This window comes from Pseudomonas sp. BN515 (genome assembly GCF_029873155.1).
In the GTDB taxonomy this organism is placed as follows: domain Bacteria; phylum Pseudomonadota; class Gammaproteobacteria; order Pseudomonadales; family Pseudomonadaceae; genus Metapseudomonas.
In genome coordinates this window covers 57,672-170,824 of sequence record NZ_SSOH01000071.1, presented here as the reverse complement: position 1 = coordinate 170,824, position 113,153 = coordinate 57,672, and the positions used below count along the sequence as shown (strand labels likewise).

107 protein-coding genes (2 of these 107 cut by a window edge) are annotated in these 113,153 nt (G+C 63.8%); 26 read left to right on the top strand and 81 right to left on the bottom strand.

Translation table 11 applies throughout. The features are described 5' to 3' along the window. The 3 genes in view from kdpB to kdpF are tightly spaced (at most 12 nt apart) and all read right to left on the bottom strand, a layout consistent with a single transcriptional unit that may run on beyond the window. A protein-coding gene (gene kdpB, locus E8E91_RS17870) for a potassium-transporting ATPase subunit KdpB (protein ID WP_280377429.1) crosses the window boundary here: on the bottom strand, positions 1-1,217 show its 5' portion. The gene continues 838 nt to the left of window position 1, outside the view; the window shows 1,217 of its 2,055 coding nt (coding positions 1-1,217); its start codon is at positions 1,215-1,217; its stop codon lies off the left edge, out of view. Positions 1,218-1,229: 12 nt separating this feature from the next. Continuing rightward, complete coding sequence (gene kdpA, locus E8E91_RS17865) at positions 1,230-2,930, bottom strand: potassium-transporting ATPase subunit KdpA (RefSeq protein ID WP_280377426.1); 1,701 nt, start codon at positions 2,928-2,930, stop codon at positions 1,230-1,232. An 8-nt stretch (positions 2,931-2,938) separates the two neighbouring features. Further along, positions 2,939-3,028 carry a K(+)-transporting ATPase subunit F gene (gene kdpF / locus E8E91_RS17860; RefSeq protein WP_036996920.1) on the bottom strand — a complete coding sequence of 30 codons (90 nt, stop codon included), beginning with the start codon at positions 3,026-3,028 and terminating at the stop codon, positions 2,939-2,941. Positions 3,029-3,727: 699 nt separating this feature from the next. On the opposite strand from kdpF, the gene E8E91_RS17855 reads away from it, so the two are divergent. Both E8E91_RS17855 and phaC read left to right on the top strand, forming a co-directional pair. Beyond that, complete coding sequence (locus tag E8E91_RS17855; RefSeq protein ID WP_280377423.1) at positions 3,728-4,651, top strand: alpha/beta hydrolase; 924 nt, start codon at positions 3,728-3,730, stop codon at positions 4,649-4,651. A gap of 124 nt (positions 4,652-4,775) precedes the next feature. Next, the gene (phaC, locus tag E8E91_RS17850; RefSeq protein ID WP_280377421.1) at positions 4,776-6,461 is read left to right on the top strand and encodes a class II poly(R)-hydroxyalkanoic acid synthase; all 1,686 of its coding nucleotides are present in this window, start codon (positions 4,776-4,778) and stop codon (positions 6,459-6,461) included. A 272-nt stretch (positions 6,462-6,733) separates the two neighbouring features. Here the strand turns inward: phaC and E8E91_RS17845 are convergent, their stop codons facing one another. The 11 genes from E8E91_RS17845 to E8E91_RS17795 form a co-directional block, all read right to left on the bottom strand. Next, complete coding sequence (locus E8E91_RS17845; RefSeq protein WP_280377419.1) at positions 6,734-7,819, bottom strand: AI-2E family transporter; 1,086 nt, start codon at positions 7,817-7,819, stop codon at positions 6,734-6,736. A 99-nt stretch (positions 7,820-7,918) separates the two neighbouring features. Beyond that, positions 7,919-8,722 carry a DUF4892 domain-containing protein gene (locus E8E91_RS17840; protein ID WP_280366026.1) on the bottom strand — a complete coding sequence of 268 codons (804 nt, stop codon included), beginning with the start codon at positions 8,720-8,722 and terminating at the stop codon, positions 7,919-7,921. A gap of 167 nt (positions 8,723-8,889) precedes the next feature. Next, a complete protein-coding gene (locus E8E91_RS17835) occupies positions 8,890-9,753 on the bottom strand; it encodes an alpha/beta fold hydrolase (RefSeq protein ID WP_280377417.1) in 864 nt (287 codons plus the stop codon). After that, entirely contained in the window at positions 9,750-10,556 is an 807-nt protein-coding gene (locus E8E91_RS17830; RefSeq protein WP_280377415.1) for an alpha/beta hydrolase, read from the bottom strand. Before E8E91_RS17830 ends, E8E91_RS17835 begins: the two co-directional genes overlap by 4 nt. A gap of 85 nt (positions 10,557-10,641) precedes the next feature. Continuing rightward, the gene (locus tag E8E91_RS17825) at positions 10,642-11,292 is read right to left on the bottom strand and encodes a LysE family translocator (protein WP_280377412.1); all 651 of its coding nucleotides are present in this window, start codon (positions 11,290-11,292) and stop codon (positions 10,642-10,644) included. A 43-nt stretch (positions 11,293-11,335) separates the two neighbouring features. Further along, positions 11,336-12,139, bottom strand: a complete 804-nt coding sequence (locus E8E91_RS17820) for an AraC family transcriptional regulator (RefSeq protein WP_280377410.1) — start codon at positions 12,137-12,139, stop codon at positions 11,336-11,338. A gap of 134 nt (positions 12,140-12,273) precedes the next feature. Beyond that, positions 12,274-12,717, bottom strand: coding sequence for a hotdog fold thioesterase (locus E8E91_RS17815; RefSeq protein ID WP_280377407.1), 444 nt, complete (start codon positions 12,715-12,717; stop codon positions 12,274-12,276). 50 nt (positions 12,718-12,767) lie between these two features. After that, on the bottom strand, positions 12,768-14,435 hold the full coding sequence (locus tag E8E91_RS17810) for an AMP-binding protein (protein WP_280377405.1): 1,668 nt from the start codon (positions 14,433-14,435) through the stop codon (positions 12,768-12,770). 104 nt (positions 14,436-14,539) lie between these two features. Then, entirely contained in the window at positions 14,540-15,004 is a 465-nt protein-coding gene (sixA, locus tag E8E91_RS17805; RefSeq protein ID WP_280377403.1) for a phosphohistidine phosphatase SixA, read from the bottom strand. Further along, a complete protein-coding gene (locus E8E91_RS17800; RefSeq protein WP_280377401.1) occupies positions 15,001-15,348 on the bottom strand; it encodes a DUF4389 domain-containing protein in 348 nt (115 codons plus the stop codon). The genes sixA and E8E91_RS17800 overlap by 4 nt, the downstream gene beginning before the upstream one ends. A 28-nt stretch (positions 15,349-15,376) precedes the next feature. Next, positions 15,377-16,399 carry an NAD(P)H-dependent glycerol-3-phosphate dehydrogenase gene (locus tag E8E91_RS17795; protein ID WP_280377398.1) on the bottom strand — a complete coding sequence of 341 codons (1,023 nt, stop codon included), beginning with the start codon at positions 16,397-16,399 and terminating at the stop codon, positions 15,377-15,379. Between the two features lie 322 nt (positions 16,400-16,721). Between E8E91_RS17795 and E8E91_RS17790 the strand changes: the two genes are divergently transcribed. The 4 genes from E8E91_RS17790 to E8E91_RS17775 all read left to right on the top strand — a co-directional run bounded on the left by E8E91_RS17790 (position 16,722) and on the right by E8E91_RS17775 (position 22,450). Beyond that, positions 16,722-18,629: an ATP-binding protein gene (locus tag E8E91_RS17790; protein WP_280377396.1), complete on the top strand. Its 1,908-nt coding sequence runs from the start codon at positions 16,722-16,724 to the stop codon at positions 18,627-18,629. A 261-nt stretch (positions 18,630-18,890) separates the two neighbouring features. Continuing rightward, positions 18,891-19,406, top strand: coding sequence for a 3-hydroxyacyl-[acyl-carrier-protein] dehydratase FabA (gene fabA / locus E8E91_RS17785; protein ID WP_044875231.1), 516 nt, complete (start codon positions 18,891-18,893; stop codon positions 19,404-19,406). An 11-nt stretch (positions 19,407-19,417) separates the two neighbouring features. After that, positions 19,418-20,635, top strand: a complete 1,218-nt coding sequence (gene fabB / locus E8E91_RS17780) for a beta-ketoacyl-ACP synthase I (protein ID WP_280377394.1) — start codon at positions 19,418-19,420, stop codon at positions 20,633-20,635. Between the two features lie 189 nt (positions 20,636-20,824). Continuing rightward, complete coding sequence (locus E8E91_RS17775) at positions 20,825-22,450, top strand: methyl-accepting chemotaxis protein (RefSeq protein WP_280377392.1); 1,626 nt, start codon at positions 20,825-20,827, stop codon at positions 22,448-22,450. Positions 22,451-22,523: 73 nt separating this feature from the next. On the opposite strand, the gene mddA is transcribed toward E8E91_RS17775, so the two are convergent. From mddA to E8E91_RS17750, 5 genes are all read right to left on the bottom strand, one after another. Continuing rightward, positions 22,524-23,297, bottom strand: a complete 774-nt coding sequence (mddA, locus tag E8E91_RS17770; RefSeq protein WP_280377388.1) for a methanethiol S-methyltransferase — start codon at positions 23,295-23,297, stop codon at positions 22,524-22,526. Positions 23,298-23,396: 99 nt separating this feature from the next. Beyond that, complete coding sequence (locus E8E91_RS17765; RefSeq protein ID WP_280377386.1) at positions 23,397-26,219, bottom strand: PAS domain S-box protein; 2,823 nt, start codon at positions 26,217-26,219, stop codon at positions 23,397-23,399. A 227-nt stretch (positions 26,220-26,446) separates the two neighbouring features. Beyond that, the gene (locus tag E8E91_RS17760; protein ID WP_280366057.1) at positions 26,447-27,166 is read right to left on the bottom strand and encodes a response regulator; all 720 of its coding nucleotides are present in this window, start codon (positions 27,164-27,166) and stop codon (positions 26,447-26,449) included. Positions 27,167-27,231: 65 nt separating this feature from the next. Beyond that, positions 27,232-27,696 (bottom strand): DUF3859 domain-containing protein, encoded by a 465-nt coding sequence (locus tag E8E91_RS17755; RefSeq protein WP_271470449.1) that lies wholly within the window; start codon positions 27,694-27,696, stop codon positions 27,232-27,234. 63 nt (positions 27,697-27,759) lie between these two features. Then, positions 27,760-28,782, bottom strand: coding sequence for an amidohydrolase family protein (locus E8E91_RS17750; RefSeq protein WP_280377384.1), 1,023 nt, complete (start codon positions 28,780-28,782; stop codon positions 27,760-27,762). A gap of 138 nt (positions 28,783-28,920) precedes the next feature. Here E8E91_RS17750 and E8E91_RS17745 point away from each other — a divergent pair, with 138 nt between their 5' ends. Continuing rightward, the gene (locus E8E91_RS17745; protein ID WP_280366064.1) at positions 28,921-29,340 is read left to right on the top strand and encodes an OsmC family protein; all 420 of its coding nucleotides are present in this window, start codon (positions 28,921-28,923) and stop codon (positions 29,338-29,340) included. 20 nt (positions 29,341-29,360) lie between these two features. Next, on the top strand, positions 29,361-30,221 hold the full coding sequence (locus tag E8E91_RS17740) for a pirin family protein (protein WP_280377382.1): 861 nt from the start codon (positions 29,361-29,363) through the stop codon (positions 30,219-30,221). Between the two features lie 267 nt (positions 30,222-30,488). On the opposite strand, the gene E8E91_RS17735 is transcribed toward E8E91_RS17740, so the two are convergent. From E8E91_RS17735 to E8E91_RS17710, 6 genes are all read right to left on the bottom strand, one after another. After that, on the bottom strand, positions 30,489-31,214 hold the full coding sequence (locus E8E91_RS17735; protein ID WP_280377379.1) for a dienelactone hydrolase family protein: 726 nt from the start codon (positions 31,212-31,214) through the stop codon (positions 30,489-30,491). Between the two features lie 3 nt (positions 31,215-31,217). Continuing rightward, positions 31,218-32,006, bottom strand: coding sequence for a dienelactone hydrolase family protein (locus tag E8E91_RS17730; RefSeq protein WP_280377375.1), 789 nt, complete (start codon positions 32,004-32,006; stop codon positions 31,218-31,220). Between the two features lie 158 nt (positions 32,007-32,164). Then, positions 32,165-34,063, bottom strand: a complete 1,899-nt coding sequence (htpG, locus tag E8E91_RS17725) for a molecular chaperone HtpG (RefSeq protein WP_280377372.1) — start codon at positions 34,061-34,063, stop codon at positions 32,165-32,167. Positions 34,064-34,205: 142 nt separating this feature from the next. After that, a complete protein-coding gene (locus tag E8E91_RS17720; protein ID WP_280377370.1) occupies positions 34,206-35,453 on the bottom strand; it encodes an MFS transporter in 1,248 nt (415 codons plus the stop codon). Positions 35,454-35,493: 40 nt separating this feature from the next. Next, positions 35,494-35,937, bottom strand: coding sequence for a PaaI family thioesterase (locus E8E91_RS17715; protein WP_280366077.1), 444 nt, complete (start codon positions 35,935-35,937; stop codon positions 35,494-35,496). Next, positions 35,934-36,389: a PaaI family thioesterase gene (locus tag E8E91_RS17710; RefSeq protein ID WP_280377367.1), complete on the bottom strand. Its 456-nt coding sequence runs from the start codon at positions 36,387-36,389 to the stop codon at positions 35,934-35,936. The genes E8E91_RS17715 and E8E91_RS17710 overlap by 4 nt, the downstream gene beginning before the upstream one ends. Positions 36,390-36,557: 168 nt before the next feature. Between E8E91_RS17710 and E8E91_RS17705 the strand changes: the two genes are divergently transcribed. Beyond that, positions 36,558-36,779 carry a hypothetical protein gene (locus tag E8E91_RS17705; RefSeq protein ID WP_280377365.1) on the top strand — a complete coding sequence of 74 codons (222 nt, stop codon included), beginning with the start codon at positions 36,558-36,560 and terminating at the stop codon, positions 36,777-36,779. Between the two features lie 60 nt (positions 36,780-36,839). Here the strand turns inward: E8E91_RS17705 and E8E91_RS17700 are convergent, their stop codons facing one another. The 12 genes from E8E91_RS17700 to sdhC form a co-directional block, all read right to left on the bottom strand. After that, complete coding sequence (locus E8E91_RS17700; protein WP_280377362.1) at positions 36,840-37,229, bottom strand: MAPEG family protein; 390 nt, start codon at positions 37,227-37,229, stop codon at positions 36,840-36,842. Further along, complete coding sequence (locus E8E91_RS17695) at positions 37,226-37,960, bottom strand: DUF599 domain-containing protein (protein WP_280377360.1); 735 nt, start codon at positions 37,958-37,960, stop codon at positions 37,226-37,228. The genes E8E91_RS17700 and E8E91_RS17695 overlap by 4 nt, the downstream gene beginning before the upstream one ends. Positions 37,961-38,085: 125 nt before the next feature. Continuing rightward, positions 38,086-39,399, bottom strand: a complete 1,314-nt coding sequence (gene brnQ, locus E8E91_RS17690) for a branched-chain amino acid transport system II carrier protein (RefSeq protein WP_280377357.1) — start codon at positions 39,397-39,399, stop codon at positions 38,086-38,088. A gap of 311 nt (positions 39,400-39,710) precedes the next feature. Continuing rightward, positions 39,711-40,598 carry a succinate--CoA ligase subunit alpha gene (gene sucD / locus E8E91_RS17685; RefSeq protein WP_077525307.1) on the bottom strand — a complete coding sequence of 296 codons (888 nt, stop codon included), beginning with the start codon at positions 40,596-40,598 and terminating at the stop codon, positions 39,711-39,713. Then, entirely contained in the window at positions 40,598-41,764 is a 1,167-nt protein-coding gene (gene sucC, locus E8E91_RS17680; RefSeq protein WP_190828372.1) for an ADP-forming succinate--CoA ligase subunit beta, read from the bottom strand. The genes sucD and sucC overlap by 1 nt, the downstream gene beginning before the upstream one ends. A 157-nt stretch (positions 41,765-41,921) precedes the next feature. Further along, entirely contained in the window at positions 41,922-43,358 is a 1,437-nt protein-coding gene (gene lpdA / locus E8E91_RS17675) for a dihydrolipoyl dehydrogenase (RefSeq protein ID WP_280377354.1), read from the bottom strand. Positions 43,359-43,427: 69 nt separating this feature from the next. Continuing rightward, the gene (gene odhB, locus E8E91_RS17670) at positions 43,428-44,651 is read right to left on the bottom strand and encodes a 2-oxoglutarate dehydrogenase complex dihydrolipoyllysine-residue succinyltransferase (protein ID WP_280366094.1); all 1,224 of its coding nucleotides are present in this window, start codon (positions 44,649-44,651) and stop codon (positions 43,428-43,430) included. A gap of 44 nt (positions 44,652-44,695) precedes the next feature. Next, positions 44,696-47,527 (bottom strand): 2-oxoglutarate dehydrogenase E1 component, encoded by a 2,832-nt coding sequence (locus E8E91_RS17665; protein WP_280377352.1) that lies wholly within the window; start codon positions 47,525-47,527, stop codon positions 44,696-44,698. Positions 47,528-47,772: 245 nt separating this feature from the next. Then, positions 47,773-48,489, bottom strand: coding sequence for a succinate dehydrogenase iron-sulfur subunit (locus E8E91_RS17660; protein ID WP_280377348.1), 717 nt, complete (start codon positions 48,487-48,489; stop codon positions 47,773-47,775). Positions 48,490-48,500: 11 nt separating this feature from the next. Then, positions 48,501-50,273, bottom strand: a complete 1,773-nt coding sequence (gene sdhA / locus E8E91_RS17655) for a succinate dehydrogenase flavoprotein subunit (RefSeq protein WP_280377345.1) — start codon at positions 50,271-50,273, stop codon at positions 48,501-48,503. Positions 50,274-50,276: 3 nt separating this feature from the next. Continuing rightward, positions 50,277-50,645 carry a succinate dehydrogenase, hydrophobic membrane anchor protein gene (gene sdhD / locus E8E91_RS17650; protein ID WP_280366103.1) on the bottom strand — a complete coding sequence of 123 codons (369 nt, stop codon included), beginning with the start codon at positions 50,643-50,645 and terminating at the stop codon, positions 50,277-50,279. Continuing rightward, positions 50,639-51,013, bottom strand: coding sequence for a succinate dehydrogenase, cytochrome b556 subunit (sdhC, locus tag E8E91_RS17645; protein ID WP_280377342.1), 375 nt, complete (start codon positions 51,011-51,013; stop codon positions 50,639-50,641). Before sdhC ends, sdhD begins: the two co-directional genes overlap by 7 nt. Positions 51,014-51,375: 362 nt before the next feature. Between sdhC and gltA the strand changes: the two genes are divergently transcribed. Then, positions 51,376-52,662: a citrate synthase gene (gene gltA / locus E8E91_RS17640; protein ID WP_151133052.1), complete on the top strand. Its 1,287-nt coding sequence runs from the start codon at positions 51,376-51,378 to the stop codon at positions 52,660-52,662. Between the two features lie 65 nt (positions 52,663-52,727). On the opposite strand, the gene E8E91_RS17635 is transcribed toward gltA, so the two are convergent. From E8E91_RS17635 to E8E91_RS17625, 3 genes are read right to left on the bottom strand one after another with little or no spacing between them, the layout of a single operon-like run. After that, entirely contained in the window at positions 52,728-53,330 is a 603-nt protein-coding gene (locus tag E8E91_RS17635) for an START domain-containing protein (protein ID WP_280377339.1), read from the bottom strand. A gap of 46 nt (positions 53,331-53,376) precedes the next feature. Beyond that, complete coding sequence (locus E8E91_RS17630; protein ID WP_280377336.1) at positions 53,377-53,634, bottom strand: YkgJ family cysteine cluster protein; 258 nt, start codon at positions 53,632-53,634, stop codon at positions 53,377-53,379. 45 nt (positions 53,635-53,679) lie between these two features. Then, a complete protein-coding gene (locus E8E91_RS17625; RefSeq protein ID WP_280377333.1) occupies positions 53,680-54,537 on the bottom strand; it encodes a hypothetical protein in 858 nt (285 codons plus the stop codon). Positions 54,538-54,609: 72 nt separating this feature from the next. Here E8E91_RS17625 and E8E91_RS17620 point away from each other — a divergent pair, with 72 nt between their 5' ends. Beyond that, positions 54,610-54,951 (top strand): DMT family protein, encoded by a 342-nt coding sequence (locus E8E91_RS17620; protein ID WP_190828389.1) that lies wholly within the window; start codon positions 54,610-54,612, stop codon positions 54,949-54,951. Between the two features lie 125 nt (positions 54,952-55,076). Here E8E91_RS17620 and E8E91_RS17615 read toward each other — a convergent pair whose 3' ends face one another. Continuing rightward, complete coding sequence (locus E8E91_RS17615; RefSeq protein ID WP_280377329.1) at positions 55,077-55,949, bottom strand: NAD(P)-dependent oxidoreductase; 873 nt, start codon at positions 55,947-55,949, stop codon at positions 55,077-55,079. Between the two features lie 116 nt (positions 55,950-56,065). Here E8E91_RS17615 and E8E91_RS17610 point away from each other — a divergent pair, with 116 nt between their 5' ends. Together E8E91_RS17610 and E8E91_RS17605 are read left to right on the top strand one after the other, a co-directional pair. After that, positions 56,066-56,608, top strand: coding sequence for an exonuclease domain-containing protein (locus E8E91_RS17610; protein ID WP_280377326.1), 543 nt, complete (start codon positions 56,066-56,068; stop codon positions 56,606-56,608). A gap of 77 nt (positions 56,609-56,685) precedes the next feature. Beyond that, positions 56,686-56,967 carry a pyrimidine/purine nucleoside phosphorylase gene (locus E8E91_RS17605; protein ID WP_044875096.1) on the top strand — a complete coding sequence of 94 codons (282 nt, stop codon included), beginning with the start codon at positions 56,686-56,688 and terminating at the stop codon, positions 56,965-56,967. Positions 56,968-57,083: 116 nt separating this feature from the next. Here E8E91_RS17605 and murB read toward each other — a convergent pair whose 3' ends face one another. The 8 genes from murB to E8E91_RS17565 form a co-directional block, all read right to left on the bottom strand. Beyond that, positions 57,084-58,103 (bottom strand): UDP-N-acetylmuramate dehydrogenase, encoded by a 1,020-nt coding sequence (gene murB / locus E8E91_RS17600; protein ID WP_280377324.1) that lies wholly within the window; start codon positions 58,101-58,103, stop codon positions 57,084-57,086. After that, a complete protein-coding gene (locus E8E91_RS17595; RefSeq protein WP_280377323.1) occupies positions 58,100-58,564 on the bottom strand; it encodes a low molecular weight protein-tyrosine-phosphatase in 465 nt (154 codons plus the stop codon). The genes murB and E8E91_RS17595 overlap by 4 nt, the downstream gene beginning before the upstream one ends. Continuing rightward, on the bottom strand, positions 58,564-59,328 hold the full coding sequence (gene kdsB / locus E8E91_RS17590) for a 3-deoxy-manno-octulosonate cytidylyltransferase (RefSeq protein WP_280377321.1): 765 nt from the start codon (positions 59,326-59,328) through the stop codon (positions 58,564-58,566). Before kdsB ends, E8E91_RS17595 begins: the two co-directional genes overlap by 1 nt. After that, positions 59,325-59,510, bottom strand: a complete 186-nt coding sequence (locus E8E91_RS17585; protein WP_077525327.1) for a Trm112 family protein — start codon at positions 59,508-59,510, stop codon at positions 59,325-59,327. Before E8E91_RS17585 ends, kdsB begins: the two co-directional genes overlap by 4 nt. Before the next feature lie 39 nt (positions 59,511-59,549). Continuing rightward, the gene (gene lpxK, locus E8E91_RS17580; RefSeq protein ID WP_280377320.1) at positions 59,550-60,554 is read right to left on the bottom strand and encodes a tetraacyldisaccharide 4'-kinase; all 1,005 of its coding nucleotides are present in this window, start codon (positions 60,552-60,554) and stop codon (positions 59,550-59,552) included. Next, a complete protein-coding gene (locus E8E91_RS17575) occupies positions 60,554-61,000 on the bottom strand; it encodes a biopolymer transporter ExbD (protein WP_280377318.1) in 447 nt (148 codons plus the stop codon). The genes lpxK and E8E91_RS17575 overlap by 1 nt, the downstream gene beginning before the upstream one ends. Further along, positions 60,997-61,632 (bottom strand): MotA/TolQ/ExbB proton channel family protein, encoded by a 636-nt coding sequence (locus E8E91_RS17570; RefSeq protein WP_280377316.1) that lies wholly within the window; start codon positions 61,630-61,632, stop codon positions 60,997-60,999. Before E8E91_RS17570 ends, E8E91_RS17575 begins: the two co-directional genes overlap by 4 nt. Positions 61,633-61,704: 72 nt before the next feature. Next, positions 61,705-63,930: a DNA internalization-related competence protein ComEC/Rec2 gene (locus tag E8E91_RS17565; RefSeq protein ID WP_280377314.1), complete on the bottom strand. Its 2,226-nt coding sequence runs from the start codon at positions 63,928-63,930 to the stop codon at positions 61,705-61,707. A 173-nt stretch (positions 63,931-64,103) separates the two neighbouring features. Here E8E91_RS17565 and E8E91_RS17560 point away from each other — a divergent pair, with 173 nt between their 5' ends. Further along, positions 64,104-64,631, top strand: coding sequence for a DUF2062 domain-containing protein (locus tag E8E91_RS17560; RefSeq protein WP_280366132.1), 528 nt, complete (start codon positions 64,104-64,106; stop codon positions 64,629-64,631). 128 nt (positions 64,632-64,759) lie between these two features. Here the strand turns inward: E8E91_RS17560 and E8E91_RS17555 are convergent, their stop codons facing one another. Genes E8E91_RS17555 through E8E91_RS17545 form a run of 3 tightly spaced genes read right to left on the bottom strand, consistent with a single transcriptional unit; the run spans position 64,760 to position 67,932 of the window. Continuing rightward, the gene (locus E8E91_RS17555; RefSeq protein WP_280377311.1) at positions 64,760-66,004 is read right to left on the bottom strand and encodes a lipoprotein-releasing ABC transporter permease subunit; all 1,245 of its coding nucleotides are present in this window, start codon (positions 66,002-66,004) and stop codon (positions 64,760-64,762) included. Between the two features lies 1 nt (position 66,005). Next, positions 66,006-66,689: a lipoprotein-releasing ABC transporter ATP-binding protein LolD gene (gene lolD / locus E8E91_RS17550; RefSeq protein ID WP_151133036.1), complete on the bottom strand. Its 684-nt coding sequence runs from the start codon at positions 66,687-66,689 to the stop codon at positions 66,006-66,008. Further along, on the bottom strand, positions 66,682-67,932 hold the full coding sequence (locus E8E91_RS17545; RefSeq protein ID WP_280377309.1) for a lipoprotein-releasing ABC transporter permease subunit: 1,251 nt from the start codon (positions 67,930-67,932) through the stop codon (positions 66,682-66,684). The genes lolD and E8E91_RS17545 overlap by 8 nt, the downstream gene beginning before the upstream one ends. Before the next feature lie 167 nt (positions 67,933-68,099). Between E8E91_RS17545 and E8E91_RS17540 the strand changes: the two genes are divergently transcribed. Genes E8E91_RS17540 through E8E91_RS17530 form a run of 3 tightly spaced genes read left to right on the top strand, consistent with a single transcriptional unit; the run spans position 68,100 to position 69,709 of the window. Next, positions 68,100-68,684 (top strand): PilZ domain-containing protein, encoded by a 585-nt coding sequence (locus E8E91_RS17540; RefSeq protein ID WP_280377307.1) that lies wholly within the window; start codon positions 68,100-68,102, stop codon positions 68,682-68,684. Positions 68,685-68,693: 9 nt separating this feature from the next. Continuing rightward, positions 68,694-68,984, top strand: a complete 291-nt coding sequence (locus E8E91_RS17535) for a phosphodiesterase (protein ID WP_280377304.1) — start codon at positions 68,694-68,696, stop codon at positions 68,982-68,984. Positions 68,985-68,986: 2 nt separating this feature from the next. Next, positions 68,987-69,709: a glycerophosphodiester phosphodiesterase gene (locus tag E8E91_RS17530; RefSeq protein WP_151133032.1), complete on the top strand. Its 723-nt coding sequence runs from the start codon at positions 68,987-68,989 to the stop codon at positions 69,707-69,709. A gap of 346 nt (positions 69,710-70,055) precedes the next feature. Here the strand turns inward: E8E91_RS17530 and sthA are convergent, their stop codons facing one another. The 11 genes from sthA to E8E91_RS17475 form a co-directional block, all read right to left on the bottom strand. Next, positions 70,056-71,450 carry a Si-specific NAD(P)(+) transhydrogenase gene (gene sthA / locus E8E91_RS17525; RefSeq protein ID WP_280366146.1) on the bottom strand — a complete coding sequence of 465 codons (1,395 nt, stop codon included), beginning with the start codon at positions 71,448-71,450 and terminating at the stop codon, positions 70,056-70,058. 150 nt (positions 71,451-71,600) lie between these two features. Then, positions 71,601-71,828 (bottom strand): (Na+)-NQR maturation NqrM, encoded by a 228-nt coding sequence (gene nqrM / locus E8E91_RS17520; RefSeq protein WP_280366148.1) that lies wholly within the window; start codon positions 71,826-71,828, stop codon positions 71,601-71,603. Between the two features lie 2 nt (positions 71,829-71,830). Further along, entirely contained in the window at positions 71,831-72,838 is a 1,008-nt protein-coding gene (locus tag E8E91_RS17515) for an FAD:protein FMN transferase (protein ID WP_280377302.1), read from the bottom strand. Then, on the bottom strand, positions 72,831-74,057 hold the full coding sequence (gene nqrF / locus E8E91_RS17510; protein WP_280377300.1) for an NADH:ubiquinone reductase (Na(+)-transporting) subunit F: 1,227 nt from the start codon (positions 74,055-74,057) through the stop codon (positions 72,831-72,833). Before nqrF ends, E8E91_RS17515 begins: the two co-directional genes overlap by 8 nt. 9 nt (positions 74,058-74,066) lie before the next feature. Next, entirely contained in the window at positions 74,067-74,675 is a 609-nt protein-coding gene (nqrE, locus tag E8E91_RS17505) for an NADH:ubiquinone reductase (Na(+)-transporting) subunit E (RefSeq protein WP_151133027.1), read from the bottom strand. Then, positions 74,675-75,349, bottom strand: coding sequence for an NADH:ubiquinone reductase (Na(+)-transporting) subunit D (locus E8E91_RS17500; RefSeq protein WP_280377296.1), 675 nt, complete (start codon positions 75,347-75,349; stop codon positions 74,675-74,677). Before E8E91_RS17500 ends, nqrE begins: the two co-directional genes overlap by 1 nt. Further along, on the bottom strand, positions 75,346-76,134 hold the full coding sequence (locus E8E91_RS17495; RefSeq protein ID WP_280377294.1) for a Na(+)-translocating NADH-quinone reductase subunit C: 789 nt from the start codon (positions 76,132-76,134) through the stop codon (positions 75,346-75,348). The genes E8E91_RS17500 and E8E91_RS17495 overlap by 4 nt, the downstream gene beginning before the upstream one ends. Next, positions 76,127-77,338 carry an NADH:ubiquinone reductase (Na(+)-transporting) subunit B gene (locus tag E8E91_RS17490; RefSeq protein WP_280377291.1) on the bottom strand — a complete coding sequence of 404 codons (1,212 nt, stop codon included), beginning with the start codon at positions 77,336-77,338 and terminating at the stop codon, positions 76,127-76,129. The genes E8E91_RS17495 and E8E91_RS17490 overlap by 8 nt, the downstream gene beginning before the upstream one ends. Before the next feature lies 1 nt (position 77,339). Next, positions 77,340-78,677, bottom strand: coding sequence for a Na(+)-translocating NADH-quinone reductase subunit A (locus tag E8E91_RS17485; RefSeq protein WP_280377289.1), 1,338 nt, complete (start codon positions 78,675-78,677; stop codon positions 77,340-77,342). A 275-nt stretch (positions 78,678-78,952) separates the two neighbouring features. Further along, on the bottom strand, positions 78,953-80,350 hold the full coding sequence (locus tag E8E91_RS17480) for an amino acid permease (RefSeq protein WP_190828432.1): 1,398 nt from the start codon (positions 80,348-80,350) through the stop codon (positions 78,953-78,955). Between the two features lie 93 nt (positions 80,351-80,443). Then, complete coding sequence (locus tag E8E91_RS17475) at positions 80,444-81,910, bottom strand: glyceraldehyde-3-phosphate dehydrogenase (RefSeq protein ID WP_280366263.1); 1,467 nt, start codon at positions 81,908-81,910, stop codon at positions 80,444-80,446. 136 nt (positions 81,911-82,046) lie between these two features. On the opposite strand from E8E91_RS17475, the gene mfd reads away from it, so the two are divergent. From mfd to E8E91_RS17460, 3 genes are read left to right on the top strand one after another with little or no spacing between them, the layout of a single operon-like run. Further along, the gene (gene mfd, locus E8E91_RS17470; protein WP_280377286.1) at positions 82,047-85,487 is read left to right on the top strand and encodes a transcription-repair coupling factor; all 3,441 of its coding nucleotides are present in this window, start codon (positions 82,047-82,049) and stop codon (positions 85,485-85,487) included. 34 nt (positions 85,488-85,521) lie between these two features. Then, positions 85,522-86,043: a CsiV family protein gene (locus E8E91_RS17465; protein WP_280377284.1), complete on the top strand. Its 522-nt coding sequence runs from the start codon at positions 85,522-85,524 to the stop codon at positions 86,041-86,043. 6 nt (positions 86,044-86,049) lie between these two features. Next, entirely contained in the window at positions 86,050-88,680 is a 2,631-nt protein-coding gene (locus E8E91_RS17460) for a DEAD/DEAH box helicase (RefSeq protein ID WP_280377281.1), read from the top strand. A 76-nt stretch (positions 88,681-88,756) separates the two neighbouring features. On the opposite strand, the gene E8E91_RS17455 is transcribed toward E8E91_RS17460, so the two are convergent. From E8E91_RS17455 to E8E91_RS17440, 4 genes are read right to left on the bottom strand one after another with little or no spacing between them, the layout of a single operon-like run. Next, entirely contained in the window at positions 88,757-89,494 is a 738-nt protein-coding gene (locus tag E8E91_RS17455) for an S-methyl-5'-thioinosine phosphorylase (RefSeq protein WP_280366167.1), read from the bottom strand. 9 nt (positions 89,495-89,503) lie between these two features. After that, entirely contained in the window at positions 89,504-90,502 is a 999-nt protein-coding gene (nagZ, locus tag E8E91_RS17450; protein WP_280377278.1) for a beta-N-acetylhexosaminidase, read from the bottom strand. Between the two features lie 9 nt (positions 90,503-90,511). Continuing rightward, positions 90,512-91,036 (bottom strand): L,D-transpeptidase, encoded by a 525-nt coding sequence (locus tag E8E91_RS17445; RefSeq protein ID WP_280377276.1) that lies wholly within the window; start codon positions 91,034-91,036, stop codon positions 90,512-90,514. 44 nt (positions 91,037-91,080) lie between these two features. Next, on the bottom strand, positions 91,081-91,788 hold the full coding sequence (locus E8E91_RS17440) for a TetR/AcrR family transcriptional regulator (protein WP_280377274.1): 708 nt from the start codon (positions 91,786-91,788) through the stop codon (positions 91,081-91,083). Between the two features lie 222 nt (positions 91,789-92,010). On the opposite strand from E8E91_RS17440, the gene lexA reads away from it, so the two are divergent. Then, positions 92,011-92,622, top strand: a complete 612-nt coding sequence (lexA, locus tag E8E91_RS17435; RefSeq protein WP_280366174.1) for a transcriptional repressor LexA — start codon at positions 92,011-92,013, stop codon at positions 92,620-92,622. 10 nt (positions 92,623-92,632) lie between these two features. After that, entirely contained in the window at positions 92,633-93,106 is a 474-nt protein-coding gene (gene sulA, locus E8E91_RS17430) for an SOS-induced cell division inhibitor SulA (protein ID WP_280377271.1), read from the top strand. 80 nt (positions 93,107-93,186) lie between these two features. Here sulA and E8E91_RS17425 read toward each other — a convergent pair whose 3' ends face one another. From E8E91_RS17425 to fadB, 6 genes are all read right to left on the bottom strand, one after another. Next, complete coding sequence (locus tag E8E91_RS17425; RefSeq protein ID WP_151133013.1) at positions 93,187-93,420, bottom strand: hypothetical protein; 234 nt, start codon at positions 93,418-93,420, stop codon at positions 93,187-93,189. A gap of 70 nt (positions 93,421-93,490) precedes the next feature. Continuing rightward, a complete protein-coding gene (locus E8E91_RS17420; protein ID WP_280377268.1) occupies positions 93,491-94,009 on the bottom strand; it encodes a DUF6586 family protein in 519 nt (172 codons plus the stop codon). A 66-nt stretch (positions 94,010-94,075) separates the two neighbouring features. Continuing rightward, entirely contained in the window at positions 94,076-96,682 is a 2,607-nt protein-coding gene (gene topA / locus E8E91_RS17415) for a type I DNA topoisomerase (RefSeq protein ID WP_280377265.1), read from the bottom strand. Positions 96,683-96,798: 116 nt separating this feature from the next. Further along, complete coding sequence (locus tag E8E91_RS17410) at positions 96,799-97,035, bottom strand: DUF1653 domain-containing protein (RefSeq protein WP_280366181.1); 237 nt, start codon at positions 97,033-97,035, stop codon at positions 96,799-96,801. A gap of 173 nt (positions 97,036-97,208) precedes the next feature. Next, on the bottom strand, positions 97,209-98,384 hold the full coding sequence (fadA, locus tag E8E91_RS17405) for an acetyl-CoA C-acyltransferase FadA (protein WP_280377263.1): 1,176 nt from the start codon (positions 98,382-98,384) through the stop codon (positions 97,209-97,211). A gap of 19 nt (positions 98,385-98,403) precedes the next feature. Beyond that, on the bottom strand, positions 98,404-100,551 hold the full coding sequence (gene fadB / locus E8E91_RS17400) for a fatty acid oxidation complex subunit alpha FadB (RefSeq protein ID WP_280366185.1): 2,148 nt from the start codon (positions 100,549-100,551) through the stop codon (positions 98,404-98,406). A 474-nt stretch (positions 100,552-101,025) separates the two neighbouring features. Between fadB and E8E91_RS17395 the strand changes: the two genes are divergently transcribed. Then, positions 101,026-101,832, top strand: a complete 807-nt coding sequence (locus tag E8E91_RS17395; protein ID WP_280366186.1) for a hypothetical protein — start codon at positions 101,026-101,028, stop codon at positions 101,830-101,832. A 44-nt stretch (positions 101,833-101,876) separates the two neighbouring features. Here the strand turns inward: E8E91_RS17395 and E8E91_RS17390 are convergent, their stop codons facing one another. After that, the gene (locus tag E8E91_RS17390; RefSeq protein WP_280377261.1) at positions 101,877-102,311 is read right to left on the bottom strand and encodes a hypothetical protein; all 435 of its coding nucleotides are present in this window, start codon (positions 102,309-102,311) and stop codon (positions 101,877-101,879) included. Between the two features lie 87 nt (positions 102,312-102,398). On the opposite strand from E8E91_RS17390, the gene E8E91_RS17385 reads away from it, so the two are divergent. Then, positions 102,399-102,839 (top strand): universal stress protein, encoded by a 441-nt coding sequence (locus tag E8E91_RS17385; RefSeq protein WP_190828459.1) that lies wholly within the window; start codon positions 102,399-102,401, stop codon positions 102,837-102,839. A gap of 27 nt (positions 102,840-102,866) precedes the next feature. Here the strand turns inward: E8E91_RS17385 and E8E91_RS17380 are convergent, their stop codons facing one another. Both E8E91_RS17380 and E8E91_RS17375 read right to left on the bottom strand, forming a co-directional pair. Continuing rightward, positions 102,867-103,553: a hypothetical protein gene (locus E8E91_RS17380; RefSeq protein ID WP_190828460.1), complete on the bottom strand. Its 687-nt coding sequence runs from the start codon at positions 103,551-103,553 to the stop codon at positions 102,867-102,869. Between the two features lie 20 nt (positions 103,554-103,573). Beyond that, positions 103,574-105,475, bottom strand: coding sequence for an ATP-binding cassette domain-containing protein (locus tag E8E91_RS17375; RefSeq protein ID WP_280377257.1), 1,902 nt, complete (start codon positions 105,473-105,475; stop codon positions 103,574-103,576). Positions 105,476-105,660: 185 nt separating this feature from the next. Here E8E91_RS17375 and E8E91_RS17370 point away from each other — a divergent pair, with 185 nt between their 5' ends. Then, positions 105,661-107,595 (top strand): transglycosylase SLT domain-containing protein, encoded by a 1,935-nt coding sequence (locus E8E91_RS17370; protein WP_280366195.1) that lies wholly within the window; start codon positions 105,661-105,663, stop codon positions 107,593-107,595. Between the two features lie 101 nt (positions 107,596-107,696). Here the strand turns inward: E8E91_RS17370 and E8E91_RS17365 are convergent, their stop codons facing one another. From E8E91_RS17365 to yegS, 3 genes are all read right to left on the bottom strand, one after another. Then, a complete protein-coding gene (locus tag E8E91_RS17365; protein ID WP_280377254.1) occupies positions 107,697-108,500 on the bottom strand; it encodes an MOSC domain-containing protein in 804 nt (267 codons plus the stop codon). A 68-nt stretch (positions 108,501-108,568) separates the two neighbouring features. Continuing rightward, positions 108,569-109,495 (bottom strand): chemotaxis protein CheV, encoded by a 927-nt coding sequence (locus E8E91_RS17360; RefSeq protein WP_271470479.1) that lies wholly within the window; start codon positions 109,493-109,495, stop codon positions 108,569-108,571. A 132-nt stretch (positions 109,496-109,627) separates the two neighbouring features. Beyond that, positions 109,628-110,527, bottom strand: coding sequence for a lipid kinase YegS (gene yegS / locus E8E91_RS17355; protein WP_280377251.1), 900 nt, complete (start codon positions 110,525-110,527; stop codon positions 109,628-109,630). Positions 110,528-110,733: 206 nt separating this feature from the next. Between yegS and E8E91_RS17350 the strand changes: the two genes are divergently transcribed. Continuing rightward, complete coding sequence (locus tag E8E91_RS17350; protein WP_280377248.1) at positions 110,734-111,432, top strand: pirin family protein; 699 nt, start codon at positions 110,734-110,736, stop codon at positions 111,430-111,432. A gap of 106 nt (positions 111,433-111,538) precedes the next feature. On the opposite strand, the gene E8E91_RS17345 is transcribed toward E8E91_RS17350, so the two are convergent. Next, positions 111,539-113,098 (bottom strand): FGGY-family carbohydrate kinase, encoded by a 1,560-nt coding sequence (locus E8E91_RS17345; RefSeq protein ID WP_280377246.1) that lies wholly within the window; start codon positions 113,096-113,098, stop codon positions 111,539-111,541. Between the two features lie 18 nt (positions 113,099-113,116). Next, positions 113,117-113,153 carry the final stretch of a glycerol-3-phosphate dehydrogenase/oxidase gene (locus tag E8E91_RS17340; protein WP_280377243.1) on the bottom strand. 1,538 nt of this gene lie beyond the right edge of the window, so the window shows 37 of its 1,575 coding nt (coding positions 1,539-1,575); its start codon lies off the right edge, out of view; its stop codon occupies positions 113,117-113,119.

Sequence of the window (113,153 nt, the reverse complement as noted above, 5' to 3'; positions counted from 1 at the left end):
CAGTCGAGCACCGCATCCACCGCGCCCTTGCGGTAGCTACGGCCGGCCCAGTCGGCGCCGGAGAGACGGGTTTCGGCGGTGAAAGGAATCGCAGTGATCTCGTCGCGGGCCGGCTCCTGCATGGAATGCAGGGCGCGCAGGTATTCGACGATGGACTTGCCTTCCGGCGTTTCATCGGCCAGGGAGGCCAGCAGCGCGGCGTCGGAGAGCTCCTTGCCGGCTACGCCGGGGGCCTTGATCATCGCGCTGCAGCGGCGGTTGCCGAAGGTGATGGTGCCGGTCTTGTCCAGCAGCAGCACATGGACATCGCCTGCGGCTTCCACCGCGCGGCCCGACTTGGCGATCACGTTCAGGCGCACCAGGCGGTCCATGCCGGCAATGCCGATGGCCGACAGCAGGCCGCCGATGGTGGTGGGGATCAGGGTCACCAGCAGCGCCACCAGGTACACCAGGGGCAGGTCGCCACCGGCGAAACGGGCGAAGGGCTGCAGGGTGGCCACCACCAGCAGGAAGATCAGGGTCAGGCCGATCAGCAGGATGTCCAGCGCCACTTCGTTGGGGGTCTTCTGGCGCTTGGCGCCTTCCACCAGGGCGATCATCCGGTCCAGGGTGGATTCGCCCGGATTGGCGGTGATCTTCACTAGCAGCCAGTCGGAGACGATGCGGGTGTTGCCGGTGACGGCGGAACGGTCGCCGCCGGACTCGCGGATCACCGGCGCCGATTCACCCGTAATGGCCGCTTCGTTGACGGCGGCGATCCCCTCGATCACCTCGCCATCGCCAGGGATCAGCTCCCCGGCCTCGACCCGCACCACGTCACCGCGACGCAGGTTCGCGGCGAGCACGGTCTCGAACTGGCCATTGCTCTTGCGACGGCGGGCGGTCAGGCCCTGGCTACCGGCGCGCAGGCTATCGGCACGGGCCTTGCCACGGCCTTCGGCCAGGGCTTCGGCGAAGTTGGCGAAGAGCACGGTGAACCACAGCCAGAGGGCGATCTGCACGGCCAGGCCAGTGCTCACCGCCGGGTTGGGGATGAAGCAGAGGACGGTGGTCAGTACGGCGGTCAGCTCGACCACCAGTATCACCGGTGAGCGCACCAGTTGGCGCGGATCGAGTTTGACGAAGGCCTGGCGCAGCGCCGGCTTCCACAGCGCGGCGAAGGAGGTCTTGGGTTGCTGCTTGGCGCTGCTTTTGAGCGCCTGCATGGGGGCATTCATCATCAATCTCCCTTAAAGGCCCTGAATCAACGCGATATGTTCAGCAATCGGCCCGAGGGCCAGCGCCGGAAGGAAGGTCAGCCCGCCCACCAGCAAGATGGTCAGGGTCAGCAGGGTGACGAACAGCGGACCGTGGGTGGGGAAGCTGTTGGCGCCGACGGGTGCGCGCTTCTTCATCGCCAGGCTGCCGGCGATGGCCAGTACCGGGAGGATGTAGCCGAAGCGGCCAAGGATCATTGCCAGGCCGATCAGCACGTTGTGGAACGGGGTGTTGGCGCCGAAACCGGCAAAGGCCGAGCCGTTGTTGGCGGTGCCCGAGGTATAGGCGTAGAGGGCCTGACTGAAGCCGTGGGCACCGGGGTTGGTGATGGACGCCGCCGGGCCGTCGAGGCTGATGGCCAGGCCGCAGAACACCAGCACGCCCACCGGCATCACCAGCAGAGTGGCGACCAGCAGGCGCACTTCGCGGGCTTCCAGTTTCTTGCCGAGGTATTCGGGCGTGCGGCCGATCATCAGGCCGGCGAGGAACACCGCGATCAGCACGAACAGCAGCATGCCGTAGAGGCCGGCGCCGACACCGCCGAAGACGATTTCGCCGAGCATCATGTTGAACATCGGGACCATCCCGCCCAGCGCGCTGAAGCTGTCATGCATGGCGTTCACCGAGCCGTTGGACGCGGCCGTCGTGGTCACCGCCCAGAGCGCCGAGGCGGTGATGCCGAAGCGGCTTTCCTTGCCTTCCAGGGAGCCCGTCTGCTCGATGGGCAGCGCGGCCAGGGCCGGGTTCGGCTGGGACTCGCTGTAGAGCGTCACGCCCAGGCCGATGACGAACAGCACCAGCATGCAGGCCAGCAGCGCGCGGCTCTGACGCAGGTCCTTGACGTAGTGACCGAAGGTGAACACCAGGGCCGCCGGGATCAGGATGATGGAGGCCACTTCCAGCAGGTTGCTCCAGGCGGTGGGGTTTTCGAACGGGTGCGCGGAGTTGACGCCGAAGAAGCCACCGCCGTTGGTGCCGAGCTGCTTGATGGCGATCTGGCTGGCGGCCGGGCCGAGCGGGATGCTCTGGTCAGCGCCCTGCAAGGTCACGGCGTGGGCGTAGTCGAGGAAGGTCTGCGGAACGCCCTGCCAGACCAGGAACAGCGCCAGCACCAGGCACAGCGGAAGCAGCCCGTAGAGGGTGCCGCGCGTCAGGTCGACCCAGAAGTTGCCCAGGCGGTCGGTGCTGCGGCGGCTGATGCCACGGGCGAACACCACCAGCACGCAGAGGCCCACGGCGGCGCTGACGAAGTTCTGCACGCCAAGGCCAACCATCTGGCTGAAGTAGCTCAGCGTCGCTTCGCCGCTATAGGCCTGCCAGTTGGTATTGGTGACGAAGCTCACCGCCGTGTTGAACGCCAGGCTCCATTCCAGGCCCGGCAGCTTCTGCGGGTTCAGCGGCAGCGCACCCTGCAGCATGAGGATGGAGAACAGCAGCGCGAAGCCCGCCAGGTTGAAGGCCAGCAGGGCTGCGCAGTAGCCCTTCCAGTCCTGTTCGCGCTCGGCGTCGACGCCGGCGATGCGATAGCAAATACGCTCCACGGGCGCGAACACCGGGGTCAGGAAGGTGCGTTGTCCCTCCATCACCCGGTAATAGAAGCGCCCGAGGAAGGGGGCCGGCGCCAGCACCAGCACGAAGAAGGCCAGGATGAGACCGATGTCCTGAAGTTGCATGTGGCCTCCTAGCCGCGCTCAGCGCGCAGCAGCGCGACCAGCAGATAAATGAAAAGCCCCATGGCCAGGACCAGGGACACCCCGTCGAGAATGCTCATTGCTTGTGCTCCTAGATGCGGTCTGTGCCGCCGTGGAGCCATTGTCGGAACGGGGGGCGTAAAGGAACGAGACTCGGAGGGGCCGAGGGGCATCAAGAATGCGTAAAGTTGAGCAGCGTGCTAGGGATGGTTGCCCTCACCCCAGCCCTCTCCCGGAGGGAGAGGGGGCGGACGGTGCGAGAACTGGAGGTGTACCCAATCCTGTAGGGGCGAATTCATTCGCCAAGCAGCCTTGTAGGGTGTGCTTTAGCCCACGCGGACCTGCGATGGTGGGCTGAAGCCCACCCTACGGGATCAGCTTGCGCGCCCCTGTCAGCGGCCATCTTCGGGGTGGTCGGCACGACGGCTTGTCGCCGATCCACGACAGGTGCTCGACTGAAATAGCCACACCCTTCTCCGGGAAACGACGATGGTGACGTTTCGATCGAGCCCGCATAGTTGAACTCCCCCACAGCTTTCGTCCCTTGTGGGGCCAGAGAAAGTCGAACCGTACGTGCCGGACACACAGGCGTTTTACCGCCCCATTGCCCAGCAAAACCCCATGCCAAACGACTTTCGCGGCTCATCGAAAGTAATCAGGTCGTCACTCATTCGCTTGGCATTCCTTCGTCAGGCCGAGGCGCCCTGCTGTCTGTGGAATAGCCCTGCGAACAGCTGCTCCGACTGTCCGCTTAGCCCAATCCGTGCGAGAGAAAGACCATGAAGCCGGAAACCGCCATCGTCGACATTCAAAGGAAGTACAAGGTTTATACGGAGCGTTACTGCAATCCCGCCGCCAGGAAGACCATCATTCTGGTCAACGGCGCGTTCTCGACCACCGCATCGTTCGCCCAGACGGTGCGTTATCTGCAGCCGCAGTTCAACGTGGTGCTTTACGACCAGCCCTACTCCGGCCAGTCGAAACCGCACAACTACCCAGGTCGGCTGATCAGCGAGGAAGAGGAGGCAGACATTCTGCTGGAGCTGATCGAAAGGGTCGCCGCCGACCATGTGCTGTCCTTCTCCTGGGGTGGCGCGGCTACCCTGCTGGCGCTGGCACAACGACCGCGCAGGATCGAGAAGGCGGTGCTCGGTTCATTCGCCGCGCGGCTCAATCAGCCCATGCGCGACTACCTGGAATGCGGCCTGAGCATGCTGCAGACCTGCGACCGCATCAAGGTCGGCCGCCTGATCAACAGCACCATCGGCAAGCACCTGCCGCCCCTGTTCAAGCGCTTCAATTTCCGCCACATCAGTAGCCTGGCCGAGCACGAATACCGGCAGATGCACGCTCATTTCAATGCGGTGCTCAAGCAAGGCTCCGAGCGCTATCTCGCCTGTGCCGCCGCTATCGATATTCCGCTGCTGTTCATCAATGGCGAATGGGACGAGTACACCTCGGCGGGAGACGCCCGTTTGTTCGCCCGCCATTCCCCTCAGTGCCAGTTCCGCACCATCCGCAACACCGGGCACTTCCTCGACATGGAGCACAAGGAGGCCTTGCAAGCCACCCGGCAGGCCTTGCTCGGCTTTCTGCAGCCCGATTCCGGCTTGATCAAGCCGGCCAGTGTGCGGCCCCTGAACGGGCTATACCGCTATGCCAACAGCAACCACGTACTCACCGTGCGGCGCGCTGCCCCCTGATCCATTGGTGGAGGTTTGCCGCCAGGGCGATGGCTTCCCCGGCAGATGGATGCACCTGCGCGGCGCCTTGGTTCACCCCTTTTCTGTTCGGCTCCCCCGATGGGAGTAAGACGGAGTGTGGTCCATGCGAGATAAACCAGCGGCGGGCACCTTGCCTGAACCCGCGACAATAGTGACAACAGAAGAAAGCGCCCCCCCCGACCTGCGCGGCCGAGATGTTCTCTCCACCCTGCGTGACCTGGCGCTGCTGGGCCTCAAGCAACCGGTGCACAGTACCCGACATGCCCTGGCCCTCGGCGGCCAACTGGGTCGCGTGCTGCTTGGCGACACGCCGCACCAGCACTCTGCCCAGGATGCGCGCTTCCAGGACCCGACGTGGCGGTTCAATCCCCTCTACCGCCGTGGCTTGCAGAGCTACCTGACCTGGCAGAAGCAGCTCGACGCCTGGATCAAGGAGAGCAACCTGGAGGCCGACGACAAGGCCCGGGCCCGTTTCATCGTGACACTGCTCGGCGATGCACTGTCCCCCACCAACGGGCTGCTCAACCCACTGGCGCTCAAGGAAATGTTCAACACCGGCGGACTCAGCCTGATCCACGGTCTGCGTCACCTGACGGGTGACCTGCTGCACAACGGCGGCATGCCCAGCCAGGTCCGCAAGGCGGACTTCGAAGTGGGCCGGAACATCGCCACCACGCCCGGAGCCGTGGTATTCCGCAACGAGCTGCTGGAGTTGATCCAGTACAGGCCCATGAGCGAGAAGCAGTACCAGCAGCCGCTGTTGATCGTCCCGCCGCAGATTAACAAGTTCTACATCTTCGACCTCAGCCCGGAAAAGAGCTTCGTGCAATACGCGCTGAAGAACGGGCTGCAGGTGTTCATGGTCAGCTGGCGCAACCCGGACATACGCCATCGCGAGTGCGGTCTGTCGCACTATGTGGAGGCGGTGAAGGAAGCACTCGATGCGTGTCGCGCCATCACCGGCAGCATGGCGGTCAACCTGGCGGGAGCGTGCGCCGGCGGCCTGACCATTGCCGCCCTGCAGGGCCATCTGCAGGCCAAGCGGCAACTGCGCAAGGTAGCCAGCTCCAGCTATCTGGTGAGCCTGCTGGACAGCCGGGTGGAGAGCCCGGCAGCCCTGTTCGTCACCGAGGAGACCCTGGAAGCGGCCAAACTCCGCTCCTATCGCAATGGCGTACTGGACGGCCGCGACCTGGCCAAGGTATTCGCCTGGATGCGCGCCAACGACCTGGTCTGGACCTACTGGGTCAACAACTACCTGCTCGGCAGGCAGCCACCGGCCTTCGATATCCTCTACTGGAACAGTGACAACACCCGTTTGCCGGCAGCACTTCACGGCGACTTTCTCGACCTCTTCAAGCACAACCCGCTGATCCGCAGCGGCGGCCTGGAGATCTGCGGCACCCCGATCGACTTGCGCAAGGTCACGGTGGACAGCTTCAGCGTCGCCGGCACCAACGACCACATCACCCCCTGGGACACGGTCTACCGCTCAACCCTGCTGCTCGGTGGCAAGCGACGCTTCCTGTTGTCCAACAGCGGGCATATCCAGAGCATCCTCAACCCGCCTGGTAACCCCAAGGCCAACTACCTGGAGAACAGCAAACTGTCGTCCGACCCGCGCGCCTGGTATTTCGACGCGCAGCAGCAGATCGGAAGCTGGTGGCCGACGTGGCTGGACTGGATTCAGGCGCGCTCCGGTGAGCAACGCAAGACCTTGAAGGCCCTGGGCAATCAGGACCATCCCCCCATGGAGGCCGCGCCGGGCACCTACGTGCATTCAAGTTGAGCGGCGACGCGCTGGCAGGGATTCCTGCGCGTTTGGTCAGGGAGCCCACGGCCCACGGGACAACTACGTTGCCCTTGGCGAATGAATTCGCCCCTACAACAAAGCAATGAGTTCGGCACTAACCCTGAAGGGGCGATTTCAATCGCCAAGCGGACCGCAGGTTCGCCATTAGGTCATGAAGCGTGAGCTGTGCGCACCGATTCCGGGATCGGCTTCATCCTGCTATCCCGGAAGGGTTCCCGCACGGGTGTAGTTCCTCCCCTGCGGCAAGCTCAGGATGGTCGGTTTTCCTGGTCCTTGACCTCAGGCGGAACCACCAGCTGCGGCTGGGCATGGCCGATCCAGTCGGAGATCAGGCTGTAGGCCACCGCCAGCAGGGTCGGACCGAGGAACAGGCCCATGAAGCCGAAGGCGAGGATGCCGCCGAACACGCCCAGCAGCACCACCACCAGCGGCAGGTTGCCGCCGCGGCTGATGAGGTAGGGCTTGAGCACGTTGTCCACGCCGCTGATGACGAACATGCCCCAGATGCCGAGGAACACCGCGTAGCCGTAGTCGCCGTGCCAGGCCAGCCAGGCCGTTGCAGGCACCCAGACCAGCGGCGGCCCCATGGGGATCAGGCTGAGGGCAAAGGTGACGATGCCCAACACCAAGGCGCCGGGCACACCAGCGATCCAGAAGCCGATGAGACCGAGCAGACCTTGTGCGGCAGCGGTGCCGATCACGCCGTTGACCACCCGTTGCACGGTACCGGCCACCAGGCCCAGGTAATGCTCGGCGCGGTCGCCGATCAGGCGCTCCAGGGCCTTTTCAACGAACAGTGCCATGCGCGGACCATCGCGATAGAAAAAGAACACCAGCACCAGGCTGAGCACCAACTCGACCATCCCGCCGCCGATCTGCGCGGTACGCGCCAATACCCAATTGCCGGCCTGCCCCATATAGGGCTTGAGACTGGCGAAGAAGGCTGCGCCCTGGGCGTCGATGGAATGCCAGGCACGCACCAAGCGTTCACCCAACAGCGGTACCTGATGCAGCCACTCCGGCGGTGGCGGCAGGCCCTCCATCTGGACGTTCTTCGCCAGCTCGGTAGCGTCGCGTACATGCTCAGCCAGGTTGCCCAGCAGCCACGCCAGCGGCAACGCCACCAGCAGCATCCAGCCTGCGGTCAGCAGAGCGGCGGCAGCAGATTCGCGTCCTTTCAGCGCACTGCTGAGCAGACGCATCAGCGGCCAGCTGGCAAACGCCAGCACCGCGGCCCAGAACAGCGCCGAGACGAAGGGCGCGAGCACCCAGAGGCTGGCACCGAGCAAGGCGAGCAGGAGGATCTGCACCAGTAGTCGGTCGTTGTTGAGCATCCCAGGGTCACTCCGGCGATCAGAAAGAAAGGGCCGTACCTGCCATCACGCGATATGCGCGTGGCAGTCACAAGCATAGAGACTGCTGTCGAGGGTTTCTCAGCGCAGCAGGTTCAGGTGCAGGCCGGGCTCCCTGCCCTCGCCCAGTTCCAGTCGTGCAGCGCGCACACCCTGCCCCACCAGCGCTTCGCGCCAGGCTTCGGCACCGGCCCCGGCCAGGCTGATGCGCAGGGTGCTGTCGAGGTTCAGGCAGCGTCCCAGCAGGGTCGCCCAGGCCTCTGAAGGCTGGTCGGGCAGGCGCGCCAAGTGCAGCTCGCCGCTGCTCTTGAGTTCACGCATCAGGGTGTCGGGGGTGGGCAGCAGTTCGCCCAGGGGCGCATTGGCATCGAGCTGCTCGGCGTGCAGGTAGGCCCTGCGGTTGCCGCGGGTGATGCTGTAGAGGGCCAGGAGGCTGTCCTGGCGGGGTTCAGCCAGGCGCAGCAGGAGGTAGGCCTGCTGTTCGTCCGGGCCAAACAGCTTGGAGTTGCCGAAGACGGCATTGGCCCAGAGGTTGCTGGAGCCGCAGTCGCGCCCCTGGCACCAGTAGAGCAGCTCGGCGCCGCTTTCCAGCAGGTCCTTGCGGGCACGGTCGAAGGCTTCGTTCGAGCTGTGGTCGGTGGGCAGGCGGTAGGTCACCGAGGTCTGCCGGCCTTCGGCGTCGACCTTGCGCTCCATGCGCAGTTGGTTGCTGATGCGGCGGATGGCGCTCTGCGGGTAGACCCGTTCCTGGTCCGGGCTCTCGCGGAAATCAGTGATCTCCGCATGGGGGAAGCGCGGCAGCGCCGCCAGGTCGTGGCTGTCAGGCAGGTCGGATGCCTGGGCGGATGCTGCCAGCAGCAGGCCGGCAAGAAGGGTGAGGCGCATGCGCATCCTTAACGATATGTCCTGGAGTGAGCAGTCTGGACCAGCTTTCCGGTCTTTTCCTGCCGCTCCCTACCGAAGGCGCCCCCTGCGCAACGGCGTCGAACAGGTCGACCATCCTGCTGTTCCCTGACCAAAAGCCGCCAGCCTTCCCGGTTGGCGGGTGCAAGTCAAGGAACGGCGAAGAAGGGATTGAAACAGTCTGCTACGGCCTGGGCACCGGCCTCGTCGTCCAGGTGCAGGTGATGTTTGCCGGGCAGGCGGCGCACGTCTATCGCCAGCCCTTCCACCAGCCCGGCGAACCTGGGCTCGGTGTGCAGCAGGCCCTGCTCGGCCAAGACCAGCATGGCCGGGCACTTCACGGCCTGGGCGAAAGCCAGGGCATGGGCGCGGGTGAGGCGCAGTGGTGACGGCAGCGTCAGGCGGCTGTCAGTGCGCCAGGTGTAGCCGCCGGACACCGGCATCAGGCCACGTTCGGCGAGCAGCTCGGCGGCCTCGCGGCTGACCCCACCGGTGCCATGCATTCGCGCCTCGACGGCACGATCGATGGCCGCGTAGACCGGTTTGCGCTTGCCGGCCAGGGCGAGCTGCGCGCGCAACGCCTCGCCCAGTTTGGCCGGGGCCTGCTCGGCTTCGCCGGTGTAGGGCATCAGGCCGTCGATCAGGGCCAGACGCTCGACCCGCTCGGGCATGGCGCCGGCCAGCATCACCGAGACGATGGCGCCCATGGAGTGCCCCAGCAGGGAGAAGCGCTCCCAGCCCAGCTGTTCGGCCACCAGCAGCACATCGGCGGCGTAGTCCCACAGCAGGTAACTGGCGCCCGGCGCGCGGTGGGCGGACAACCCGTGACCGGCGAAGTCCAGGGCGACGATGCGCAGCCCCGGCAGGCGCGGCGCCAGACGGGAGAAGCTGTTGGCGTTGTCCAGCCAGCCGTGCAGGGCGATCACCGGCTGGCCGTCTTCGGGGCCGTAGAGGTGCGCGGCCAGTTCGATATGAGGCAGGTTGAGGCGGATTTCCTGGACCTGGGCAGTCATGCACTGGCCTCCTGGTGGCGGCCGTCCCAGCGGCCGAATACGGATTTGAGCAATTCGGCGGTTTCCTGCGGGCGTTCCAGAGGGAACATGTGCCCGCCCGGCAATGACAGGTACTCCCCTTGCGGCACCCGCTTCACCAGCCGCGCATGGTGCGGCAGCACCACCCTGCTGTGGCGCCCGCGCACCAGTGCCAGGGGCACCTTGAGCTGCTGCGGCTTGCCCGGAATGCGATGGGGCACGCTGCGGTAGATACTGATTTCAGTGGCAGCGTCGAACTTCAGCCGCAGGGATTCGCCCTGACGCGCCAGGCCGTGCCGGACATACGCATCCAGGCACTCGGGGTCGAAGCGGCGGAACAGGGTCTTGCCGGCAAAGTAGTCGCGGGCCTCGCTGAAATCACCGAACTCTTCGCGGCGGCCGAGGGTGCGGCCGGCGGGAGTGATGCGGTCGATGAAGCCGAAGCGCTTGGCGGCGCGGATGACGATGCGGTCGGCCAGGGTCAGCACTGGCGAGTCCAGCATCACCACGCCGCGATAGAGGTCGGGGCGACGTAGCGCGGCGTGGTAATGCAGCACGCCGCCGAGGGAGTGTCCCAGCCCCCACACCGGCTCACCGCGTTCTTGCAGGTGGTGGATGAGTTCGTCCACCAGGTTTTCCCAGTTGTCGTTCACCGGGAAGCGCGGGTCGTGGCCGTGCTGCTCCAGGTGCTCGACGCGGAAGTCCGGCGCCAGGGCGGAGAACAACTTGCCGTAGGTGGCCGAAGGGAATCCGTTGGCATGGGCGAAGAAGATGGTGTGCGACATGGCGTCCAGCTCGTCGGGGAATGCCGGAGATTCTCCGGCAGCCCCGCCAGCGCGGCAATGACTGTAACCGCCAGTGATGATGGCGCTATTGCCAAAAGCCCGGTGCCAGCAGCCGCCCCACCAGCCCCAGGGCCACCAGCAGGAACACCAGTCCGCACGCCAGGTCGATGGCCGGGGCCGCACGCAGCAGGCGCTGCTGGTTGCTGGCACGGGTGAGCGCCAGTCCCAGCAGGCTGAACCAGGCCAGGCCCATGCCGAAGAGGATCGCGGCGGCGCCGAACTTGCCGGCAGCGGACATATCCGTCGGGATCAGTCCCGTCAGCAGCGCGAGGAAGAACACCAGCGCCTTCGGGTTGAACAGGTTGGTGGCCAGGCCCCGCAGCCAGGGACCCAGGCTGGAAGATGAGAGTTCACCGCCGAGGGTTCCCCCGTCGCCCTGCCCGCGCCGGAACCAGCCGCGCACGGCCCCGACGCCGAGCCAGCCGAGGTAGCTCGCTCCCAGCAGTTGCAACAGGTCGAAGAGAATGGGCGAACGGCTGACCAGCAAGGCCACACCCGTCAGCACCAGGGTGCCGTGGATGAGGATGCCGCAGGCAAGGCCCAGGGCACTAAGCAAGCCGGCACGGCGCCCCTGGTGTACGGCGGTGCGGACCACCAGTGCCACGTCGGGGCCGGGGCTGACCAGGGCGATGGCGAACACGGCCGCCAGCGACAGCAAGACGGAAGTCTCCTGCATGGAAGTTCTCCAGGATGTAGGGGGATTCAGCGGTCTGGGCGGATCAGCGGCTGCGCAGCTTCGCCGGCGGCAGGCCGTAGGTACGGCGGAACAGCCGCGAGAAATGCGCCTGGTCGTAGAAGCCCAGGTCCAGGGCCACTTCACTCAGGTTCTCGCCGCGCAGCACCCGTGGCAGGGCACGTTCCAGGCGCAACTGGGTCAGCCACTGGTGAGGCGGCAGTCCGCACTGGCGATTGAAGCGCCGCAACGCCTGCCAGGGGCTGAGGCCGCAGAACGCCGCCAGTTCCTCCAGGGAGGGTGGCGAGTCCAGCCGCGATTCGAGCCACTCCCGCAACCGCGCCCAGGTACGCCCGTCAAAGCCTTGCTCCGGCTCCCGGACTCGCAAGGTGGAGCCCTGCCCGAGCAGGTTGGCCAGGGCCGGCCACAACAGGCTCTCCTGCTCCAGCCGCGAGCCCGCGATCAGCGCGCCGTGCAGGCCCTGCAGCTGGCTGCGCAGCCCGGCGTCGCGAAGGATGCTGGTGGTCAGGCGCGGCGCACCCTGGCGGTCGTCGCTGAGGGTGCGGCTGGCTTCGTCCAGCCAATGCGGATCAAAGGCCAGCACGCGGATCTGGTAACCCTGGCCATCGACGCCAGCGCCATCGTGGATCTGCTCCGGCGCCATCAGCAGCAGATCCCCGGTGTCTGCCTGATGGCTTTCACCCTGGTGCAGATAACGCTGCCGGCCACGCACAACCAGCCCCAGGTGGTACTCCAGGTGGAAGTGCCGGGGGAAGCTGAAGCGCTGGTGCTGCGCGTCGATCAGACGAACGCCGGGCAGGCAGCTGGGGATGTGATGAGTCTGGTCCATGGGCGCCACTTTACTCCGTGGCGCCGGGTGGTTCTTGGACAAAATTGCGGGGTTGGTTGATGGGTATCGCTTCGCTCCACCCATCCTACGGGGGTGTACGGACGACCTCCTTGTAGGGTGGTCTGAAGCCCACCCTACGCACGTGGAGGCTCGGCACCCAATGGGACGATGGCCATGGTCAGGCGGGAAATGCAGCTCGGCTTGCCGTCTTCCCCGGCCAGGCGGATGTCCCACACGTGGGTGGTGCGCCCCAGGTGCACCGGCCGGGCGACGGCAGTGACGCGGCCACTGCGCAGACCGCGCAGGTGGTTGGCGTTCACTTCCAGGCCGACGCAGTAGAAGCGGCTGGTGTCGATGCACAGGTAGCTGGCGGTAGAACCCAGGGTTTCCGCCAGCACTACCGACGCGCCGCCGTGAAGCAGGCCGTAGGGTTGGTGGGTGCGCGGGTCGACCACCATGCTGGCGGTCAGGGATTGCTCGTCGAAGGACTCGAAGCGGATGTCCAGGCCTTCGCCGATGGTGTTCTTCAGGGATTCGTTGAGTTGCGCAAGATCCGGGGTTTGATTCCACAGGCCCATGGGGTCACTCCTTGTGGGGAGCCGGGACACGAGTTCCCGGCCAGGCGGATTCATTCGTGCCAGACGACTGCTTCCTGGCGTTCGAGCCATTCGGGGAAGCGCTTGCCGTAGGCATCTTCGACGATGTTGCGCTTGATCTTCAGCGTCGGCGTGAGGAAACCGTTGTCCACGGCCCAGACGTCCTTGACCAGCACCAGCCCCTGCAGGCGCTCATGCTTGTCGAGATCGCCATTGACCTCTTCCAGCAGGCTGCGCAGGCTGATTTCCAGATCGGCGCGGGCTCCGTTCGCCGCTTCCCGGCGCCCCACCTCAGACAGCACGCAAAGCGCCATCGGCTGCGGCAGGCCGTCGCCCACCACGCACACCTGCTCGATGCGCGGATGCACGGCCAGGCGATTCTCGATGGGTGCGGGAGCCACGTACTTGCCCTTGCTGGTCTTGAAGATTTCCTTGATGCGTCCGGTCAGGCGCAGGTTGCCCTTGGCGTCCTGCTCGCCCTTGTCGCCGGTGCGCAGGTAACCGTCCACCGTGATGGTTTCGGCGGTCTTTGCCGAGTCCTTGTAGTAGCCCTGCATGGTGGCGCCACTGCGGACCAGCACTTCCCCCTCCTCGCTGATGCGGACTTCCACGCCGGGACTGTTGCGGCCGATCCAGCCGGGCATCACTTCGCCCTTGCGGCACAGATGGGAGTAGCCGCAGTTCTCGGTCATGCCGTAGACCTCCAGCACTTCCAGGCCGAGGCGCTTGTACCAGTCCAACAGTGCCCCGGGTACCGGCGCCGCGCCACACAGGGCGTTGCGCACGGCATCCAGGCCGAGGCCGGCGAGCACCTTGCGACCGACGATGCGGCCGATGATGGGCAGCCCGAGCATGCGGTCGAGCTTCTTCGCCGGCATCTTCGCGTAGACGCCCATCTGGAACTTGGTCCAGATCCGCGGCACGCCGAAGATGGCCGTCGGACGGGCACGGCGCAGGTCGTCGAGGAAGGTTTCCAGGCTTTCGGCGAAGAACACCGTCTGCCCGGCGTAGAGCGAACCCATTTCAACGAACATGCGCTCGGCCACGTGGCACAGCGGCAGGTAGGACAGCAGGCGGTCTTCCTCGCCGGTCTGGAACATGTCCATGCCGTGGGTGGCGGCGAAAGCGAAGTTGCTGAAGTTGTGCATCACGCCCTTGGGCGTGCCGGTGGTACCGGAGGTATAGATGATGGTGGCGAGTTGATCCGGGGCGCTGCGGGGGCTGTCCTGGATCGGGTTGACGGCCTGCAGGTCGGCCCAGTTGAAGTCGAACTCGCCGGCCGGATGGATCGGTAGCGCGATGGTTGGAACGCCTTCGGGCACGCCGTTCGCCATCGCCGACCAATCGTCGAGCTTGCCGATGAAGGCCAGCGCCGATTCGGAATGCGCCAGCACCTGCTGGACCGATTCGGCGGTGAGGTTGGGATACAGGGGAACGGAAACGTGGCCGGCCATCCAGATGGCGAGGTCGGCGATGATCCAATGGGCGCAGTTCTTGGAGATGATTGCGATGCGGCTGCCCTGGGGCAGGTCGCGCCCTCGCAGCCAACTGGCGGCCCGGCGGGCCTGCTCGCCTACTTCACCCCAGGTCAGCTCCTCGATCCTTCCACCGCCTAGCGGCTGGACCAGGTAGCGCTTGTTCGGGTGACGGGCTTCACGCTCAAAAAACACTTCAAGCGGCAAACGGACTGCATCAGCCACAGGGCCTCCTCCTTTGTTCTTTTTGTGGGGGACAACCAAGCACTTGCTTGGGCGACTATTCCACGCACCCGGAGGAGGCGCAAGTTAAGAAATGTTGCGATTCGTCAGTGACGGCGAACGTGATGCACGGTGCGCAGGGACATCAGCCCGGGGACCAGCAGATCGCCTTCCAGCTCGGCCAGGCTGGCCGTGCCCATGGGCACAGGTTCCTGGCGATGGCCGTGGATGAGGAAGCCCGCGAGGTCGCTGACGAAGGGGTTGTGGGTGACCAGCAAGAGGTCCTGTTCACCGCGCTCGGCGAGGAAGTCGAGGGCTTCCCGCGGGTCGCTGTCGGGGGTCAGCCAGGGGACTGTCCCAACCGCGGCGTTGAAGCCCAGGGCATCACGAACCAGTTCAGCAGTCTGCTGCGCCCGCACGTACGGGCTGGCGAGAATCGCCCCCAGCGGCCGACCGGCAAGCACGGCTGCGGTCTGCAGCACATCCTTGCGGCCGTGACGGGTCAGCTCGCGCTGCGCATCGGTAACGGCGCGGGGCTCGGCCTCACCGTGGCGCAGCAGCCAGAGCCTCATAGCTTCGGCTCTTCGTCACGCACCGGGTGGGCGGCCGGCGGCACTTCGTGTGCGGCTTCGCCCTGGGGGGCGCTGGCTTCGGGCCAATCGGCGAAGGGCCAGGGCTTCTCTTCGGTGTTGAAGGTGCCGAAGCGGCCGATCTGCGCCAGGTACTGGCTGAGACTGTCGCCGAAGGACAGCAGGCTGCTGTTGGGCGCGCCGTAGAACGCGCGGTAGCCGAGTTGCAGCAGCACCACGGCGCCGAGGACGATCTCGGCCAACTGCCAGACGATGACGAAAATGAGCATCCACAGGACGCGCAGCAGGATGTGTTCGCGCTGCAGGTCTTCGCGCTCTTCACTCATGGGGGATCTCCTTGTCCGAAAGGGTGAATCAGAAACCGGTGGTTGGAATGAAGTCTACGTCGGTCTTGGGCTCGCCGCGCATCAGCAACTCGATCACCTGGGCCAGCGTACGCCCCTCGAAAAGGATGGCATGCAGACCCGCGACCAGCGGCATGTAGACCTGCAGCTCCTCGGCACGGGTCTTGAGCACCTTGAGGGTGTTGACGCCTTCGGCCACCTCCCCCAGGCGCGCCACGGCGTCTTCCAGCGACAGACCTTCGCCCAGCGCGTAGCCCACCTGGTAGTTGCGGCTCTTGGGCGAGGAGCAGGTGACGATGAGGTCGCCCACGCCGGCCAGGCCGAGGAACGTCATGGGGTTGGCGCCGAGCTTGACCGCGAAGCGGGTCATTTCCGCCAGGGCGCGGGTGATCAGCATGCTCTTGGTGTTCTCGCCCATGTCCAGCGCGGCGGCCATGCCGGCGATGATGGCGTAGACGTTTTTCAGGGCGCCGCCCAACTCGACGCCGAAGCGGTCCTGGCTGGCGTAGACGCGGAAGGTGCGCCCGTGCAGGGCGGACTGCACGCGCTTGCAGAGTTCGGCGTCCTCACTGGCGACCACAGTGGCGGTCAGCGCGTGGTCGGCGATTTCCTTGGCCAGGTTGGGGCCGGAGATCACGCCGATGCGGGCATCCGGGGCCACTTCCTCAAGAATCTGGCTCATCAGCTTGAAGCTCTGCGCCTCGATGCCCTTGGTGGTGCTGACCAGCAGCTTGCCCGCCAGTTGCCCGGCCACCGGCTCCAGCACCTTGCGCAGTGCGCTGGACGGCAAGGCCACGAACACCAGCTCGCAGTCGGCGAGCACGCCGGACAGGTCGGTATCCGGTTCCACGCTGGGAAGGATCGTCACACCCTTGAGATAGCGCGGGTTCTCGCGCTGGGTACGGATCGCCTCGGCCTGTTCCGGGTCGCGCATCCAGTGGCGCACACGCTGGCCATTCTCGGCCAGCAGGTTGGCGATGGCGGTGCCGAAGCTGCCGCCGCCGAGCACCGCAACGGGTTGCTGTTCAGTCATAACGGGTCCATGTAGGCCATAGGAATGGCGAATCCGCGCATTATACGGAGGCGCCGCTGGCCAGCCAGCCTCTATCCGGGGCCTTTGCGCTGGAAAAGCCCCCATCCTCGGTTAAGATGCCGCAGTTTTGGGCGTCGAGAGCGCCACTTGGTTCCCAGGCAACCTCGACGCAGCAAAATTTCCCCCAGCATCGGGGCGCAACGGGACTAAAGTTCCAGCATAGAACCGCTCCACGGATGACCCCGCACCGAGGCAATAGGAAGATGTGCCCACCCGCCCCCCGACGCCCGACACCTCCCGCAGCTCAAGGAGCGGCGCACCCATGACCTTGCGGCGCCGCTGGGACATCCATACCCGCACCCAGCTCATCAGCCTCGGTCCGGCACTATTACTGACCCTGTTGCTCACCGGTTTCTTCACGTTCGCCCGTTTGCAGGACCTGCGCCAGGAGCTGAACCACACCGGCCAACTGATCGCCAGCCAACTTGCCCCGGCGGCGGAATACGGTGTGGTCACCGGCAACCTGGAAGTCCTGGAGGGCCTGCTCCAGGCCAGCCTGGGCACACCCCACGTGCGCTTCCTGGAAGTACGCGACCGCGCCGACAACATCCTCGTTTACCTGGAACAGCAGGAAAGCCTGGAAAAGAGCGGCACCCAAGTGGAGGTCTTCCACGCACCCATCATCCAGCAGCAACTCCACCTGCAGGCCCAACGCACCCACGCCAGGGTCGACGGCCGCAGCAGCGATAGCAACTACCTGGGCCGCGTCGTGGTCGGCATGTCCAACGACGCCTTCAGCAGCCGCCAGCAGGAAATCCTCCTCAAGGCCACAGTGCTGGCCCTGATTGCGCTGCTCCTCACCTTCCTCCTTGCCCGCCGCCTGGCCACCCGCCTGTCGCAGCCCATCAGCGCCATGGGCGACGCGGTCAAGGCCATCCAGGATGGCAACTACAACGCCAGCTTGCCCGTGGTAGATGACAGCGAATTGGGCGACCTCAGCCGCCACATCAACAACCTCGCCGGCGGCCTCGAACAGGCCAGCCAGGAGCAGCAGCAGGCGATGGGCCAGCTGATCAAGGCGCGCGAGGAAGCGGAAATGGCGAACCGCGCCAAATCCGACTTCCTGGCAATGATGAGCCACGAACTGCGCACCCCCATGAACGGCGTCCTGGGCATGCTGCAGCTGCTCGAAACCACCGAGATGACCGATGAACAGGCCGAGTACGCGGCACTGGCCACAGAATCCACCGAGCACCTGCTGAAGGTGATCAACGACATTCTCGATTTCTCCCGCATCGAGCGCGGCGCGCTGGAACTGGAGCGCATCCCCTTCAACCTGCTGGACCTGATCCTCGGCTCGGTACAGGTGTTCCAGCACAGCGCCCAGCAGCGCGGGCTGGCCCTGAGCCTGGACACCCAGGAAGGCCTGGAGCGGGTCGAGGTGCACGGCGACCCGACGCGCCTGCGGCAAATCCTGGTCAATCTGGTGGGTAATGCCCTGAAATTCACCGAAGAAGGCGGCATCAAGGTGGAAACCCGCTGGCAGGCGCTGGACAGCGAAGTGCTCTGGCTCACCTGCGCGGTCCATGACAGCGGCATCGGCATCCCGCCGGACCGCCTGGAACATATGTTCGACGCCTTCCAGCAGGCCGATCACTCGATTTCCCGCCGTTACGGCGGCACCGGTCTCGGGCTGCCCATCGCCCGCACCCTGGCCGAACGCATGGGCGGCACCTTGCGTGCCGAGAGCCATGAAGGCTCGGGTTCGATCTTCACCCTGGAAATTCCCCTGCCGTTCCGTCCCCAGAGCTCGGAAACGCTGGGCGACCAGGCCCATGGACATGGCGCGGGTACCGGCCAGCACGTGCTGCTGGTGGAGGACAACCCGGTGAACCAGACCGTGATCGAGGCCATGCTGCGCAGCCTCGGCTATCAGGTAAGCCTGGTGGGCGACGGCGCCCAGGCGGTGCATCAAGCCTCGCGCCATCACTATGCAGCCATCCTCATGGACTGCCGCCTGCCGGTTCTCGACGGTTACGAGGCCACGCGCCAGATTCGCCAGATGAATGGCGGCGCCACGCTGCCGATTATTGCCCTGACCGCCAATGCCCTGCAGGGCGACCGCGAGGCCTGTCTGGCCGCGGGAATGAACGATTACCTGGCCAAACCCTTCAAACGGGCTGACCTGCTGCGGGTCATGCAGCGCTGGCTGAGCAAGCCGTCGGACTGAAACGATTGGTGCCGTTTCCAGACATTCGTCGAGTGTCCGGGAATGTTAAAGTGCGAGACGCTTTGCGCGCGGGAGGTCCCCCGGCAGCCCTTCGCGACGGGCTGTGGTCACACCAGGTGAACGACTGTGCTCGGCATTCTGTGACTTTCACCGCAACGCAACAGTCTATGACTAGTCTGCCGCATGACGCCCCCCACAACGGCCACGGCAGAAGGATGAATGCAACGCCCTGTGCCAGACGGGGACCATTGAGGAGCTCGCATGACCAAACAAAACGCCTATACCCGGGAAGACCTGCTGCGCTGCAGTCGCGGCGAGCTGTTCGGCCCTGGTAATGCGCAACTGCCCGCCCCCAACATGCTGATGATCGACCGCATCGTGCATATCAGCGAAACCGGCGGGAAGTACGGCAAAGGCGAGATCGTCGCCGAGCTCGATATCAACCCTGACCTGTGGTTCTTCGCCTGCCACTTCGAAGGCGACCCGGTCATGCCCGGCTGCCTCGGCCTCGACGCCATGTGGCAGCTGGTCGGTTTCTTCCTCGGCTGGCAGGGCAACCCCGGCCGTGGCCGCGCCCTCGGCTCCGGCGAAGTCAAATTCTTCGGCCAGGTCCTGCCGTCCGCGAAAAAGATCACCTACACCATCCACATCAAGCGCACTATTAATCGTTCGCTGATCCTCGGTATCGCCGATGGCACCGTTGCCGTCGACGGCCGCGAGATCTACAGCGCCGAAGGCCTGCGCGTCGGCCTGTTCACCTCTACCGACAGTTTCTGAAGGACATCCGCATGCGTCGCGTCGTGATCACTGGCCTGGGCATCGTTTCGTGCCTGGGCAATGACAAAGCCACTGTTTCCGCCAACCTGCGCGCCGGCAAGGCCGGTATTCGCCACAACCCGTCCTATGCCGAGATGGGTCTGCGCAGCCAGGTGTCCGGCTCGGTCAACCTGAACCTGGAAGAGCTGATCGACCGCAAGCTCTTCCGCTTCATGGGTGATGCCGCTGCCTATGCCTACCTGGCCATGCAGCAGGCTATCGAAGACGCCGGCCTGAGCGCCGAGCAGATCTCCAACCCGCGCGTGGGTCTGATCGCCGGCTCCGGTGGCGCTTCCACCGTCAACCAGATGGAAGCCATCGACACCCTGCGCGAGAAGGGCGTCAAGCGCATCGGCCCATACCGCGTAACCCGCACCATGGGCAGCACCGTTTCCGCGTGCCTGGCCACCCCCTTCCAGATCAAGGGCGTGAACTTCTCCATCTCCTCGGCCTGCGCCACCAGCGCGCACTGCATCGGCCAGGCCATGGAGCAGATCCAGCTGGGCAAGCAGGACATGGTCTTCGCCGGCGGCGGTGAAGAAGAGCATTGGAGCCAGAGCTGCCTGTTCGACGCCATGGGTGCCTTGTCCACCCAGTACAACGAAACCCCTGAGCGCGCTTCCCGCGCTTACGACGCCAAGCGTGACGGCTTCGTCATCGCCGGCGGCGGTGGCATGGTGGTTGTCGAGGAGCTGGAACACGCCCTGAAGCGTGGCGCCAAGATCTACGCAGAGATCGTCGGCTACGGCGCGACTTCCGACGGCTACGACATGGTCGCCCCGAGCGGCGAAGGCGCCATCCGCTGCATGCAGCAGGCGCTGTCCACCGTCGACACCCCGATCGACTACCTGAACACCCACGGCACCTCCACCCCGGTGGGCGACGTGGCGGAAATCCGCGGCGTGCGCGCAGTGTTCGGCGACAAGGCCCCGGCCATCAGTTCCACCAAGAGCCTGTCCGGTCACTCCCTGGGCGCCGCTGGCGTACAGGAAGCCATCTACTGCCTGCTGATGATGGAAGGCAAGTTCATGGCTGGTTCGGCCAACATCGACGAGCTGGACCCGGAAGTGGCCGATCTGCCGATCCTGCGCGAGACCCGCGAGAACGTGCAGATTGACACCGTCATGTCCAACAGCTTCGGCTTCGGCGGCACCAACGCCACCCTGGTACTGCGCCGCTTCAACGGCTGATCCCAGACCCGGCGGTATCCACAACGCCCGTATCCCCCCGGATACGGGCGTTGTCGTTTATGGCGCCTCAACTAATTCCATTAGATCTGTAGGACCTTTCCGAACCGTCTGTTCCGCCATCAAGAAGCGCCGCCCTCCTCCGCTACAGGGACCAGCAACACCCTTTTCGTCCCGGATCGGAGTAGACCCATGTTCCTTCGCCAATTGCCCATCGCCTACCGTGCCGCCATCGGCTTCGCCATCATCACCCTGATGCTGGTCGGTCTCGGTGGCTTCGCCCACAACCGCATGGAGGCCATCAACGAGGCCTCCACCGAGATCAGCGAAATCTGGCTCCCCAGCGTCGAGGCCTCCGGCCAGATGGCTCTGCTCATGGCCACGTTCCGCCTCAGCGAGATGAACCACGTACTGGCTCAGGACCGCGACACCATGAATGCCCAGGAGCGACGCATGGACAAACTGCTCGGCGAGCTTGCAGCGGTGGAAAAGGCATACCAGCCATTGCTGCAGCTGCCGGAGGAGAAGCAGTTGTTCGAGGCAGTACTCAGCGCCAGCCGCGACTACATGAACAGCCACGAGGCCCTGCTGCAGCTGTCGCGCCAGAACGACACCGAGCGCGCCTACGCGCTGATTCGTGGCGAGCAGTACCAGCGCTACGAAACCCTGTCGCGCAGCCTCGCCGCATTGATCGACCTCGACCAAAGCCAGGCGCGGGAATCCAGCCGCCGCGGCGACGAAGTGGTGAGCGATGCCACCCGCTCCGTCGTGCTGGTCATGCTGCTGGCGGTCCTGGCCAGCATCGCCATCGCCTGGCTGCTGACCCAGAGCATCGTCGGCCCTATCCGCGAAGCCATGCGCACCGCAGAACGGGTGGCCGGCGGCGATCTCACCGGTGAGCTGGACAGCACCGGCCGCGACGAACCAGCCCGGCTGATGCAGGCCCTGCAGTCCATGCGACAGTCCCTGCGCGACACCATCGAACAGATCGGCCATTCCGCCACCCAGCTCGCCTCGGCAGCGGAAGAGCTCAATGCGGTGACAGAGGAAGGCAACCGTTCGCTGAGCCGCCAACACGACGAGATCGAGATGGCCGCGACAGCGGTCAACCAGATGAGCGCGGCGGTGGAAGAAGTGGCGCGCAATGCCGCCTCCACTTCCGAGGCCGCCACCACGTCGGAAGGCGTCGCGCTCAGCGGCCGCGAACAGGTGGAGGAAACCGTCCAGGCCATTCGCGGCATGGGCGAGGAAGTCACCCGTTCCACGCACATGGTGGCGGACCTCGCTGAGCAGGCCCAGGGCATTGCCACTGTGCTGGACGTAATCCGCTCCATCGCCGAGCAGACCAACCTGCTGGCCCTCAACGCTGCCATCGAGGCGGCCCGTGCAGGTGAACAGGGGCGCGGCTTCGCCGTGGTGGCCGACGAGGTCCGTGCCCTCGCCCACCGCACCCAGGAGTCGACCCGCGAGATCGAACAGATGATCGCCGCCATCCAGGCCGGCTCCGATGCAGCGGTCAGTGCGATGAACCAGAGCGATACCCATGCTCAGGATATGGTCAAGTTGGCGGAAAGCGCCGGCCAGGCCCTACAGGAAATCGCCCGACAAGCCGGCGAGATCAACGAGCGCACCCTGGTGATCGCCACCGCCGCCGAGCAGCAGGCCCAGGTGGCCCGCGAGGTAGACCGCAACCTGGTGAACATCCGCGATATCTCGGTGCAGACCTCGGCCGGCGCCAACCAGACCTCCGCCGCCACCCATGAGTTGTCGCGCCTGGCGGTAGAGCTCAACGGCATGATCGCGCGCTTCGTGGTCTGACTTCCGAGCCCCGCCCTCCATCGCCAAACATGAAAAAGGGCGCCACTAAGGCGCCCTTCTCTGTTCCCGGCGATCAGGCCGCTTCGCGGTCGCCCGCCGCCTTCTCCCGCCCACCGATACGCGGCAGCAGCATGGGCACCTGGTTGCGATAGTCCGCGTACTCCGGATGCGCCCGCAGCAGGTCGCGCTCTTCCAGCTGGATGGCCGCCAGGATGTAGATGCTGGTCAGCACGGCGAACAGCAGGTGGGTCGCACTCATGGTCGGGGTGGCCCAGAAGCACAGGAACCAGCCCAGGTAGAGCGGGTGGCGTACCAGCTTGTAGGCTCCCGGCGTCTTGAACTCCAGCTCGGTGTAGGGCTTGCCCAGCAGGTTGAGCCAGACCTGGCGCACGCCGAACAGGTCGAAGTGATTGATCAGCAGGGTGGCGTAGAACACCAGCGCCCAGCCGAATCCGAAGGTCGCGCCCATCACCAGACGACCGGAGCGGTTCTCGATGTTCCAGATTTCACCGCCGAGCGGCTGCCAATAGCTGTACAGCAGGATCAGCGCCAGGCTGGAGAACAGCACGTAGGTGCTGCGCTCGGCCGCTGGCGATACCCACTGGGTCCACCAGGCCTTGAAGGCCGGCCGGGCCATCAGGCTGTGCTGGACGGCGAAGATGGTCAGCAACAACACGTCGATTCCCAGGGCGGTCCAGAACGGCAGGCGCGGCTCGCCATCCAGGGTTCGTGGCGCGAACGGCAAGTTGGCGATGAAGCCGATGGAATAGACGAAGGTGGCGAAGAAGATCAGGTAGCTGATCAGACCATAGGAAAAGATCGAAATGCGCTTGAAGTAGGTGAACATGATGCGCTCCTGCCGGGGATTCTGGTCGGCGGGATCGCTCCGCTCCGCCTTGGACACCAGCTTCGCCCCGGCCTGTATCAGCCCGATGGCTGATAGCGCTCAGTTTGTTTCCGCTTTGTATCCGCTCCTGGGACTCTCCAGCCAAGCGTGCAACAGTTGGTGCAAGCGCTGCTGGTCCAGCGGCTTGGTCAGCAGCGCCTTGACGCCCTGTTGCTGCACTTCGCTCTCCAGCAGGGAGTCGCTGAAGCCGGTGTAGAGCACGATGGGCAGATCGGCACGGGACGCCAGCAGGCGCCGCGCCAATTGCAGGCCGGACAGGCGCGGCATGCTCTGGTCGAGGATGACGAAGTCCCAGGCGTAAGGATCGGCGCAGAGCACCTGGCTGGCCTGCTCCGCATCGCAGAAGATGCCGGGCTCCAGCCCCCAGCCCTCCAGCAGTTCCCCCATGAATTCGGCCACCGTGGCATCGTCGTCCACTACCGCAACACGGCCGCACAGGGCCGAGCGCAGGGGTGGCCGGGCGACAATCGGCGCACTGGCCTCCTCCCCCTTCGCCGCCGGGCTGTGGGCCGGCATCAGCACGCGGAAGGTGGCGCCCTGCTCCGGCGTGCTGTCCAGATGGATATGGCCGCCGTACTCATGGACGATGCCGTGCACCATGGACAGGCCCATTCCGCTGCCCTGGCCCGTGGCCTTGGTGGAGAAGAACGGCTCGAAGATCTGCACCCGCAGCGCCGGGTCGATCCCCGGACCGCTGTCGCTGACGGTCAGTGCCACGTACCGGCCCTTGATCCGCTGCTGGCAGGAGGCGCAGACGCCCTCCAGCTCCTGCTGGCCGAGGCTCACCCGCAACTGGCCGACGCTGCCCATGGCATCGCGGGCATTGATGCAGAGGTTCATCAGCACCTGCTCCAGCTGCACCGGATCGGCCAGCACCCGTGGCAGGTCGTGATCGAGTTGTACTTCCAGCTCCACCGTGGCCGGCAAGGTGGACTCCACCAGGCGAATGAAATCCCCCAGCAACAGGTCCAGCGCGACCACCTGGGGCTTGCCGCGGCTGCCCCGGCTGAAAGTGAGCATCTGCTGGATCAGGTCGCGGGCCTTTTCCGCCGAACGCTGCACCCGCGACAGGTACTTGCCCAGGCGCTCGTCGCCGCCCTGCTCCGCCAGTTCCTGGGCCATCACGGTGTAGCCCAGCATGCTGGTCAGCAGGTTGTTGAAGTCGTGGGCGATGCCCCCGGTCAGATGCCCGATCGCCTCCATGCGCTGGGCCTGGCGCAGTTGCTGCTCCAGGCGGGCGCGCTCTTCCTCGGCCTCGGTGCGCTCGGTGATATCGCGCAGGTAGCAGATGAAGCGCGGCCCCTCGTCCCCCGGTACCTGGGTCAGGGCCAGTTCGGCGGTGAATTCACGTCCGTCGGCACGCTGCGCCACTACCTCCATGCGTTTGCCGAGGAAGGCGCCGTGACCGGTCTGCAGGTAGTGCTCCAGGGCGTGCTCGTAGGCCTCGCGGAAGCGCGGCGGGATGATCAGCTTGAGCAACGAGTGCCCCAGCGCCTGTTCGCGACTGATACCGAAGCACTGCTCGGCGGCCGGGTTGAACGCCAGCACCCGCCCGGCCTCGTCCATGCTGATGAAGCAATCCAGGGCGGTATTGGTGATGGCGCGGTACTGCATCTCGCTGGCGCGCAGGGCCTGCTCGGCCTCCTTGCGCTGGGTGATCTCGCGGGTGATGCCGAGGATGCGGTCGATACCGCCGATGGCCACACGCTTGAGCAGCACCTCGTCCCAGTGCAGGCTGCCGTCACGGTTGCGCCGGTGCCATTCGAAGCGCTGCACCTGGCCGGCAGCCGCACGCGCCAGGTAGCCGGCCGCCTCCTTGCCGGTATAGGGCGCGTAGCCGGCGCTGAAGGCATCGATGTCCAGCTTGAGCATTTCCTCGTAGCTGTAACCGTAGGCACGGCAGGCCTTGGGGTTGACGTCCACCAGGGCGCCGCTCTCGATGTCATGGACGAAGATGGCATCCTCGGAGGTATCGAAGATTGCCCGGTAGCTGGCTTCCGCCTCCAACCGTTCGATTTCCGCCGCTGCCCGTACCGAGAAGATGCGCAGCACCGATTCCACCTTGTCGCGGTCCGACATCGGCCCCAGCCGGCCGGCGGCGATCAGGCCCAGCGGCCGGCCATCGCTGGCGAACAGCGGGTAGCCCGCGTAGCTGTCGACGCCAAAGGCAGCCAGCACCTCGTCCGTGGGGTAGGAACTGCGCAGGTCGCGGGGCACGAAGTGGAAGCTGCGTCCGAACACCTCGGCGCAGGGCGTGCCTTTGAGGGAGTACGTGGCGTTCTCGTGCAACGTCCCGCCGTAGTAGAGGGCCAGGGTGGTGAGGCTTTGCGGCCCTTCGTCGCTGATGCGGCTGACGAAGGCGAAATCGGCGTTCAACGAACGCACCATGTAGCGGGCGATTGCCTCGAACACCTCGTTTCCTGTGGCGGCAGACACACCCAGGGCCACGAAGCGCAGCACCTCTTCCAGGCTCTTGCGGGAACTGATGTCGGTGGAGATGCCGCAGATGGCGCTGACCCGGCCGTCGCCATCGAAGAGCGGGAACTTGTTCGACAGATAGGTGCGGATGCTGCCGCCCATGGGCACCTGCTCCTCGAACTCCAGTTCGTGACCGAGCTGGATCACCCTCAGGTCGTTGGCGCGCAGTACGTCGGCGATTTCCGGGGGAAAGAACTCGTGGTCGGTGTGCCCCAGCACCCGATCGGCGCGGACCTTGAACAAGCGCTCGAAGGCCCGGTTGACCAGCACCAGGCGGCCGTCGAGGTCCTTCACGTAGATCACCGCACTGCTGCTGTCGACGATCTGCCGCAAGCGATGCTCTTCAGCGCTGATGGCAAAGCGGCTGGTCAGGGGCTGGCTCACCGTAAGGCCCTCCGGGGTTGGCGGACTTGCCTGATTATGGAACAGCCCGGCTACGGCCGAACGGCCCGGGTTGCCATTGAAACAATTGAAACAAAGAGCTGACGTGGGGCGAATTCAGTGTTGTAACCCGTAGGAGCTGGCTTGCCAGCGAATGGCCCCTTTTTCGCTAGCAAGCCAGCTCCTACAAGGCTCCTGGATCGATGAATTCGCCCCTACAGCCTTACGCTTCAGCCCGGCACGAACATGTAGCCCACACCACGCACGGTGCGGATGATCTGCGGCTTGTCCGGGTCCTGTTCCAGCTTGCGGCGCAGGCGGGCGATACGGATGTCGATGGAACGGTCGAAGGGATTCCAGTCGCGGTGCTGGGTGAGGTTCAGCAACTGGTCGCGGGACAGCGGCCGGTTGGGGCGCTGCGCGAAGGCCTGGAGCAGGTCGAACTCCATGGCGGTCAGGGGGATTTCCTCGCCCGAGGCGTCGAACAGCTGGCGGCTTTGCAGGTCGAGACGGCACAGGCCGAGTTGCAGGCAAGGGCTGTCGTTGTCCGCGACAGGCTGGGCGGCTGGTGCCGGATTGCGGCGATAGCGCCGTAGCACGGTCTTGAGCCGAGCCAGCAACTCGCGCGGGTCGAAGGGTTTGGCCAGATAATCATCGGCCCCGACTTCCAGGCCGACGATACGGTCCAGCGGCGTGCCGGCGCCGGACACCATGATCACCGGCAGGTCGTGATGTTCGCGCAGGTAACGCGCCAGGCTCAGGCCGTCTTCGCCCGGCAGCCCCACGTCCAGCAGCACCAGGTCGGGCAGCGCCTCGGCCAGCCGCGCACGCAGCTGGCCGCTGTCGGCCACGGCCTGGACCTGGTAACCCTGGCCGCCGAGGTAATCCAGCAGCATTTCGCGGATTGCCTCGTCGTCGTCCACCACCAGGATGCTGATCTGTTCGGCCATGGGCCCGCGCCTCGCGCCTGCTTCAGACCCAGCGACTATAGCGCGCCATTACGACGCACGCGGGATCAGCGAACGGTGAAGCTCTGGCGGGCCAGCAGGCGGTCGCCCTGGAAGACCATGAATTGCCACTCGCCCGGCACCACTTCGTAGTGCTCGGTGAACTCGAAGGCCATCACGTCGGTGGGAGCGCCGGGTGCCATCTTCTGCTCCACGACGAACTTGTCGTGGCGCTTGCCGTCCGGACTGACTACGCCGGGGGTGAGGTAAAGCAGGGTCAGCGGGGTGTCCTTTTCCTGCTTGCCGACCAGGGTGTAGCGCATGCCGAACTTGGTACCCAGCTTGGCCGGGATTTCGTCGGTCGGCTGGATCGTCTGGTTGCTGCGGGTCAGCACGCGCTCGCCCGGCTGATAGTCCTGGTACTGGGATTCGAAGATGCCGTATTCCACCGGACCTTCCACGCGCACGTCAGCCAGGGCAACGCCGGAAGCCAGGCCGAGGGCCACGAGTGCTGTCATTCGAAAGGGGATCATGTCGCGCTCCTTGTTTGCGGTGGCGCGAGGTTATGACGCGGTCATGACAACCTCGTGACAGGCTCACTGCGCTGCGGCATTCCCCTGTTTTCGGGGCAGCACGGCGAGGAAATTGTCCCGCGCCACCTTGCGCGCCACTGGCTCCGGCAAGGCATCCAGGAAGGGCCGGTAGGCTGACAGGTAATCCCCCAACCCATCGAAGCGACCCACTACATCCGAGCCCAGCATGAAGCGCTCCGGATGGCGCTCCACCAGTGCCAGCCAGCGGCGATCCGGTTTGCCGTCGGCGTCCAGCAGGTAGGGTTCCAGCACACTCCAGGAGAGGTCGATGTAGAGGTTGGGGTAGTCCGCCAGCAGGCGTTCCAGGGTGGGCAGGAGGAAATCCAGCTTCGTCTGGTGGCGGTGGATTTCCATGCTGGAGCCGGCGTGGGCCCAAATGAAACGCACATGGGGATGGTTGCGCAGCGGTTCTTCCACCTCCTGCAGGAACAGCGGATTGCGTTCGCGCTTGGAGGTGATGTTGGAGTGCAGCAGCACCGGCAGGTCGTATTCGGCGGCCAGGTGATAGATGCGGCCCATGGCCTCGTTGTTGGCCCGTGGCGTGTCGCCGTCGATCAGGGCGGTGAGGTCGTCGTGGCGGGTGAAGACTTCGCCAATCCCCTGCCAGAGCCCCGGGTCCAGCTCCAGCATGCGGCGGATATGGGCATCGGAGTTCTTGTCGTTGGGGTTGAAGCCGCTGAGAAAGGGATGGAAGCGCTTGCGTTGTTCGTCCGGCAGTTGCTTGACCGCAGCGGCCACCAGCACGTCGGTGGCGCTGTACCAGTAGGCATCGGCGTCGTCGCCGGCGTAGTAGCGCGGGCGCTTGGGTTCGTCCTCGTGCCACTTCTTTGCCACCGGAATGCCGGAAATCATCACATGGTCGATGCCGCCCTTGTCCATCGCCTGCAGCAGGGACTGCATTCCGTCGCTTTCCTGGAAGAAATCCACGTAATGCAAATGGGCGTCGCTGTAGCGGTAATCGCGCGCTTCGCCGGGAATCGCCAGCACCAGCAGGAGCGCGGCGAGACTGGTCTTCAGTCGGTACAAGGCTCGTCCTCCGGGATGGGTGAATGACCTTGGACCGACATCGCGATGGCTGTGTTCAACACCACAAGCCGCTGCCCGGCCGCCAGCCTTTGCGCTAGCCTAGCGGGACTCAATCGCTCACTGGCCAGGAGGCCCTCGATGACTATCCGTCTCACCCGTGATTCCGCCACCGGCACTCGCCAGCGCATCGAACTGGACGGCAAGGCACCGCTGTTCACCGACCTGCCGACAGATCTGGGTGGTGCCGGTGCGGACCCGGAGCCCCATGACTACTTCGATGCCGCCCTGGGCAGCTGCAAGGCCCTGACCGTCACCTACTACGCGCAAAAGAACGGCATTCCGCTGACCGGCGTGGACGTCGAGGTGAACCGCGACGATAGCGAGGAACGCAAGGGACACTACCGCCTGGACGTGAAGCTGACCCTGCGCGGCCCCCTCAGCGACGAACAACGCGCCACCCTGCTGCGCATCGCCGACAAGTGCCCGGTGCACAAGCTGATGACCCAGGTGGAAGTGAGCATCGAAACGCGCCTCGCCGAAGGCAACTTCAGCCAGTGACCTGCGCAGGAAGTCCGAGCATGAACATCCTCACCATTCGCCCGCGCGCCGAAGAGGTCGCCGGGCAACCGATTCTCCGTCCGCTGCCCTCGGCCCAGTGCCGAAGTGTCGGGCCCTTCGTGTTCTTCGACCACATGCTGGAAGCGGACTACGGCCCCGGTGCGGGCATGGACGTGCGCCAGCATCCGCATATCGGCCTCTCCACCCTCACCTACCTGTTCGAGGGCGAGCTGCAGCACAAGGACAGCCTGGGTTCGGACCAACTGGTGAAGCCGGGTGACGTCAGTTGGATGACCGCCGGACGCGGCGTCGCCCATGTCGAGCGCACCCCGGCCAACCTCGTGGCCAGCGGTTCCCGTGCCCATGGCCTGCAAGTCTGGCTCGCCTTGCCGAAGGAACTGGAAGACTGCGAGCCCAGCTACAGCCATCACCCGACCGCCAGCCTGCCGACTCAGGACGCCCTCGGCGTGCGCATCCGCCTGATCGCCGGCAACGGCTTCTGCCTGGAATCCCCGGTTCCAGTGCTTTCCCCTACCCTCTACGCCGACCTGCAACTGGAAGCCGGTGCCACCCTGACCATTCCCTGCGAGCATCCGCAGCGGGCGCTCTACCTGCTGGAAGGTGAAGCACTGCTGGACGACCAGCCGCTGGAACCGCGCAGCCTGGTAGTGCTGCCGGAAGGCGTGGAGTTCGTGCTTTCTGCCTGCAGCGGCTGCCAGTTGGTGATGATCGGTGGCGCACCGCTCGACGGGCCACGGAGGATGAACTGGAACTTCGTGTCCAGCAGCCCGGAACTGATCGACCAGGCACGCAGTCGCTGGGCGGCCGGTGACTGGCCTGTGGTGCCGGGGGAAACCAGCCGGATCGAATTGCCGCGCTGATGGTGTAGGGGCGAATCCACTACCGAGCACAACGCCGACCTCTTTCGCCCGGTCTGGACCGTAGGGTGCGCTGTGCGCACCGACTTCAAGACCCGCTTCGGCACCAGGCCAAACCGCCGGTGCACACGGCGCACCCTACCCGATCGCCTTCATCCTGCTAGCCCAAGCAGTCGAATCGTCACAGGCAGAGCCGATGACTCATGACCACGTCCTCAGGACGTGGTTTCCCAAGTTCAAATGAATTCGCTCCCACAAACGGCATGAAGCTCAGGCGAACACTTCGTCCAGCAGGGTGTACATCGCCGCGAAGGCGCGTTGTGACACCTTGGCGTTGTATTGCGCCGTACCCGGATTGTTGGCCGCCGGGTCGGTAAAGGAATGCACCGCACCGCCGTAGCTCAGCAGCTGCCAATCCACGCCCGCCTCGCCCATCTCCCTGGCAAATGCCGGCAGTTGGTCTCGGGGCACCAACGGGTCCTGCGCGCCATCCAGCACCAGCACGGCTCCCTGGATATTGCGGGCGTCAGTGGGGTCCGGCGTATCCAGCGAGCCATGGAAGGACACCGCGGCTTTCAGCGGCGCTCCGGCCCGCGCCAATTCCAGCGCGCAGGTGCCACCGAAGCAGAAACCGAAAGCCGCCAGCCGGGCCGCATCCGTGGGAGCCGCTTGTTGGCCACGCAAGGCTTCCAAGGCCGCCAGCAGGCGACGTCGCAACAGCGTGCGGTCCTGTTTCAGTGGCAGCATGGCGGCACTCGCCTCCGCCGGGTTGCCTGGCCGCACCGTCGTGCCGTAAACGTCCGTCAGCAACACGCGATAACCCCGGCCGGCGACCTGCCCGGCGAGCTCCTCGGCACCACCGCTGACCCCGAACCAGTTGGGGGCCATCAGCAGACCCGGACGCGGCGCCGGGTCGGCGGCATCGAATAGCAGGCGGCCCTCGAAGGCCACGCCATCGATCGAGTAGCGGAGGGACTGGGACTGGATCTGCGTCATGGATTACCTCGTACCGGTGAAGACTTCGTCGAACAGGTCGTTCATCGCCTGGTAGGCCCGCGCTGCGACCTTGGGGTTGTACTCATTGCGCCCCGGCACGTTGGCGCCGGGCTCAGTGAAGGAGTGCACCGCGCCTCCGTAGCTGACCAACTGCCAATCGGCCTTGGCGGCGGTCATTTCGGCGGTGAAGGCGTCCACCTGAGTCTTGGGCACGGCCGGGTCATCGGCACCATGCAGCACCAGGACCGGCGCGCGGATGTTGCGGGCATCGGCCGGGTTGGGTGTGTCCAGGTTGCCATGGAAGGATACGAAGCCCTTCAACTGCGCCCCGGAGCGTGCCAGCTCCAGCACACTGCCACCGCCGAAGCAGAAACCGATGGCGCCGAGGCTGGCCAGATCCAGCGGCACCTTCGCCCCCTGGGCCTTGAGCATCTCGACCCCGGCCTGGGCGCGCTTGCGCATCAGCGGCCGGTCGCCCCGCACCGAGGTGGCGGCAGCCCTGGCTTCCTCCGGCTTGGTCGGGCGGACGCCCTTGCCGTACATGTCGGCGATGAAAATCACGTAGCGCTGGCCGGCAATGCCCTTGGCCTGATCGGCAGCGGCCGGCGTCACCCCCATCCAGTTGGGCACCATCAGCAGGCCTGGGCGCGGGGTTTTCACCGCGTCGTCATAGACCAGGGTGCCTTCGAACGGCTTGCCGTCGATTTCATAAGGCACCGTCTGGGTGACCATGGCCGCCCAGGTCGGGCCGGCGAATGCGAACAGCAGCGAGGGCAGCAGCAATCTGTTCATGGACGATCTCCTGTAGCGGAGGGATGACTGAGCTTAGACCCTCTGGCTGGGTGAACCTCCCAACCTGTTTCATGGGAGATCGCAGCCCCAACCGGCCCAGAATCCCGCACCAAAGAAAAAGGCCCGCAATCGCGGGCCGTTTTCATTGCAGCTGTCTATCAGGCAGAGAGTTCCACCAACAGCTTGTTCAGGCGGCGCACGTAGGCGGCCGGGTCCTTCAGGCTGTCGCCGGCAGCCAGGGCAGCCTGGTCGAAGAGGATGTGCGACAGCTCGCCGAAGCGGTCTTCGTCCTGCTCGCCGTCCAGTTTCTCGATCAGCGGGTGGGCCGGGTTGATCTCGAAGATCGGCTTGGATTCCGGAACCTTCTGGCCGCTGGCTTCGAGGATCTGGCGCATCTGCAGGCCCAGGTCCTGTTCACCGATGGCGAGGATCGCCGGGGAATCGGTCAGGCGATGGGAAACGCGCACTTCGCTGACCTGCTCATCCAGCACCTGCTTCAGGCGCTCGATGAGCCCTTCCTTGGCCTTGGCGACTTCTTCCTGGGCCTTCTTGTCCTCTTCCGAGTCCAGCTTGCCGAGGTCGAGGTCGCCACGGGCGACATCGACGAAGCCCTTGCCGTCGAAGTCGGACAGGTAGCTCATCAGCCACTCGTCGATGCGGTCGGTGAGCAGCAGCACTTCGATGCCCTTCTTGCGGAAGACCTCCAGGTGCGGGCTGTTCCTGACCTGCGAGTAGCTCTCGCCGGTGAGGTAGTAGATCTTGTCCTGGCCTTCCTGCATGCGGCCGATGTAGTCGGCCAGGGACACGCTCTGCTCGCCCGACTCGTCGCTGGTGGCGGCGAAGCGCAGCAGGCCGGCGATCTTCTCCTTGTTGGCGAAGTCCTCGGCCGGACCTTCCTTCAGCACCTGGCCGAAGTTCTTCCAGAAGCCCTTGTATTGCTCGGGCTCGTTCTTCGCCAGCTTCTCCAGCATGTCCAGAACGCGCTTGGTCAGCGCCGACTTCATGGACTCGATCACCGGACCGGACTGCAGGATTTCGCGGGAGACGTTCAGCGACAGGTCATTGGAGTCCACCACGCCCTTGATGAAGCGCAGGTAGAGCGGCAGGAACTGGTCAGCCTGGTCCATGATGAACACGCGCTGCACGTAGAGCTTCAGGCCGCGCGGTGCCTCACGGTGATAGAGGTCGAAGGGTGCGCGGGCCGGGACGTAGAGCAGCGAGGTGTATTCCAGCTTGCCTTCGACCTTGTTGTGGCTCCAGGACAGCGGGTTCTCGAAATCGTGGGCGACGTGCTTGTAGAACTCCTGGTACTCCTCGTCCTTCACCTCGGTGCGCGGACGGGTCCAGAGCGCACTGGCGCGGTTGACGGTTTCCCACTCCTGCTCGGCCGGCGCCTCTTCACCGTGCTGCTCCTTCGGCAGCTCGATGGGCAGGGCGATGTGGTCGGAGTACTTCTTGATGACGTTGCGCAGGCGCCAGCCGTCAGCGAACTCCGCTTCGTCGGCCTTCAGGTGCAGGACGATGCGGCTGCCGCGCTCGGCCTTGTCGATAGTAGCGACGTCGAACTCGCCCTCGCCCTTCGATGCCCAGTGCACGCCCTCGGCGGCCGGCAGACCGGCGCGGCGGGTGAAGACGTCGACCTTGTCGGCAACGATGAAGGCGGAATAGAAGCCCACGCCGAACTGGCCGATCAGGTGGGAATCCTTCTTCTGGTCGCCGGACAGGTTCTTCAGGAAGTCGGCGGTGCCGGACTTGGCGATGGTGCCCAGGTGCGCGATCACCTCGTCACGGCTCATGCCGATGCCGTTGTCTTCGATGGTGACGGTGCGGGCGTCCTTGTCGAAGCTGACCCGGATCTTGAGATCGGCGCCGCCTTCCAGCAGCTCGGGCTTGGCCAGCGCCTCGAAGCGCAGTTTGTCAGCGGCGTCGGAGGCGTTGGAAATCAGCTCGCGAAGGAAGATTTCCTTGTTGGAATACAGGGAATGGATCATCAGGTGAAGCAGTTGCTTCACCTCGGTCTGGAAGCCCAGGGTTTCTTTTTGAGTTTCCACACTCATGGTCGTCTGACTCCACGTGGATGGCTTGAGCCGCATGTGCGGCGGCGGATGTCATCCAGATGGGGCCTTCGACAAGGATTTCAAGTGCTTAGCGAAACGCGGGCGTCATCGCCATGACGGGGGGCTTCGGCCCCCATACGGCTCAGGGCTCGAGCAGCTCGACGTGGGAGACCTCGTCCAGGTCGAAGCTGAAGCTGGCGGCACCCGCTCCGCCCAGGTTGCGACGGATGAGGATGCGGCCTTCGCGGTCCAGGCCGGTGAAGCGGCCTTCGGCGGTGCTGCCACGCACCGTGTACACACGCATGCTGAGCTCCTGGTACTGGCTGGGATTGCTCAGCAGGCGCTGCAACGAGAAGCGCAGGCGACGATCCACCGGGCGGGCGGCGTCCGCTACGGATGCCGATTCCTGTGCCTCGCTGGGCGCCTGGGGTGCCGCACCGGGTTCGGCCAGGGGCGGGAAGCTGTCGCGGCGCACTCGCCAGCCCTTGGTCTCGCTCTTGGCAAGTTGAATCGGCAGGTGATGGGCCTGGCCATCGACCCGGGCCTCCACTTCAAGGTCCAGCTCGCGCGCCGGCAGGCTGACGGCCGGCAACGGCACCAGCTCGACATTGCGCGTGGCGAATCGCCGCTGCAGGTAGTCGCGTATCACGTAGGCCAGGGTGTCGCGGGAGTCGTAGGTCGGGTCCACCCGGCCGTCGCGATAGCGCAGGCGGTCGGTGAAGACCTCCAGATGCCCGGTGAGCGTGGTGGCGAACTTCGGCGGCAGTACCAGGTGGAAGTCTCCTGCCAGGCGGTTCGGCGCCACCGGCTGGAGGTCCAGGTGCAAGGTGTAGCCACGGGGAATGCGCCGCGCCTCCGGCAGCTCCTGCTCCGGCAGTAGCCAGCTGATCTCGACTTCCGGCTTCGGGCCGACGTCCTGGGGCAGGACATCCAGGCGCAGGGCGCCCTGGGGCTGGTTGCCGAGGCGGATGGTCAGCTCGCGACGGGCGTAGAAGTCCTGCCCTTCACGCAGGCTGAGGATGCCGTCCACCAGTTCGGCCTCCAGCGGTGAAAAGTGCTGGCCGTTGAGTTCGCCGTTCAGTCGGATGTCCAATTCGGACCTGGCGCGATCCTCCTCGCCCAGCCAGCGCAGGCTGAGAATCGCCTGGAGGCGCTCAGGGTCCTGGGCGGCGAGCATGGTGAGGCCCACCACCAGCGGGATGAAGCCCATGGCGCCCAGGACCACGGCCTTGCGTGCATTACGCCAGTGGTAGAGCACGTAGGCCAGGGTGACGGGCGGCAACAGGCTGCCAAAGCCCCAGAGCAGGCTGGTGCCGAAGGCCAGCATGATCAGCCAGACGAGTCCGGTGACGATCAGCAACAGGCCGCCAAGAATCAGTAACGCAACCATCGGGCTTTCCTTGTGAACGACCGGACGCGACTGGCGCGCCTCAGGGTTCGTCGACCTTGAAGTGGGCGCGCGCGGTGGCGATGGGTTCGGTCTGGGTGGTCTGCCAGGCGGTGATGGCGACGTTGGCGACGCGGCGGCCTTGTCGCCAGACCTGGCACTGGACGTAGGTGTCACGATAGTGCCCGGCGCGAAGGTAATCTATCGAGAAGTCGATGATTTTGGGCATATGTGGCGTGCCCATGAACATCAGCAGGTGGAGCATGGCCGCATGCTCCATGAAACCGGCGATCACGCCGCCATGGATGGCCGGCAGGGTCGGATTGCCGATGTTGTCCTTGCTCGCCGGCAGGCGGAACACCATGTCGTCCCCAAGGCGCAGGCATTCCATGCCAATCAGCTTGGCGTAGGGAATCAGGCACACCAGCGAGCCGTAGTCATTCTTTTCATGGGCTTCACGCACCAGGGCGTTGAGGTCGAGGCTCATACCGCACCTCCCTGCTTCAACTGGCCCGGCTTGCCCATGCGCATGAATGCGCCGACCACATGGGCGATAGGCTGGGCCGGATCGTCCTGGTAGGCATAGCCGCGGGTGAAGATGACGTTGGGCGTCACCCGGTAGCATTCAGCGAATCCGAAGACGTCCTTGTGGGGCTCGGCCGGATGCATGTAGTCGATGCGCAGGTCCAGGGTCGGGCAGATCTCGAATTCCGGCAGCACACAGACCGTGGAGATGCCGCAAGTAGTGTCCATCAGAGTGGTGATGGCGCCGCCGTGGATCACACCGGTTTCCGGATTGCCTATGATCTTTGTGCTGTAGGGCAGACGCAGGGTCAGGCCCTGGGGGGTGGCGTCGTGCACGCTGAGGCCGAGCACCTGGCAATGGCGCAGCACAGTGAGAAATCGCTGCGCCCGTTCAATAAGGGAGTTGTCCGTCATGACTGCAACCTTGGCGGAAGATGGGCAAAGAGCCGAATAATACCTTGCGGACGATAGGCCGTTGTCGACAAGCACTGAAACCAGGCTTTTTTTAAAAGACGTTGAACTTAGAATCAGTTCACAAACTCCAACTGCTATCTACGAGGAAAGCCACACATGGAGGCTCAAATGAAAAAAACCCTGTCTCTCGCCCTGCTGCTGGCCGCCAGCCTTGGTCTCGCCGCCTGCGACAAGAAGGAAGAGGCTCAGGCACCGGCTGCACCGGCTGCACCGGCGACCGAATCGCAGCCGAGCACTCCGGCTCCGGCTCCGGAAACCGCCCCGGCTCCGAGCGCACCCGCCGCGCCGGCCGCTCCGGACACCGCCCCGTCCGAGGAGCAGAGCCAGTAAGCTTCCGGCAGCAGTAACAACAAGGCCCGCACATCGCGGGCCTTGTTGTTTCCGAAGGGTTCAGAGCGCAGGACTGAGCATCAGCAGCAGGCTGCAGACCAGGCCGACGACCCAGACCAGACTGCGCATGCCGGCCTTGTCGTTCCAGTAGAGGAACAGATAGAGCACCCGCGACACGATGAAGGCGATTGCCAGCAGGTCGACGAACCAGCCCTGGCTCTGGGTGACATGGGCCACCAGCACGCCTGCCGCGAACAACGGGAAGATTTCCAGGGTGTTCTGGTGCGCCGCCACCGCTCGCGCGCCGAAGCCGGTCAGCCGTGCCTGCTGCGCACGGGGATTGCGGTTGTCGTACCCCCTGCCCTCCTCGCGCATGGCCTTGGCCACCGGCACCTTGGCCAGGTAGATGAGCAGAGCGGCAAAGAACAGGCACCAGAACGGAATACTCATTCGACTTTCTCCTTGGGCGCTTCCAGCGCCTGGGTCGGGGTGTAGACCATCACATCCAGTACATCCGAGTGGAACTCGCGGCGGTAGAGCACCAGCACGACCCCGGTGGTCACGATGACGAAGAACCAGGGGTTGATGAACCAGGCCAGCATGGCCAGGCCGAAGTAGTAGCTGCGCAGGCCGAAGTTGAACTGGTTGGCCGCCAGTGAAATCACCCTCGCGGTGCGCTCCGCGAAGTCTTTCCGCTCCTGGTCGCTGACGTGCTTCTCACCAATCATCGGCGCCGACCCCACGAGAATGGCGGCGAAGTTGTACTGGCGCATGCACCAGCTGAAGGTGAAGAAGGCGTAGACGAAGACCACCGCCAGCCCCAGCAGCTTGAGTTCGGAAATGCCGCGACTGGCGGGCTGTACGAAGGGCAGGTCCGCCAGCACCGACACCGCGCGGTCCGTCGAGCCGAGCACGGTGAGGATGCCGGCCAGGATGATCAGGGTGCTGGAAGCGAAGAAGGAGGCATTGCGCTCCAGGTTGCCGATCACGCTGGCATCGGCGATGCGGTTGTCGCGCAGCAACAGGCGGCGCATCCAGTCCTCGCGATAGAGGTGCAGGACCGAAGCCAGGCAGGCGGTATCCCTGCCCTTCCAGATGGCGTAGCGGGTGTAGCCCACCCAGCAGGTGAGGAACCAGAGGATGGCCACCAGGTGGGGCCAATTGCGCAGAATGCTGGACATGCGAATTCCTTTTAAGAACACGACCGATTATAGCGACCCATTAGCAGGCCCCTGCAGCGTCTGATGAAGGCTGATCGCAACAAAAAAGGCCGCCCGGAGGCGGCCTTCTTTGCACTTGCCAGCAATCAGGCGGCAACTTCCACCGGCTTGCCCAGCAGGCGGTCGTAGAGGCTGGCCGCGGCCAGGGTGGCCACGGACGGCAGCAGCCAGGCGAGTCCTTGTTCGGACAGCGGCAGGTGAGACAGCCACTGCGGCATCCAGCCCGCGAGTTCGGCACCCTTGAGGGCATCGATCAGGCCGAACAGCAGCGACACCAGCATCACCGGAGCCACCACGCGGCTTGGGGAGTGCCACAGACCCACGCAGAAACTCAGGGCCACCAGCACGATGCACGGCGGGTAGATGGCGGTGAGTACCGGCACCGAAACCTGGATCAGCTTGGTCAGGCCGAGGTTGGATACCACCAGGCTGAAGGCGGCAAGGATGATCACCAGGCTGCGGTAGGACAGCGGCAACAGGCGGCTGAAGTACTCGGCGCAAGCACAGGTCAGGCCAACAGCGGTCACCAGGCAGGCCAGGGAGATCAGCAGCGCGAGGAAGGTGCTGCCGAGGTTGCCGAAGGTGTGCTGCACGTATGCGTGCAGGACCGCGGCACCGTTGGTGGCGGTACCAGCGATGTCGTGGCTGTTGGCACCGAGGCGGAACAGGCTGATGTACACCAGCGCCAGGCCGACACCGGCGATCAGGCCAGCGATGATGGCGTATCGGGTGATCAGGCGCGGCGACTCGACGCCACGGGAACGGATCGCGTTCACGATGACGATGCCGAACACCAGGGCGCCCAGGGTATCCATGGTCAGGTAGCCGTTGATGAAACCCTGGGAGAACGGGGCGGCCTGGTAGGCCGGGGTGGCGTCACCGATTTCGCCCATCGGCAACATGAAGGCGGCGATGCCAAGGATGGCCAGGGCCACGATCTTCATCGGCGCCAGCACGCGGCCGACGGTATCCAGCAGACGGCCGGGATACAGGGAAACCGCCAGCACCACGATGAAGTACACGAGGCTGTAGGCGAACAGGGCCAGTGGGGTATCGCCGGTCAGCGGCGCCAGGCCCACTTCGAACGAGACAGTCGCAGTACGCGGGGTCGCGAACAGCGGGCCGACCGACAGGTAGCAGACAGAGGCCAGGAGCACGCCTGCCGTCCTGCCGATGGGGCTGCTGAGGGTGTCCATGGCGCCGCCGACCTTGGCCAGGGCGATGACGGTTACCACGGGCAGGCCGACGGCGGTGATCAGGAAGCCCAAGGCTGCCATCCAGACGTGGGGACCGGACTGCAGACCGACAATGGGCGGGAAAATGATATTGCCGGCTCCGACGAACAACGCGAACGTCATGAAGCCGAGTGCCAGGACGTCCTGGCCTTTCAAGGATTTCATTGGGGAATTACCACATCGCTGAAACAGGGTTTACCGAAGGGGTTTCCCGATTGGGTCGGGGGAAACGTCATCCATCCGTTTGGGATTGATCGCTAGTGCCCGACCTTCGCCCTTGTGGGGCATGGTGAGCGGCATGGTTGCTACCCTAGCGATTTTACCGAGGGAAGCGCCTGACGTGGATCAGGTTGTCGGAGTAGCTACCGTTTCTGTCGCTTGGCCGACAGGCGGTTGCACTTTTACGCAGAATGGTTGCACCTCGAACGACAAAGGCCACCCCGAAGGGTGGCCTTTGTTGGGGGAATCAAGTCGCCTTAGGCGTTCTTGACTTCCCAGCCGGTCAGCTCGGCCAGGGCCTTGCCGATGTCGGCCAGCGAACGCACGGTTTTCACACCAGCGTCCTGCAGGGCAGCGAACTTCTCGTCCGCGGTGCCTTTGCCACCGGAGATGATGGCGCCAGCGTGGCCCATGCGCTTGCCGGGCGGTGCAGTTACACCAGCGATGTAGGACACCACCGGCTTGGTCACGTTGGCCTTGATGAAGGCAGCAGCTTCTTCTTCAGCGGAACCGCCGATCTCGCCGATCATGACGATGGCTTCGGTCTGCGGGTCTTCCTGGAACAGCTTCAGGATGTCGATGAAGTTGGAGCCCGGGATCGGGTCACCGCCGATGCCCACGCAGGTGGACTGGCCGAAGCCGGCGTCGGTGGTCTGCTTCACGGCTTCATAGGTCAGGGTGCCGGAACGCGACACGATGCCTACTTTGCCCGGCAGGTGGATGTGACCCGGCATGATGCCGATCTTGCACTCGCCGGGAGTGATCACGCCCGGGCAGTTCGGGCCGATCAGGCGTACGCCCAGCTCGTCGCACTTGACCTTGGCTTCCAGCATGTCGATGGTCGGGATGCCTTCGGTGATGCAGACGATCAGCTTGATGCCGCCGAAGGCCGCTTCCAGGATGGAGTCCTTGCAGAACGGAGCCGGAACGTAGATCACCGAAGCTTCGGCGCCGGTGGCTTCAACGGCTTCCTTGACGGTGTTGAACACCGGCAGGCCCAGGTGGGTGGTGCCGCCCTTGCCGGGGGTCACGCCGCCAACCATCTTGGTGCCGTAGGCGATGGCTTGTTCGGAGTGGAAAGTACCCTGGCTACCGGTGAAGCCCTGGCAGATGACTTTGGTGTCTTTGTTGATCAGGACGCTCATTACTTGCCCTCCGCGGCCTTGACGACTTGCTGTGCAGCGTCGGTCAGGCTGGTCGCCGCGATGATGTTCAGACCGCTCTCGGCCAGTACCTTGGCGCCGAGGTCAGCATTGTTGCCTTCCAGACGGACGACCACGGGGATCTTCACGCCAACTTCCTTCACCGCGCCGATGATGCCTTCGGCAATCATGTCGCAACGAACGATGCCGCCGAAGATGTTCACCAGTACGGCAGCGACGTTGCTGTCGGACAGGATGATCTTGAACGCTTCGGTCACGCGCTCCTTGGTCGCACCACCGCCAACGTCGAGGAAGTTGGCCGGCTTGCCGCCGTGGAGGTTGACGATGTCCATGGTACCCATGGCCAGGCCGGCACCGTTGACCATGCAGCCAATGTTGCCTTCCAGGGCCACGTAGTTCAGTTCCCACTTCTGCGCATGGGCTTCACGAGCGTCGTCCTGGGACGGGTCGTGCATGGCGCGCAGCTTGGGCTGACGGTACATGGCGTTGCTGTCGATGTTGATCTTGGCGTCCAGGCAGTGCAGGTTGCCGTCAGCCTTGATAACCAGCGGGTTCACTTCCAGCAGAGCCAGGTCGTAGTCCTGGAACAGCTTGGCCAGGTTCACGAAGATGTGGGTGAACTGCTTGATCTGGTCACCTTCCAGGCCCAGCTGGAATGCCAGCTCGCGGCCCTGGTAGGGCTGAGCGCCGACCAGCGGGTCGATGGTGGCCTTGAGGATCTTCTCGGGAGTTTCGTGAGCAACTTTCTCGATGTCCACGCCACCTTCGGTGGAAGCCATGAACACGATGCGGCGGCTGGAACGATCTACCACGGCGCCCAGGTACAGTTCCTTGGCGATGTCGGTGCAGGATTCAACCAGGATTTTGCTGACCGGCTGACCGTTGGCGTCTGTCTGGTAGGTCACCAGGCGCTTGCCCAGCCAGTTGGCGGCGAACGCCTTGGCGTCGTCCTTGCTCTTGACCAGCTTCACGCCGCCCGCTTTACCGCGGCCGCCAGCGTGGACCTGGGCTTTAACAACCCATTCGCTGCCACCGATTTTTTCGCAGGCTTCTGCGGCTTCTTCCGGGGTGTCTACGGCAAAGCCCTTGGATACGGGCAGGCCGTATTCAGCGAACAGCTGCTTACCCTGATACTCGTGGAGATTCATGCTTGTCTACCGTCTTCGTTTAGGTATTGCGCATTCGGCGCTGCATTCGTGGTGCCGCGCCACCTGTGACTGCAGTTGAAGGCAGTCCGGCGGGCTTTCCGCGGTGAGCCCCAGAGGGCTCACAGCACGGGCAGTCCGCCGTGGTTCTTCTTTGCTCTTAGCGCTTCTTGCGGTTGGCGATGTGGATGGCGTGGCCATTCACAGCGAGGGCCGCTTCGTGCAGCGCTTCGGACAGGGTCGGGTGCGAGAAGACCATCATGCCCAGGTCTTCGGCGCTGGTGCCGAACTCCATGCCGATGGCACCTTGCTGGACCAGTTCTGCGGCGCTTGGGCCGATCACGTGGACGCCCAGTACGCGGTCGGTCTTGGCATCAGCGATGACCTTGACGAAACCGGCGGTGTCATTGGCAGCCATGGCACGGCCACTGGCGGCGAACGGGAAGGTACCGACGTTGACTTCAACGCCTTCGGCCTTCAGGGTCTGCTCGGTCTTGCCGACCCACGCGATTTCCGGGTGGGTGTAGATGACCGACGGAATCAGGTCGTAGTTCATCTGGGCTTTGTGGCCGGCGATGCGCTCGGCGACCATGATGCCCTCTTCCGAGGCCTTGTGGGCCAGCATCGCGCCACGTACCACGTCACCGATGGCGTACACGCCCGGAACGCTGGTAGCGCAATGGTCGTCGACGAAGATGAAGCCACGCTCGTCCAGGGTCACGCCGCTATCGGCAGCCAGCAGATCGGTGGTCACCGGGCGACGGCCCACGGCCACGATCAGCTTGTCGAAGGTTTCCTTCTGCTCGCCGTTGGCGTCGGTGAAGCTGACGGTTACCTGCTTCTTCTTCACTTCGGAGCCGGTCACGCGGGCGCCCAGACGAATCTTCAGGCCCTGCTTGGTCAGGACCTTCATGGCTTCCTTGGAAACCTGCTCGTCGGCGGCCGGGAGGAACTTGTCCAGGGCTTCCAGCACGGTCACTTCAGCACCCAGGCGAGCCCAGACGGAGCCCAGCTCGAGGCCGATCACGCCGGCACCGATAACGCCCAGCTTCTTCGGAACGGCCTGGAAGTCCAGGGCGCCGGTGGAGTCGACGATCACGTCCTGGTCAACCGGAGCCGGCGGGATGTCTACCGGCTTGGAGCCGGAAGCGAGGATCACGTTCACGGCTTCGACGATCTGTACCTTGCCGTCGGAACCGGTCACTTCGACCTGCTTGTTGGCCAGCAGCTTGCCGTGGCCTTCCAGCAGGGTGACGCCGTTGGCCTTGAACAGGGTGGCAACGCCGCCGGTCAGGTTCTTCACGATGGTGTTCTTGCGACCAACCATGGTGGGAACGTCGATGGAGACGCCCTTGGCTTCGATACCGTGGACTTTGAAGGCCTCGTGGGCCTCATGGTACTTGTAGGAGCTGTCCAGCAGCGCCTTCGACGGAATGCAGCCGACGTTCAGGCAGGTGCCGCCCAGAGCGGTCTTGCCTTCCTTGTCCTGGTACTTCTCGATGCAGGCGGTTTTCAGGCCGAGCTGAGCTGCCTTGATGGCGGCAACGTAGCCGCCGGGGCCCGCACCAATCACTACCACGTCGAATTTCTGGGTCATAACTCATTCCTTCTCGTATGAAACCGGACGGCCCCTGTAAGGGGGGCCGCCGTAAAGAGAGACTGCCGATCAGATGTCCAGCAGCAGACGAGCCGGGTCTTCCAGCAGGTTCTTGATGGTCACCAGGAAGCTCACAGCTTCCTTGCCATCGATCAGGCGGTGGTCGTAGGACAGAGCCAGGTACATCATCGGGCGAATAACGACCTGACCGTTGATGGCCATCGGGCGCTGGATGATGTTGTGCATGCCGAGAATGGCGGCCTGCGGCGGGTTGACGATCGGGGTCGACATCATCGAGCCGAAGGTGCCGCCGTTGGTGATGGTGAAGGTGCCACCAGTCATCTCGTCGATGGACAGTTTGCCTTCACGGGCCTTCTTGCCGAAGGTCGCAATGCCGTTCTCGACTTCAGCCAGGCTCATCAGCTCAGCGTTGCGCAGAACCGGAACCACCAGACCACGGTCGCTGGATACGGCAACGCCGATGTCCTGGTAGCCGTGGTAGACGATGTCGTTGCCGTCGATGGAAGCGTTGACAGCCGGGAAGCGCTTCAGCGCCTCGACGGAAGCCTTGACGAAGAAGGACATGAAGCCCAGGCGCACGCCGTTGTGGGTCTTCTCGAACAGGTCCTTGTACTTCGAACGCAGCGCCATGACTTCGGTCATGTCGACTTCGTTGAACGTGGTCAGCATGGCCATGGTGGACTGGGCTTCGACCAGACGCTCGGCAACCTTGGCACGCAGGCGGGTCATCGGTACGCGCTTCTCGACGCGTTCGCCAGCGGCGAAGACCGGAGCCTCGGCAGCCGGGGCAGCGGGCTTGGCGGCCGGAGCAGCCGGAGCGGATTTCTTCGCTTCGACGGCGGCAACCACGTCTTCCTTGGTCACGCGACCGCCTTTGCCAGTGCCGGCAATGCTGTTCGGGTCGATGCCGTTCTCTTCAGCCAGCTTGCGGGCAGCCGGAGAGAGGATGGCGTCATCGGCACCTGCGGCGGCCGGAGCGGCGGCCTGGGCAGGGGCGGCAGCCGGGGCAGCGGCAGCAGGAGCAGCAGCCGCGGCACCAGCGTTCAGCTTGCCGAGCAGTTCGCCGCTGAGGACGGTGTCGCCCTCGTTCTTGACGATTTCAGCCAGGACGCCGTCGGCTTCCGCCAGGACTTCCATGACCACTTTGTCAGTTTCGATGTCGACGATCAGCTCGTCGCGCTTGACCGCATCGCCCGGCTTCTTGTGCCAGGTAGCCACGGTGCCGTCGGCAACCGATTCCGGGAAAGTGGGGGCTTTGATCTCGATAGCCATTGTTCAGGGTTCCTATCTAATTCGGTTTCTTCAGCGCGAAGGCGTTAAACAGTAAAGGCATCTTGCAGCAGTTTTTCCTGCTGCTCAGCGTGCATGGAGGCGTAGCCGCAAGCCGGAGCTGCAGAACCTTCACGACCGGCGTACTCGAGGAACAGGCCCTTCTTGTGGGCTGCCGCGACACGACGCATGTGGTGCTGGCTGCAGTACCAGGCGCCCTGGTTCATCGGCTCTTCCTGGCACCAGACGATGTGCTTGAGATTCTTGTACGGAGCCAGAATCTCTGCCAGGTCGTCCTCGGGGAACGGATACAGCTGCTCGATACGCACGATGGCGATATCTTCGCGGCCTTCGGCACGGCGCTTCTCCAGCAGGTCGTAGTACACCTTGCCGCTGCACAGGATCAGGCGGTCCACTTTCTTCGGATCGATTGCGTCGATCTCGTCGATGACAGTCTGGAAGGAGCCTTCGGCCAGGTCTTCCAGGGTCGAGATGGCCAGCTTGTGACGCAGCAGGGACTTCGGAGTCAGGGCCACCAGCGGCTTGCGCAGCGGGCGGATAACCTGGCGGCGCAGCATGTGGTAGACCTGGGCCGGAGTGGTCGGCACGCAGACCTGGATGTTGTGCTCGGCGCACAGCTGCAGGTAACGCTCCAGGCGCGCGGAGGAGTGCTCCGGACCCTGGCCTTCGTAGCCGTGGGGCAGCAGCATGGTCAGGCCGCACAGACGACCCCACTTGTGCTCACCGCTGGTAATGAACTGGTCGACCACGACCTGAGCACCGTTGGCGAAGTCACCGAACTGGGCTTCCCAGATCACCAGCGCGTTCGGCGTGGTGGTGGAGTAGCCGTATTCGAACGCCAGCACTGCCTCTTCCGACAGGTAGGAGTCATACAGATCGAACTTCGGCTGGTCGGCGAACAGGTGCTGCAGCGGCAGGTAGGTGCTGGCGTCCTTCTGGCTATGCAGCGCCGCGTGGCGGTGCGAGAAGGTGCCGCGGCCCACGTCCTGGCCGGTGATACGTACCGGATGGCCTTCGAACAGCAGGGTGGCGTAGGCCATGGTCTCGGCGAAGCCCCAGTTGATCGGCATCGCACCGGCGCCCATCTTCTGGCGGTCTTCGAGGATCTTGGCGACCTGACGCTGGACCACGAAGCCTTCCGGAATTTCCAGCAGCTTGGTGGAGAGCTCCTGCAGGGTCTTCAGATCGAAGCGGGTGTCGTGACGAGCGGTCCAGGCATGGCCCAGGTAGGGGCGCCAGTCGACGAAGAGCTCCTTGTTGGGCTCCTTCACCAGGCTCTTGACCACGTGCTGGCCGTTGTCCAGGGCGGTACGGTACTCGTCCACCTTGGCCTGGATGGCGGCGACGTCGAGCACGCTGGAGGCGCTCAGGGCATCGGCGTACAGCTCACGGGTGGTGCGCTGCTTGGCGATCTGCTGGTACATCAGCGGCTGGGTGCCATTCGGCTCGTCGGCCTCGTTGTGGCCGCGACGGCGGTAGCAGACCAGGTCGATGACCACGTCACGCTTGAACTGCATGCGGTAGTCGACGGCCAGCTGGGTGACGAACAGCACGGCTTCCGGATCATCGCCGTTCACGTGCAGGATCGGCGCCTGGATCATCTTGGCGACGTCGGTGCAGTACTCGGTGGAGCGCGAGTCTTCCGGACGGCTGGTGGTGAAACCAACCTGGTTATTGATCACGATGTGGATGGTGCCGCCCGTCTTGTAGCCACGGGTCTGCGACATCTGGAAGGTTTCCATGACCACGCCCTGGCCGGCAAATGCTGCGTCACCGTGGAGGGAGATAGGCAGAACCTTGTCACCGGTCTTGTCCTGGCGACGATCCTGACGGGCACGTACGGAACCCTCGACCACCGGGGAAACGATTTCCAGGTGAGACGGGTTGAACGCCAGGGCCAGGTGAACTTCGCCGCCCGGAGTCATGACGTTGGAGGAGAAGCCCTGGTGGTACTTCACGTCACCGGAGGACAGGCCTTCGGTCTTCTTGCCTTCGAACTCGTCGAACAGGTCGCGCGGGTTCTTGCCGAAGGTGTTGACCAGGACGTTCAGACGGCCACGGTGGGCCATGCCGATGACGATTTCCTTCAGGCCGTAGGAGCCGGAGCGCTGGATGATTTCGTCCAGCAGCGGAATCAGGCTCTCGCCGCCTTCAAGGCCGAAACGCTTGGTGCCCGGGTATTTGGTGCCCAGGTACTTTTCCAGGCCCTCGGCAGCGGTCAAGCGCTCCAGCAGGTGGCTCTGGACTTCCGGCGAGAACGCCGGACGGCCGCGCACGCTTTCCAGACGCTGCTGGAACCACTTGCGCTGCTCGGAATCGACGATGTGGGTGAACTCGGCACCGATGGTGCGGCAATACGTCTCGTTGAGGGTCTGCTGAATCTCGCGCAGAGTAGCCTCTTCTTTGCCGATGTAGAGCTCACCAGTGCGGAAGGTGGTATCGAGGTCGGCGTCAGTCAGCCCGTAGTGGCGGATCGACAGGTCAGCCGGAGCCGGACGCTGCCACAGACCAAGCGGGTCGAGCTTGGAAGCCTGGTGGCCGCGCATGCGGAATGCCTGGATCAGGCGCAGGACTTCAACCTGCTTCTTCTCGTGCTCAGAACTCACTGCACCAGCGGACACCGGCTGGGCGCGGCGCTGATTCTTGGCGAGCAGGACGAAATGATCCCGGATGGTGGAGTGCGAAACGTCGGTGGCAAGATTGCCGTCGGTCGGCAGCTTCTGGAAGTAGGTGCGCCACTCTTCGGGCACAGCGTTGGGATCGTGCAGGTAGAGCTCATAGAGCTCTTCCACATATGCAGCGTTACCACCGGATAGGTGGGCACTGTTCCACATGCGCTGCATTTCGCTTTCTTGCATGCTTTGTCACCCTCGATAAGGGGACACCATCGGCATGGACACCGCTAGGGCTAAGAAGTCCTGGCACAGCGACTTCGGTAAAGCCACCAAGGATCCCGCTGATAGTCCGGGCACCAGCCCGGTTGCCCCTGCTGGTCATCTATATATTTTTCAAATAAGGAACACGGCTTTGTGAGCTGCGTTCCTGGTTTTACTGCGGTACCGACCAGGCCGGTACCGCAGGTGTTACGCGTACAGCAATCGAATCAGGTACCGCTTTGCAGCAGCATGCTACGTACGTGGCCGATCGCCTTGGTCGGGTTCAGACCCTTCGGGCAAACGTTCACGCAGTTCATGATGCCGCGGCAACGGAACACGCTGAACGGGTCGTCCAGCGCAGCCAGTCGCTCTTCGGTCTTGTTGTCACGGCTATCGGCCAGGAAGCGATAGGCCTGCAGCAGCGCAGCGGGACCGAGGAACTTGTCCGGGTTCCACCAGAAGGACGGGCAGGAAGTCGAGCAGCAAGCGCACAGGATGCACTCGTACAGACCGTCCAGCTTTTCGCGATCTTCCGGGGACTGCAGACGCTCGATGGCCGGAGCCGGAGTATCGTTCTGCAGGAAGGGTTTCACCTTCTCGTACTGCTTGTAGAAGATGCTCATATCGACGACCAGGTCACGAATGACCGGCAGGCCCGGCAGCGGACGAATCACCAGCTTGCCGCCCTTCAGGCCAGCGGCCGACAGCGGAGTGATGCACGCCAGGCCGTTCTTGCCGTTGATGTTCATGCCGTCGGAACCGCAGACGCCTTCACGGCAGGAGCGACGGTAGGAGAAACCTTCGTCCTGTTCCTTGATCAGGGCCAGTACGTCGAGGACCATCACGTCCTTGCCGTCGGTGTCGATCTGGAAGTCCTGCATGGTCGGAGCGCTGTCGCTCTCCGGGTTGTAGCGATAGACGCTGACAGTAAGAGTCTTGGACATCTCGGCCACCCTTAATAAGTACGTACTTTGGGTTCGAACGCCGGAACAGTCTTCGGCGCGAAGTTGACAGCGCGCTTGGCAACGCGCTTCTCACCCGGGAAGTACAGGGTGTGGCACAGCCAGTTCTCGTCGTCGCGGTCTTCGAAGTCTTCGCGGGCGTGAGCGCCACGGGACTCTTTACGCACTTCGGCGGCGATGGCAGTGGCTTCAGCGACTTCCAGCAGGTTCTGCAGCTCCAGCGCTTCGATACGCGCGGTGTTGAAGGCCTGGGACTTGTCGTTGATCTTGACGTTGGCGATGCGCTCACGCAGGTCAGCCAGCTGAGCAATACCCTTCTGCATGTATTCGCCGGTACGGAATACACCGAAGTAGTTCTGCATGCAGCTTTGCAGCTCGCGTTTCAGCGGGGCGACTTCTTCGCCGCTGGTGCGTTCGTTGACACCGGACAGACGCTTGAGGGACTGCTCGATGTCGGTCTCGCTGGCACCACGCGCCTCGATACCTTCCTTGAGCGCCTTCTCCAGGTGCAGGCCGGCAGCACGGCCGAATACCACCAGGTCGAGCAGCGAGTTGCCGCCCAGGCGGTTGGCGCCGTGAACCGATACGCAAGCCACTTCGCCCACAGCGAACAGGCCTTCGACGATGGTGTCGTTGCCGTTGGCGTCCTGGGTGATGGCCTGGCCATGAATGTTGGTGGCAACGCCACCCATCATGTAGTGGCAGGTCGGGATAACCGGGATCGGAGCGACGACCGGGTCGACGTGCGCGAAGGTCTTGGACAGTTCGCAGATGCCAGGCAGGCGGCTGTGCAGGACTTCCTCGCCGAGGTGGTCGAGCTTCAGCAGCACGTGGTCCTTGTTCGGGCCCACGCCGTTGCCGGCGATCACTTCCTTGACCATGGAACGGGCGACCACGTCGCGGCCGGCCAGGTCCTTGGCGTTCGGAGCGTAACGCTCCATGAAGCGCTCGCCATGCGCGTTGATCAGGTAACCACCTTCACCACGGCAGCCTTCGGTGACCAGTACACCAGCGCCGGCGATGCCGGTCGGGTGGAACTGCCACATTTCGATGTCCTGGACCGGTACGCCAGCACGCAGGGCCATGCCCACGCCGTCGCCGGTGTTGATCAGGGCGTTGGTGGTGGAGGCGTAGATACGACCAGCACCGCCGGTGGCCAGAACCACGGCCTTGGAACGGATGTAGACGGTTTCGCCGGTCTCGATGCAGATGGCGATGATGCCGACCACGGCGCCGTCCTGGTTCTTCACCAGATCAACGGCATACCACTCGTTGAGGAACGAGGTGCCGCTCTTCAGGTTGGCCTGGTACAGGGTGTGCAGCAGCGCGTGACCGGTACGGTCAGCAGCGGCGCAGGTACGGGCAGCCTGGCCACCCTTGCCGAAGTCCTTGGACTGACCGCCGAACGGACGCTGGTAGATGCGGCCCTGCTCGGTACGGGAGAACGGCAGGCCCATGTGTTCCAGCTCGAACACGGCTTCCGGACCTACGGAGCACATGTATTCGATGGCGTCCTGGTCACCGATGTAGTCGGAGCCCTTGACGGTGTCGTACATGTGCCAGCGCCAATCGTCGTTCGGGTCGGCCGAAGCGATGGCACAGGTGATGCCGCCCTGGGCGGATACGGTGTGGGAGCGGGTCGGGAAGACCTTGGTCACCACAGCGGTCTTGTGGCCACCTTGGGCCAGTTGCAGCGCAGCGCGCATGCCGGCGCCGCCGCCACCTACGATGATGGCGTCGAAGGAAAGAGTACGAATGCTAGACATGGATCACACACCCCAGAGAATCTGCACGCCCCAGACGAAGAACGCGAACATTGCCATGCCGCATACCGCCTGGAACAGGAAACGCACGACAGTCGCCGCCTTGCCCAGCGCCATGGGCGTCAGGTAGTCGGTGGAGATAGTCCACATGCCGACCCAGGCATGGACGCTCAGGGCGACCAGGGCCAGCAGGCTGAAGATGCGCATCGCGGTGTGGGAGAACAGACCGTGCCAGTCGGCAAAGGTCAGACCCGGATTGAACAGCAGGTAGCCCAGCAGGAAGAGGAAATAAGCCGCGAGAACGACCGCAGAAACGCGCTGGGCCATCCAGTCATAAAGGCCCGAACGCGAGAAGTTCGTGACGTTGGTTACCATACCCACACCCCCAGCAGCACGATCAGCACCGCAGAAATCACGATGACGATTTTCGAGCCCAGCGCACCGCCCTCGAGCGTTTCGCCGACGCCCGCATCCATTACCAGGTGGCGCACACCGGCGACCAGGTGGTAAAGCAGCGCGGACAGGAGGCCCCAAATCACCAGCTTGGCCAGCGGACTGGTCAGGCACGCTTTTACCTGCTCGAAGCCTTCCTCGGAGCTCAGCGACTTGTCGAGTGCGAACAGCAGCACGGCAATGCCGAAGAAGAGGATGACGCCGGAGATACGATGCAGGATGGACGTGTAAGCAGTGATGGGGAGTTTGATGGTCCTGAGATCTAGGTTTACAGGTCGTTGGCTATTCACGGCTTTTTTTTCACACTGAGGCCCCTAACAAACAGGGCAAGTTGTCGGGAAGTGCACTGATCAGGTACCCCTCACCAAAGGGAGTGCCGACCTCCAGAATATGGGCCCAGGGCCCCTGGCGATCGGGCGCTGAGTATAGACAGTTAGCTGACTAATGACAATGCAAACGCCTGCCCCCAAAAGCGGATTGCGCTGCCCATATAAAAGGCGTAAATAGCCCCTCTTTTTTCGCCTAAAAACCCACGCAAACCCCACTGCCACATGGGTTTCTTCAAATTGACATTCGAATTTATAGCTCTATAGTGTCCCGGGCCCTGCGTGGGGGGCTGTCTGATGATTTCAAGCATAACTAGGAGGCCGCTATGGCTGACAAAAAAGCGCAGTTGATCATCGAGGGCGCAGCCCCCGTAGAGCTGCCCGTTCTGTCCGGAACCATGGGACCCGATGTAGTCGATGTGCGGGGCCTGACCTCCACGGGCTGCTTCACCTTTGATCCTGGCTTTATGTCGACCGCCTCTTGCGAGTCGAAGATCACCTACATCGACGGCGACAAGGGCGTATTGCTGCACCGTGGCTATCCGATCGAGCAGCTGGCAGAGAAGTCCGACTACCTGGAAACCTGCTACCTGCTGTTGAACGGCGAACTACCGAACGCTGAAGAGAAGGCCAAGTTCGTTGGCACCATCAAGAACCACACCATGGTTCACGAGCAGTTGAAGAGCTTCTTCAACGGCTTCCGCCGCGACGCCCACCCAATGGCGATCATGTGCGGCGTGGTGGGTGCCCTCTCCGCCTTCTACCACGACTCCCTGGACATCAATAACCCGCAGCACCGCGAAGTATCGGCGATGCGCCTGGTCGCCAAGATGCCGACCATCGCGGCGATGGCCTACAAGTACTCCATGGGCCAGCCCATGATGTACCCGCGTAACGACCTGAATTACGCGGAAAACTTCCTGCACATGATGTTCAACACCCCGGCTGAGATCAAACCGATCAGCCCGGTGCTGGCCAAGGCCATGGACCGCATCTTCATCCTGCATGCAGACCACGAGCAGAACGCTTCTACTTCTACCGTTCGTCTGGCCGGCTCCTCCGGCGCCAATCCCTTCGCCTGTATTGCAGCCGGCATCGCGGCCCTCTGGGGCCCGGCACACGGCGGCGCCAACGAAGCGGTGCTGACCATGCTAGACGAAATCGGCGACGTATCGAACATTGAGAAGTTCGTGGCCAAGGCCAAGGACAAGAACGATCCGTTCAAGCTGATGGGCTTCGGCCACCGCGTCTACAAGAACTTCGACCCGCGCGCCAAGGTCATGAAGCAGACCTGCGACGAGGTTCTGGCCGAGCTGGGTATCAACGACCCGCAGCTCGAGCTGGCCATGAAGCTGGAAGAGATCGCGCGCAACGATCCGTACTTCAAGGAGCGCAACCTCTACCCGAACGTGGACTTCTACTCGGGCATCATCCTGAAGGCCATCGGTATTCCGACCAGCATGTTCACCGTGATCTTCGCCCTGGCACGTACCGTGGGCTGGATCTCGCACTGGAAGGAAATGCTCTCCGGTCCGTACAAGATTGGCCGTCCGCGCCAGCTGTACACCGGTTACGAGAAGCGCGATTTCGTCGCGCTGGAAGGCCGCAAGTAAGGCTTTCCACCAATGAAAAAGGCTGCCGATTGGCAGCCTTTTTTATTTCAACTTCGTCTAACCGTTCAGCGCTTTTCCGCCCGCTGGCGCATCGCTTTCAGGGTATTGAAGGGCGCATCGACCACGAAACTGTTCGCCAGCCAGGATGGCACGCTTCCGCCCGGCTCGGTGTGCACCTGATAGGTCACTTCCACCTCCCCCGTTCCTTTGGGCGCCAGCTTCCAGAAGCCTTGCACCTCGGTCACCCGCACAAAGCCATCGGCTTCCGGCAGGTATTTGGGCACACCCTCCAGAACGCGCGTCACACTGCCATCAGCCCCGATCTCGGAGGTGACGTGCAGCACCGAGTCGCGCGGAGTGACCGGCCAGGGCGTATTGAAGCGGGTATAGGTCCAGCTCTGCGCCCCTTCGCTCTTGAGCAGCTTCTGCTCCTTGCACTCGTGGATCCAGGCGCAGGAACCGGCAACGTCTTCCTGCAGGGCACGCAGTGTGGCCATGTCAGCCTTCATTGTGACGACGCCGCGATAGGCCTTGTACTTGGACCCGGGCACCTCGCTCAAGAATACCTTGATGCCGTCCTCGTCCTTGGCCAGCTTCCAGTCCTCGGCCTGCACGGCGGATGCCGCCAGCAGCCCCAGGGCACAGAGCGCCGCAACCTTGATTCTCATGATCTCTCCTTGCTCAGGCGGTACCGGCGATCTGCCGGCAGATTGATTAGGCGGCCGAAGTTGCCTGTTCCAGCCAGCCGAGCAGGCGGATGGCCTCTTCGCGGCTTTCTCCACAAACCTCGGGATCCGCATCGAAATCGCCACAGACCGTCGGTCGGCGCGGGTCGCCGAACAGCTGGCAGAGGTTCTCCGCGGACAAATGCAGGCAACGCTCACCCGCGGGCTTGCCCTCAGGCATGCCGGGCAGCGGGGAGCTGATGGATGGAGCTATGCAGCAGGCGCCACAGCCTGGGCGGCAATGCATGGCGAAGAACCTCGAACGACAGGAATGACGGCATGAAGCGCCATTTTACTTGGGCAGAGCCGGCGTTGACACGACCCCAGGCACCGAAGATTGCAGGTCACGCAGCTCTTCTAGGCTGTCGCCCTTGTAGATATATGCCTTGAGCCGTCCCTCATGCACTTCAAGTCCGACACGCTGGGGATCACGCAGATCGAACAGCTGATAGGCACTGGACTGGCTCTGAAAGGCCCGAAGGCGTGAGGTCACGAAAAAGGCCTGGGTCGCCGAGGAGCTCCAGCCCCCCTCCTCCTCCGGTCGGCTGCCAGCCGCCAGCACCGCCAGGCGCCGCCCCGACATGTCGTAGACGCCGGAAACCTCGCCAAAGCCGAAGATTCGCTCCCCTGCCTCACGACTCCAGCGCAGGTACAGTCGATTCAGCGCCGGGTCACCCAGCGCCACGACCAGAACCAGACCGCGCTCGCCATCATCCTCCAAGGTCAGCACGTAGCTGCTCAAGGCTCCATCGGCACAGCGCAGCTGCCCCTTCAGCGAGAGCTTGCTCCCCAGACGCTCGAAGGCTTCCAGGCTCTGCTCACGGCATAGCCGGTCACGAAGATCGTGCAATTCCCGCCCCGAATCGAGCAGACCAGGCACCGCCTCTCCCATACCAGCCGCCAGAAATCCACCCTCGGCAGCCCAGAGCACCTTTTCCGGCCGCCCTTGCGGATAGACGATAAGGCCCCGGCCGCTCCACGACATCCGATAGCGGCCAAAGTCGAAATCCCGCGCAACCTTGAACGCCGGCGGCACATGCAGCGTCGCGATCACGGGCTCCTTGCGCCAGGCATCGATACCGCGCAGCGCTGCGATCGCCACCCCGAGGAGCACAATTGCCACAAACCCCAATCCACGCCAGACGGCCATGGCTCACCCCTTTCCTTGAGAATCAGCACCCATTAGGCTTGCGCGCTCCTCCCAGCCTCAGAGCACCCGATCATGCCTGTATGGATGCAGACCGCCACTCTGCTTGCGCTATCCAACGTATTCATGACCTTTGCCTGGTATGGCCATCTCAAGACCCTCAACACCAAGCCCTGGGTGATCGCAGCGCTGATCAGCTGGGGAATAGCCCTGTTCGAATACATGATCATGGTGCCGGCCAACCGCATCGGCTACACCGAACTCTCGGTCGGCCAGCTGAAGATCATGCAGGAAGTGATCACCCTGGCCATCTTCGTCCCGTTCAGCGTGCTCTACATGCAGCAGCCGCTGAAGCTGGACTATCTGTGGGCGGGGCTATGCCTACTAGGCGCCGTCTACTTCATTTTCCGCAGCTAGGCGCCCTGATCGTCGACCAGGCGTTGTTGGAAATCGGATCGAAATGCTCATTGACGGTCGTCAACTCCGCTTTCTCCCCGCTTTCCGCCTAGCCTGGTCTTAGCTCAGGACGCCTGCCTCACGCGCTACGCCGGCTTTTTCAGCCGTGCGATCAGGCTGGACGTATCCCAACGCCCGCCGCCCATGGCCTGGACCTCGGCGTAGAACTGGTCCACCAGCGCGGTAACGGGCAGTTGCGCGCCGTTGCGCGCCGCTTCGTCCAGGACGATGCCAAGGTCCTTGCGCATCCAGTCCACGGCGAACCCGAAGTCGAACTTGCCATCCAGCATGGTCTGGTGGCGATGCTCCAACTGCCAGGACTGCGCCGCGCCCTTGCTGATGACCTCCATCGCGCCTTGTGGATCGAGACCTGCGCACTGGGCGAAGTGCAGTGCCTCGGCCAGCCCCTGCAGCAGTCCGCCGACGCAGATCTGGTTGACCATCTTGGTGAGCTGTCCGCTCCCGACCGGCCCCATGAGGCGAATCATCTTGGCGTAGCTGTCGATAACAGGGGCAGCGCGATCGTAGAAGGCCTTTTCGCCCCCCACCATCACCGACAGCATGCCCGCTTCGGCCCCGGCCTGGCCGCCGGAGACCGGGGCGTCGAGGAAGCCCAGTTCACGCTCGGCGGCCAGGACGGCCATTTCCCGCGCCACGTCCGCCGAAGCCGTGGTGTGGTCCACCAGGATCGAACCTGGCGCCATTCCTGCGAAGGCACCGTCCACCCCCAGCAGCACTGCTCGCAGATCGTCGTCGTTACCGACGCAGACCATCACGAATTCCGCCCCCTCCGCCGCCTCGCGCGGCGTGTCGAAGGCATCGCCTCCGAACTCGTCGCACCACAGCGCGACCCGCCCCGGCGTGCGGTTGTAGATCCTTACCGAGTGACCTTCGCAAGCCAGGTGCCCGGCCATGTTGAAGCCCATTACCCCCAGACCGATGAACGCTACTTCAGCCATTGTTGTTCTCCTTCGTCGACCTGCCGAAAAGCCTAACACGCAGTTTGCCGACCCGCGAAAGCGCCACCATACTCGCTCCGGGCAGGACTCGACCGCCCCATGCCAAGGAGAACCCCATGCCACATTGGCTGGTCATCGATCTGGAAGCCACCACCGAAGAAGGCGGTTGGCCCCTGGAAGAAATGGAAATCATCGAGATCGGCGCGACTCTCGTTCGCGCGGACGGCCATGAAGTGGACCACTTCCAACGCTTCGTGCGTCCCGCGCGCCGCCCATGCCTGACCGGCTTCTGCCGCCAGCTCACCCATATCAGCCAGTCCGACATGGACAGCGCGGCGAGCCTGCCTCAGGTATGGCAAACCTTCGAACGCTGGCTCAGCCATCACAGCCCGCGCCTGGTGGGATGGGCGAGTTGGGGCGACTACGACCGCCACCAACTGGAACAGGAGTGGCACCTGCATGGACTCGACAGCCTGCTAGCTGCCGTACCGCACCTGAATCTCAAGCAGCGCTTCGCTGAGGTGCGCCAACTCAAGCGCGCCGTGGGCCTGCACACCGCCCTGCAACTGGCTGGCCTGCACTTTCAGGGCCAACAGCACCGTGCCCTCGAAGATGCCCGCAACACCGCGCGCCTGCTGCCTCTGGTGCTCCCCGCCTGACGGTTCGAACCTAGTGACGGCATAACCCGCCTTGGGCATACTGTCGGCCCCTTTCAGACCCCATCCAGGAGCCCAGCATGTTCAAGGTCAACGAATACTTCGACGGCACCGTCAAATCCATCGCATTCGGCATGACCGAAGGCCCGGCCACCATCGGCGTGATGGCTGCTGGCGAGTACGAGTTCGGCACCAGCCAGCTGGAAGTGATGCACGTCATCGCCGGCGCCCTGACCGTGAAACTGCCGGGCAGCGACGCCTGGGAAACCTTCGCCGCCGGCAGCAAATTCACCGTTCCGGCCAACAGCAAGTTCCAACTGAAAGTGGCCCAGGACACTGCCTATCTCTGCGAATACCGCTAAGCGCACGCCTCAGGCCTGACGCGCGTCGGCGAGGTGGCTTCAAAGGCAGCCTTGCCGATTCGAGAGAAGAAAAAACCGGCCATGTGGCCGGTTTTTTCATTGGCGGGAAGTGAGCCTCAAATCAGGTTAGGCTCCATCTCCAACTCCACCCCGAACTTCGCTGCGATATCCGCCTGGATGCGGCGAGCCAGCTCATGGAGCTGGTTCCCGGTAGCCGAGCCATAGTTCACCAGCACCAATGCCTGCAGACGGTGCACGCCTGCATCGCCTTCGCGGAATCCCTTCCAGCCGGCACGCTCGATCAGCCAGCCGGCGGCCAGTTTCACCTGCCCGTCCGCCTGGGAATAGGCGACCAGATCGGAATGCTCGCCACGCAGGCGCTGGGCGAGGTCGGCATTGACCAGCGGGTTCTTGAAGAAGCTGCCGGCGTTGCCCAACTCGGCGGGGTCGGGCAGCTTTTCGCTACGAATGGCACAAATCGCGCGACTGACATCACTGGGAGTCGGCGCGTCGATACCCTCAGCCTGCAGGCGTTGGCGCACCGGGCCGTAGTCCAGATGCAGCTGCGCAGCGCGGCTCAGGTTGAAACGCACCCGCAGTATCAACCAACGACCAGCCTCGCGCTTGAACAGGCTGTCGCGGTAGGCGAACTGGCAGTCCTCAAGATCGAAATCACGCAGCTCGCCGGTTTCTCGATCCAGTGCGGTCAGCCCGGCGAACACGTCCTTCAGCTCGACGCCATAGGCCCCAATGTTCTGCATGGGGGCGGCACCCACGGTGCCGGGAATCAGACTGAGGTTCTCCAGCCCGCCCATGCCCTGTTCCAGGGTCCAGAGCACCAGCGGATGCCAGGGCTCGCCGGCCTCGGCCTCCAGAAGCACCTTCATGCCGTCGTCGGCCAGGACGCGAATACCACGGCTCGCCATGCGCAGCACTAGCGCATCCACATCGCGGGTCAGCAACAGGTTGCTGCCACCGCCGATCACCAGCAGCGGAAGACCGCGCCGGGCCGCCAAGGCGATGGCTTCACGCACCTCGGCGTCGTCATGGGCTTCGACGAACAGGCGCGCCTTCACGTCCACGCCAAAGGTGTTGTAGGGCTTGAGGGACAGGTTTTCGTGCAGGACCAGGTTCACAGGCGCCCCTTGATTTCCAGGATCAGCGCATCGCAGGCCTGCTCCACCAGGTCGAGTACCTGCTCGAAGCCTTCCTCGCCGCCGTAGTAGGGGTCCGGCACCTCATCCAGCGCCAGTTGGTAGCGGCGCAGGAACAGGTCGAGCTCGGCCGACGAACTGCCGGGACGCAGCCGGCGCAGATTGGACAGATTGCTCTCGTCCATTGCCAGGATCAGGTCGAAACGAGCGAAGTCTTCTGCAGCCACTTGCCTTGCGCGCAACTGCGAAAGGTCATAGCCGCGACGCTGTGCGGCCACGCGGGTGCGGGCGTCCGGCGCCTTGCCCACGTGCCAGTCACCGGTGCCGGCGGAGTCCACCTGCACCTGCTCGACCAATCCGGCTTCACGCAATTTGTGCCTGAGCACACCTTCAGCAGTGGGCGAACGGCAGATATTGCCGAGGCAAACGAACAGAACGCGCATCAAGCCCCCAGCAGGCGCCGGACGCGCTCGAGGTCTTCTGGAGTATCGACGCCCGTGGGCGGCGCTTCCAGGGCGTCAGCCACATGGATACGCACCCCGTGCCAGAGCGCACGCAGTTGCTCCAGGCACTCGGTGTTTTCCAACCAGCACGGTCCCCAGGTGACGAAGTCATGGAGGAAGCCCGCGCGGTAGGCGTAGATACCGATATGACGGCGATAAGGCACATCTGCCGGCAGCTGGTCACGGCTGACCGCAAAGGTATCGCGAGCCCAGGGCAGCGGTGCACGGCTGAAGGTCAGCGCCAGGCCATTGAGGTCGGCAACCACCTTCACCACGTTGGGATTGAACAGCGCCTGCACATCCTCGATTGGCTCGGCCAAGGTGGCGATGCCAGCTTCCGGGTGAGCGGCGAGGTTGGCAGCCACCTGATCGATGATGGCCGGCGGAATCAGCGGCTCGTCACCCTGCACGTTTACCACGATGGCGTCACTGGCCAGGCCAAGCTGGCTGGCCACTTCGGCCAGACGATCAGTGCCGGAATTGTGGTCCACGCGGGTCAGCAGCACCTCGGCGCCAAACGCTGCGCAGGCTTCGACGATGCGTGCATCGTCGGTAGCCACCACAACGCGCTGGGCCGCACTGCGCCGCGCCTGCTCCCACACGTGCTGGACCATCGGCTTGCCGGCGATGTCCTGCAGCGGCTTGCCAGGCAGGCGAGTCGAGGCGTAGCGGGCCGGAATGACGACGGTAAAAGCCTGGGTCATTTGTCCAGGCGCTCGTCGACATTCAAGGTACGGGCTTCACCTTCCAGCATCACCGGGATGCCATCGCGCACGGGGAAGGCCAGAGCATCGGCCTTGCAGATGAGCTCGCTCTTGTCGTCGGCCAGTTTCAGCGGGCCCTTGCACAGGGGGCAGGCGAGGATATCGAGGAGTTTCGGGTCCATGAGTGAATCCTTGAGACGGCAGCCCAAGGGCTACCTGGGTTAGAAGCGGTTAGGCAGCAGGCGGGCCAGCTGTCCGTCGAACCAGGCGACGAAGGCTGGAGACGGATCGGCATCGACCGCCAGGTACCACCAGTCGGCAGCGGCGAAAGCCCGGCACTTCACCGCATCCTTCTCGGTCATCAGCAACGGTAGCGACGGCGTGAAATCCAGGGCTTCCGGGCTATAGACCGCGTGATCGGCGAAGGGGTGCGGAATCGGGCGCCAGTTTAGCGCCTCCAGAGTCCTGAAGAAACGCTGGGGATTGCCGATGCCGGCCACCGCGTGCACGGCCTGGGCCGGCGGGAAATGCTCCAGCAACACGCGCTCGCCGCTCTTGAGGTTGACCAGCACGCTCGGCCGCAGCTTGAAGGCGAAGCCTTCGGCGGAATCGGCGTCAGCACCATTGCGCAGCACCGCGTCCACCGAAGCCAGGCGTTCCGGAGGCTCACGCAGGGGGCCGGCCGGCAGGCAGCGACGATTGCCGAGTCCGCGAGCCGCATCGATGAGCACCAGCTCCAGGTCGCGCCCCAGGCGGTAATGCTGCAGGCCGTCATCGCTGAGGATGAGGTCCAGCTCTTCCTGCTCCAACAGGGCCTTCACCGCGCGGGATCGGTCCGGATCGATCATCAGTGGAACGCCACTGCGCTGGACGATCAGCAGCGGCTCATCGCCTGCCAGTTCGGCGCCTTGCTCCGCACGCACCCGCCAGGGCAACTGCGGCGGTTTGGCGCCATAGCCACGACTGACCACGCCGACACGCAGCCCGCGCGCCCGGCAGTGTTCGATCAGCCAGAGAATCATCGGAGTCTTGCCGGTGCCGCCAACGGTGATGTTGCCGACAACGATCAGGGGGATGGGTGGGCGGTAGCTGTTGCCCTGCCCCGCGAGGAAGGTCGCGCGCTTGCGCTCGGCCACTCGGCGATAGAGCCACTCAAGCGGAGCAAGAAGACCCAGCGCCGGATGGCCCCGGTACCAGGCGTCCAGCAAACGGTCGGAGAAGGCCATCAGGGCTTCTTGGCCGGTTCGGACTCGATGGTGGTCATGCGCAGGTGGCTGAAGCCGAGTTTGCCGGCAGCGTCCATGGCGGTGATCACCGATTGGTGGGTGGTGCGGGCGTCGGCGGTGATCACCAGTGGCAGGCTGTTATCGCCTTCCGACTCGCGCCCCAGGGCCGAGATCAGCGTGGACAGGTCGCTTTTGACCAGGTTCTGGCCGTTGAGCGAGTACTGGCCATCGGCAGCGATGCTCAGCTCCAGGGTCTTCAGCTGGGTTTCTTCGGGCAGCGTGCCGCTCACCGCCTCAGGCAGCTCGATCTTCAACTGACTCGGTTTGCTGAAGGTGGTGGTCACCACGAAGAACAGCAACAGCACGAAGATCACGTCGATCAACGAAGTGAGGTTGAGGAACACCTCTTCGCGGGCGACATTGCCCGCCCTGCGGCGGAACTTCACGCTTTGGCTTCCTCTGCGAAGTCAACCTCGCGATCACCCTGGACCACTTCCACCAGTTTGATCGCTTCCTGCTCCATGGCTACAACCAGCTCGTCGACACGGCGCAGCAGGTAGCGGTGGAAGAATACCGCCGGGATGGCCACGATCAGGCCTGCCGCGGTGGTCACCAGGGCCTTGGCGATGCCGCCAGCGAGGACCGGCGCGTTGGCCATGCCGTTTTCCATGAAACCGCCGAAGATCTCGATCATCCCGAACACCGTACCCAGCAGACCGAGCAGCGGCGCCATGGCCGCGATGGTGCCGAGGGCGTTGAGGTAACGTTCCAGCTCATGGATCACGCGGCTGGCGGCTTCCTCGATGCACTCCTTCATGATCTCGCGACCATGCTTGGAGTTGGCCAGGCCCGCAGCCAGCACTTCACCCAGCGGCGAAGAGGCGCGTAGCTCCTTGAGCTTCTGGCTATTGAGCTGCTTGTCCTTGATCTGACGCCAGACCTGTCCAAGCAGGTGCGGCGGAGAAACCCGGCTGATGCGCAGGGTCCACAGGCGTTCAGCGATGATCGCGGTGGCGGCGATGGAACACAGAATGATCGGCAGCATCATCCAGCCACCGGCTTTGACCAACTCCCACACGGTAGGAAATCCCCTTCGGAAAAGTGGCGCCACTCTAGCATAGGGTCAGGCCCTCGCCGACCGCCGCCGTTCTCATTTTTCCCTCCAGAACACAGACTTTTCTCGCTCGACTTCCAGCTCGCCAAAAGCGCCAAGACGCAGCAACAGGTGGCCCTGTTCCGCCGTATCGTGGATTTCCGCCGGCAGCGCGCGAATTCGTGACACGACCAACGGATGCGGGTGGCCATAGGCATTCAGATGACCGCGGGAAACCAGCACCTTTTCCGGTTTCACGGCGCGCAGGAAAGCAGCACTGGAAGAAGTCCGGCTGCCATGGTGCCCGGCTATCAGCCAGCGCGCCGCGAGTGGCTGGCCGCTGGCGATCCAGGCCGCCTCCCCACGAACACCCAGATCGCCACTGAGCAGGATGCGCTCGCCGGCGGCTTCGACGGCCAGCACGCAAGAACTGTCATTGCTGTCGCCACCCGGCGGGGGCTGCCAGACCAGGAAATCCACGCCATCCCAGGACCATGCCGTGCCGGCCGTACAGGGCTCCGCCTCAAGACCCGACGCAAGGCGTTCGGGTTCGCCGCTGAGTGCCCGATCCACAGTCAATCCGCGCCGCACCGCCAGCGCCCCACCAGCGTGGTCGGAATCGGCATGACTGATCAGCATCAGGTCGAGCCGGGACACGCCAAGGCCGCGCAGGGTTGGCACCACCACCCGCTCGCCGATATCGAAGTCGCCACGGCGTGGACCGGCGTCATAGAGCAGCGCGTGCTCGCGAGTACGCACCAGCACCGAAAGCCCCTGCCCGACATCCAGCACACGCACCTCGGCCTGGCCGGGTTCGAGGCCCTGCTGCGGCGGGAAAAGCGCCGGCATCAGCAACGCCAGGCCGAGCGCGCGTAACGGCACGCCAGCCGGCGCTATCAGCAGCAGGACACCCAGCGCGCCCAGCAACCAGGCCCAGACCGGGAGCTGTACGGGAATCCACGCGGGCAGCTGCGTGGAGGTCCAGGCCAGCATCTGGAACAGGAGTTCCAGCGCACCTCCGGCCAGCCAGAGCAACGCTTCTCCCAGCCAGGGAACGCCCAGCGTGGCGGTTCCCAACAAGGCCAGCGGCAGCACTACCAGACTGATCCAGGGCACCGCCACCAGGTTGGCCAAGGGACCACTGAGGCTAATGGGCAACGCCAGGGCCAGCAGCATCGGCGCAAGGCCGAGGCCCATCACCCATTGGGCGCGCCACCAGGTCTTCCACCAGCGCCAGGCCCCCAACCGCCCGGCGAAAGTCAGGACCAAAATGGCCACAGCGCCGAAGGACAACCAGAAGCCGGGCTGCAGGACCACCAAGGACTCGACCACCAGCACGACGCAGAGTGCGACCAGCAATGGAGTGAGGACTCCCAGGTGGCGAAAGCGCAGACGCCAGATCAGGACCACGGCCAGCATCACACAGGCCCTTCTGACCGGGACGTCGAACCCCGCCAGGATTCCGTAACCGAGCCCACCGAGGAAGGCCATGGCGCACGCCCAGGGTAGCCAGGGCAAGCGCCTTGGCCAGAGCCCCAATCGAGCGAGAACCGCTACCAGGCCGTAGAGCACGCCGGCAAACAGAGTGATGTGCTGCCCGGAGATCACCATCAGGTGTGTGGTGCCGGTGTCCTGCAGCAGACGCCAGTCCCGATCCTGCAGGCCGGAGCCATCGCCCAGCACCAGCGCGGCGAGTCCGCCGGCCCGGTCCCATGCATCTACCTGAAGCAGACGCTGGCGCAACTGGTCGCGCCAGGCAACCGGACCGCTGGCCGGCAACAGGCGCTCACCAGTCTTTACCGAGCCGGTCGCACCGATGCGCCGCGCCAACAGCCAGGCTTCGAAGTCGAAAGTCGCCGGATTCACGACACCCCGCGGCCGCTTGAGGCGGACCGCCAGTCGCCAACGCTCTCCCGCCAGCACCTGCGGTCCGTCGTACCAGGACAGCCGCAGGCGCCTGGGCAGGTGTGCCCGTGACGCATGGATGTCTTCCAGCTCGAAACGCACCACGCCATCGGCCCTGCTTGGCAGGCCGACCACCCTCCCCTCCAGCCAGCGGACCTGACCGTCCAGCCGCAGCTCCAGTCGGTCGTCCAGCGCCCAATGGGCGCTAAGGCAGGCCCAGCCGAGCCCGAGCAGGAACAGCCCCACTCGCCAGGCCCGCGAACCGAGCAGCAGCAATCCGAGAATCAGCTGGAGATAGAGCCACCAGACAGGCGGCAGGATGGGCATCCAGCGCAATAGAAGGAGGCCGCCAGCAAAGGCGACCAGGCCCGAGACCATGGATATCCGACTCCCTTTCCTTGGGACGGGAAGCGCGGCGACGTCCTGTACCGCCCAGCGCCGGCCGATGCAACCCGCGCAAATCCCCTTACACTTGCCGACACAAACTGACCCGGCGATGTCATTTCCGGGTGTGCATAATACCCGGCGCTTTCGTCCGCCAGAGACCGCCCATGCCGCGTCGCATCTTCAAACGCTACATGCCGAATCCGGACACCATCAGGGACCACAAGTCCCTGCGTTTTCTCGGCACTCTGATCCACGATCCGAACCTCTGGCACCTCAATCGCCATTCGGTCGCCCGCGCCATGGCCATGGGCCTGTTCGCCGCGTTCGTACCGATTCCCATGCAGATGCTGCTGGCCGCCGGCCTGGCCATCATGGTGCGCGCCAACCTGCCCATCTCCGTGGGCCTTGTCTGGCTGACCAACCCCATCACCATGCCGCCGGTCTTCTACTGCACTTACAAGATGGGCGCCTGGATCATGCAGATATCTCCGCGCGCCCTCCCCGATGAACTGACCTGGGAATGGATCACCCAGGAACTTTCCACGCTCTGGCAGCCGTTTCTCCTAGGATCATTGGTCTGTGGCGTGCTGGTCGGGGCGCTCGCCTACATGCTGACGATGCTCTATTGGCGCTGGTGGGTCGGTCACAGCTGGCGCAAACGCCAGAAGGCGCGCCGGGAAGTCAGCCGCTGAACAGACTCACTGGCTGACTCGTCATTCAAACACCGGCGCGCATGGCGCACCCCACCCGTCGACTCAATCGCGCCAGAAAGAAAAACGCCGCATCAGATGCGGCGTTTTCATTTGCGCAGGGCAACCCGTTACTCGTAGCGCAGGGCTTCGGCTGGCTGGGTCTGGGCCGCGCGCCAGGCCGGGTAGATAGTGGCCAGGAAACTCAGGACCAACGCTGCCGTGCAGATCAGTACCACGTCACCCAGTTGCAGTTCGGAGGGCAGGTAGCTGACGAAGTAGACGTCGGAGCTGAAGATCTGCCTGCCGCTGGCGCGCTCAAGGGCGGCGATCCACTGGCTGACGTTGAGCGCGGTGATGATGCCCAGCACGGTACCGATCAGGGTGCCGACGAAGCCGATCACGCTGCCCTGTACCATGAACACCGCCATGATCTGCCTGGGCGTGGCCCCAAGGGTGCGGAGGATGGCAATATCTGCGCGCTTGTCGGCGACCACCATGATCAGGGTGGCAATGATGTTGAACGCCGCCACGGCCACGATCAGCAACAGAAGGAGGCCAATCATGGTCTTCTCCATCTTCATGGCGCTGAACAGGCTGCCCTGGGTATGGGTCCAGTCATCGGCGCGATAGCCCTGCCCCAGCTCGGCGACGATCTGCTTCGACACTTCAGGCGCCTGGAACAGTTCCTTCAGGGCGATGCGCACACTCTGCACCTGGCCTTCCGGCAGGCGCTGGATGACAGAGGCATCGGCGACGTTGATCAGCGCCAGGGTGCTATCCAGTTCGGCGCCGACCTTGAACACACCCACCACGTTGAAGCGCTGCATGCGCGGGGTGATGCCGCCCGGAGCGCTGCTCACCTCGGGGACGATGAGCGTCAGCTTGTCACCGACGTTGAGGCGGAAGCGGCGCGCGGTGATCTCGCCGATGACGATGCCGGACTCGCCCGGCTTCAGCGCATCCAGGTCACCCTGCACCATGTGCTTGCCGATAATGGAGACCTTGGTCTCTTCCCGGGGATCGATGCCGTTGATCTGAACCGGCTGCATCAAACCCTTGAACGAGAGCATGCCCTCCAGTTCGGCAAAGGGCACCGCCCCGACCACTTCCGGATGCTTCATCGCTGCGTCGGCCACGCGGCGCCAGTCATCCAGGGGCTGATCAGCACTCAGGGTGGCATGGGACACCATGCCGAGAATGCGCGAGCGCATTTCCTTCTGGAAGCCGTTCATCACCGAAAGCACCACGATCATGGCCAGCACGCCGAGCGCCAGGCCGATCATCGAGGTCAGCGAGATGAACGAGATGTAGTGGTTACGGCGCTTGGCGCGCGTATAGCGCGTGCCGATGAAGATCGGGAGAGGTCTGAACATCTCAGGCAGCCACCAGTCGGCCTTCTTCCAGGCGCAGCACCCGATCCATCTGGCGGGCCAGCTGCAGGTCATGGGTCACTACCAGGAAGGCTGTCTGCAGGGAACGGCTCAGCTCCTGCATCAGCTCCTGGATGCCGTGGGCGGTGTGCTGGTCAAGGTTGCCGGTGGGCTCGTCGAGCAGTACCAGCGCCGGGTTATTGACCAGCGCACGAGCGATGGCCACGCGCTGACGCTCGCCACCGGACAGTTCCGCCGGCTTGTGCGACAGGCGATGCCCAAGGCCCACGCGCTCCAGCAGCGCCGTGGCGCGCTGACGCGCTTCACCGATGGCGGTGCGGCCGATCAGCAGCGGCATGCAAACGTTCTCCAGGGCGGTGAACTCCGGCAGCAGGTGGTGGAACTGGTACACGAAGCCCAGGGCGCGATTGCGCAGCAGGCCGCGCGCGGTCTCGCTGAGGGCGGACAGCTCTTCGCCGGCCAGCCAGACGCTGCCCTTGCTCGGGGTATCCAGGCCGCCCAGCATGTTCAGCAGGGTGCTCTTGCCGGAGCCGGAGCTACCCACGATGGCCACTCGCTCGCCCGGGTTCAGCTCCAGTTCGACGCCGGCCAGCACCTCGACGGATTGCGGACCTTCCTCGTAGCTCTTGCCCAGGTTGCGGCAACTCAGGACTGCCTTGTTACTCATAGCGCAATGCCTCTGCTGGCTGGGTGCGCGCGGCACGCCAGGCGGGATAAAGGGTGGCGAGGAAGCTCAGGACCAGCGCGGCCGAGCAGACCATCACCACGTCCTCGGCCATCAGCTGGGATGGCAGGTAATCGATGAAATAAACGTCGGCGCTGAGGAATTTGTGTCCCAGCAGGCGCTCCAGCAGGGCGATGGCATCGCTCACATTGAGTGCGGCGAGAATGCCCAGCACCCCGCCGATGAGGGTACCGACGACCCCGATCACCGTGCCCTGGACCATGAAGATGCCCATGATCTGTCGAGGCGTGGCGCCCAGCGTGCGGAGAATGGCGATATCGCCGCGCTTGTCGGTGACCACCATCACCAGGGTGGAAATGATGTTGAAAGCAGCCACGGCGACGATCAGCAGCAGAAGCAGGCCGATCATGGCCTTCTCCATCTTGATCGCCTGGTAGAGGTTGCCGTGGGTACGGGTCCAGTCACGGGCGTAGAAATCCTCGCCCTTCAATTCGCCGGCGATCTGCCAGGCCACCTGGGGCGCCTGGAACAGGTCATCGAGCTTGAGGCGCAGGCCCTGCACCTGGTCCGGCTGCCAACGCTTCAGGCGGGCGACATCGGACAGGTTGGCGACGGCCAGGAAGCCGTCCAGCTCACCGGCACCGACATGGAAGATGCCGACCACGGTGAAGCGCTTCATGCGCGGGAAGACGCCGGCAGGGGTGACTGCCACTTCGGGCATCACGAAGGTGACCTTGTCGCCCATGCCCACGCCCAGTTTGGCGGCAGCACGGTCGCCGATGACGATGCCGAACTCGCCGGGTTTCAGGGCATCCAGGCTTCCCTGGCGGAAGAAGTCGCCGATGATGGAGACCTTGGACTCTTCCTGAGGGTCCACGGCATTGACCAGTACCTTCTGCACTTTGCCGTCGGCGGTCAGCAGGCCCTGGACCTGGGTGTAGGGCGCCACGGCCTTCACCTCGGAATGACGGGCGACACCTTCGGCCAGTTTGCGCCAGTCCTTGATGGGGACGGCGGATTCCACCGTGGCGTGGGGCACCATGCCCAGCACACGGGTGCGCATCTCATGGTCGAAGCCGTTCATGACCGACAGCACCAGGATCATCACCAGCACGCCGAGGGCCAGGCCGATCATGGAAGTCAGGGAAATGAAGGAGACGAAGTAGCTACGGCGCTTGGCGCGCGTGTAACGGGCGCCTATGTACAGGGACAGCGGTCTGAACATGGAAGTGGAGTTCGCTGGCGAAAGAAGGGACGTCCTTGTGGCGGGGCCTGGCGAGCAGCGTTTACACTCAAATTCTGTTCGTGATCTGTCGCGGCGCCCCGGGCGACGCAAACGGACTTGCGATAACGGAACAGCTCTTCGACCACCACTGCTGCCATGGGTTCGCCATGTCGACACGAGACGCGGATGACCGCCGCGAATACTACCGCATCGAAGATACGATCGCACTGGAATTTCACCCGCTGAAACAGGGCGAAACAGCTGATGCAAGCGGCGCCGACAGCGCTTCCCAGCTGTTCAGCCTGCTCAGCGAACTGCACCTGATGGACTTTGAATCCCAGCACTTGCTGCGGCATATCCATGAGCGCGATCGCACGTTGGCCGGCTACCTGAAGGTCATCAACAAACGCATCGACCTGCTCGGTCAGGCACTCGCCCAGAGTCTGCTGCGGGACATCGGCCCGGCGCGCCAGGTCACCCTCTCCGAGGGCGGCATCAGCTTCAGCAGTGCTCAGCCCCTGGAACCTGGCACCCACCTGGCGATCAAGATGGTACTGATGCCCCAGGCCCTCGGCATGCTGCTGCGTGCCGTGGTGGTCCATAGCCGGCCGCGCGAGGATGGCCAGTTCGAAATCGGCACCGAGTTCGAGGCGCTGACCGATGCCCAGCGCCAGCTGCTGGCACGGCACATTCTGCAGAAACAGGCCCAGCAGCGACGCCAGGCCCGTGAACGCTCCTCCCCTTCTTCCTGAGTCCCTCGCATGACGCGCCCCGGCCTGCTGCTGACCTGTCTCCTCTTCGCGCTGCCCGCTGGCGCTGAAACCATCGAAATCCCCGTCGGAGACCAGGGCGACCCGGGCCTTTCGCTGCCGGCGCGCGGTGAAAGCCAGAACGCCGTGCTGGAGCGCTTCGGCCTGCCCGACGAAGAACACCCTGCGGTCGGCAAGCCGCCCATCAGCCGCTGGGACTACCGCGAATTCTCGGTCTACTTCGAAAGCGGACGCGTCATCGACAGCGTTCGCCACCATCAACCCAGAGCACCAAGGGAATAAACGTGACCCTGATCTACGGCCATCGAGGCGCCAAGGGCGAATGCCCGGAAAACACCCTGGCCAGCTTTCGTCAATGCCTGTCACATGGCGTGAAGCGTTGCGAGCTGGACCTGCATCTGTCCCGTGACGGCGAGCTGATGGTGATCCACGACCCCAGCTTGAAGCGCACCACCGGCCGCCGCGGCAAGGTAGCGGAGCATGACTCCGAGGAACTGGTGACCTACGACGCCCGCCTGGGCGGTCCCGGTTGGCACCAGCCCTGCCCCATTCCACGCCTGGCGACCTTGTTCGAGCACTGCGACTTCGAGCACTGGCAATTGGAAGTGAAGAGCGCATCGCGGGTACGCGCCGCACGGACGGTGCTGGCGATCCAGGAACTGGCCGAGCGCCATGGCCTGATGGACAAGGTGACCGTCACCTCCAGCTCGCGGGAAGTGCTGCGCGCACTCAACCGCCTGACGCCGAAGCTGTCCCGTGGCCTGGTGGCCGAGTACGCCTGGCTCGACCCGCTCAAGGTGGCCAAGCATCACGGCTGCGACCTGCTGGCACTGAACTGGACCCTGTGCACGCCGGAACGCCTGCTGCGGGCGCAAAAGGAAGGGCTGCATGTATCGGTGTGGACGGTCAATGAACCAGCCCTGATGCGCCGCCTGGCGGACTTCGGCGTGGACAGCATCATCACCGACTTCCCCGGACTGGCCAGCACCACGGTCGGTATTCGCTGAAGTACCCGATCCATCCCGCCCCGTGGGAGATTCCATGTCAATCAGCCGTGGCTGTTGGCAACCCATCAAAGCAACGGCGAGTTCATTCGCCAATAGAACTGATCTCAAGCCAGCCTGAAACAGCCCTCACCCCAACCCTCTCCCAAAGGGAGAGGGAGCAGCCTGTGCCAATCGGACAGTTCTCTGCTTTTCCTGTGGGGGCACCAAATGAAAAAACCGGCCGCAAGGGCCGGTTTTTCATTCTGGGCGTCGCCTGATCAGAAGCTCTCCCGATTCGGCCAGCGCCAGGTGCGCGGATCGTCGAGAGGATCCTCCCCGGCCGGTTCAGGCGCCCGGCCGGTGCCGCTCAAAAAAGCCGGTTGAGGCCGTCGAACGCTGCCACCCGGTAGGCTTCCGCCATGGTCGGGTAGTTGAAAGTGGTGTTGACGAAGTACTTGATGGTATTCGCCTCACCCTTCTGGTTCATGATCGCCTGGCCGATGTGCACGATCTCCGACGCCTGGTAGCCGAAGCAGTGGACGCCGAGGATTTCCAGGGTTTCGCGATGGAACAGGATCTTCAGCATGCCCACCGGCTCGTGGGAGATCTGCGCGCGGGCCATGCCCTTGAAGAAAGCCTTGCCCACTTCATAGGGGATCTTCGCCTGGGTGAGTTCGCGCTCGTTCTTGCCGATGGAGCTGATCTCCGGAATGGTGTAAATGCCGGTCGGCACATCGTCGACGAAGCGCCAGCTGTCATTCTCGACCGCGCTCCCGGCAGCCGAACGGCCCTGGTCGGCGGCGGCGCTGGCCAGGCTCGGCCAGCCGATCACATCGCCAGCGGCGAAGATGTTGCTGACTTCGGTGCGGTAGTACTGGTCGACGTTGATCTGGCCACGGCTGTTGACCTTGATGCCGATGTTTTCCAGGCCCAGCTTGTCGGTGTTGCCGGTACGGCCGTTGCACCACAGCAGGCAGTCGGCCTTGATCTTCTTGCCGGACTTGAGGTGCAGGATCACCCCATTCTCCAGACCCTCGATGCGCTCGTACTCCTCGTTGTGGCGAATGAGCACGTTGTTGTTGCGCAGGTGATAGCTCAGGGCGTCGGAAATCTCGTCGTCGAGGAAGCTGAGCAGCTGGTCGCGGTTATCGATCAGGTCCACCAGCACGCCCAGGCCGCTGAAGATGGAGGCGTATTCGGAACCGATCACACCGGCTCCGTAGATGATGATGCGGCGCGGCGTGTGGGTCAGGCTGAGGATGGTGTCGCTGTCGTAGATACGCGGGTGATGGAAGTCGACGTCTGCCGGGCGGTAGGGACGCGAGCCAGTGGCGACGATGATCTGCTTGGCCACCAGCTTTTCCACCACGCCGCTGGTGCAGACCACTTCCACGGTCTGTTCGTCATGGAAGCTGGCGGTGCCGAAGAACACATCGACGCGGTTACGCGCGTAGAAGCCGGTACGCGAGGCCACCTGCTTGGAGATCACCCGCTCGGCGCTCTTCAGTACGTCGGGGAACGAGAACCAGCGCGGCTCGCCGATCTGGCGGAACAGCGGGTTGGTGTTGTACTGCATGATCTGCCGTACCGAGTGGCGCAGGGCCTTGGACGGGATGGTGCCGAGGTGGGTGCAGTTGCCGCCGACCAGCGGGCGGTTGTCCACCACCGCCACCTTGCGACCAGCCTTGGCGGCGTTCATTGCCGCGCCCTCACCCGCCGGGCCGGAACCCAGCACCACTACGTCGTAGTTGTAGACAGCCATGCTTACTCCTCATAACGGGCCGGGGCGCCCTCTGGCGCCCCCGGCAAGGTCCGCGGCGAACCACACCGCGGAATTCGGAACCTGTTTCGGCGATCCCGGGCGGGACCCTGAACTGGCGTGCAGCTTAGCCGAGCCGCTTGGCGCTGCACATTAGCGCTTGGTCGCGTCGTAGGCGAGCGCTGAATCCACTACATCGCCCTCGCGGCGCACTTCTTCGCATTTCTCACGATTACCACCACAGATCGAGCATTCCTTTTCGATGCCGAGGTTGGCGATACCCCCACAGGAGCCGGCGATCGGCTTGCGTCCCATGATCACGCCGATGGCCATGCCCAGCACTACCAGCAGCATGATCACGAACACCAGAACGAAGGTCATGCTCACTTCTCCTCTTGCTCGAACAGTTCGTGGAAGCGGCTGCTGCCACGACTCCTGAATCCATCACCTTCGCGCGTTACGTAGAGCGCGGCGATGCCATGGCGCTCAGCAAAAGCCGCACCTTCCTCCGGCCCCAGCACCATCAGCAGGGTAGACAGGCCGTCCGCCCGTAGCGCCGACTCGTCCACCACAGTCACCGCCGCGAGGTTATGGCTGATCGGTGCCCCGGTCTTCGGGTCCAGCGTGTGGGAATAGCGCTTGCCATCCCTTACAAAGTAGTTGCGATAGTCGCCCGAGGTGGAAACGCCAAGCCCGTCCAGCTGAATGACTTGCTGCGCCACCTGGCGATCGTCGCGCGGCGCTTCGATGGCGATGCGCCAGGGCGCGCCGTCCGGCTTGCGACCGATGGCCTTGAGTTCACCGGTGATCTCCACCAGGGCGCTGCTGACACCCAGTTCACCAAGCCTTGCCACCACGCGATCGACGGCGTAGCCGGCGGCGATGCTGTTGAAGTCCAGCTGCACCGCCGCGTCCTTGCACAGCTCGGAACCCCGAATGGTCAAGTGCTGCTGGCCGACGTCAGCCTTGGCGGCAGCAATGGCTTCGGCGCTGGGCACCTGGTCGCCCTTGGACTGCGGACCGAAGCCCCAGAGATTGAGCAGCGGTTCCACCGTCATGTCGAAGGCGCCCGCGCTGTCCTTCGACAGTTCGCCGGCGAAGGAAACCAGTTCCAGCATCGAGGCTGGCAACGCCATGCAGCTGCCCGCAGGAAGGGCGTTGAAACGCTCCACCTCGGAATCGGCACGGTAGGTGGACATCTGCTGGTCGATCTCGGCCAGGATGCCCTCTACCTCGTTGCGCGCCTGCTCCACCGAGGGACCGGACGCGCTGCGCACATACTTCACCGAGTAGCTGCTGCCCATGGTTGGGCCGCCGAACTGCTCCAGGCGGTCGCTGCAGCCGGCCAGTAGCAAGCCGGCCGAAAGCAGGAAGGCGATGCGCTTAGCCACCGAAGTCATCCAGCAGGATGTTTTCCCGCTCCACACCAAGGTCGGTAAGCATCTTGATCACCGCGGCGTTCATCATCGGCGGGCCGCACATGTAGAACTCGCAATCCTCAGGGGCCGGGTGGTCCTTGAGGTAGTTCTCGTACAGGACGTTATGGATGAAGCCCTTCAGCCCCGTCCAGTTGTCCTCCGGCTGCGGGTCGGACAGCGCCAGGTGCCACTGGAAGTTGGGGTTTTCGGCCGCCAGTTGGTCGTACTCCTCGGTATAGAAGGCTTCGCGCAGGGAGCGCGCGCCATACCAGAAGCTGATATTGCGCTTGGACCCCAGGCGCTTGAGCTGGTCGAAGATGTGCGAACGCATGGGTGCCATGCCCGCGCCACCACCAATGAAGACCATCTCAGCTTCAGTGTCCTTGGCGAAGAACTCGCCGAAGGGACCGTAAACGGTGACCTTGTCGCCCGGCTTGAGGCTGAACACCCAGGAAGACATCTGCCCCGGTGGCAGGTCATCCTTGCCGGGAGGCGGCGAGGCGATGCGGATGTTGAATTTGACGATGCCCTTCTCGTCCGGGTAGTTGGCCATGGAGTACGCGCGGATAACCGTCTCGTCGACCTTGGACACGTACTTCCACTGGTTGAACTTGTCCCAGTCGCCCCGGTACTCAGGCTGGATGTCGAAGTCCTTGTAGGCCACCTGGTGAGGCGGGCACTCCAGCTGAACGTAGCCACCGGCACGGAAATCCACGCTCTCCCCTTCCGGCAGACGCAGGGTCAGCTCCTTGATGAAGGTGGCCACGTTGGGGTTGGACTCCACCGTGCACTCCCACTTCTTCACGCCGAAGACCTCTTCCGGCACTTCGATGTGCATGTCCTGCTTCACCGGCGTCTGGCAGGACAGGCGCCAGCCTTCCTTCGCCTGGCGGCGGGTGAAGTGGGATTCCTCGGTGGGCAGCATCTCGCCACCACCGCTTTCCACCACGCATTTGCACTGGGCACAGGTACCGCCACCACCGCACGCAGAAGAGAGGAAGACGTTATGGGATGCCAGGGTTTGCAGCAGCTTGCCGCCGGCCGGCACGGTGATGGTCCGCTCGCCGTTGATCACGATGTTCACATCGCCGCTGGAAACCAGCTTGGCGCGGGCCGCCAGGATGATCACCACCAGCCCGAGGACGATGGCGGTGAACATGCCAATGGCGAGGAATATTTCGAAACTCAGCATGTCCTTTCCTTAAAGCTGCACACCGGAGAACGACATGAAGCCGAGGGACATCAGGCCGATGGTGATGAAGGTGATGCCGAGGCCCTGAAGGCCTTCGGGGACATCGCTGTACTTCAACTTTTCGCGAATGCCCGCCAGCAGCGCAATGGCCAACGCCCAGGAGAAACCGGAGCCGATGCCGTAGACCACGCTTTCGCCGAGGTTGTAATCGCGCTCCACCATGAACAGCGAGCCGGCCATGATGGCGCAGTTCACCGTGATCAGCGGCAGGAACACGCCGAGGGCGTTGTAGAGCGAGGGTACGTACTTGTCGAGCAGCATCTCGAGGATCTGCACGATGGCGGCGATCACCCCGATGTAGCTGAGCAGACCGAGGAATGACAGATCCACATCCGGCAAGCCGGCCCAGGCCAGGGCGCCGTCTTTCAGCAACAGGCTATACAGCAGGTTGTTGGCCGGCACGGTGATGGCCTGCACCACGATCACCGCGATACCCAGGCCAATGGCGGTTTCCACCTTCTTCGAGATGGCGATGAAGGTGCACATGCCGAGGAAGAAGGCCAGGGCCATGTTCTCGACGAACACGGCCTTCACGAACAGGCTGAGGTAATGCTCCATCAGTAGGCCTCCTTGTTGGATACCTGGGGCGCGATCTTGTAGGCCGGCGCCTCTTTCTGCTCGGTCTTCCAGCTCCGCAGGGCCCAGATGATCAGGCCGATGAGGAAGAAGGCCGAGGGCGGCAGCAGGAGCAGGCCGTTGGGCTGGTACCAGCCGCCATCATTGATTACCGGCAGCACCTCGTAGCCCAGCAGCTTTCCGGCGCCGAACAGCTCGCGAATGATGCCGAGGACGATCAGCATGGCGCTGTAGCCCAGGCCGTTGCCGATTCCATCGAAGAACGACAGCAGCGGCGGATTGGCCATGGCAAAGGCTTCCGCGCGGCCCATCACGATGCAGTTGGTGATGATCAGGCCGACGAACACCGAGAGCTGCTTGGAAAGACTGAAGGCATAGGCCTTGAGGACCTGGTCCACCACTATTACCAGCGATGCGATGATCACCATCTGCACGATCATGCGGATCGAGCTGGGGATCTGGCTGCGGATCATCGAGATGAACAGGTTGGAGAAGCCGGTCACCAGGGTCAGGGCGATGGACATCACCAGCGCGGTCTTCAGGTTGGAAGTGACCGCCAGGGCCGAGCAGATGCCGAGGATCTGCAGGCCGATGGGGTTGTTGTGCAGGATCGGGTCCAGCAGGACCGATCGGATAGTGGGTTGCGCCATGTTCATGCCTCCCCGTCGTTCAGTTTGGCCAGGAAGGGGCCGAAGCCGTTCTTGCCCAGCCAGAAATGCAGCAGGTTGTTGACGCCCTTGCTGGTCAGCGTCGCACCGGCAAGACCGTCGACCTGGTGACTGGCGTTTGGCGACTGCGCGTCGACGCTGCCCTTGATGATCTGGATCGCCAGTTGGCCCTGCTCATCGAACAGGCTCTTGCCATTCCACAGCGCCTTCCATTTCGGGTTGTCCACTTCGCCACCGAGCCCTGGAGTCTCGCCATGCTGGTAGAAGCCGAGGCCGACCACGGTATTGAGGTCGCCCTTGAGCGCCAGGAAGCCGTACAGGGTCGACCAGAGACCGTAGCCACGCACCGGCAGGATCAGGGTCTGCAGCTTGCCCTCCTGCTCGACCAGGTAGACGGTGCTGAAGCGCTCGCGGCGCTTGATAGAAGCGATGTCCTGCTCGGCCGGCAGCGCGTCGGAGAGCTCCGGGTCCTTGGCGGCTTTCAGCGGATCGAAGCCGGCGGCCTGGATCGCATCGGCGAAATCGCCGGTGGAGAGGTCCACCACCTTCGCACTGATGCGCTCGGCATAGAGCTTCCTCACCTCGTCAGCGGACATGCCTGGCTGACCCAGGCCGGCAATGGCGAGGATGCTGCGCTGCTTGTCCAACTCGCGGTTTTCCACCTGAATGGGCTTAAGCGCTACCGCACCGCCAGCCACGAACACGGAGCACACCAGGCAGACCACCAGGGCCACCATCAGGGTGCGGACAGTGGATTCTTTCTGGTTAGCCATTACGTGCCAGCCTCCGCTTGATATTGGCCTGGACGACGAAATGGTCGATCAGCGGCGCGCACAGGTTGGCGAAGAGGATCGCCAGCATCATGCCTTCCGGGAAGGCTGGGTTGACCACGCGGATCAACACCACCATCAGGCCGATCAGCGCGCCGAACAACCATTTGCCGGTATTGGTCATGGACGCGGACACCGGATCGGTCGCCATGAACATCATGCCGAACGCGAAGCCACCCAGGACCAGGTGCCAGTACCAGGGCATGGCGAACATCGGGTTGGTGTCCGAACCGATGGTGTTGAACAGCCAACTGGTGGCGATCATCCCCAGCATCACGCCGGCGACGATGCGCCAGGCTGCGATACGGGTGACCAGCAGCACGCCGCCGCCAATCAGGATGGCCAGCGTGCTGGTTTCGCCGATGGAGCCCTGGATGGTGCCGAGGAACGCGTCCATCCAACTGATGCCGTGGCCGACGATGTTCTCGACGCCGCCTGCAGCGCCCAGGCTCAGGGAAGTGGCGCCGGCGAAACCGTCCACCGCCGTCCACACCTCGTCCCCGGAAATCTGCGCGGGATAGGCGAAGAAGAGGAAGGCGCGACCGGCCAGCGCCGGGTTGAGGAAGTTCTTGCCGGTGCCGCCGAAGACTTCCTTGCCCAGCACCACGCCGAAGCTGATGCCCAGCGCCACCTGCCAGAGAGGGATGCTCGGCGGCAGCGTCAGGGCGAAGAGCACGGAGGTGACGAAGAAGCCTTCGTTCACTTCATGCCGGCGAATGGAGGCGAACAGCACTTCCCAGAAGCCGCCGACGATGAAGGTCACGGCGTAGATGGGCAGGAACCAGGCAGCGCCCTGGATAAAGTTGTCCCACAGGCTGTTCGGGTCGAAACCAGCCAGCGAACCGATCAGGGCGAAGCGCCAGCCCTCCTGGGCCGCCAGCAGCTCGGGGCTCTGCGCGAATACCAGGTTGGCCTGGTAGCCGACGTTCCACATGCCGAAGAACATCGCCGGGAAGGTGCAGAGCCAGACGGTGATCATCATGCGCTTGAGGTCGATGCCGTCGCGCACATGGGCCGTGGTGCGGGTCACGTTGGCGGGGCGATAGAAAAAGGTATCTACCGCCTCGTACAACGCGTACCACTTTTCATAGCGACCGCCCTGCTCGAAGTTGTGCTCGATGCGGTCGAGGAATTTTCTAAGGCCCATTTCAGCCCTCCTTCTCGATACGGCTGAGGTTGTCCCGCAGGATCGGGCCGTACTCGTACTTGCCGGCACAGACGTAACTGCACAGGGCCAGGTCTTCTTCGTCCAGCTCCAGGCAGCCGAGCTTCTGGGCCATTTCGGTATCGCCGACGATCAGGTAGCGGAGCAACTGCGTGGGCAGGATGTCCAGGGGCATCACCGACTCGTAGTTGCCAACCGGCACCATGGCGCGCGGGCTGCCGTTGGTGGTGGTGCTGAAGGCGAACTTGCGGCCGCCCAGCAATTTGGAAACGAAGATGTTCAGTACCGAGTGCTTGTTCATCCCGGCGCGCAGGTAGTGCAGCAGCTCGCGGTCATTACCTTCGCGCAGGCAGGACACCTGCAGGTGATAACGGCCGAGGTAGGCGCAAGCGCCGCGGGAGGTGCGACCGCCCAGCAGCGAGCCGGACACCACGCGGTTGGCACCGGGTTGTAGTTCGCCAGCGGTCAGCTCTTCCAGGCTGGCACCGAGGCGAGTGCGCACCAGGCGCGGCTTCTCCACCACGGGCCCCGCCAGGGACACCACGCGCTCCACCCAGAGGCGGCCAGTGGTGAACAGCTTGCCGATGGCGATCACATCCTGATAGCCGATGTGCCAGACGCTCTTGCTGGCGCTTACCGGATCGAGGAAATGAATGTGGGTGCCGGGCAGGCCTGCCGGATGCGGCCCGGCGAAGGATTCGCTGCGAACCTGGGCCAGGCCTTCGCCCGGCAACACGGTCCCTTCGGCCTTGCAGAGGAATACGCGGGCCAGGCGGGCGAGCACCTTGAGGCCATGCTCGAAGTCGGCGGAATGCTCGGCAATCACCAGGGCGGGATCGGCGGCCAGCGGGTGGGTGTCCATGGCCGTGACGAAGATGGAACTCGGTGTGGCGTCGATGGCCGGGACGCGGCTGAACGGTCGCGTGCGCAGCGCAGTCCAGAGGCCGGAGCGGATCAGGTTGTCACGCACGTGCTCGGGGACGAGCTGATCGAGCTGCCCGACGGCGTAGTGCTCGAAGAGGACTTCGTCCTCGCCGTCGAGGTCGATCACCACCGACTGCAGCACGCGCTGCTCGCCGCGATGGATGGCGCTGATCACCCCAGCCCCCGGCGCGGTGAAGAGCACTCCGGGGGTTTTCTTGTCGGAGAACAGTGGCTGGCCGAGTTTGACCCGATCCCCCACCTGGACGTCCATGGTCGGCTTCATGCCGTGATAATCGAAGCCGATGACGGCGACGCTGCGAACCGGGCGCCCTGCCTCGATTCGCTGGACCGGCTCACCTGCCACCGGCAGGTCCAGTCCTCGCTTGATTCTGATCATAGGTTTCGCCTGAAACAGAAGTGCTTCCCGGCCCAGCCCACTGGCCAAAAGACCAGCATCGCGCCAGGCAAGACCTGGCACGAATGTGCTGAATTCCGAACGATTAAGGGGCGGATTATAGAGAGCGCGCACCAGCAGCGCCAACCAAAGGCTTTCTTTTCAGGGACTTAGGAAATATCAGGCAACAAGGCGTCCGCTTCTGAACGAAGGGTCATCACCACGCCCCAATCAAAAACGGGAGCCAGAGGCTCCCGTTTACTTGTCCGCAATGGGCTTCAGTGGGCGGTCGCGCGTGCCGCGGAACGCTTGAAGTAGTAGCAGACGCCGATCAGGGCCAGCCAGAAGGGAATGGCATAGACCGACACATTGATGCCCGGAATCATCAGCATCACGCCGAGGATCAGCGCCACGAACGCCAGGCACAGGTAGTTGCCAAGCGGGTACCAGAGCGCCTTGAAGGAGGGCTCGATACCTTGGGCAACCATGCTCTTGCGGAACTTCAGGTGGGACAGACTGATCATCGCCCAGTTGATCACCAGGGCCGCTACCACCAGCGCCATCAGCAGTTCCAGGGCCTTCTGCGGTGCAAGGTAGTTCACGACCACACAGAGGAAGGTGATCAGTGCGGAGAGACCAATGGCAAGTACCGGTACGCCGCGGTCATCCACCTTCATCAGCGCCTTGGGCGCATCGCCCTGCTCGGCCAGACCGTAGAGCATGCGACTGTTGGCATAGACACCGCTGTTGTAGACCGACAGGGCTGCGGTCAATACCACGAAGTTCAGGATATGGGCTGCAGCATCGCTGCCGATCAGCGAGAAAATCTGCACGAAGGGGCTGCCGCTGTAGGGATCGCCCGCAGCGTTCAGGGTCTCCAGCAGCCTGTCCCAGGGATAGAGCATCAGCAGCACGCTGAGGGCGCCAATGTAGAAAATCAGGATGCGGTAGATGACCTGGTTGACGGCCTTGGGAATCACCTTCTTCGGCTCGCTGGCTTCAGCAGCGGTAATGCCGATCAATTCCAGGCCACCGAAGGAGAACATGATGATGGCCAACACCATCACCAGGCCTTCAAGGCCGTTGGGGAAGAAACCGCCGTGGCTCCAGAGGTTGCTCACCGCCGCCTGCTCACCGCCAGTGCCGCTGACCAGCAGGTAGATACCCAGGATGATCATGCCGATGATGGCCACCACCTTGATCAGGGCGAACCAGAATTCCGCCTCACCGAAGACCTTCACGTTGGCCAGGTTGATCAGGTTGATCAGCACGAAAAACACCGCCGCCGACACCCAGGTGGGAACCTCCGGCCACCAGAACTGGATGTACTTGCCCACGGCTGTCAGCTCGGCCATGCCCACCAGGACGTACAGCACCCAGTAGTTCCAGCCGGAGAGGAAGCCCGCATAGCCGCCCCAGTACTTGTGGGCGAAGTGGCTGAAGGAGCCGGCCACGGGTTCTTCGACGATCATCTCGCCGAGCTGACGCATGATCAGGAATGCGAAGAAGCCGGCAATGGCGTAGCCGAGAATCATCGACGGTCCCGCCGACTTGAGCACCCCGGCCGAGCCCAGGAACAGGCCGGTACCGATGGCGCCGCCCAGCGCGATTAGCTGGATGTGGCGGTTTTTCAGGCCCCTTTTGAGCGGCCCCTGGTGAAGGTGATGTCCTTCCATCTGGGTAATCCCCAAGCGATTCTTGTTATCCGATTACAGACGTAAAAATGAAAAACGGGAGCCCGAGAGCTCCCGTTTTTCACAGATCACAACTTACTGAGGGAAGGACGGCGGATTCACGCCTGCCATGTCTTCCATCACGCGCACTACCTGGCAGCTGTAACCGAACTCGTTGTCGTACCAGACGTACAGGACAACGCGGTTGTCGTTGCAGATGGTGGCTTCAGCATCGACCACACCGGCGTGGCGGGAACCGACGAAGTCGGAGGACACCACTTCCTGGGAGGAGACGTAATCGATCTGCTTGTGCAGATCCGAATGCATGGCCGCCTGGCGCAGGTATTCGTTGATCTCGTCGCGGCTGGTGGCCTTCTCCAGGTTCAGGTTCAGGATCGCCATGGAGACGTTCGGCGTCGGAACGCGGATGGCGTTGCCGGTCAGCTTGCCCTTCAGCACCGGCAGGGCCTTGGCGGCGGCGGTGGCGGCACCGGTCTCGGTGATCACCATGTTCAGCGGAGCGCTGCGGCCGCGACGGCTGCCCTTGTGGAAGTTGTCGATCAGGTTCTGGTCGTTGGTGTACGAGTGAACGGTTTCGACGTGGCCGTTGACGATGCCGAACTGATCGTTGACTGCCTTCAGCACCGGCACGATGGCGTTGGTGGTGCAGGAAGCGGCGGAGACGATCTTGTCGTCGGCAGTGATGTCGCCGTGGTTGATGCCGTGAACGATGTTCTTCAGAGCACCCTTGCCCGGAGCGGTCAGCACGACGCGGTCGATACCCGGGCACTTCAGGTGCTGGGCCAGGCCGTCGGCGTCACGCCATTTGCCGGTGTTGTCGACCAGCAGGGCGTTCTTGATGCCGTAGGCGGTGTAGTCGATCGAGGCGGGATCGTTGGAGTAGATCACCTGGATCAGGTTGCCGTTGGCGGTCAGGGTGTTGTTTTCTTCGTCGATGACGATGGTGCCGTCGAACGGACCGTGTACGGAGTCACGGCGCAGCAGGCTGGCACGCTTGACCAGGTCGTTCTCGGCGCCCTTGCGGACGACGATGGCGCGCAGGCGCAGGCCGTCGCCACCACCGGTCTTCTCGATCAGGATGCGCGCCAGCAGGCGGCCGATGCGGCCAAAGCCGTACAGGACGACGTCGGTGCCTTCGCGGGCAGCGCCGTTCTGCTTGCCAACCACGTCGGCCAGCTCGTCCTTGGTGAACTGCTCGATGCTGCGGCCATTACCTTCGGCCTTGAACTTGGCAACCATCTTGCCCAGGTCCACGGAAGCGGCGCCCAGCTTGAGCTCGCTCATGGCCTTGAGGATCGGGAAGGTTTCGTGAACCGACAGCTCGGCTTCATCCGCGAGGCGGTGACGAGCAAAGCGGTGGGCCTTGAGGATGGCGATCACGGAGCGGTTGATCAGGCCACGGCCATAGATCGAAGTCACAACATTGTTGTTGCGATACAGCTGGCCAATCATCGGAATCATGGCTTCCGCGAGGGCTTCACGATCGATCCATTCACCGAGACACTGGTCGGGCTTCTGAGTCACGGGCAGTACCTTCCACATGTAGGGGATGAAAAAAGGGGCTACATTATGACGGCGCACGCAGGCGCCGGCAATCAGCAGCGGGCCCAACACTGACATCCGCTAGTCGGGATAGTTACAATCCGCCGATCTTTTTCCGACCGGAGCCACCTTGCCCGTGTCCGTACTGCGCCTTCCGCCTCTTCCCTCCGCCGCCGGCAAGCAACATTGGGGCAATCTGCCCGGTGCCGCCCTGAGCCTGGCTATTGCCGAAGCCGCCAGCGCCGGCAAGCGGTTCACCCTGCTGCTGACCGCCGACAGTCAGACTGCCGAGCGCCTGGAGCAGGAACTGGGTTTCTTCGCCCCGGACCTGGACGTCCTGCACTTCCCCGACTGGGAAACCCTGCCCTACGACCTGTTCTCGCCGCACCAGGACATCATTTCCCAGCGCGTCGACACCCTTTACCGGCTGCCCGAGGTCAAGCGCGGCGTACTGGTGGTGCCCATCACCACCGCCCTGCACCGACTGGCGCCCACACGCTTCCTGCTGGGTTCCAGCCTGGTGCTGGACGTCGGCCAGAAGCTCGATGTGGAGCAGATGCGACTGCGCTTCGAGGCTGCCGGCTACCGTTGCGTGGACACGGTGTACGAACACGGCGAGTTCGCCGTCCGCGGCGCCCTGATCGACCTGTTCCCCATGGGCAGCGACCTGCCCTATCGCATCGACCTGTTCGATGACGAGATCGAAACCCTGCGCACCTTCGACCCGGAAACCCAGCGCTCGGTGGACAAGGTGGAGTCCATCCGCCTGCTGCCGGCCCGCGAGTTCCCGCTGGACAAGAAGGCCGTCACCGATTTCCGTGGTCGCTTCCGCGAGCGCTTCGACGTCGACTTCCGTCGCTGCCCCATTTACCAGGATCTGGCCAGCGGCATCACGCCGGCGGGTATCGAGTACTACCTGCCGCTGTTCTTCGAAGAGTCGGCGACCCTGTTCGACTACCTGCCAGCGGACACCCAGGTGTTCTCCCTGCCTGGCATCGAGCAAGCCGCCGAGCAGTTCTGGACTGACGTCCGCAGCCGCTACGAGGAACGCCGCGTCGACCCGGAACGCCCGCTGGTGCCGCCCGCCGAACTGTTCCTCCCGGTGGAAGACTGCTTCGCCCGCCTGAAAGGCTCGCCCCGCCTGGTTCTGAGCCAGGAAGACGTCGAGCCGGGCGTCGGCCGCGAACGCTTCTCCGCCCGCGCCCTGCCGGATCTTGCCATCCAGGCCAAGGCCACCGAGCCGATGGCAGCGCTGCGTCGCTTCATCGAGGAGTTTCCCGGTCGCGTGCTGTTCAGCGCCGAATCCGCCGGCCGCCGCGAAGTGCTGCTGGAAATGCTCGCCCGCCTCAAGCTGCGTCCGCAGGAGGTGGACGGTTGGCCGGACTTCGTCGCCAGCTCCGAGCGCCTGGCCATCACCATCGCGCCGCTGGATGAGGGGCTGTTGCTGGACGACCCGGGCCTGGCGCTGATCGCCGAAAGCCCGCTGTTCGGCCAACGGGTGATGCAGCGTCGCCGCCGCGAACGCCGCAGCGACGCCGGCGACAACGTGATCAAGAACCTTGCCGAGCTGCGCGAAGGCGCGCCCGTGGTGCACATCGACCACGGTGTTGGCCGCTACCTGGGCCTGATCACCCTGGAAATCGACGGCCAGGCCGCCGAATTCCTCGCCCTGCAGTACGCCGAGGAAGCCAAGCTCTACGTGCCGGTGGCCAGCCTGCACCTGATCGCCCGCTATACCGGCAGCGACGACGCCCTGGCGCCCTTGCATCGCCTGGGCTCGGAAGCCTGGCAGAAGGCCAAGCGCAAGGCCGCCGAACAGGTCCGTGACGTCGCCGCCGAACTGCTGGACATCTACGCCCGCCGCGCCGCCCGCGAAGGTTATGCCTTCAAGGATCCGAAGGCCGACTACGCCACCTTCTCCGCCGGCTTCCCCTTTGAGGAAACCCCGGACCAGCAGGCCGCCATCGAAGCCGTGCTGGCCGACATGCTCGCGCCCAAACCCATGGATCGCCTGGTGTGTGGCGACGTCGGCTTCGGCAAGACCGAAGTCGCCATGCGCGCCGCCTTCGTCGCGGTGCACAGCGGCAAGCAGGTCGCCGTACTGGTGCCCACCACCCTCCTCGCCCAGCAGCACTACAACAGCTTCCGCGATCGCTTCGCCGACTGGCCGGTAACAGTGGAAGTGATGAGCCGCTTCAAGTCGGCCAAGGAAGTGGAAGGCGCGGCGCAGCAGCTGTCCGAAGGCAAGATCGACATCATCATCGGCACCCACAAGCTGCTGCAGGATGACGTGCGCTTCAAGAACCTGGGCCTTGCCATCATCGACGAAGAACATCGCTTCGGCGTGCGCCAGAAGGAACAGCTGAAGTCCCTGCGCAGCGAGGTGGATATCCTCACCCTCACCGCCACGCCCATTCCGCGAACGCTGAACATGGCCGTGGCCGGCATGCGCGACCTGTCCATCATTGCCACGCCGCCGGCGCGCCGGCTGTCGGTACGCACCTTTGTGATGGAAAGGCAGAAAACCGCGATCAAGGAAGCGCTGCTCCGCGAGCTGCTGCGCGGTGGCCAGGTCTACTACCTGCACAACGAGGTAGCGACCATCGAGAAATGCGCCGCCGAGCTGGCCGAACTGGTGCCCGAGGCGCGCATCGCCGTCGGCCACGGCCAGATGCGCGAACGCGAACTCGAACAGGTGATGAGCGACTTCTACCACAAGCGCTTCAACGTGCTGGTGGCCTCGACCATCATCGAAACCGGCATCGACGTGCCCAGTGCCAACACCATCGTCATCGAGCGTGCCGACAAGTTCGGCCTGGCCCAGCTTCACCAGCTGCGCGGTCGCGTCGGCCGCAGCCACCACCAGGCATACGCCTACCTGCTGACGCCGCCACGCAAGCAGATGACCCCGGACGCCGAGAAGCGCCTGGAAGCCATCGCCAACGCCCAGGACCTGGGCGCCGGTTTCGTGCTGGCCACCCATGACCTGGAAATCCGTGGCGCCGGCGAACTCCTCGGCGACGGCCAGAGCGGCCAGATCCAGGCCGTCGGCTTCACCCTCTACATGGAAATGCTCGAACGCGCGGTGAAGGCCATCCGCAAGGGCGAACAGCCCAACCTGGAACAACCCCTGGGTGGCGGGCCGGAAATCAACCTGCGGGTTCCGGCGCTGATCCCCGAGGATTACCTGCCCGACGTCCACGCACGCCTGATCCTGTACAAGCGCATCGCCTCGGCTGCGGACGAAGACGGCCTGAAGGAACTGCAGGTGGAGATGATCGACCGCTTCGGCCTGCTGCCCGAACCCAGCAAGCACCTGGTGCGTCTGACACTCCTCAAGCTGCAGGCGGAGAAGCTCGGCATCAAGAAGGTCGATGCCGGCCCGCAAGGTGGCCGCATCGAGTTCGCCGCCGACACCTGCGTCGACCCGCTGGTATTGATCAAGCTGATCCAGGGCCAGCCCAAGCGCTACAAGTTCGAAGGCGCCACCCTGTTCAAGTTCCAGGTGCCCATGGAGCGCCCGGAAGAACGCTTCAACACCCTCGAAGCCCTGTTCGAACGCCTGACCCCGCAGTAGTCTGCGGAATGATTGCCCCTATAAGGAACAACCCATGCGTGCCATTCGTAACTTCGCCCTGCTGCTCGCCCTGCTGACCCCCGCAGCTTTCGCCGACGGCCTCTATTCGGTGGAAATGATCATCTTCCGCCAGTCCGGCGATCCGATTCCCGCCAGCCAGCCGGCGCCGGACGACTGGGCCGCGGGCAGCCAGTCCATCGAAGGCAACGAGCGCGGAACCGCGCTGGACGGCGAAGCGGCGAAGCTCAATCCCAACGCCGGTTACGAAGTGCTGCTGCACAAGGCCTGGTCGCAGAACCTGTCCGCCACTCCGAACATGGTCTCGGTGACCTCCGGCGAACAGCAGCTCGGCCATTACCCGGTGGAAGGCACCCTGGCACTCACTCTCGATCGCAGCGTCGATGCCCAGGCCGACTTCTGGATCAACCAGTTCGACGGCAGCGGCCTGATCAGCAGCAGCGAGCGCCTGCGTCAGGGCACCCGGCTGAAGAACGGAGAACTGACCTTTCTCGACCACGGCAACCTGGGCATCCTGATCCGCGTCAGCCCGCTCTAAGGCACCATGAGTGCCCTGCTCGACCAACTGAGGCAACTGGACTGGCGCCTGGACTTCGATCCAGGCGCCATTTCCCGTGGCCTCAAATACGCCACGGAAGACCGCATCCGGCTGCTCAGCCTGAGCGACAAGGCCATCGAGACCAGTTGCGAAGGCTCCGAAGGCCACTTCTACACGCAGCGAATCCGACTCGCCCCCAAAGGCCTGGGCGTGGTCGGCAATTGCAGCTGCCCGGTGAACTACAACTGCAAACACTGCGTCGCCGCCATCATGGTCTTACTGGCGCAGCCCGCCGACGGCTGGCAGCCGCCACCGCCCCCGACCGAGCGCCTGGTAGACGACCTGCAGCCGCTGCCGCACCTGATCCTCGGCAGTCACGCCCAGAGCCAGTACGACCTGCGCAGTGGGCGCATGGTGGGCAGCCAGCAGCATCGCGCCGGCCTGATCTTCGAATACGGCAGCGCACAGATTCATGGCAAGACGACGAAACCGGAGCGGCTGCATCACCGCAGCAACGGCGAACGTCTATCCATCGCCCGCCATCCCCGAGCCGAACAGGCCTGGCGTGATGTCCTGCGCCAACTCGGATTCAAGGAGGCCCTGCGGCAAAGCCTGGCGCTTCCTGCCAACAGTGCGGAAATGTTCGAGCTGCCCAGCGACGAGCAGTGGCTGCACTTCATGCGCGAACAACTGCCGGCACTGCGCGAACAGGGCTGGAAAATCGATATTCGCCCAGGTTTCCAGTTCGACCTTACCCAGGTGGAAGGCTGGTACGCCGAAGTCGACGAGGCGCCGGGCCGCGAGTGGTTCGACCTGGAACTGGGTATCGTCGTCGAGGGCCGTCGCATCAGCCTGCTGCCGGTTCTCCTGCGCCTGATCCAGCGCAACCCCGAATTGCTCGACCCGCAGAACCTGCAACGACGCAAGGACGACGACCAGTTGCGACTGCAGCTGGATGCCACGCGTGCCGTCGATGGCCGCCCGCTACAGGTGATGCTGCCGTTTTCCCGCCTCAAGCCGGTGCTGACCACCTTGGGCGAGCTCTACCAGCGCGACCAGGATCCGACCCAGAGCCTGCGCCTGTCCCGACCCGATGCCGCGCGACTGAGTCAGCTGGAAGGCCTCGACCTGCACTGGCAGGGCGGCGACGAGCTACGCGAGCTGGCGCGCAAGCTGCGCGACAGCGGCACGGTCACTATCACTCCACCCAAGGGCCTGAATGCCGAACTCCGTCATTACCAGTTGGAGGGCCTTGCCTGGCTGCAAACCCTGAGGGACGTCAACGCCGGCGGCATCCTGGGTGACGACATGGGCCTGGGCAAGACCCTGCAAACACTTGCCCATCTGCTGCTGGAAAAGGAGAGCGGCCGCCTCGATCGGCCGGCCCTGGTGGTCATGCCCACCAGCCTCATTCCGAACTGGCTCGACGAGGCGGAGCGCTTCGCACCGGACCTGCGCGTGCTTGCCCTGCACGGCCCCGGCCGCAAGAAGGCGTTCGAGCAGATGGCAGAGCACGACCTGCTGCTCACCACCTACGCGCTACTCCCCCGGGATCTGGAGCATTTCGCCGAACTGCCGCTGCACCTGTTGATCCTCGACGAAGCGCAATTCATCAAGAACCCCACCAGCAAGGCGGCCCAGGCGGCGCGCCAGCTGGAAGCCCGCCAACGGCTCTGCCTCACCGGTACGCCGCTGGAGAATCATCTGGGCGAACTCTGGTCGCTCTTCCATTTCCTGATGCCGGGCTGGCTCGGGGACAGCCAGAGCTTCCTGCGCAATTACCGCAATCCCATCGAAAAACACGGCGACGCCACCCGCCTCGCCCATCTCAATGCGCGCCTCAAGCCCTTTCTGCTGCGTCGCAGCAAGGAAGCGGTGGCCACCGAGCTACCGGCCAAGAGCGAAATTACCCAATGGGTCGAACTCAGCGACCGCCAGCGCGACCTGTATGAAACCGTACGGCTGGCGATGGATCACAAGGTGCGCGACGAGATCGACCGCAAGGGCCTCGCACGCAGCCAGATCGTGATCCTTGAAGCCCTGCTGAAGCTGCGCCAGGTGTGCTGCGACACCCGCCTGATCGAAGAGAGCGACACCCGCACGCGCGGCAGCAGCTCAGGCAAGCTGGACAGCCTGATGGAAATGCTGGAGGAACTGATCGCCGAGGGACGCAAGGTGCTGCTGTTCTCCCAGTTCACCAGCATGCTCGCCCTGATCGAGGACGAGCTGCGCAAGCGCAGCATCGACTATGTGCAGATCACCGGCGATACCCGCGACCGGCGCACGCCGGTGCAGCGCTTCCAGAATGGCGAGGTTCCGCTGTTCCTGATCAGCCTCAAGGCAGGCGGCACCGGCCTCAACCTCACCGCCGCCGACACGGTGATCCACTACGACCCCTGGTGGAACCCGGCAGTGGAACGCCAGGCAACCGACCGCGCCTATCGCATCGGCCAGGACAAGCCGGTTTTCGTCTATCGGCTGATTTCGCGGGGAACGGTGGAAGAGAAGATCCAGCAGTTGCAGGCGCAGAAGGCGGCGCTAGCACGAGGCATTCTGAACGGTCGCGAGAAGGAGGGCTGGCGATTGGCCGAAGAAGACATCGATGCCCTCTTCGCCCCCCTGCCCCGTTTCACCTGAAGCGCCAAGGTGGAACAGGCCGCCTTTGAGGCGTGCTGACTCACTTGTGATTCAGCACGCCAACGGCTGAAAGGCCTCAGCCTTTCAGCACGTGAGCCAGGACGCTACGCACCTTGCCGATGCCCTCGGCCAAGGCGGCCTCGATCTCGGCCATGGTGATGATGCCGTCGGATTTGCCGGCGGCAGGATTGACCACCAGCGACAGGCAGGCATAAGGCAGGTTCAACTCACGCGCCAGGGCCGCCTCCGGCATGCCGGTCATGCCGACGATGTCGCAGCCGTCGCGCTCCAGGCGGGCGATCTCAGCCACGGTTTCCAGGCGCGGGCCTTGGGTGCAGCCATAGACGCCAAAATCACTGTGCGGGAAGTCGCAGGCGTTCAGGGCCGCCAGCAGTCGGGCACGCAGTTCTTCGTCATAGGGATGGCTGAAATCGATATGGGTGACGTGATCCAGGTCGCCCTCGAAGAAGGTACCGATACGCCCGTGGGTGTAGTCGATCACCTGATGCGGCACAACCAGGTGGCCGCTCCCCATGGCCGGATGGATGCCGCCCACCGCGTTCACCGCAATTACCGCCTGGGCACCAGCATGTCTGAGGGCCCAGAGGTTGGCGCGATAGTTCACCTGATGAGGCGGAATCCGGTGCGGATGACCGTGACGGGCCAGGAACAGCACGTCATGCCCGGCGTATGAGCCATGGACAATGCCTGCCGACGGCGCGCCGTAGGGCGTTTCAGGGTTGAGCAGGGCTTTCATGCTCAGGCCTTCGAGCTGGGTCAGGCCTGTTCCACCAATAATGGCGTAGACGGTCATGTCGGTTCCTCAATCGATCAACTGAGCATCGCGCAGAGCCGCAACGGCCTGCAGCCAGCGGGGATCCTGGCGGTATTCGGTGCCTGGGAAGGCGCGACGGCGCATCCGCGCCAGGCTGGCCGGCGGCTTGGCGCCGAGACGCTGCAGACGTGCCAGGGCCAGCTCGGCCGAAGCACGGTCGTTGCATACCAGCCCCATGTCGCAACCGGCGGTCAGCGCCGCTTCGATACGCTCGGCGGCATCGCCCACCACATGGGCGCCCGCCATGGAGAGATCATCACTGAAGATGACGCCGGAGAATTTCAGCTCGCCGCGCAGGATTTCCTGCAGCCAGCGCCGGGAGAAGCCGGCGGGCTGATTATCCACCTGCGGATAAATCACGTGCGCCGGCATCATGCCGTCCAGCTCGGAAGCCAGACGGGCAAAGGGAACCAGGTCGCTCTGGCGAATCTGCTCCAGGCTGCGCTCGTCGGTAGGGATGGCCACATGGGAGTCGGCCTCCGCCCAGCCGTGGCCGGGGAAGTGTTTGCCGGTAGCGGCCATGCCAGCCTGACGCAGGCCACGGATGAAGGCACCCGCCAGGCGCGCGGCGCGCTCCGGGTCGCCTTCGAACGCGCGGCTGCCGACTACTGCACTGCGCTGGTGGTCGAGGTCCAGAACCGGGGCGAAGCTGATGTCCAGGCCAACGGCGAGCACTTCGGTCGCCATCAACCAGCCACACTGCTCCGCCAACTGCTCGGCGTTGTCGTTGTCGGCAAGGGCACGCATGGCGGGCAGGCGCAGGAAGCCTTGGCGCAGGCGCTGCACGCGGCCGCCTTCCTGGTCGACCGCGAGGATTAGATCGGGGCGAACAGCGCGGATGGAAGCACAGAGCTCACGCACCTGGCGCGGGCTTTCGATGTTGCGGGCAAAGATGATCAGACCGGCGACTTCCGGCTGACGGAGGATCTGCCGATCCTCGGCGGTCAGCCAGGTGCCACCGATATCCAGCATCAGGGAACCTTGCATGGAAAATCCTTAAAAGAGTTGTGCCGCCGCCCAGTCCGGGCAAGGCGCTTCGTCTATGCGTACCGCACAGTGGACGGGCACGCGATCGAAGAGTTCCAGCACGTCCGCGTTGCGCAGACGAATGCAACCATGGGATAGCGGTACACCCATGGGTTCAGTGTCCGGCGTGCCGTGTAGATAGATATAGCGGCGGAAGCTATCCACCCGTCCGAGGCGATTGCGGCCAGGCTCGCACCCGCTCAGCCAGAGGATGCGGGTGAGAATCCAGTCCCTTCCGGGAAAGCGCTGATGCAGCTCGGCATTCCAGACCTCACCGGTCCAGCGCCGCCCACGCAGGACAGCACCAAGGGGCAAGCCGTCGCCAATGCGCGCGCGGATCTGGTGCAATCCCCGGGGTGTGCAGTTGGAACCATTGGTTTCGCCCGCGCCATTCAGGGCGGTGGAGACAGGCATGCGCAGCACCAACTGCCCCTTGGCGAAGCCATAGAGCTGCTGGTCAGCGATGGAGATATGCAGGAGATCGAGGTTTTGCATGGGCCGCAAGCTTAGCCGATCAGCCAGCCTGCGCCCAAGTGGAATTAAGCCTTGGCGGACGCTGCCGGCGCCTTGTTGCGCGGCTTGAGCACCGCACTGGCCAACGCGTCGTCGGTGACTCCGGTTTCGGCACGCATGCCGGCGGCCAGGAACGGCACCATCAGTCGCATCACCTGCTCGATGGAGGTGTTCACGCCAAAGTCGGTTTCCGCCATCGCGCGCAGCGCCTTGATCCCCGACATGCTGAACGCCGCGGCGCCGAGCATGAAATGCACGCGCCAGAAGAGCTCAAGCGGCGGCACCCTGGGCGCGGATTCGTTCACCAGCAGCATGTAGCGGCGGAACACCTTGCCGTAAACCTCTTCGAGGTACTTGCGCAGGTGGCCCTGGCTCTGACTGAATGCAAGTCCGAGCAGGCGCATGAAGATTGATAGGTCGTTGCCACTGCGGGGCTTTACTGCCAGGGCCTGCTCGACGAGCATTTCCAGCAGTTCTTCGAGGCTGGCCTTGCTCTCCGCCTTGGATTGGCGGCGGTCCAGCTCTCGTTCTAGGCTCTGGCAGAACGGACCGAGAAAGCGCGAGAAGACTGCCTGGATCAGCGCCTTCTTCGAGCCAAAGTGATAGTTCACAGCCGCCAGGTTGACCCCGGCCTTGCTGGTGATCAGGCGCAACGAAGTCTCGGCGAAGCCTTTCTCCGCGAACAGCTGTTCCGCAGCATCCAGAATGCGTTCTACGGTTTCCGACTGGGCCATGGCTCCTCCGCCTGACAAACACTTGTTTGAAACATACGTTTCAGCCAGCCAGCTTGTCAAGCCGTGCTCACCATTATCTGACGCAACGGTCATTCCCCTGGCCAGATGACTTTCCCGACCACTGGTCAGCCCCTCGCCTTTCCAACCTTGCAAAAGAAGCGTTGCCAAGGCCGGAGCACTGTATATAATTCCAGTCACTGTATAAAAAGACAGAGCGCCACCATGCTGAAACTGACGCCCCGCCAAGCCGAGATTCTCGCATTCATCAAGCGCTGCCTTGAAGACAACGGCTTCCCCCCGACCCGCGCGGAAATTGCCCAGGAGCTTGGCTTCAAGTCCCCCAATGCCGCCGAAGAGCACCTCAAGGCCCTGGCCCGCAAGGGCGCAATCGAGATGACGCCAGGCGCCTCTCGCGGCATTCGCATCCCCGGATTCGAACCCGGCAACAATGAAGTCGATGGCCTTCCAGTGATCGGCCGGGTTGCTGCTGGCGCGCCGATTCTGGCCCAGCAGAACATCGAAGAATCCTGCCGCATCAACCCCGACTTCTTCCATCCCCGCGCCGACTACCTGCTACGTGTCCGCGGCATGTCGATGAAAGATATCGGTATCTATGACGGCGATCTGTTGGCCGTACACAGCACCCGCGAAGCCCGCAACGGACAGGTGGTCGTTGCTCGCCTGGGCGAAGAAGTCACCGTCAAGCGCTTCAAGCGTGAAGGCGAAAAGGTCTGGCTGATCGCCGAGAACCCCGAGTTCGCCCCCATCGAAGTGAACCTGGATGAACAGGATCTGGTGATTGAAGGTTTGAGTGTCGGCGTGATCCGCCGCTAAAGGAGGCGTTATGCAGTTCCCGCAGTCGCTTGGTCGGTCCCAGCTTCCCCTGTTTCACGACGCCATCCTGGCCAATCCCGTGGTACCGATGCTGACCGAAGTGGTCGAAGATCCGCGCCCGGAAGAGCCGGAAGCGTTCAGCGAACTATCCCTGCGCGGCGCCACCGGGCACTGCCGGAACCTCCTGGCCTCGGTATTGCGGGAATTAAGCGAGGAACAGGACGCCCGCTGGCTGACGCTGATCGGCGCCCCCTCGGGCCTGACCCGCGACTGGCTGCGCGAATCCGGACTCAACCGGGAACGCATCCTGATCCTGCAGCCACGCGGCGAGCAAAGTGCTCTCGAACTGACTTGCGAAGCCCTTCGGCTGGGCCGCAGCCACACCGTCGTCAGCTGGCTGCGCCTGGGGCAGAAGGCCAAGCAGCAACTGGCTCACGCCGCACGCCAAGGCGGCGCACAGAGCCTGAATATCCTGTTGGGTTGATTGAGCGCCGGGAACAGGGAAGACCTGGGCCCTGTGACATCAGACGGTAACCGAATCAGCGGAAGATCCGGCTCCGGAGATCAATGCAGGACGCGCGGACCTTCGTGATGGTCCATATCACCTTCGGCCAGACGACCAGCCATCTGAACGCCAACATTCAGCATGGCCTTGGCGACTTCCAGATGGTGCCCCTGAAGGAACGCCTTGGCATCAGCGGAGAAATCCAGCGTCACCAATGCTTCCTCGTCCTCGGCCCGGCGCAGGATGATGCGCCCGTCAGGCAGTTCGACTATTTCCAGAAAGGACGTTGGCATAGGTTCATATCTCCACGAAAGCGGCCATTGTACCAGCGCGCCGCCAGCACGCCCTAGCCCGTCGATCAAATCAGCATTCGCTGAGCGTTTCCCGGAAGCGCAAGGCGAGGGATTTCAGATTCTGCCTCCACGCCTCAAGGCACTCCCGCGACAGCGGCGCCTCTTCCTCTTCCAAGCTGACTGCAGTAATCAGCGGCAAGGTCGGATCAACCTTGGCCTGCCTGGGCGCCTGCGGCGGCTGGAACAGCGCGGAATAGGCAGCAAGGAGTTCAGCCAACCAGGTTTCCCGCTGCTGGGCGAGCTCCACCAGCTCAGCCAGCTCAGGACTGGGGGCAGCAGCCAGCACTTCTTGCGTCAGCAGTAATTCGACGCGAGGAGCGTTGGCTTCCGGAAGACGGTAGTAACCAGCGATCTCATGGCACAAGCCGAGCAACGCACCGTAGAGGTGGAAGAGCGATGCTTCCCGCTCGGATTGCACCAGCGCCTGGGCGTTCATCGCCCTGCCCTCCTCCGCCTTGCGCCAGGATTCCAGCGACAGGCCGGCGAAGAAGATCTTCTGGTTGGTGCGGGTATAAAGCTCGTGGGCCATGACGGCACCCTCCACAGGTGATTCGGGCAGTATATGCGCGCCCGGTGCCGGGCGCGCTGCAGCCGGTCAGCGCTTGTCTTCGACTTTCCACTTGCCGCCATCGAAGAAGGCGCGCCAGCCAGTGGGCTTGCCCTCGACCTCGGTCTGCACGTACTGCTCCTTGGTCTTGCGACTGAAGCGAATCACCGCCGGACGACCCTCAGGGTCCTTCTTCGGCGCGTCGAGCAGGTAGTGATACTTCGCGTCCAGCTCATCCTTGTGCGGGATCAGTTCCTGCACCAGTGGCGCACGGGTTTCCCGGTTCTTCGGGAACTGGCTGGCGGCCAGGAACAGGCCGGAAGCGCCATCACGAAGCACATAGATGTCGTCGACCTTCTCGCACTTCAGCTCCGGCATGCGGATCGGATCGATCTTCGGCGGTGCAGCCTCGCCGCTCTTCAACAGCTTGCGGGTGTTCTTGCAGCTGGCGTTGGTGCAGCCGAAGAACTTGCCGAAACGACCGGTCTTGAGCTGCATCTCACTACCGCACTTATCGCACTCCAGGCTCGGACCTTCGTAGCCCTTGATGCGGTACTGGCCTTGCTCGATCTCGTAACCCGAGCAATCCGGGTTGTTGCCGCAGATATGCAGTTTGCGGGTTTCATCCAGCAGATAGGCATCCATCGCAGTCGCGCAAATCGGGCAGCGATGCTTGCCACGCAGCACGCGGGATTCCGATTCACCCTCGTCGTCCGCAGCGATTTCGTCACCCGGCACGAGGTTGATGGTGGCCTTGCAGCGCTCCTTCGGCGGCAGACTGTAGCCCGAGCAACCGAGGAACACCCCGGTCGAGGCGGTACGGATCATCATCGGACGACCGCACTCGCGGCAGGGAATGTCGGTCAGCGTCGGCTGGTTGGCGCGCATGCCCTTGTCAGTACCTTCGGCAAGCTCCAGCTTCTTCCTGAAGTCGCCGTAGAACTCGTCCAGCAGGTGCTTCCAGTCGCGCTCGCCCTGGGCGACATTGTCCAGATGCTCTTCCATGCCGGCGGTGAAGCCGTAGTCCATCAGGTTGGCGAAGCTTTCGTTCAGGCGCTCGGTAACGATGTCGCCCATCTTCTCCGCGTAGAAACGGCGGTTGTGCACCGTGACGTAGCCACGCTCCTGAATGGTGGAGATGATCGCCGCGTAAGTGGAGGGACGGCCAATGCCTCGTTTTTCCAGCTCCTTGACCAGGCTGGCTTCGGAGTAGCGCGCCGGCGGCTTGGTGAAGTGCTGGCTGGGTTCCAGCTTGAGCAGCTCGAGCAGTTCGCCCTCGCTCATTTCCGGCAGGACATCGTCCTCGCCCGGCTTGCTCTGCTGCGGCAGGACGCGGGTGTAACCGTCGAACTTGAGAATGCGGCCCTTGGCGCGCAGCTCGAACTTGCTGGCGTTAACGCTGACGCTGGTGGACAGATACTCGGCCGGCGGCATCTGGCAAGCCACGAACTGGCGCCAGATCAGGTCGTACAGGCGCTCAGCATCACGCTCCATGCCAGACAGCTGGGTGGGGCGCAGATTGACGTCGGACGGGCGAATGGCCTCGTGCGCCTCCTGGGCGCCTTCCTTGCTGGAATAGACGTTTGGCTTGGACGGCAGGTATTTCTGGCCGAACTCGCCCTCGATGAAGCCACGCACCATGGTGATGGCGTCGGCCGAGAGGTTGGTCGAGTCGGTACGCATATAGGTGATGTAGCCGGCCTCATAGAGGCGCTGGGCCATCATCATGGTCTTCTTCACCCCGAAGCCCAGGCGATTGCTCGCGGCCTGCTGCAGGGTGGAAGTAATGAAGGGCGCGGACGGGCGACTGGAAGTCGGCTTGTCCTCACGCTTGGCAACGGTGTAGCTGGAAGCCTTGAGCTTCTCCAGCGCCGCCATGGCCTGGGCCTCGTTCAGCGGCTTGAAAGCCTCGCCGTTCTCCCGGGCCACTTCGAAGCGGACCTTGGCGCCCTTGGCGGTACCGAGGTCGGCGTGCACTTCCCAGTACTCTTCGGGTACGAAGGCGCGGATTTCGCGCTCGCGCTCCACCACCAGTTTCACTGCAACCGACTGCACACGGCCGGCGGACAAGCCACGGGCGATCTTCTGCCAGAGCAGCGGCGAGACCATGTAGCCCACCACGCGATCGAGGAAGCGACGCGCCTGCTGGGCGTTAACGCGGTTGATATCGAGATCGCCGGGTTGGGAGAAGGCTTCCTGGATGGCCTTCTTGGTGATTTCGTTGAACACCACGCGCTTATAGCGGCTGTCATCGCCACCGATGGATTCCCGCAGGTGCCAGGCGATGGCCTCCCCTTCGCGGTCCAAGTCGGTTGCGAGATAGATGGTGTCGGCATCCTTGGCCAGACGGCGCAGTTCCTCGATCACCTTTTCCTTGCCAGGAAGGATCTCGTACTTCGCCTTCCAGCCGTGTTCGGGATCAACGCCCATGCGCGCAACCAGTTGGCGCTTGGCCTTTTCCTTGGCGGACAGGACCGGCGCTTCGCCGGCGGTCTTGCCACGCTTGGCCGGTTCCTTGGCGGCACTGGTCGAACCGCTGGTGGGAAGGTCACGGATGTGGCCGATGCTCGACTTCACCACGTACTGGTTGCCCAGGTACTTGTTGATGGTCTTGGCCTTGGCCGGGGATTCCACGATGACCAGCGATTTGCCCATGGATCGGTGTGTTCCTGAATGAAATATGTAAAAGGCGGGAGCCGCCTGTCGCGGCACCGCTATATATAGTGGCCAGCGCGGCGCGGTCAAGCGCGCCCCTGGCTGCCCCTAGCCCCTCAGGGCTGCGGGAAGGGGTCCGGCTCGGCACTCACCAGAGCGAAGCGCGCAATCTGCTCGCCGTTCACCTGAACCGTTTCGGTGAACATGCTGAGTGGGCGTACCCAAAGGCCGTATTCGCCGTAGAGGGCCTGGTAAACCACCAGTTCCTCCTCCGTCTCGGAATGCCGCGCAATACCGATGACACGGTACTGCTGACCCTTGTAGTGACGATAGAGACCCGGTTGCAGGCGCATGGTTGCCTCACAGTGATGAATGCAGGCTATCCCGCAAAGGTTGCGCATGGTGCCGTGTGATTCGGCATGAAGCCAGCCCTTGCATGAAAATTCCTGCGAAGTATCTCCACATAAAAGCAAAAACCGGGGCACGGGGCCCCGGTTTCTTCATCTCTCTTGCGCGCCGAGAGGACTCACACGCGCTCGAAGATGGTGGTGATGCCTTGGCCGAGGCCCACGCACATGGTGGACACGCCGAAGGTACCGCCGTTCTGCTTCATCACGTTCAGCAGGGTGCCGGAGATACGGGCACCGGAACAGCCGAACGGATGACCCAGGGCGATGGCGCCGCCGTGCAGGTTGACCTTCTGTTCCATCTTGTCGAGGAGCTTGAGGTCCTTCAGCACCGGCAGGGCCTGGGCGGCGAAGGCTTCGTTGAGCTCGACGAAATCGATGTCGTCCATGGTCAGGCCGGCGCGCTTGAGCGCTTTCTGGGTGGACGGAACCGGGCCGTAACCCATGATCGCCGGGTCGACACCGGCAACCGCCATGGCGCGAACAACGGCCATCGGCTGGATACCCAGGTCCTGGGCGCGCTGGGCGCTCATCACGATCATGCAGGAAGCGCCGTCAGTGATCTGCGAAGAAGTACCCGCGGTAACGGTGCCACCTTTCGGGTTGAACGCCGGCTTCAGGTTGGCCAGGCTTTCCAGGGTGGTCTCCGGACGAATGGTTTCGTCGAAGTCGAACACCTTCAGGAAGCCGTTCTCGTCGTAGCCCTGCATCGGGATGATTTCATCCTTGAACTTGCCTTCGACGGTAGCCTTGTGGGCCAACTGGTGCGAACGCAGGCCGAACTGGTCCTGGGCTTCACGGCTGATGCCGTGCATCTTGCCGAGCATTTCGGCAGTCAGGCCCATCATGCCGGACGCCTTGGCGGCGTACAGGGACATGTGCGGGTTCGGGTCTACGCCGTGCATCATGCCAACGTGGCCCATGTGCTCCACGCCACCGACCACGAACACGTCGCCGTTTCCGGTCTGGATGGCCTGCACGGCGGTGTGCAGGGCGCTCATGGAAGAACCGCACAGACGGCTGACGGTCTGGCCGGCGCTGGCGTGAGGGATCTGGGTCATCAGCGACGCCATGCGCGCGATGTTCCAGCCCTGCTCCAGGGTCTGGTTCACGCAGCCCCAGATCACGTCCTCGACCTCCGCCGGGTCGACCTTGGTGTTGCGTTCCAGCAGCTTGCTGATCAGGTGTGCCGACATGTCTTCGGCACGGGTATTGCGGTGCATGCCACCCTTGGAGCGACCCATCGGGGTGCGGCCGAAGTCGACAATGACTGCATCTCTAGGATTCAGGCTCATATTCTTCACTCTCGCTCAATTAGCCGAAAAACTTCTGGCCGTTCTTGGCCATTTCGCGAAGCTTGGCGGTCGGGTGGTACAGCGCGCCCAGGTCAGCGTACTTGTCGGCGATGGCCACGAACTCGGCTACGCCAATGCTGTCGATGTAACGCAGCGCACCACCGCGGAAGGGCGGGAAGCCGATGCCGTAGATCAGGCCCATGTCGGCCTCGGCAGCGGTCGATACGATGCCGTCTTCCAGGCAGCGCACGGTTTCCAGGCACAGCGGAATCATCATGAAGTTGATGATGTCTTCGTCGGTCAGCTCACGCTGCTCCTTGACGATCGGCTTCAGCACTTCGTAGGCGACCGGGTCGGAAACCTTCTTCGGCTTGCCGCGCTTGTCCATTTCGTAGGCGTAGAAGCCCTTGCCATTCTTCTGGCCCAGGCGGTTGGCGTCGTACATCACGTCGACGGCGGTCTTGCCTTCCACAGCCATACGATCCGGGAAGCCTTCGGCCATTACATCGCGGCCGTGGTGGCCGGTGTCGATGCCGACTACGTCGGACAGGTACGCCGGGCCCATGGGCCAGCCGAACTTCTCCATGATCTTGTCGATGCGAACGAAGTCGACGCCCAGTTCCAGCAGCTTGGCGAAGCCGCCGAAGTACGGGAACAGCACGCGGTTGACCAGGAAGCCGGGGCAGTCGTTGACCACGATCGGGTTCTTGCCCATTTTCTTGGCGTAGGCAACGGTGGTGGCGACTGCCACTTCGCTGGACTTCTCGCCACGGATCACTTCAACCAGCGGCATCATGTGCACGGGGTTGAAGAAGTGCATGCCGACGAAGTTCTCCGGACGCTTCAGGGCCTGGGCCAGGTAGCTGATGGAGATGGTGGAGGTGTTGGAAGCGATGATGGCGTCTTCGCGAACGTGGCCTTCCACTTCAGCCAGCACGGCGTGCTTGACCTTCGGGTTCTCAACCACGGCTTCCACAACGATGTCGACATTGCCGAAATCGCCGTAGGACATGGTCGGGCGGATGGCGTTCAGGGCTTCAGCCATCTTCTCGGGCTTCATGCGGCCCTTCTCGACGCGCTTGCCGAGCAGCTTGGAAGCTTCCTGCAGACCCATCTGGATACCCTCTTCGCGGATATCCTTCATAAGGATCGGAGTGCCTTTGGAAGCGGACTGGTAGGCGATGCCGCCACCCATGATGCCAGCGCCGAGTACAGCAGCCAGTTTTACGTCCTTGGCAGCTTCGTCGTACTGCTTGCCCTTTTTCTTCAGTTCCTGATCGTTCAGGAACAGGCCGATCAGGCTGGTGGCAACCGAAGTCTTGGCCAGCTTCACGAAACCGGCAGCTTCCACTTCCAGAGCTTTATCGCGGCCGAAGTTGGCGGCTTTCTGGATGGTCTTGATGGCTTCTACCGGGGCCGGGTAGTTCGGACCGGCCTGGCCAGCGACGAAGCCCTTGGCGGTCTCGAAGGCCATCATCTGCTCGATGGCGTTGAGCTTCAGCTTTTCCAGCTTGGGTTGACGCTTGGCCTTGAAGTCCAGCTCGCCGGAGATAGCGCGCTTGATCAGGTCCAGGGCAGCGGCCGGCAGCAGCTCGGGAGTGACTACGGCGTCGACGGCGCCGACTTTCAGGGCGTCTTCGGCACGGTTTTCTTTGCCGGAGGCGATCCACTCGATGGCGTTATCGGTACCAATGATGCGCGGCAGGCGCACGGTGCCGCCGAAGCCCGGGTAGATACCCAGCTTGACTTCCGGCAGACCGATCTTGGCGACGGTGCTCATCACGCGGTAGTCGGCTGCCAGGCACATTTCCAGGCCGCCACCCAGGGCGATGCCGTTGATGGCGACAACGGTGGGGACTTCGAGGTCTTCGAAGGCGCTGAAGATCTTGTTGGCTTCGAGGTTGCCGGCAACCAGTTCTTCGTCGGGCAGCTGGAAGTTGTCGACGAATTCGGTGATATCGGCGCCGACGATGAAGACGTCCTTGCCACTGCTGACGATCACGCCCTTGACCGAAGCATCGGCCTTGATGGCTGCAACTGCATCGCGCAGTTCGTTCAGGGTGAGACGATTGAACTTGTTGACGGACTCACCCTTGAGGTCGAACTTCAGTTCGACGATACCGCCCTCAAGAGCCTTAACCGTGATGGCTTTACCTTCGTAAATCATCAACTGATCTCCACGGTTTGGGAAACTGGACTGTACGCATCGGAGCCAACCAGCGGACTCGCCTCCCGGCGCTGCCGGAGCATAGTCCCGATCGGTTGGGCACACCCGCCGATGCGATATTCGGGCTGTATGGCTAGAAACGTCATACAAGACAAACGCTTGATTCATACGCCCGTTTGATTTGGGTAAGCGGAGATTCAGGGAAAAGTCTGCGCTTGTCAATCTCGCAGCGTGACCGGCCGGCCACGTTCGAACGGCTCTGCGCCTGGCCTCGCGGTCCATCCGGCGGGAGAGAACATGAAAATTCAGGCGAATGATCGCGACCTATCACGATCGCCACTGATTGGCGCAAATGCCCTCGGAGGGCAGCTGGCAAATTGCCTTTTCGACGAGTACATTCGTGCCACTCGAACCGCCAGGATTCGAGCGCCAGAACAACAACAATCAAGGCCAATGGCCCACGGAGAAGCACCCATGACGAGCCGCCTGCTTGCCATTCTGCTGGGTACCCTGCTCACCCTTCCCGCCTTCGCTTCCACCCAGACCTCCCCGGCGGACAGCCTCCTCAAGCTCCACCAGATGCGCCTGGCAGCCCAGCGCAGCCTCGGTGACTTCTATATGTACAACGGCATGGAAGGCGACCAGCGCTATGCGCGCCTGATCGACGAGTCGGTGCAGCAAGCGGATGCCCGCCTGAAAGAACTGGGCGAGATGCCCGGAGAAGCGTCGAAAGTCCTGCGCACGCAACTGACGCAGGAATGGCAGAGCTACAACAGCGAGCTGACCGGCCTGGTCACTGCACTCAAGCAGCAGGGCTTTACCGACCTGCAGCCGGTAGCCGACCTGACCGCCCGCAACAAGCGCCTGATGGACCTCTCCAACGAGCTCTACGCCAAGATCCAGCAGGAAGGCGCGACCCAGATCCCGCCCCTGACCCAGCGCAGCCGCGACCAGAGCCTGCTGATGCAAACCATCGCCGTGGACTACGCCTCGCGCAGTGCTTCCATCGGCGGCAGCTTCATGGGAGGCAATGGCGGCAAGGCCATCGATGAACTGGCCGGCGAATTCGCCAACCAACTGGCCAGCCTGGAGCAGGCACCGCAGAACACCCCGGAAATCCGCCAGGCGCTGGATGGCATCAGCACCAAATGGCGCTACATCGAGAAGTCACTGAAGAACTACAACGAGAACAGCGTTCCTTTCCTCATCAACAAGTACTCGGACCGCATCATCGACGGTCTTGAAGACGTCTCCGCGCGCTACTCGGCTGCCCAGAGCTGAACCGCCGACACCCGGTGCGGCGACAACAGCGCCGCGCCCACTTTTCAGGCCAGCGACTTCAGCGCGTCGGCGATGCGCTGCAGGTCTTCCGCCGTGCCCCGCTCGCCCCAGCAGAGAGCGACCATCTGCGAACTGGCTTCCACCTTGTAGACATCCTTCGGCAAACCAGCCAGATGGGCCAGCACAGCCGCGTCCTCGCACGGCTCGCGCCACTGGTTCAGCCACTTGCCGGGCTCACTCTGCCAGTAACACCAGGCCTCACGCCCGCGCAGGCGTGGCCGATGGTATTGGGCGCAGGAATGCGGCGGCTCCTGAACCAGCCAGTGGGGCCACTCCTGGCGCGACAGCTGCATGGCCAGCCCCATTCGCCGCGCCTGCAGGCGCAGCTCCATGCGACCTCGCTGCCCCTTCGACGGCACCAGCCAGACCAGGGGGCTGAGCACCGCCAGAAGGAGCAACATGACGATCCAGAAGGTCATAAAGGTTATCTCCGCGCAAAAGCCTGTGTTAAACGTTCCGGACAGCCATACTTGTGAACATGCGAAATCTTAAGGAGGAGTCACCCCATGCCCTACCAGCACATTCTGGTCGCCGTCGACCTTACCGATGAATGCCATCCGGTGGTGCGTCGTGCCCAGGCACTGGCTCAGGCCAGCAAGGCCAAGCTGTCGCTGGTGCACATAGTCGAACCGATGGCCATGGCCTTCGGCGGCGATGTACCCATGGACCTTTCCATGCTCCAGCAGCAGCAGTTCGAGCAGGCTCGTGAGCGCCTGCAGACCTTCGCAGGCATCTACTCCGAACTCACTGCCGACCAGCGTCACCTGGCCTACGGCCAGCCCCGGCAGGAAATCCATCGCCTGGCCGAAGAGCAGGGTTGCGACCTGATCGTGGTCGGCAGCCATGGCCGCCACGGCCTGGCCCTGCTGCTCGGCTCCACCGCCAATGACGTTCTCCACGGCGCACCTTGCGACGTATTGGCCGTGCGCCTGAAGAAACCTGAATAAATAGAAGCGAACCGCCGGGCGCGGGCTTCAATCGAAGCCTTCGCCCGCGCTCATCACCAGAGGCCGGATCTTCTGCAACTGGGTTTCCAGCGAGTAGGTCATGCTGGACGCCATGGAGAAGAAGGTCAGGAAAGCCTTGAGGTTGGAATCACCTTCGCAGGTATCGTGGATACGCTGCCAGAAGGCCTGGTTCACCAGTTGCAATTGCTGGAACAACCGCACCAGTCCCTTCAGCTCCCAGTCCGCGTGGCGCCCTTCCCGGAAATTGAAGTATTGCCGGGCCAGGTAGAGCGAAACCGCCCTGAGGATGAATTCCTGATTGGTGGCGAACGGCAGATGCTGCTGCGCCATCGGCTTGAGCTTGCCCAGCACCGGGCAGGCGCTGGTAGCCATGATCACCCCCAGCAGGGCACGCAGCCCCTCTTCCAGGCCCACCACCTTGGCGTACTCACGATCCGGCGTACGCACCGAGACCTGGACCTTCTTGAAGGCCGGCAGCCCCTGGAAATCCTCGATTACACGGTGCAGGTCGACCGCAGCCGGGCAGTGGCTGTAGGCATCCTTGCTGAGCGGGCAGTTGCTGCACTGCTGGTGCTCCAGGCGAGTCCACTTCGGCGCGGCGCTCGCACGCTCCGCGTCGTAAACACGCTCCAGCTCGATGCGGTAGCTGAACTCGTGCAGATCATCCAGGTTGATGCGGTATTCGATGGCCATGGGCGCTCCGGCTCACTTCCTCAACTATCTTCCAGCTCCGCCCAACGCTCGATCAGGCGGTCCAGTGCCTTCTGCAATTCGTCCAGGCGTTCCAGCACCACGCGGGTCTGCTCCGCAGGGCGCTGATAGAAGGCCGGATCGGAAATCTCCGCCTGTACCTTCGCCTGCTCCGTCTCCAGGGCTTCGATCTGCCCAGGGATGGCCTCAAGCTCACGTTGCAACTTGTAGCTCAGCTTTTTCTTCGGTGCCTCAACCGCGACAGGCGCCGGCTCGGCCGCCTTGGGCGCTTCGACCTTGGCCTCACGGGTATCACCCACGCCAAGAAGACGCGGTGAGCCGCCCTGGCGCAGCCAGTCCTGGTAGCCGCCGACGTACTCGCGAACGCGGCCCTGACCTTCGAACACCAGCGTGCTGGTGACCACGTTATCGAGGAAGGCCCGGTCGTGGCTGACCATCAGCACGGTGCCCGGGAAGTTCAGCAGCACCTCTTCGAGCAGCTCCAGGGTTTCCACGTCCAGGTCGTTGGTCGGTTCGTCCAGCACCAGCAGGTTGGCCGGCTTGCTGAACAACTTGGCGAGCAACAGTCGTGCCCGTTCACCACCGGACAACGCCTTCACCGGCGTTCGGGCGCGCTGCGGGCTGAACAGGAAGTCACCCAGATAGCTCAGGACGTGGCGGCTCTGGCCGTCGATGGTGATGAAATCACGACCTTCGGAGAGGTTATCGATGACGGTTTTTTCCAGATCCAACTGGTGACGCAGCTGGTCGAAATACGCCACTTCGAGGCGAGTACCGATCTCGATGCTGCCGCTGGTGGGCTGGAGATCGCCCAGCAGCAGCTTGAGCAGCGTGGTCTTGCCGGTACCGTTGGCACCCAGCAGACCGATACGGTCGGAGCGCTGCAACACCAGGTTGAAATCGCGGATCAGCGGCTCGCCGCCCGGATGGGCGAAGCCGACATTCTCCGCCACCATTACCTGCTTGCCGGATTTCTCCGCGGCGTCCAACTGAATAGTCGCCTTGCCCTGACGCTCACGACGCTCGGAACGCTCGACACGCATCGCCTTGAGCGCACGCACCCGGCCTTCGTTACGGGTACGACGGGCCTTGATGCCCTGGCGAATCCAGACCTCTTCCTGGGCCAGGCGCTTGTCGAACAGGGCATTGGCCACTTCTTCCGCCGCCAGCTGCTGTTCCTTGTGCACCAGGAAGCTGGCGTAGTCGCCGTTCCAGTCGATCAGGTGACCGCGGTCCAGTTCGAGGATGCGGGTGGCCAGGTTCTGCAGGAAGGAACGGTCGTGGGTAATGAACAGCACCGCACCGTTGAAGCCCAGCAGGGCCTCTTCCAGCCAGGCGATGGCGCCGATATCCAGATGGTTGGTGGGTTCGTCGAGCAGCAGCAGGTCGGGCTCGGCCACCAGGGCCTGGGCCAGCAGGACACGCCGGCGCCAACCACCGGAAAGCTCGGCCAGGGTCTTGTCCGCCGGCAGCTGCAGGCGGCTCAGCGTGCTGTCCACCAGTTGCTGCAAGCGCCAGCCGTCGCGGGCTTCGAGATCCTGCTGGACCCGCGCCAGGCGCGTCAGGTCATGCTCATCGTTGATATGCAGGCTCAAGTGGTGGTACTCGGCCAGCAGTTTGCCGACATCCGCCAGCCCTTCGGCTACCACATCGAATACGGTGCGATCATCAGCGAGCGGCAGCTCCTGCGGCAGTTCGCCGATCTTCAACGCCGGCGCCTTCCAGATATCGCCGTCATCGGCGAACTGGTCGCCCTTGACCAGGCGCAGCAGGCTGGACTTGCCGGTACCGTTGCGGCCGATGATGCACACACGCTCGCCCCGGGCGATCTGCCAGGACACCTTATCCAGCAGCGGCATGGCGCCGTAGGCGAGGGATACGTCGGTGAACTTGAGCAGTGTCATTGCGGGGCCTCCAGGATCAGGGCGCGCATTCTACCCGACTTGCCGCACCGTCTCTCGGGCATTTTTTACCGCCGGTTTCCCCTGCTGGCGCAATGCTTTAACCGCCCCTGCCTAAAGGCTAAGCTAGGCGCTATTCGATGCCCCGCAGGGGGCATTCACAATGATTTATCTGCCCCGGAAGTGTCATGCGCAGTCGTCTGCTCAGCCTGTTTTCCTGCTTGTTCCTTTCCACGGTCGGCCTGCATGCCACCGAGGCCTCCTCGGCCCCTCTCGCCCAGCAACGCTTGATGTACGACGAGGCCAAGCGCGCCCTCGCAAAGGGTGATTCCGGCCCCTACCAGCGCTACGCCAATGCCCTGCGCGACTACCCGCTGGAACCCTACCTGGCGTACGACGAGCTGACCGCCCGTCTGAAATGGGCGAGCAACGAGGAGATCGAGAAGTTCCTCGCCGAACATGGCGACCTGCCCCAGGCCGGCTGGATGAAATTGCGCTGGCTGCGCTGGCTGGCCGAACGCGGCGAATGGCAGACCTTCGTCAACTACTACGACCCCAAGCTCAACTTCACCGAACTGGACTGCCTGTTCGGCCAGTATCAGCTCAAGCACGGGATGAAAAAGGAAGGCTATGCCACCGCCAAGAAGCTCTGGCTGGTCGGCAAGTCCCAGCCCGACGCTTGCGACGTGCTGTTCGGCATGTGGAGCGCCGAAGGCCAACTGACTGAAGAGCTGCGTTGGAAGCGTGCCAAGCTGGCCGCCGAAGCGCGCAATTACGGCCTGGCCAAGCACCTGGTGAAAACCATGCCGCGCCTGGGTACCCCGGGCAATCTCATGGTGGAAGTGGCGCAGAAGCCCCAGTTGCTGAGCCAGACCGCCCGCTTTGCGCCCGCCGATCGCCACATGGCAGACGCCGCGGGCCTCGGCCTGCGCAGGCTGGCCCGCCAGGATCCGGAAAAGGCGCTGAGCCTGTTGGATGTCTATGCCGCCCGCCTGCCCTTCTCCAAGGAAGAAAAGGTCGCCATCGCCCGCGAAATCGGCCTGACCCTGGCCAAGCGCTTCGACTCCCGCGCCCTCACGCTCATGACCAAATACGATCCCGAGCTGCGCGACAACACTGTCAGCGAATGGCGCGCGCGCCTGCTGCTGCGCCTCGGCCGCTGGGACGACGCCTACCAGTTGACCCGGCAGATGCCCGAAGACCTGGCCAAGACCAACCGCTGGCGTTACTGGCAGGCACGCAGCCTGCAACTGGCCCAGCCGGAGAGCCAGCAGCCGATTCCCCTCTACCAACCGGTCGCTCGTGAACGTGATTTCTACGGCTTCCTCGCCGCCGACCGCATCCAGGCGCCCTATCAGTTGAACAACAAGCCGCTGGTGATCGACCCGAAGGTCATGCAGAAAGTGCGCAACACTGCGGGCATCCGCCGTGCGCTTGAATTCCACGACCGTGGCGAGATCGTCAACGGCCGTCGCGAGTGGTACCACGTCAGCCGACTGTTCGACCGCGACGAGCTGGTTGCCCAGGCCAAGATCGCCTACGACCTGCAGTGGTACTTCCCGGCCATTCGCACTATCAGCCAGGCTCAGTACTGGGATGACCTGGACATCCGCTTCCCGATGGCCCACCGCTCGACCCTGACCCAACAGGCCAAGGTTCGCGGTCTGCACTCGAGCTGGGTCTTTGCCATTACCCGCCAGGAAAGCGCCTTCATGGCCGACGCGCGCTCCGGCGTCGGCGCCATGGGCCTGATGCAGCTGATGCCGGGCACCGCCAAGGAAACCGCGCGCAAGTTCGGTATTCCGCTGTCCTCGCCGAACCAGGCACTCAACCCAGACGTCAACATCCAGCTCGGTGCGGCCTACCTGAGCCAGGTCCACGGCCAGTTCAACGGCAACCGGGTACTCGCTTCCGCCGCCTACAACGCCGGCCCCGGTCGCGTGCGCCAGTGGCTGAAAGGCGCCAATCACCTGTCGTTCGACGTCTGGGTGGAAACCATCCCCTTCGACGAAACCCGCCAATACGTGCAGAACGTGCTGTCCTACTCGGTGATCTACGGCCACAAGCTGAACGCGCCGCAGCCCCTCGTGGACTGGCACGAGCGGTATTTCGACGATCAGTAAGAAACAGAAAAGGGCGCCAGTTGGCGCCCTTATTCATTGGCCTCTCCCAACGAGGCTCGTAGGGTGGGCTTCAGTCCACCAACACACCCCGCAACGATCCGCTACTCCAGAACCTCGACTTCCATCCCCACTTCCAGTACGCCGGCGCTGCGGTTGATCAGGTTCTGTCCGAAGTAGACCTCACCTTCCCGCTCGCGGTAGGTCTTGAGCGTGGTCAACGGCTCGCGGTCGGCGCTGCGTTCGCCGGTAGCCGGATCGATGGTGGTCAGGATGCAGCGGCTGCAGCCCTTGGCCACGCTGAACTCGATGCCGCCGATGCGGATGCGTTTCCAGCCGTCCTCGGCATAAGCCTCGCTGCCCTCCACCACCAGGTTCGGACGGAAGCGCAGCATTTCCAACGGTCGCCCCACCCGCTTGCTGAGGTCGTCCAGCGAAGCCTGGCCGATCAGCAGCAGCGGATAACCGTCGGCAAAACCCACCTTCTCCTCGGGCAGCAGGCTACCGGGAATATCCCGTGCACGGTGATCCGGCACGTGGACCAGGCGACACGCCTTGCCGAGGAAACCACTGAGCCATTCCGCCGCTTCGTCGCCTGCGTCCGGTACATGCATCGGAGCGCCCCAAACGAAGGTGCCGCGCAGGTTGGCGTCAGGTTCCGGCAGCGGCACCTCCAGGGCGGGCAGGCCCGCAGCGCTCAAGGTCAGGCCACCGGCATCGTTCCAGCGCGCCGAGAGTTGGGACATCTGGGAAAAGGCGCGCTGGGTCAGGAATCGGCCGTTTTCCGCATCCACCAGCATCCAGCGCCGATCTCCCGCCAGGCCCAGGCCATCGAGCCGAGCCTGCTGGAGGGGTTCGCCAATGGCGGATTTCATGGGGAAACGATAGAGGGACGAGAGACGCAACATGGCCAGCTTCCTGATCGGCGTTTGAGCGAAGTGCCCGTTATACGCAGCCGGCCCCTGTCAGCTCAAGCTCATCGATCTCGCTGAAGGCGATCCAGTACCACGTCCACCAGCTTGTCGGGCTGGAACTTGGAGAGGAAGTTGTCGCAACCGACCTTTTTCACCATGGCGTCGTTGAAGCTGCCCGAAAGCGACGTGTGCAGTACCACGTAGAGATCACGCAGGCGCGGATCGTTGCGGATCTCGGTGGTCAGGCGGTAGCCGTCCATCTCCGGCATTTCCGCATCGGTGAAGATCATGAGCAGTTTCTCGGTCATGTCCACGCCACTATCAGCCCAGGCCTTCAACATCTTCAGAGCCTTCAGACCGTCGCCGGCCATGTGCATGCGCATGCCGAGCTGCGACAGGGTTTCGCGCAACTGTGTCAGTGCCACGCTGGAGTCGTCCACCAACAGCACCTCGCGCCCGACGGCCATCTGCAGCAGCGGGTTATCCAGGCGGTCCGAGGAAACGCGGGTACTCATGGGCACGATCTCAGCCAGGACCTTTTCGACGTCGATGATCTCGACGATCTGCTCGTCCACCTTGGTGATGGCCGTCAGGTAGTGCTGGCGACCGGCACTGCCGGGCGGCGGCATGATGGATTCCCAGTTGAGGTTGAGAATGCGGTCCACGCCGCCCACCAGGAATGCCTGCACCGAGCGGTTGTACTCGGTCACGATGATGGTGCTGCGTTCGTCCGGCACCAGCGGGCGCATGCCGATGGCCTGGGACAGGTCGATCACCGGCAGGGTCTGGCCGCGCAGGTTGACCACGCCGCACACCACCGGATGGCGCTGCGGAATCAGGGTCATCTTCGGCAACTGCAGGACTTCCTGCACCTTGAACACGTTGATGGCGAAGAGCTGACGGCCGCTCAGACGGAACATGAGGATTTCCAGCCGGTTCTCACCCACGAGCTGGGTGCGTTGATCGACGGTGTCGAGAATGCCGGCCATGGAACTTCCTCTGCTGCGAATGCGATGGTGGGCAGGACTGCCTTGCAGCTTTTCGGCAAGGCACCGGAAAACTGAAGATATAGCACTGCGCCATCATGCAACAGCCACCCCCATGACGCCAGCGCGCTGGCGCTATGCAGGGAGCAGCAATGGGGAGTCTTCCGGCAGATGCACCCGCAGCGCCCCTACCCGTGCGGAGATACGTAGGCGCACGCTTTCCAGGGGCTCGCCATCGAGGTTCAGGTCCAACCCTTCCGGTGCTTCCACCTCCACCCAGGGCAAGCGCGCGCTGACCGAAACCGATTCCAGGCCCAGGATGCCGCCGGAGAGCAGCGTGGTCAGGGTGCCCACCACGTCCTGCGGCGCCGGAATGATGCAGAGATCCAGCAATCCGTCGTTCACCGTTGCCTGCGGACAAAGCGGATGCCCGCCGCCCGCCTGGCGTCCGTTGCCGATACCAAGGGCGAGAAACTCCCCTTCCCAGGTGAAGTCCGGCCCACGGAAACGGCCGAACGCCGAATGCACGTCGGAGAAACGGCTCAGACCGGTCAGGAAATAGGCCGCACCGCCCAATACCTTCTTCAGGTCTTCCGGGGTATTGGCAGTGATCTTCGAACCAAACCCGCCGGTTGCCATGTTGAGGAACAGATGCCCATCGGCGTCCCCCAGGTCAATTGCTCGCGGCGCCACGTCCAGCAACGCCAGGGCTCCCTGCGGGTCCAACGGCACGCCGGCCGCCCGCGCAAAGTCGTTGGCCGTGCCCAGGGGCAGCAGCGCCAGGCTGGCATCGCTGCCCGCCTGGACCACCGCTTCGGCCACATCGCGCAGGGTGCCGTCGCCACCACCGGCGATCAGCGTCCGATAGCCCGCAGCCAGGGCGTCCTCCACCAGCCGCCGGGCGTCGCCGCTTTCCCAGGTCACCCGCACCGCAAGCTCCCAGCCCGCGTCGCGGCGCGCCTGGACGGCCGCCCGCACCTCATCGTTGGACGCCTGCTTGCCGTGCAGGATCAGCAAGGCCTTGCGCTCGACCATGGTCGCCTCCATCGCTCGGGAATGGCCGGAGTATAGGACCGCGATTACTTCAGCCTGGCCTCACGAAGGCCTTATCGCCGGTCAATCTATCTATTTTTACGATTGATATAGCGGATAAATTGCGCTTTTACGCAGTTATATGATGATTGATCATGCCACCCATTCCTCCCGGAGAACCCCCTCCGCGAGCAGACAGGAGACCGAACATGATCGAAGTACGCCCCTTCGCCGAACTGGGTGGTGCCAACCACGGCTGGCTCAACGCGCGCCACCACTTCTCCTTCGCCGGCTACTACGACAACCTGCGGATGAGCTGGGGCCAACTGCGCGTGTGGAACGACGACGAAATCGCCCCCCACTCCGGCTTCCCGCCGCACCCGCACCAGGACATGGAAATCATCACCTACGTCCGCGAAGGTGCAATCACCCACCAGGACAACCTGGGCAACAAGAGCCGCACCGAAGCCGGCGACGTGCAGGTGATGAGCGCGGGCACCGGTATCGCCCACAGCGAGTACAACCTGGAAGATGAAACCACCAAGATCTTCCAGATCTGGATCATGCCCACCGAGTACGGCGCAGAGCCGTCATGGGGCACCCGTCCGTTCCCGAAAGGCGAGCGCTCTGGCAGCTTCGTGACCCTGGCCAGTGGCATCGACGAAGGCAGCGACGCCCTGCATATCCGCGCCAATGCCCGACTCGTCGCCGCGACCCTGAAGGCGGGCCAGACCGCCGAGTACCGCCTTGAGAATGGCCGCAGGGCCTACCTGGTGGCCGCCAAGGGTCGATACGAGGTGAACGGCATCGCCGCGGAAGCCCGTGACGGTGTGGCAGTGCGCGATGTGGAAGTGCTCAGCTTCAGCGCCAGCGAGGACAGCGAGATCGTCCTGGTGGATGTGGCCTGATCAGGCACTTTCCCTTGTGTGAGCGAATTCATTCGCGAATGGGCCGCAATGCCCTGCTTCATCGCGATTGAAATCGCTCCCACACGCCCCCCCATCCATTTGGCGATTACGCCGGATAGCCGGTGATATCCCTGATCTTCCGGTACAGCGGCCGCAGCTGCTTGTACATCCCCTGGTAGACCTCCCGGTACAGCCGCTCGTAGATGAGCCGTGCCTGCGGGTCAGGCTGGAACACCCGCCCCACCCGCGTCATGGCGCGGATCGCCGTGGGGAAGTCCGGGTGCAGCCCCAACCCCACCGCGCAATCGATGGCCGCGCCCAGGCCCGATGTCTCGTAGACGTGGGGCCGCTCCGCCGGCAGGCCGAAGATATCGGCGGTCAGTTGCATGGCCGCATCGCTCTGGGAGCCACCGCCCGACACCCGCAGGCGGGTGATGCTCGTGCCGGAGCGTTTCTCGATCTGTTCCTTGCCTTGGCGCAACGCGTAAGCCAGACCTTCGAGGATGGCGCGGTAGATGTGCGCGCGAGTGTGCACGTCGCCAAAACCTATGATCGAGCCCTTGGCCTCCAGGCCCGGTTCGCGAATGCCGGGTGACCAGTAGGGCTGCAGCATCAGCCCCATGGAGCCCGGCGGCACACTGTTGACCAACTCGTCGAACAGCGCCTCGGGCTCCACACCCAGCTCCTTCGCGCGCTGCATCTCGCGCAGGCCGAATTCCTGCTTGAACCAGCTGACCATCCAGAAGCCCCGGTAAATCATCACCTCGGTGTTGAAGTGATCGGGAATCGCGGCCGGATAAGGCGGGATCAGCGGAATGGTTTCCAGGTACTTGCGGCGCGTGGTGTTGATGGTCGCGGTAGTGCCATACGAGAGGCAGGCGGTGCTCGGCTCGACGCCACCGGCGCCGATCACTTCGCAGGCCTTGTCGGCGCCTGCGGCGATCAGAGGCAGGCCCTCCGGAATACCGGTATGGCGGCTGGCTTCGGCAGTGATGCTGCCCAGGCGCTCGCCAGGCTTGAACAGCTCCGGTAACTGCTCGCGACGCACCGGCATCGACTGCCACTTCCAGTCCCGTGGCGCGGCCCATTGCAGGCGTTTGTAGTCGAACGGCAGATAGGCCACCTGGCACGCCACCGAGTCGACGAACCGGCCGCACAGGCGATGGCTGAGGAAGCCCGAAAGCAACAGCACCTTGTGGGTGCTCGCCCAGAGCTCGGGCTGGTTCTGCGCTACCCAGTTCGCTTCGGCCTGGGCGCGGAAATAGTCCACGGTACCTTCCAGGCCTATCGCCTTGAACAGCCAGCCCCAGGGGCCCTTGATGCGCCCCTGTACGTTGGCCTGGCGCTGATCCAGCCAAAGGATGGCCGGGCGCAGTGGTTTGCCCTGCTCGTCGACATTGATCACGGTGCCGCGCTGGGTGGTCAGCGACACGCCACGGATCAAGCTGCGGTCGATATTCACCGATTCCCAGAGCAGCCGGCAGGCTTCGCCCAGGCTGTCCCAGTAATAGTCCGGGTCCTGTTCGGCCCAGCCGGGCTGGCTCGAATAGTAGGCCTCAAGCGGCACCTTGCCCTTGCCCACCAGGTTGCCGTCCAGGTCGAACAGCAGCGCCCGCACGCTCTGGGTGCCGTTGTCGATGGCCAGCAGATAGCTCTTTTCGCTCACGATGCGTCCTTGTTCTTGTTATTCGGGCAGGCTGTAACAGCGCAGGTAGAGCGCC

Bases quoted from the DNA above. Each gene is read 5' to 3' on its own strand.
- kdpA (WP_280377426.1), bottom strand. From the start codon at position 2,930: ATGCAACTTCAGGACATCGGTCTCATCCTGGCCTTCTTCGTGCTGGTG.
- kdpF (WP_036996920.1), bottom strand. From the start codon at position 3,028: ATGAGCATTCTCGACGGGGTGTCCCTGGTCCTGGCCATGGGGCTTTTC.
- E8E91_RS17855 (WP_280377423.1), top strand. From the start codon at position 3,728: ATGAAGCCGGAAACCGCCATCGTCGACATTCAAAGGAAGTACAAGGTT.
- phaC (WP_280377421.1), top strand. From the start codon at position 4,776: ATGCGAGATAAACCAGCGGCGGGCACCTTGCCTGAACCCGCGACAATA.
- E8E91_RS17845 (WP_280377419.1), bottom strand. From the start codon at position 7,819: ATGCTCAACAACGACCGACTACTGGTGCAGATCCTCCTGCTCGCCTTG.
- E8E91_RS17840 (WP_280366026.1), bottom strand. From the start codon at position 8,722: ATGCGCCTCACCCTTCTTGCCGGCCTGCTGCTGGCAGCATCCGCCCAG.
- E8E91_RS17835 (WP_280377417.1), bottom strand. From the start codon at position 9,753: ATGACTGCCCAGGTCCAGGAAATCCGCCTCAACCTGCCTCATATCGAA.
- E8E91_RS17830 (WP_280377415.1), bottom strand. From the start codon at position 10,556: ATGTCGCACACCATCTTCTTCGCCCATGCCAACGGATTCCCTTCGGCC.
- E8E91_RS17825 (WP_280377412.1), bottom strand. From the start codon at position 11,292: ATGCAGGAGACTTCCGTCTTGCTGTCGCTGGCGGCCGTGTTCGCCATC.
- E8E91_RS17820 (WP_280377410.1), bottom strand. From the start codon at position 12,139: ATGGACCAGACTCATCACATCCCCAGCTGCCTGCCCGGCGTTCGTCTG.
- E8E91_RS17815 (WP_280377407.1), bottom strand. From the start codon at position 12,717: ATGGGCCTGTGGAATCAAACCCCGGATCTTGCGCAACTCAACGAATCC.
- sixA (WP_280377403.1), bottom strand. From the start codon at position 15,004: ATGAGGCTCTGGCTGCTGCGCCACGGTGAGGCCGAGCCCCGCGCCGTT.
- E8E91_RS17800 (WP_280377401.1), bottom strand. From the start codon at position 15,348: ATGAGTGAAGAGCGCGAAGACCTGCAGCGCGAACACATCCTGCTGCGC.
- E8E91_RS17795 (WP_280377398.1), bottom strand. From the start codon at position 16,399: ATGACTGAACAGCAACCCGTTGCGGTGCTCGGCGGCGGCAGCTTCGGC.
- E8E91_RS17790 (WP_280377396.1), top strand. From the start codon at position 16,722: ATGACCTTGCGGCGCCGCTGGGACATCCATACCCGCACCCAGCTCATC.
- fabA (WP_044875231.1), top strand. From the start codon at position 18,891: ATGACCAAACAAAACGCCTATACCCGGGAAGACCTGCTGCGCTGCAGT.
- fabB (WP_280377394.1), top strand. From the start codon at position 19,418: ATGCGTCGCGTCGTGATCACTGGCCTGGGCATCGTTTCGTGCCTGGGC.
- E8E91_RS17775 (WP_280377392.1), top strand. From the start codon at position 20,825: ATGTTCCTTCGCCAATTGCCCATCGCCTACCGTGCCGCCATCGGCTTC.
- mddA (WP_280377388.1), bottom strand. From the start codon at position 23,297: ATGTTCACCTACTTCAAGCGCATTTCGATCTTTTCCTATGGTCTGATC.
- E8E91_RS17760 (WP_280366057.1), bottom strand. From the start codon at position 27,166: ATGGCCGAACAGATCAGCATCCTGGTGGTGGACGACGACGAGGCAATC.
- E8E91_RS17755 (WP_271470449.1), bottom strand. From the start codon at position 27,696: ATGATCCCCTTTCGAATGACAGCACTCGTGGCCCTCGGCCTGGCTTCC.
- E8E91_RS17745 (WP_280366064.1), top strand. From the start codon at position 28,921: ATGACTATCCGTCTCACCCGTGATTCCGCCACCGGCACTCGCCAGCGC.
- E8E91_RS17740 (WP_280377382.1), top strand. From the start codon at position 29,361: ATGAACATCCTCACCATTCGCCCGCGCGCCGAAGAGGTCGCCGGGCAA.
- E8E91_RS17735 (WP_280377379.1), bottom strand. From the start codon at position 31,214: ATGACGCAGATCCAGTCCCAGTCCCTCCGCTACTCGATCGATGGCGTG.
- E8E91_RS17730 (WP_280377375.1), bottom strand. From the start codon at position 32,006: ATGAACAGATTGCTGCTGCCCTCGCTGCTGTTCGCATTCGCCGGCCCG.
- htpG (WP_280377372.1), bottom strand. From the start codon at position 34,063: ATGAGTGTGGAAACTCAAAAAGAAACCCTGGGCTTCCAGACCGAGGTG.
- E8E91_RS17720 (WP_280377370.1), bottom strand. From the start codon at position 35,453: ATGGTTGCGTTACTGATTCTTGGCGGCCTGTTGCTGATCGTCACCGGA.
- E8E91_RS17715 (WP_280366077.1), bottom strand. From the start codon at position 35,937: ATGAGCCTCGACCTCAACGCCCTGGTGCGTGAAGCCCATGAAAAGAAT.
- E8E91_RS17710 (WP_280377367.1), bottom strand. From the start codon at position 36,389: ATGACGGACAACTCCCTTATTGAACGGGCGCAGCGATTTCTCACTGTG.
- E8E91_RS17705 (WP_280377365.1), top strand. From the start codon at position 36,558: ATGAAAAAAACCCTGTCTCTCGCCCTGCTGCTGGCCGCCAGCCTTGGT.
- E8E91_RS17700 (WP_280377362.1), bottom strand. From the start codon at position 37,229: ATGAGTATTCCGTTCTGGTGCCTGTTCTTTGCCGCTCTGCTCATCTAC.
- E8E91_RS17695 (WP_280377360.1), bottom strand. From the start codon at position 37,960: ATGTCCAGCATTCTGCGCAATTGGCCCCACCTGGTGGCCATCCTCTGG.
- brnQ (WP_280377357.1), bottom strand. From the start codon at position 39,399: ATGAAATCCTTGAAAGGCCAGGACGTCCTGGCACTCGGCTTCATGACG.
- sucD (WP_077525307.1), bottom strand. From the start codon at position 40,598: ATGAGCGTCCTGATCAACAAAGACACCAAAGTCATCTGCCAGGGCTTC.
- sucC (WP_190828372.1), bottom strand. From the start codon at position 41,764: ATGAATCTCCACGAGTATCAGGGTAAGCAGCTGTTCGCTGAATACGGC.
- lpdA (WP_280377354.1), bottom strand. From the start codon at position 43,358: ATGACCCAGAAATTCGACGTGGTAGTGATTGGTGCGGGCCCCGGCGGC.
- odhB (WP_280366094.1), bottom strand. From the start codon at position 44,651: ATGGCTATCGAGATCAAAGCCCCCACTTTCCCGGAATCGGTTGCCGAC.
- E8E91_RS17665 (WP_280377352.1), bottom strand. From the start codon at position 47,527: ATGCAAGAAAGCGAAATGCAGCGCATGTGGAACAGTGCCCACCTATCC.
- E8E91_RS17660 (WP_280377348.1), bottom strand. From the start codon at position 48,489: ATGTCCAAGACTCTTACTGTCAGCGTCTATCGCTACAACCCGGAGAGC.
- sdhA (WP_280377345.1), bottom strand. From the start codon at position 50,273: ATGTCTAGCATTCGTACTCTTTCCTTCGACGCCATCATCGTAGGTGGC.
- sdhD (WP_280366103.1), bottom strand. From the start codon at position 50,645: ATGGTAACCAACGTCACGAACTTCTCGCGTTCGGGCCTTTATGACTGG.
- gltA (WP_151133052.1), top strand. From the start codon at position 51,376: ATGGCTGACAAAAAAGCGCAGTTGATCATCGAGGGCGCAGCCCCCGTA.
- E8E91_RS17635 (WP_280377339.1), bottom strand. From the start codon at position 53,330: ATGAGAATCAAGGTTGCGGCGCTCTGTGCCCTGGGGCTGCTGGCGGCA.
- E8E91_RS17630 (WP_280377336.1), bottom strand. From the start codon at position 53,634: ATGCATTGCCGCCCAGGCTGTGGCGCCTGCTGCATAGCTCCATCCATC.
- E8E91_RS17625 (WP_280377333.1), bottom strand. From the start codon at position 54,537: ATGGCCGTCTGGCGTGGATTGGGGTTTGTGGCAATTGTGCTCCTCGGG.
- E8E91_RS17620 (WP_190828389.1), top strand. From the start codon at position 54,610: ATGCCTGTATGGATGCAGACCGCCACTCTGCTTGCGCTATCCAACGTA.
- E8E91_RS17615 (WP_280377329.1), bottom strand. From the start codon at position 55,949: ATGGCTGAAGTAGCGTTCATCGGTCTGGGGGTAATGGGCTTCAACATG.
- E8E91_RS17610 (WP_280377326.1), top strand. From the start codon at position 56,066: ATGCCACATTGGCTGGTCATCGATCTGGAAGCCACCACCGAAGAAGGC.
- E8E91_RS17605 (WP_044875096.1), top strand. From the start codon at position 56,686: ATGTTCAAGGTCAACGAATACTTCGACGGCACCGTCAAATCCATCGCA.
- E8E91_RS17595 (WP_280377323.1), bottom strand. From the start codon at position 58,564: ATGCGCGTTCTGTTCGTTTGCCTCGGCAATATCTGCCGTTCGCCCACT.
- kdsB (WP_280377321.1), bottom strand. From the start codon at position 59,328: ATGACCCAGGCTTTTACCGTCGTCATTCCGGCCCGCTACGCCTCGACT.
- E8E91_RS17585 (WP_077525327.1), bottom strand. From the start codon at position 59,510: ATGGACCCGAAACTCCTCGATATCCTCGCCTGCCCCCTGTGCAAGGGC.
- lpxK (WP_280377320.1), bottom strand. From the start codon at position 60,554: ATGGCCTTCTCCGACCGTTTGCTGGACGCCTGGTACCGGGGCCATCCG.
- E8E91_RS17565 (WP_280377314.1), bottom strand. From the start codon at position 63,930: ATGGTCTCGGGCCTGGTCGCCTTTGCTGGCGGCCTCCTTCTATTGCGC.
- E8E91_RS17560 (WP_280366132.1), top strand. From the start codon at position 64,104: ATGCCGCGTCGCATCTTCAAACGCTACATGCCGAATCCGGACACCATC.
- E8E91_RS17555 (WP_280377311.1), bottom strand. From the start codon at position 66,004: ATGTTCAGACCTCTCCCGATCTTCATCGGCACGCGCTATACGCGCGCC.
- lolD (WP_151133036.1), bottom strand. From the start codon at position 66,689: ATGAGTAACAAGGCAGTCCTGAGTTGCCGCAACCTGGGCAAGAGCTAC.
- E8E91_RS17545 (WP_280377309.1), bottom strand. From the start codon at position 67,932: ATGTTCAGACCGCTGTCCCTGTACATAGGCGCCCGTTACACGCGCGCC.
- E8E91_RS17540 (WP_280377307.1), top strand. From the start codon at position 68,100: ATGTCGACACGAGACGCGGATGACCGCCGCGAATACTACCGCATCGAA.
- E8E91_RS17535 (WP_280377304.1), top strand. From the start codon at position 68,694: ATGACGCGCCCCGGCCTGCTGCTGACCTGTCTCCTCTTCGCGCTGCCC.
- sthA (WP_280366146.1), bottom strand. From the start codon at position 71,450: ATGGCTGTCTACAACTACGACGTAGTGGTGCTGGGTTCCGGCCCGGCG.
- nqrM (WP_280366148.1), bottom strand. From the start codon at position 71,828: ATGACCTTCGTTCTGGTGTTCGTGATCATGCTGCTGGTAGTGCTGGGC.
- nqrF (WP_280377300.1), bottom strand. From the start codon at position 74,057: ATGCTGAGTTTCGAAATATTCCTCGCCATTGGCATGTTCACCGCCATC.
- nqrE (WP_151133027.1), bottom strand. From the start codon at position 74,675: ATGGAGCATTACCTCAGCCTGTTCGTGAAGGCCGTGTTCGTCGAGAAC.
- E8E91_RS17500 (WP_280377296.1), bottom strand. From the start codon at position 75,349: ATGAACATGGCGCAACCCACTATCCGATCGGTCCTGCTGGACCCGATC.
- E8E91_RS17495 (WP_280377294.1), bottom strand. From the start codon at position 76,134: ATGGCTAACCAGAAAGAATCCACTGTCCGCACCCTGATGGTGGCCCTG.
- E8E91_RS17490 (WP_280377291.1), bottom strand. From the start codon at position 77,338: ATGGGCCTTAGAAAATTCCTCGACCGCATCGAGCACAACTTCGAGCAG.
- E8E91_RS17485 (WP_280377289.1), bottom strand. From the start codon at position 78,677: ATGATCAGAATCAAGCGAGGACTGGACCTGCCGGTGGCAGGTGAGCCG.
- E8E91_RS17480 (WP_190828432.1), bottom strand. From the start codon at position 80,350: ATGGAAGGACATCACCTTCACCAGGGGCCGCTCAAAAGGGGCCTGAAA.
- E8E91_RS17475 (WP_280366263.1), bottom strand. From the start codon at position 81,910: ATGTGGAAGGTACTGCCCGTGACTCAGAAGCCCGACCAGTGTCTCGGT.
- E8E91_RS17465 (WP_280377284.1), top strand. From the start codon at position 85,522: ATGCGTGCCATTCGTAACTTCGCCCTGCTGCTCGCCCTGCTGACCCCC.
- E8E91_RS17460 (WP_280377281.1), top strand. From the start codon at position 86,050: ATGAGTGCCCTGCTCGACCAACTGAGGCAACTGGACTGGCGCCTGGAC.
- E8E91_RS17455 (WP_280366167.1), bottom strand. From the start codon at position 89,494: ATGACCGTCTACGCCATTATTGGTGGAACAGGCCTGACCCAGCTCGAA.
- nagZ (WP_280377278.1), bottom strand. From the start codon at position 90,502: ATGCAAGGTTCCCTGATGCTGGATATCGGTGGCACCTGGCTGACCGCC.
- E8E91_RS17445 (WP_280377276.1), bottom strand. From the start codon at position 91,036: ATGCAAAACCTCGATCTCCTGCATATCTCCATCGCTGACCAGCAGCTC.
- E8E91_RS17440 (WP_280377274.1), bottom strand. From the start codon at position 91,788: ATGGCCCAGTCGGAAACCGTAGAACGCATTCTGGATGCTGCGGAACAG.
- lexA (WP_280366174.1), top strand. From the start codon at position 92,011: ATGCTGAAACTGACGCCCCGCCAAGCCGAGATTCTCGCATTCATCAAG.
- sulA (WP_280377271.1), top strand. From the start codon at position 92,633: ATGCAGTTCCCGCAGTCGCTTGGTCGGTCCCAGCTTCCCCTGTTTCAC.
- E8E91_RS17425 (WP_151133013.1), bottom strand. From the start codon at position 93,420: ATGCCAACGTCCTTTCTGGAAATAGTCGAACTGCCTGACGGGCGCATC.
- E8E91_RS17420 (WP_280377268.1), bottom strand. From the start codon at position 94,009: ATGGCCCACGAGCTTTATACCCGCACCAACCAGAAGATCTTCTTCGCC.
- topA (WP_280377265.1), bottom strand. From the start codon at position 96,682: ATGGGCAAATCGCTGGTCATCGTGGAATCCCCGGCCAAGGCCAAGACC.
- E8E91_RS17410 (WP_280366181.1), bottom strand. From the start codon at position 97,035: ATGCGCCTGCAACCGGGTCTCTATCGTCACTACAAGGGTCAGCAGTAC.
- fadA (WP_280377263.1), bottom strand. From the start codon at position 98,384: ATGAGCCTGAATCCTAGAGATGCAGTCATTGTCGACTTCGGCCGCACC.
- fadB (WP_280366185.1), bottom strand. From the start codon at position 100,551: ATGATTTACGAAGGTAAAGCCATCACGGTTAAGGCTCTTGAGGGCGGT.
- E8E91_RS17395 (WP_280366186.1), top strand. From the start codon at position 101,026: ATGACGAGCCGCCTGCTTGCCATTCTGCTGGGTACCCTGCTCACCCTT.
- E8E91_RS17390 (WP_280377261.1), bottom strand. From the start codon at position 102,311: ATGACCTTCTGGATCGTCATGTTGCTCCTTCTGGCGGTGCTCAGCCCC.
- E8E91_RS17385 (WP_190828459.1), top strand. From the start codon at position 102,399: ATGCCCTACCAGCACATTCTGGTCGCCGTCGACCTTACCGATGAATGC.
- E8E91_RS17380 (WP_190828460.1), bottom strand. From the start codon at position 103,553: ATGGCCATCGAATACCGCATCAACCTGGATGATCTGCACGAGTTCAGC.
- E8E91_RS17375 (WP_280377257.1), bottom strand. From the start codon at position 105,475: ATGACACTGCTCAAGTTCACCGACGTATCCCTCGCCTACGGCGCCATG.
- E8E91_RS17370 (WP_280366195.1), top strand. From the start codon at position 105,661: ATGCGCAGTCGTCTGCTCAGCCTGTTTTCCTGCTTGTTCCTTTCCACG.
- E8E91_RS17365 (WP_280377254.1), bottom strand. From the start codon at position 108,500: ATGTTGCGTCTCTCGTCCCTCTATCGTTTCCCCATGAAATCCGCCATT.
- E8E91_RS17360 (WP_271470479.1), bottom strand. From the start codon at position 109,495: ATGGCCGGCATTCTCGACACCGTCGATCAACGCACCCAGCTCGTGGGT.
- yegS (WP_280377251.1), bottom strand. From the start codon at position 110,527: ATGGTCGAGCGCAAGGCCTTGCTGATCCTGCACGGCAAGCAGGCGTCC.
- E8E91_RS17350 (WP_280377248.1), top strand. From the start codon at position 110,734: ATGATCGAAGTACGCCCCTTCGCCGAACTGGGTGGTGCCAACCACGGC.